Here is an 89,984-nt window from a genome sequence, read left to right as displayed (position 1 = left end):
GATAGTTATAGAATGTTAAATCTGTACATCGCACCTTGCCAATATCTGTACATCGCATGTTGCCATTTTTTGTACATTGCAATTTTGCTAATTACAAATGCCTCGTAATCCCAATGTTTATAATAAATCCAAACAAGAGTTTGAACCAAATCCAAGAGATTCCGACCAAATAGAGCCAAAGGAATATTTTGCTATTTTCGATTTGATATCAAGTTATTTGTGGTTGAGTAACACAAAAAAGAAATCGCTTTTGATTGACCATTTTTAAAAATTGTTTAAAAATAAGAAGATAGTTTTAAAGGATGTGTATGATGAAAGTAAATTCATTGAAGGATTAAAGACACTTGACCAAATTAAACTAAGTGCAGCACCTAGTTTATTCAGTCAATCAAATTCCGTTTCAAAGGCGTTAATTGATGAAATGTATGGTGCTTATGAAGCAATTCTGCATTTGAAGTATAAAGACACGTTTATCGGAGATAATTTGTATTCGAAAATCAAAAGTATTTTCAAAAACCGTGAGAGTTTCAATGGAATAATGATAGCGGGTAGAGACGAAAAAAATATGGGTATGTTCTTTAATAATAATCTGTTCACACGAAAGATTGATATTGAAGCTCCAATAGATGAAAATGAAATGTTTAATCCAAGTGATGTTTTCAGTCGAATCATTGCTAAAATAGAAGAAGAAATAAATGCAAACGGTTAAATACATATCAAAATATCTTTTTTCAATAGGTGTAATTTTTCTCTTATCCACCTATTTGCATTTTGATAACTCCGCAACTTTTGGTCATATTTTGACTTTTCTATCAGTTACAATTGGCTTTACTATAACAGCTTTATCAATAATTGCAACATCTAATTTCTCAAAGGATTTATATAAAAAGGAAGCACCAGATGATAATTCAAAATCTTTGCTGCACCAATTAGTAGGTAAGTTTGAAATATCAACTTTGACCTTTGCATCAGCCATAATCTTAATTTTGATATACTCATTAATTGAACCAGCTACAATCAAAGAATATTCATTTTTCAATACAACTATTAGCTTTAAAACGATTCTAAGCGGATTAATTTGGTTTTTGACATTTTGGTCAATTTGGCTCTTTTTAGACCTTGTAAAAATGTTTTCAAAATTCGTAATTCAAAGTGCTAAAAGACAATAATATGCCCACGCTTCACAGTCACACACATTGCCAAGCCCCACGAGCCAACGCTAAAACCAAAGCTTGTCAAAGAGTGTGTCTGTCCAAACGCACGGCAGTCAGAAACAGTGTAGCAAATTGAAAGAAAAAATGATGGAAAACAAAGAACACCAGGCGGTAACACGCGGTATAAAACATTGGGGTTTAAGTGGTTATTCAAACATCCTGCCACGCATTAAGTTCAGTGTAACTGGATAGGTAAATAGCCCGCAATCCCCAACGATTTCATACCGCCATCCGTTAGCTGCAATATTAGGAAGCTGCCACATAATTTTATATATTTGCAAAATCTAAAACTAAACAGTCAGTAGGGATGAAAAAATAATTTCTTTCACATATAGATAAAAAAGTACAGTAGAATATTTTGCTGTGAGTGTTTCATTTTTTATAAAGAAAGAAATTATGTTGACTTTACATAGTGTATCATATACACACCCTAATAAAGATTTGCTGTTTACTGACATCAACCTAACGATAAACAACCACGACAAAATAGCTTTGATTGGTAGCAACGGAGTTGGAAAATCAACGTTGTTGAAAATTATTGCTAAAGAATTAGAACCGTCAGGCGGTAAAATAAATGTTGATGCGGAACCGTATTATATCCCACAAATTTGCGGACAGTTTAACCATTTGAGCATTGCTCAGGCATTAAGGATTGAAAATAAGTTAAATGCCTTAAATGAAATTTTGAACGGAAACATAAGTGAAGAAAATTTCAACCTGCTTAATGATGACTGGACATTAGAAGACCGTTGTAAAGATGCTCTGAACTATTGGCATTTATCCAATTTAGACTTGTCTCAAAAAATGGACACCCTTAGTGGAGGACAGAAGACAAAAGTTTTTCTCGCAGGCATTTCTATCCATCAATATGAGTTGGTTTTGCTGGACGAACCAAGCAATCATTTGGATATTTTTGGCAGGCAACTGTTGTATGATTATATTCAATCTACAGAAAGTACTTTGGTTATCGTAAGCCACGACAGAAAATTACTGAACCTCTTAGATACCGTTTGCGAATTAAACTCAAATGGAATTAAAGTCTATGGTGGTGATTACGACTTTTATAAGGAACAAAAACAAATTGAAATAAATGCGCTTAACCAAGATATTCAAAGCAAGGAAAAGGACTTGAAAAAAGCCAAAGAGAAACAACGTGAAACTTTGGAACGTCAAAGAAAACTGGACACACGAGCAAAAAAAAGTAGTGGTAAAGCGGGGCTTCCTAAAATAGTTTCCAATGCTATGAAAAACAGTGCAGAGTTAAGTACTGCTAAAATAGCGGGTGTTCACACAGAAAAAATAGGAATTGTCAGAACTGAATTACAAAAGTTGCGTTCTTCCCTTTCTGAAATTAACCAAATGAAGTTTGGATTTGACAATTCAAAACTTCATAGAGGCAAAAATCTTTTTATTGCAAATAGTATTAATTTCGGGTACACAACCGAAAACTATTTATGGAGAGAAAATTTGAATTTTCAAATTGTTAGTGGGGAACGAATATCTGTAAAAGGAGCAAACGGTTCTGGTAAAACGACTTTAATAAAAATGATTTTGGGATATCTTGTACCGCAAATCGGCACAGTCTTTATTGCAGAAAACAAATCGGTTTATATTGACCAAGATTATTCGTTAATAGATAACAACCGAAAAGTTTATGAGCAGTCACAGCAATTTAATACTTTTGCATTGCAGGAACACGAAATAAAAATAAGACTAAATAGGTTTTTGTTCCCAAAAGAAGATTGGGACAAGCCTTGCAATGCTTTAAGTGGTGGGGAAAGAATGCGTTTGATGTTATGTTGTTTAAGCATTTACAATCAATCGCCAGACATCATAATCTTGGACGAACCGACCAATAATTTGGATATTTATAACATAGAAATACTAACAAATGCCATCAATGATTATCAGGGTACATTGATTGTCATTTCGCACGATGAAACTTTTTTAGAGCAAATAAACATAGAAAGAACAATTAATTTATAAAAATACAGCAGCTAACACGCGGTATAGCCAATAAGGGTTTCAGTGGTATGCGAAGGTTTGTTGCCCGCTTCAATTTTCGTGTAACTTGATAGGACATCGCCCGCAATCCCTTACTGGCCATACCGCCAACCGTTGTGCGTCATTCAATGGAGACAGTACAAACTTGAAAATGACTGCAAAAAATTAACATTGACCTTTTTAATATAGAAAAAATGACGACAAATATCTTCCTTAATTCGTATCAACAGCCCGAGAATAAACTGACTTACAATTTTTTTGCAATTCTTGAAATCTTAAACAGCAATCAATTTATTGACTACTTGACAAGCAAGCAGACTTCAGAAAAACCAATCATTGGAATTAAAACGGTATACGGTGGCGGAGAAACAAATCCTGATGGTAGTTTTGATATAAAATTGTCTAACGCAAAACAAATTACAGTTTTCTATGAAAACAAAACAAATAGAAGAGGATTAGACGCAGACCAACTAATCGGACATTTAAAACAATGTAGTGAAAGTGATTTACTACTTGTAACCTCACCAAGAAAATCTGACATTGAAATTGTAAAAGAAATTGGAGACCCACGAATTGTTTTTAGAACATGGCAAGAAATTTCACTGTATTTAAAGAAAAACTTTCAAGACAATCCAATTGTTCAACAATTTGTCGAGTATGGAAAAAAATCTGGTGAATTTGACGAACTTGGAGAAATATATTCTGAAGAAATACAAATTTATTGTGAGTATTTAAAAATTAACTTTGACTTGAAAATTAGTAGCATCTTTCAAAATTTCATTCACGATATTGATTTTTCTAAATTCGGGTTCAATAATATCAAATTACATTATTCAGACGCTTGGGGCAGAAAGGGAGCAGAAATTTCATTAAAGAATACTGATAATTCTACTTATGAACAATTTGGTGCAATATGCTTGTATTATGACATAGACGACCACGGAATAATTTTTAAAAAGAATCTTCCTGAATTAGCTTTCTTCTTTGATATAGACCCTGAACACAAAAATTTACTCCAAATCGACAATGAGTTTAAAGAAATAAAAAATAATCTTGTCGCAGACGGTTTTGAAAGTAATTTAGAAAATGAGTTAACTGCAAATCAATGGCGATTACTTGCTTACAGACAAACAATATCAGACTTCAAAATACTAAATGTTCAAGAGATTATTTCCTTTACTGAAAAGGTGTTGACAATCATTTTGAAAAACAATGCCACCAAACATAAATACTTTTCACAGTTTATCAAAACAGAGGAAATATGATGACAAACTTGATACTGCAACACGCTTTTTGTTTATCGTTTCGTGAACAGTTATGTACTGACATTGGAGGACATCGCTTCGTTAGAAGAGAAGAACGAACGCACAACAGCACCTACCCAAAAGGCGGGGTTTCGTGCTTCGCAGACACATTTATGCAAGCCGAAAGTTCAGTTCTCCGAATGAAGTTTAGTGCTAAAAATCCCGCCCTTCGGGTAGCTGCAAAACGTTAGCACCAATTTAATAAAAGGAAATATGTCAAAAACTAAATTTATTGGTGAATCGGGAGAACATTATGTAGCTTATAAATTAGCTAGAAAAAATTATTACGTTGGACTTACAGTAGGAAACATGCCAAATGTTGACCTAATCATAAGTTCAAATCAAGGATTAAAAAGTATTTCGATTCAGGTAAAAACAAGCCAAGGAGCATATAGAAAAAAGAGATACGGAAACGAAGGATACGAATGGGATGTAAATGTAGGAGTGATTGGCAGACATTCAACTGACTTTTGGTATGTTTTTGTGGATTTTAAATGGGATGAAAACGTTGAGCCAGATGTTTACGTAGTGCCATCACTTTGGGTCTCAGAATTTGTAAAACCCGAGTTCTCAAGAAAAATTTTTTTTCTGCCAAAAGCAGCAGCAGACCAAACAAGAAACAAATGGGAAATAATTGAAAAAATAATAAATGGAGATCCTGAAACAAAAAAATGGGCTTCAACCTGGGATGAGAAAGTATTAGTACGCTGGGGGTGACTTGACTGAAATGAAAATATAGCATTATTAAAGAATATAAAACAATAACGTGCTACAACACCGACGCATAGGCAATAGCGGGTTCAGTGTTTCATTGAAACCGCAGATTTAAGTAGAAAGTCCTGTCCTTTGGACAGACCATTTCGACGTGAAATCCGCTACTGCTCATCGCCATAAACGTCAACCCCCAACCCAAAAAACCCTTCCTGAAAGAAAACACAACCCCATTCTCTTTGCGCCCCGCGCCCTGCATCACGTGTACAGATACCGCTTGATGTTTTTCTTGGGTGTTTTTACAAACTCTACGTCCACAATTTCTACGTCGGTGATTTGTGCAAAGCGCGGCAACTCCTCGTTAAGTTCTTTGAGACCCTCTTTCATCTTTTTGTCGATATCCTGAAAGTCGAGCTTGCCGCATTCCATCGCTTCGCGGTCGGGATAAATCATGGCCAAGAGTTTGTCTTTGTGCATCTTCACCACGCATTCCTGCACGCAGGGCATGTTGGAGATTTTGGCTTCGATCTCTTCGGGATAGATATTTTGCCCCGACGGCCCCAAAATCATATTCTTGCTGCGCCCTTTTATATACAGGAATCCATCGCTGTCGATGTAGCCCAGGTCGCCGGTTTTCAGCCAGCCGTCTTTGGTAAAAGCCTCTTTATCGGCAGCTTCATTTTTATAATATCCGGTCATCATATTGCTGCCTTTCACCATTATTTCGCCAATGCCGGTGTCGGTGTCCGGACGCACAATTTTCATCTTCATCCTGTCCACCACCAAGCCTGCCGAGCGAGAGCGCGATTTATCCCAGGCCACATAACTAATCAGCGGACCACATTCGGTCATGCCATAACCAACGGTGAAACGGAATCCAATTTTGCGGAAAAAGTTCTCCACGTCCTCGCTCAAAGGTGCCCCGCCGATAACGATCTCACGAAATTGTCCACCAAAAGTATCCGTCAGCGTTTTGTTCACCCGCCGCCGGATAACCTCGCCCACCACCGGCGTCTTGAGCAGCATCTTCATCATCGGCTTGTCGAGCTTGGGAACGATTTTCTTTTTATAAATTTTTTCGATCACCAGCGGCACCGACAAGATCAGGTGCGGCTTGATTTCGCCAAAAGCTTTAGTGACGATGGCCGGCGAGGGAATTTTGGCGAGAAAAGTAATATGACATCCCATAGTAAAAGGAAACAAAAACTCGAACAACAACCCAAAAACATGCGCCAGAGGCAAAAACGAAACAATTTGGTTTCCGGCTTCAAGTGGCATATTTTCACGCGCAAAAATGATGTTGCTATAAAGGCTTCGCTGCGGCAGCATCACGCCTTTGGTAAATCCGGAGGTGCCGCTGGTGTAAGATATTATACACAAATCCTCAGGCTTTCCCTGATGGTAGCGGAGATCATCCGGACTCAGCGCCACCGAAGTGCTTTGCTGCTCCACACGCTGAAATGCCTGTGCAGTTTTGGTTCCTTTTTCGTGCAGCAAACTAAAATTGCGAAGTTCCAGGATGCAGGTGAGCGTCTTTAAATGATCGATCTCGAGTCGATCATAAATAGCTGATGAAACAATGAGAATTTTAGAGTCGGAATGATTGACAATGTGATGCACATTTTCGGTAGAGAAATCGGGCAGGATAGGTACCACAACGGCGCCATAAGTTATGATGCCGATAAAAGCAATGCCCCAGGCAGCCGAGTTAGTCCCCAGCAAAGCAATTTTATCACCTTTGTCGATCTTCTCTTCTTTAAAAAATCGATGCAAAAAATCGATGCGTTCGGCCACCTCGCCAAAAGTCAGCGTATCGGCGCCATAGTTGCTAAAAGCGGGCTTTTTCCAATTCTTCTTTATTGCGTCGCTAAAAAGATCGCTCAGGTAAGTGCTTTCGTTTTTGGTATCCTTTTTATCCTTGCGTTTCATAGGCATTTGTTTTTTAATAAAGAAATTGACTAAAAAATAAGCACGCAAGATACGAAATTACCATCTTTTGACCGGCTCATTCTTTTTAACAATTTCCATCCTATTACAGATTTTTATAAATAACCGGCTCTAATTTCGATCTCTTAGTATGGCAAAGATTGGTAAAGTTGGATTATTAATAAATAAATCACTGTTGTCCGGTAAACATAATTTCCTTTTAACCGGACACCAGTGTAAATAAATCTCAAATTAAAACCCTGAATGAATTCCACCTCAGGAATTTGTTACTTTTGAATTTTCTAACAATTGCAACATCATGGATCGATACATCTCACAACTCATCGACGACATACGCGCAGCAGCAGAAGCAGCGCCTCCTGACCCGCTGGAAGACAAGAGTTTGCCTACGTGGCAGGCTAACGAAATAGAGATGGAAGCCCGTGAACAATACATTAACGGTGAGCTTCAGCCCCTTTCGACGATCCTGGGCATCGCCTCCAACCTGTTACCCGATTCGCATCTGCTTTCCAACGAACACCTCAGCAAGCTGATGCCCGAGATGCTCTATCTGCTGCTTGTCTATAATTTTGAACCTGATGTTCCCGACGGCCTCCCCGACAGAATGTTTTATGATGCTTTGCGCGATATCTGGGACGATGATTACGTGCATGTGATAACCGGCACAGTACATATCGAATTTTGCCAGTACGACGAAGAAAATCACTGCCCGTTTCCGGGATATTGCGACGAATGCAATGAATTGGAGGATCAGGATGAGGACTTCAGTAATCTGATGGGGGCTGTGACACCATTAGATGAGGGCTGGCCCATGAAATTTGATAAAGACTCGGTGCTGGAAGGCATTCAAAACTATTGCGACCGCTGGTGTGAACGTTGCCCGTTCAGGCGCATGTGTTATGTGGCCATTACCGAAGAGAAAATGGAGGGTTTGCTCGAGAAATATCCGGATGGCAATATTCCCGCGGAAGAGATGGAGAAATGGCCTTTTGACGAAGATCAGGAAGATGGACTCTTTAACGACAATGAGAGTCAGGATGCGGATTTTGATGCTGAATGGTCAGAAGACGAGGGAGATTTTGACACGGAGGATGACGATTTCTTCTCGCCACACAGCAAGGCCAAACGTCATCCGCTGATGCAACAAACCGGAGTTTTCGCAATACACATGGATTTATGGCTCAAGAAACGAGACGAAGAACTTGGCGACGACCTCGCGCATCATCTTGCCCGTGGCTATTCTGAAGCGGTGGCCGAGGCAGAAGAGGTTCTGCAACGATTTCATTTTTTTATCTTAATAAAACTGCAGCGCGCGATGATAAGTTTTTATGACGACGAAAACGTCGACGATGGCGGCCGCGACATGAATGGCTCTGCCAAAGTAGCGCTCCTCACCATCGACGAATCGCTGGATGCGCTCACGATGCTGATACGTAACCTGAAAAGCCACCGGACAGAACTCAAAAATTTGCGACAGCAACTCGAAGAAATCCTACAGATGGCCGAAACAGAATTCCCCGAAGCCCGCGCATTTATCCGCCCCTACCACGACCAGTAACAGCTCCGGCAATCCAACTTCACAGCTTTTTTACTACATTTGCCCATAGCTATCGGAATTAAAAAAAAGGCAAAGAAAGAATGAAAACGTATCTGGATTGTATCCCTTGTTTTATGCAACAAGCATTGCGGGCGGGAAGAATGGCAACTTCTGACGAAAATAAACTGAAGCAAATTCTGGATGAAACCGGAGAGATGGTAAAAACCATTTCTATGCAAGCGACACCCGCCGAAACAGGAGCAAAAGTTTATCACATTGTAAGTAAAGTTACCGGTATTGATGATCCCTACAAAGAAATCAAGCAGCAACATATTCAGGAAACGAAAGCTATTTACCCCGAATTAGAAAAAATAGTGGCCAATTCTGACGACAAGCTGCTTACTGCCATAAAAATAGCCATTGCCGGAAATGTGATCGATTTGGGCGTTAATAAAGCATTCGACATTGTGCGGGATGTGAAGATTATTCTGGAACAGGATTTTGCAATATTTGATTACAATGCCTTTAAAAAGCAATTGGCGAAAAGCAAAAACATTCTTTATCTGGGCGACAATGTTGGGGAATCTGTGTTTGATATACTTCTGATCAAGGAGTTAAAAAGGCCGGTAAAATATGCGGTACGCGCCATACCCATCATCAACGACGTCACCCGCGAAGATGCCATTGCCTCCGGAATAGACGAGGTGGCGAAGATAGTTGATTCAGGATGTAAATCCCCGGGAATTATTCTCAGCCAGAGCTCGTCTGTATTTCTTAAACTATTCAACACAGCAGATCTCGTCATCAGCAAAGGACAGGGAAATTTTGAAGGATTGTCGGGCTGTAGCCGACAGGTTTTCTTTTTGTTAAAAGCAAAATGCCGGATCATCTCCAATCATCTTGGCGTAGCAGAGGGTTCTATTATTTTGAAAGAACATACATTTTAACCAGGAACTTTCTGAAATAGATAAAACTGGTCGCGCTGCGTATGGTTGCATTTGCTCATGCCTGCAATTTGTTTTTTTAGAAATTTCACCTCTCCACGTAAACCATCATGCCTCTAAACTGTTTAGCGTCCTGTTTATCTTTTATTATTAAAATTAATAACAACAAAGGCGTAATCTGAAAAGCCTTAACAGAGTAAGAAAATTTAAACAAAAACATTTATGAAAAAAGCAAGTCTTATTTTTTTGTCAGTTGGGTTGGTAATGTTGATGTCTTTCCCGACATCAGAGATCAACGCATGTACCCGTGTGGTTTATCATGGCACCAACAACAATGTGATGACCGCCCGGTCGATGGATTGGAAAACTGAAATACCCGCCAACCTTTGGGTTCTCCCACGCGGTATCGAACGCAACGGACTGGTAGGCCCTAATTCGGTGAAGTGGACGGTAAAATATGGAAGCCTGGTTACCACAAGCTGGGATATTGCCGTCTCTGATGGCATGAATGAAAAAGGTCTGGTTGCCAATCTTTTGTGGCTCGCCGAATCGAAATTTCCCGATTTTGATCCGAATGGCACCAAAACCGGACTATCGGTTTCATTGTGGGCGCAATATGCTTTGGACAACTTTCAGTCAGTAGCAGAAGCAGTAGCGCATTTCCAAAAAAACGAAATTGTAGTAGTTACAACCTTCATCCCGGGAACCGATATTTATACAACCCTGCACATGGCGCTGTCGGATGCCACGGGCGACAACGCCATTTTTGAATACATCGACGGAGCATTGGTGATACACCACGGCAAAGCCTATAACGTTATGACAAACTCGCCAACTTTCGACCAGCAGCTCGCGCTGAATGCCTACTGGAAAAGCATTCCGGGATCGATTATGCTGCCGGGAACAAATCGTGCTGCCGACCGGTTTGTGCGCGCCGCATATTATATCGATGCCATTCCAAAAACTGATAACACACGCGTAGCCGTGGCTTCTGTGTTTAGCGTTATCCGCAACTGTTCGGTACCTTACGGTATTTCCACCCCCAACGAGCCTAATATTTCTTCTACACGATGGAGAACCGTTTCCGATCATAAAAATTTGGTCTATTATTTTGAAAACGCCCTCACCCCCAACACCTTTTGGATTGACTTGAATAAAGTCAATTTCGGTGCAGGTAGTTCCGTTCAAAAATTGGCGGCTGACGAATTCCAAACCTATTCCGGCGAAACATCAGCTTTATTTGTAAATGCCAAGCCGTTTGAGTTTCAGGGCATGTAATTTCAGTATTTCATACTATTGCTCACCGGTGCAGAGATGCGAGAACTAAGAACACGCTAAATATTGAAAGGGCATAAACTCCCTGAAGAAAGAGTTGTATGTTCGCTTTAAATCCAGAACATAAAAAAGACCGCGACACTTGTACCGCGGTCTTTTTGTTTTAAAAGAAAAGTAAGGCAGCAATCAACTGCCAGGCGCCTCGCATTTTGCGCCATGCGCTCTACTTCACAATCATTTTACGGGTAACGGATTCGGTACCTGAGGTGAGCGTGCAGAAATAAATTCCGGCGCTCAAACCATTTACATCCAAAGTCAGTTCGTTGCTGCCGGCCTGTAAACGGCGGGCAGGCAAAACGGAAACCTGCTGTCCCATCATGTTGGTAATTGTGCCCGAAACCGAAGCTGGTTCGCCCAGCGTGATGGCAAGCCGTGCTTTGGCTGTTGCCGGATTGGGCATTACCTGACTCACCTCCATGTTGGCGGGCTGCACCACTGGCTCGTCGATGCCTACACTCATCAGGAATGTGAAATCCTGGATGTATTTGTACTGCACTGCCAAACCGGGGTCAGGATCCATTGCCTGATAAAAGAACGGAATGTTGTAGGCACCAAGTCCATCATCAAAAACTTCGTTGGCCATCCCAAAGAAAAAAGCACCAAAAGTAGCTTCGGAGCCGTAGGTAACATTCACTGGCATTGGATTGCCCATCTGATCATCCGTTAACCAATTATTATCGATATCATAACCACGGCACCAAATATCGGGAGCGTTATTGTCGGTAGATACCGTGGTGTCAGTATCGATCCAACCTACAAACATTTTTGCTCCCAGCCTGTCGCGGGCAATCTGAATGCGATTATCTTCAGAGAGATCACCAAAGGTTCCTCTAAAGGTAGAGGGGCGACCCATCAGATGCGCAGTCCAGCTACCTTCTTCACCCTTATCATTCGACGAGATAAGGAAAGCTCCCGCAAAGAGATATCCTGAAATAGTAGAGCGTGCCGAAATAATCGAATAAGCTGTCGATCCCGAAACACCAACAATAGCAGCGATGTGTGGATTGCCATTGTGATCCACGCTGATATCAGCATCGAAAGAGGTGGTGAAAGGAATTTGTTCACGGTCAGGCACTGGTGCCTCAAAAAGCTCGGCAATTTCTTCATCGGAAAGGAAATTGAGAATACCAGGTATCCCATCTTCACCAGCCAGAGCTACCGGAATAGCATCCGACCAGTTGAGACCGGCATCTTCGGTACGGAAAAGTACCGGATAGTATGACTGGCCAGATGAAATAGGAACTTCACCAATATCCATCAGCGCCATCACATAACCAATCTGTCCGTCAGGCGAAAACTCTACTTTATAATCTGCAGGGAAGGCATCGGCTGGACCAGTAAGGTCGAGCAGGATGTGAGTTGCTTCAAAACCCATAATATCTGTATCCCAGACACCGCGTGTAAGTATCAGGCTTCCCTCGTAAACCTGGGCACCACTGAACCAGTTTTTATTACCATCTACACCCCAGAAATCACCGTCTTTCGCTACCGTAAACCCTTGCGGTACATAGTGATAAATTCCTGTACCAGCGGAGGTAGAGATAAAATTATAATTGACTTCACCAGGAACACCAATGTTACCACTACCCCAGCACAAGCCGCCCCAGGTGTCACCATTGGAACCGGCAGTGGTAGCAGCATAGTATGCAACATATGCATTGTCGGGATCGGTATTGCCCACCGGGTTGTAAATACCATGATGCGGGTACCGTGCAGCGTCAATGTAATATTGTCCACCGGCATTTTCATGGGCGGTATGAACCTCGTTCATAACGCTCCAGGTCATTCCACCATCCAATGAGATGTCGTAACCCAGGTCGCCACTGTAGCCACCCGGATCCAACTCACCACCCATACGATGGATGCAGCTAATGGCATTGATGTCGTTGTTAACCATCAGGTTCGACTTGCCACCATTGGCTACGCCATAAGCATTGGCCGAAGTACCGATATCGATTACCGAAACAGCATCGGTTGATTTGTAATTAAACGCTGGCCGTGCAACAGAAGTTTGCCCAACCACCCCTTGTTGCAGCGGCTGGCTATCGTACGACTGGAAGATTTTGGCCTGCTCATAGAGAAGCCCCGGCTTCAGGACTGCATTTTGCGCCACCATAAAAAGTCCGGTAGCCATCATCAAAAGTAAAAGTGTAAGTTTTTTCATAATCTATTAAATTTAGTGAATATTGGAACCAAAACTAAACATTTTATAACTATCAGCAGAATTCCGGGGAAAATATTTTTTTGAAATGAAGGCTCCCACGGAGCTATCCTCGCCAGATTGGTAAAAAAAGGCATCTGTTTAGGAGCTATCGAATAATTGATTTTTAGGGAGATAAAAGCTTTTTTATCGCCTCACCCCCGACCCCTCTCCAACGGTGCAAAGATTACTAATTCTGGCCTTTAGGCCGGGGATCAAAGGATGCGAGAATCAGTGGGGCTTTAGCCACAAACATAAAGAAGGCTATGATTTTATGAAGAAATACGGATTTGAAAAAATTGTGGGCTAAAGCCCGCGGATGTTTGAATGGTTTACATGGCCCCCGACCTAAATGGCAGGTTTGGTGAATAATAAGTATACACTGCGGTCTAAAGATATCTATTACAAAAAAAAGACCGCGACACAAGTGCCGCGGCCTTTAATTTTTAAATGAAAAGTAAGACAGCCATCAACTGCCAGGCGCCTCGCGTTTTGCTTCCTGCGCCACGCGCCTCGCGCCCTGCGCCTTGCACCTCGCGCCCTGCGTTTTGCGCCTTGCGCTATGCGTTTACTTCACAATCATTTTGCGGGTAACGGATTCGGTACCTGAGGTTAGCGTGCAGAAATAAATTCCGGCGCTCAAACCATTTACATCCAGCACCAGTTCGTTGCTGCCGGCCTGCAAACGGCGGGCAGGCAAGGTGGAAACCTGCTGTCCCATCATGTTGATAATCTTGCCGGAAACCGATGCCGGTTCACCCAAAGTGATGGCAAGCCGTGCTTTGGCTGTTGCCGGATTGGGCATTACCTGGCTCACCTCCATGTTGAAGGTCTGCACCATCGGCGTAGGATTTTCAATTCCCACCACGGTAAAATCAGCATCAGTAAACTTAAAGTCTGTGATGTATTTGATTTGTACTCCCAAAGCCGGGTCACCACCTTCCAATTCCTGATAAAAGAACGGAACGGTGTAGGCGCCAAGCCCATCATCAAAAATTTCATTGGCCATGCCAAAAAAATAAGTCTGGAAAGTAGCTTCAGAGCCCCAGGTAACATTGGTCGGCTCCGGATTGACCGTGGCATCGGCAGTGAGTGTGTTGGCTATAATATCATAGCCGCGGCACCAGATGTCGGGAGCGTTATTTTCGGTAGATATCGTAGTGTCGGTATCGCACCAACCCACAAACATCTTTGTTCCCGACGCATCGCGGGCAATCTGAATGCGGTTATCTTCAGAGAGTTCACCAAAGTTTCCTCTAAAGGTAGAGGGGCGCCCCATCAGACGGGCAGTCCAGCTACCTTCTTCACCCATATCATTCGACGAGATAAGGAATGCACCTGCAAATAGATATCCTGAAATAGCAGAGCGTGCCGAAACGATCGAATAAGCTGAAGAAGATCCTGTAATACCAACAATAGCAGCGATGTGTGGATTGCCGAAATGATCCACGCTGATATCAGCATCGAAGGAGGTGGTGAAAGGTATTTGTTCGCGATCGGGCACTGGTGCCTCAAAAAGCTCGGCAATTTCTGCATCGGAAAGGAAATTGAGAATACCAGGTATCCCGTCTTCGCCAGCCAGAGCTACCGGAATAGCATCGGACCAGTTGAGACCGGCATCTTCGGTACGGAAAAGTACCGGATAATAAGATAGTCCATAAGAAATGGGGACTTCACCAATATCCATCAGCGCCATCACGTAACCAATTTGTCCATCGGGCGAAAACTCTACTTTATAGTCTGCCGGGCTGGCATCGCCGGGGCCTGTCATTTCGAGTAGGAACTGAGTAGCTTCAAAATCCAAAATATCTGTATTCCAGACACCATGCGTAACTATCAGACCTCCCTCGTAAACCTGAGAGCCACTGGTCCAGTTTCTATTGCCATCAATACCCCAGAAACCATTTCCTTTTGATATTGTAAACCCTTGCGGAACATAGTTATAAATTCCTGAACCCGGAATGGTGTTGATAAAATTGTAGGTGGTATCGGTAGGATCGCCAATCTTACCTCTGCCAAAGCACACGCCGCCCCAGCCTTCATTGCTGCCGGCCGTAGTGGCTGCAAAATATGCAACGTAGGCCTCGTCGGGATCGGTGTTGCCCTCCGGATTGTAGATGGCATTGTGCGGATACCGTGCAGCGTCGATAAAATAGGTTCCACCAGCATTTTGTTTGGCGGTGTAAACTTCAGTCATAACGTTCCAGGTCATTCCGCCATCTTTAGATACATCATAACCCAGATCGCCGCTGTAGCCACCCGGATCCAATGCGCCACCCATGCGGTGGATGCAGCTAATGGAGTTGATGTCGTTGTTAACCATCAGATTCGACTTGCCACCGTTGGCCACACCATAGGCGTTGGCTGAGGTACCGATATCGATAATCGAAACTGCATCGGCAGATTTGTAATTAACCGCTGGCTTTGTAATGGGCGATTGTCCAACCACAGCGTGTTGCAGCGGCTTGCCGTCGTACGACTGGAAGCTCGTTGCCTGTTCTTCAGACAGCCCCGGTTTCAGGGCTACATTTTGCGCCACCATAAATAGTCCGGTAGCCATCATCAAAAGTAAAAGTGTAAGTTTTCTCATAATCTATTAATATTTAGTGAATAATGTAATTCTTAAAAATGAAGCCAAAACTAAACAATATAAATTCATCAGTGTAATTTCGGGAAGAATATTTTTCGTAAAGTCATTGAAAAGAAAAGCCACCCTATGATTAGGATGGCTTTATTTTTTTAAAACAAACCTTTATTTTACAATCATTTTTTTGGTAATCGAATTTGCACCATCGCTTACGGTAAAGAAATAAATTCCTGAAGTGAGATCACTCACATCCAGCGCGATGCTGTTGCGGCCGGATGGCATTACGCGGGCAGGCATCGATTTAACGGTTTGACCGATAATATTAAAAACCGCCATCGAAATGCTGGCATGCTGTGGCAATGTAATCGTAAATTCGGTTTGCGTTGCAGCGGGATTGGGCATACAACCCGAAAGTTCAAACGCTGATTTTGCCACCGGCAAATGGTCTTCTATTCCCACTATGAGAAAATCGGAATCGGTAAATACAAAATCCTGGATGTATTTGTACTGCACCGGTTCGCTGAGGCTCTGTCCGGTAAATTCCTGATAAACAAAAGGAATGGTGTATGCACCAAACTCATCATCAAGCACTTCGTTGGCCATACAGAAAAAGTTGGCCGAAAAGGTAGCTTCGGAACCATAGGTGACATTCACAGGCAGCGGATTTCCCAGCGCATCTGCTGTCAACATATGATCAACGATATCCACGCCGCGCACACGAATGTCGGGAGCGTTATTTTCGGAAGATACGGTGGTGTCGGTGTCCAGCCAACCCACAAACATTTTTTCTCCTTCGGCATTGCGGGCTATTTGTATGCGTTGGTCTTCTGTTACGCCGTCACCAAAATCACCCCTGAATGAAAATGGCCGCCCCAATTCGTAAGCAACCCAACTGTCTTCTTCGCCCATATTATCTGACGAGAGCAGAAACGAAGCCATAAAGAGATAACCGGAAGCTTCCGATTTGGCCGAAATGATTGAATAAGGAGTAGAACCTGTAACGCCTATCATCACGGCAATGTGTGGATTCCCAAATTTATCCACACTTACATCGCAGTCGAAAGCGGTGGTAAACGGAATTTCTTCGAGTGCCGGCAGTGGCGCCTCATAAAGCTCGGCAATCTCTGCCTGGCTCAAAAACCCCTGAACGGCAGGGATGCCATCTTCGCCAGCCAGCGCTACCGGAATAGGATCCGACCAGGTAAGGCCGCCATCGGTGGTACGAAACAACACCGGATAATACGACTGCCCGCTGGAAAAAGGCACCTCACCAATATCCATCAAAGCTACAATATAGCCAGTTTGTCCGTCGGGCGAAAACTCGATTTTGTAATCCGCCGGAGGAGCATTGTTCACTGTGGAAGCTTCTATTTCGATAAACTCCACATCAAAATCCAGTTCCTCTTCATTCCAGATGCCGTGCGTGAGAATAAGATTTCCCTGATAGACGGCAGCACCGCTGTTCCAGTCGATGTACGCATCTGTTACCCAGAAACCGTTGCCGTAAGATATCGTGAAATCATGTGGAACGTAAAAAGACATTCCGGGAAAAGAGTTGGAAAAATTATAGGTGGTGTCGGTGGGATCACCAATCTTACCACGTCCCCAGCAAATTCCACCCCAGGTAGAGCCGTTGGATCCTGCTGTGGTAGCGGCACAAAAAGCCACATAGGCTTCGTTGGGATCGGTATTTCCTATTGGATTATAAACCCCACCCTGCGGATAGCGCGCAGCATCGATATAATACTGCCCACCGGCATTAAGCTTGGCGGTATAGAGTGCGATCATCAGGCTCCAGGTCATGCCGCCATCGATAGAAACGTCGTAGGCCAGATCGCCACTGTGGCCACCGGGATTGAGTGCGCCACCCATCCGATGTATAAATGCAACGGTATTGAGCCCGGGATGCGCCATCAGATTCGACTTGCCACCGCTAATCAGACCATAGGCATTGGCCGAAGTACCAAGATCGATAATCGAAACTATATCGGTAGCTTTGTAGGCAGGAATTTCAGTGGTTGCAGACGCCTGCACCACAGATAGCTGCGCCGGCTCCTGGCCAGGCAGCTGGAAGCTTTTCGTTTTTTCCGTTTCTAATCCTGATCTCAAAACGGGGGACTGTGCCCAGAGCAACAGCCCCGTTGCCATGATGGCAAATAAAAGCGTAAGTTTTTTCATGTTGAGATATTATTTTAATGAATAAAAAATGGTTCTATTGATCAAACAAAAGCTTTGCACAGAAATCTTTTAAAGAACTTGGAGGCACTTTGACAGGAAACAAATATAGCAATTTTATAAAAAATAACTTTACACAACCAGTCAGCGGGGGGGGGGATTAAGTTATCGGCTTCAGGATGTGCTCGTTGTTCTCTTGGGCTCAGGTGGTTTCGACTTGGTTCGACTTGGTTCGACTGACTTCGACTGACTTCGACTGACTTCGACTACGCTCAGCCACCGACGCTCAGCCACCAACGCTCAGCCACCGACGCTCAGCCACCGACGCTCAGCCACCACAGTTACCGCAACCAATAGGTGGAGATTAACAATCAAGAAAAAGAAGGAGTTCTGTATTTCGACCGGAAGGAGAAATCATTAATAAAAAAAACCGCGACACAAATGCCGCGGTTTTCAATTTGTTATGTACAAGGAAAGACATTATTGAAATTGCCTTACCCATCGCCATGCGATTTATTTTACAATCATCTTTTTAGTAATGGTTTCGCTGCCGGCTTCTACGGTGTAGAAATAAACACCAGCCGGTAAGCTGGAAACATCAAGTGTTATTTCATTGGCACCCGCCTGCAGTGTACGTGCGGGCAAAGTTTGTACGGTTTGTCCCATCATATTTACAAGCATCACCTTCACCTGCATGGTCTGCGGGAGCGTTACGCTGAAACGCGCCTGACCCATGGCCGGGTTGGGTGAGGTTTGGGATACGGTGGCAGCAACCTTTTGCACGACAGGTTTTTCTTCCATTCCCACAATAATAAAATCAGCATCATTGAAGCTAAAATCCTGAATATACTGGTATTGTACCGGATCGTTTATCGACAACATTTCCTGATAAGTAAATGGAATGGTATAGTTGCCGTTGCCATCTTCGAGGACTTCATTGCCCATAGCGAAGAAATAGGCAGAGAAAGTAGCCGATGAGCCCCAGGTTACGTTAACGGGACGATCAGGATTAGCACCTTCGGGATCTACGGTGTAAGTATGGTTGATAACATCAACACCACGGGTCCAAATATCTGGAGCATTGTTTTCGCCCGAAATGGTAGTGTCGGTATCGAGCCATGCCACAAACATTTTGGAGCCGTCGTGGGTACGTGCAATCTGAATACGGTTGTCTTCAGAGTTGTCGCCAAAGTTGCCGCGGAATGACACAGGGCGACCGAGCGGATAACCAACCCATGAACCTTCGTTTCCTTTGTCCATCGACGAGAGCAGGAATGCACTTGTAAAAGCATATCTCGAGGAGGGCGAAATTCCGGTAGAAATACTGTAAGGAGTACTTCCTGTTACGCCAACGATAACAGCAATTTGAGGGTTCCCGTATGTATCGACGCTCAGGTCAAAATCGAAGGCGGTGGTAAATGGGATTTCTTCGCGTTCAGGCAACGGCGGGTTAAAAAGCTCACCAATTTCTGTATCACTCAGATAATTTAATACGCCGGCAATTCCATCATCGCCAGCCAGAGCTACAGAAATGGCATCACTCCAGGTTAAGCCAGCATCTTCGGTACGCCAGATGATGGGGAAGTACGACACGCCTTTGCTGATGTCGATCTCACCATTATCAGCAAGTACAGCATAATATCCGATTTGTCCATCGGGAGAAAACTCAACTTTAGATTGGGCAGGACGCGTTACGCCAGGTTCTAAAATACACTCTAAGGTATACTGTTCGTAGTCAAAATCCATGATGGATTCATTCCAAACGCCATGATTAACGATCACCTCGTTGAGAAAAACCACTGCACCGCTTCGCCAGTCCTGGTTGAGGTCGCTCGACCAGAAATGACCGTTGCCGGTAGTGGTGTAGCCATCAGGCGTGTATTGGAAGAGATTGTCGGCGGGCTTGGAAGTTTCCAGATGCTTGGTGGTATCGGTTATATCGCCAATGCTGGCGCGTCCCCAGCCATAGCCACCCCAGGAGTCGCTGCTATTGGAGCCATCGAGCGTCGGAGCAAGATAACTAACATACGCATTGTTGGGATCGGTGTTGCCAGCGGGATTAAAGATACCATGATTGGGATAACGGGCAGCATCTGTAAAATAACTACCGCCGGCATTGTTGGTAGCAGTGTAAAACTCTACCATGTTTGTCCAGGTAACGCCACCATCGGTGGAAATGTCGTAGCCCAGGTCGCCGGAATAACCGTCCGGATCGAGCGCGCCGCCCATGCGGTGCACGTGCGTAATGGTGTTGATGTCGTTGTTGGCAGCAAGTATCGATTTTTGTCCGCCGCCATAGCCGTAGCTAAAACCATTTACAGAAGTGCCAATGGGAATAATCGACACGACATCCGTAGATTTGTAAACTGCCGGTTTGTGGATTTTGTAATCCATCCCAACAGTACCATTGTTGGTGGGTGCATAGGCAACTTCTTCAGCAAAGTTTGCCTTTTGGCTCACCACATTCGATTTAACGCGTGCCTGTTGCGCCATTACAGCGAAACCCAGCGTCATTGCTAATGTAAAAAGTAGAATCCTTTTCATAACTTTAAATGATTTAATGAATAAATTTATTAATAAAACAACCTTTCTAAGCATTTCTAACAGCCAGCAAATATAGAAATAACTTGAGTTGTGTTGCAAAAATTGATCCGCTTTTGAAAATAAAAAAATCTGCAGATCGCAGTCCGCAGTTCTCAGTCCGCAGTCCGCAGCCATCAGTCGGCAGGTCGCAGTCTTCAGCCATCAGTCGGCAGGTCGCAAACTTCAGTCGGTAACCACCAGTCGGCAGTCGGCCGTCAGGAACCTTACTCATAGCGCCATGCGCCATGCTCCCCGCGCTTACTTCACGATCATTTTCCTGGTTACAGCTTCTTTTCCGGCTTCAACGGTGTAGAAATACACACCTGAAGAAAGGTTAGAAACATTAATTTGCATTTCGTTGATGCCAGCCTGCAATCTGTTTGCGGGCAATGCCTGAACGGTTTGTCCCATCATGTTGGTAACGGCAACGTTCACTGTGGCAGCTTCGGCCAGAGTAACGTGGAAACGTGCAACTGAGTTAGCCGGGTTTGGCATAGTTTGCGAAACAGTAACTAATTCCTCTACTGCAGATGTGGCTTCGTTGACGTCGAAATACCAGAATATGGATTCATGGAATTTGAAATCGGGAATGTATTTGTATTGCACCGGTTCTGATGGATCATAAACGCTCATTTGCTGATAGGAAAACGGAATAATAAAGTTGCCATGGATATCGCGGAAGGTTCGGTTGGCCATAATGAAAAGATGCGCCTGAAAGGTGGCATCGCTGCCATAGGTAACATTAGTAGGGCTATCCCAGGATGTTGTGTCTCTTGTCAAGCTATTCGACCATAAATCTACACCTCGGCACCAAATATCAGGGTTGTTATTTTCAGATGAGATTGTTGTATCGGTGTCGAGCCAGGCAACAAACATAATTTTGGCATCCGGCGTACGGGCAATCTGAATGCGGTTGTCTTCGCTTACTTCTGAGCCATAGCTACCACGAAAAGATACGGTTCGTCCCAATCGATAACCCATCCACGAACCAGAATTGCCTTTGTCATCCGACGACAGCAAAAATGCTCCTACATAACTGTATCGTGTCGATGGCGAGATGTCAGTAATAATGCCGTAAGGCGCTGCACCCGTTACACCGACCATAACTGCAATATTAGGATTGCCCCAGGCGTCGATGCTCAGGTCGAAGTCGAACGCAGTAGTGAAAGGAATTTCATCGCGGGCAGGAACCGGCGGGTCGTAAAGTTCAGCAATTTCTGAATCCTTCAGATAATGCTGCACTTCGTGAATCCCCTGATCACCCGCCAACGGCACCGCTATGGGATCACTCCACGTGAGGCCGCCATCTTCGGTACGCCAAACAATAGGGTAATAAGATTGATTAGCCGAAATCGCAACCGAGCCATTTTCGGCCAGCGCCACGATATAGCCAATTTGCCCATCGGGCGCAAACTCCACTTTGAGCATTGGCGGAATACCTGCTGAATCGGAAGTTTGGCAAGCCATTATATTTTGTTCCAGCGTGTAGGTTTTGGTATTATTATTCCAAATACCGTGGCTGATGATCATCTCATCGAGCCATACCAATGTATCGGTTCTCCAGTCCTGGTTCAGATCGACGGCCCAAAAGTCGCCCATATCTGTCACGGTGAAACCATCCGGATTGTACTGGAAGTGTCCGGCATTAGGATCAGACGCATTCGTATGGCGCGTAGTATCGTCGGGGTCACCAATTTTAGAACGACCCCAGGCATATCCGCCCCAAAAGTAACCATTGGATTCACCCAATACAGGGGCGAAAAAAGTGACAAATGCTTCCGATGGATCAACGTTCCCTAAAGGATTGCAGATGCCACCTTGCGGGTAGCGAATAGGGTCGCTTGTATAATCCGGGTAAAATTTCGCAGTATAAATTTCCGTCATGGTGCTCCAGGTAGCTCCGCCATTAGTAGAGATGTCGTAGCCCAGGTCGCCACTATAGCCGCCCGGATCAAGGGCGCCACCCATACGATGAATGTGGGCGATGGTATTGATGTCGTTGTTGACAGCAAGGATGGATCGCTGCCCGCCGGAAAAGCCATAACTATAGGCGTTGGCAGAAGTTCCGATATCAATAATCGAAATACCTCCGTCAGTATCATGAGATTTTGGTTGCTGAAGTTTAAAAGATTGCACCGCTGTGGGATTCTGCCCGGGCGCATAGTCGATCGTATTTTTGTGTTCAAATCTTTCATACGACAAACCGGGCTTTACAGCAGCGTTTTGCGCCGTCACTGACCATACTATTACCATCCCAAAAACGAAAAGAATAAGTTTTTTCATAGCATTTTTTTTAAAATTAATACTGGACAAAAACTTTTTAGAAAGAGGAACCAAAGGTAGGGAAAAAAAAGAAATCTTTAGTAATAATAATTGCAACTGTTTAGCTGCTAATGAATAATTGATTCTTAAGGACATGGAGAGCTTCATTTTATGCCTCACCCCCTGCCCCTCTCTAAGTGGCTACGATTTGCAGATCTCTTGATTCCGTAGCCTAATCGTTTACACTTGGGTTTACATGATAGGAGGAGAATAAAATTAGGGCATTTATGCCCTTTCCATAAATCATTGAAAAATTAAAAGGGCGTAAACGCCCTGATAGAAAGATTTGTTTTGATCGCTTCAGATACCCATCCATGACTGGCTGGGCTACGGATAAGGCACAAAAAAAACCGCGACACAAGTGCCGCGGTTTTTTATGTATCATGTCGTGAAAGGGAACACAGTTTTGCAACCGTATTATCCCCTCGCCATGCGCCTTGCGCTAAGCTTACTTCACAATCATTTTCTTGGTAACAGCTTCTTTGCCTGCTTCTACAGTGTAGAAATACACACCTGAAGAAAGGTTGGAAACGTTAATTTGCAATTCATTAGCACCAGCCTGCAGTCTGTTTGCGGGCATTGCCTGTACGGTTTGACCCATCATATTGGTTACAGTAACGTTTACTGTGGCAGCTTCGGCCAGGGTAACATAGAAACGTGCAACTGAGTTAGCCGGGTTGGGCATGGTTTGCGAAACACTTACAAATTCTTGTTTAGCAACAGGAGCATCATTGATACCGACCTCAGTAAAATCAGCCTGGTTAAATTTAAAGTCCTGAACATATTTATACTGAGTAGGCATATCAATGGTTTCATACTGCTGGTAAGTGAATGGGATGGTAAAGTTGCCTGTACCGTCTTCGAGAGCTTCGTTGCTCATGACAAAGAAATTGGCCTGGAACATACCTTCGCTACCCCAGGTAACATTGGAGGGTCTGGCGGCGCCGTTTTCGTCAACAGTTGCTGCATTTTCGATCAGGTCGAAACCACGAACCCAAATGTCGGGAGCGTCATTTGATCCAGAAACAGTGGTATCGGTATCAAGCCATGCTACAAACATTTTGGTACCATCGTGTGTACGACAAATCTGTGTACGGTTATCTTCATCAAAGTCGGCACCAAAGGTACCACGGAACGAAACCGGACGGCCCATCTCGTGACCATACCATGAGCCTTCGTTACCCATATCGGTAGATGAGAGCAGGAATAAGCTCGTAAAAGCATAGCGTGATGAGGGTGAAATACCAGTGGCAATGGTGTAAGGATCGACAGAAATACCAATTACAACACCAATGTGCGGGTTGCCCCATGCGTCAACGCTAATGTCGAAATCGAAAGCAGTTGTGAAAGGAATCTGGTCGCGCTCAGGTACAGGAGGATTATAAAGCTCACCAATTTCTGTATCGCTCAGGTAATTTTGTACTTCAACAATTCCATCTTCACCGGCTATTGTGACCGGGATAGGGTCTGACCAGGTCTGGCCACCATCTTCGGTACGCCACAAAATAGGATAATATGACATGTTTGCTGAAAAAGGAACAGAACCATCATCAGACAGAACTGCGACGTAACCAATCTGTCCGTCAGGAGAAAATTCCATTTTCTGGTGTGCCGGGCGTACTACATCAGGAGCAACTTCGCAGTCTATCATTATCTGATCAAAAGAGTAGGTTGCGGTAGCAGCGTCCCAAATACCGTGGCTGAGGATCATCTCATCCATGTAAACTAATGTACCACTTCTCCAGTCCTGGTTGAGGTCGGCAGCCCAAAGGTCGCCATTAGCAGTAACGGTGAAACCATCGGGGATGTATTGGAATTTGTTGTCGGCAGGAACGGAAGAAACCAGATGTTTGGTAGTGTCCATTATGTCACTAATTTTAGCGCGTCCATATCCGTATCCACCCCACGAGTTGGCACCGTTTGTACCATCAAGCGTAGGAAGGAAGAAAGCAACGTAAGCTTCGTCGGGATCGGTGTTACCAACCGGATTGATGATGCCGTGGTTAGGATAGCGGGCAGCGTCGGTGTAATATTCACCACCAGCGTTATTGGTAGCTGTGTAACATTCTACCATGTTGGTCCAGGTCATACCACCATCTGTCGAGACGTCGTAACCGATGTCGCCACTGTATCCACCCGGATCCAGAACACCACCCATACGGTGCATGTGTGTAATAGTATTGATGTCGTTGTTGGCAGCAAGAATAGATTTCTGTCCACCGCCGTAGCCGTAGCTGTAAGCGTTAGCCGAAGTACCTATGTCGATAATCAACACGGCGTCGGTTGATTTGTAAACTGCGGGGCGCTGAATCTGGAACTCCTGTGGAGTAGTCCCGCTTTGTTGGGGGGCAAAGGATACTTTGTTGTTAAGGTTTTGTTTTTCAAAGGGTATGTTTGATTTTACAGATGCATTTTGTGCCATCACTGCAAAGCCAAACACCATGGTCATAATGAATAGTAGTGCTCTTCTCATAATTCTAAAAAGTTTAATTAATGTTTAAAAATTTGTTAGTTAAAAATAATTTATTTCTAAAGGTTGCAAAGATATAATCTTTTTTAAAAACCAACTTGACAACAACCTCTTTTAAAGCTTTCATTTTGATACAGTTCTTACTAAAAAAGAAAAACATCTGTAAAGATATTATCGTGTCATAAAGTACAACACACCAATCAGCAGATGGTTTAACCTGATAAGTTTATGGTCAGGATTTGTTAATACTTTTAGCTATTGTTGAATATTTTAATGAATATGGCGCGATGTGCTTCTTTTTTTTGCCTCACCCCCTACCCCTCTCCTAATGGTTGCGGTGTACACACATTTTGCCCAGCGCATCTACGGCTCCGTAGCCCAGCCATTCATGGCTGGGAAACGCGGTCAAACAGCTCTTTCTTGCAGGGCGTTTACGCCCTTTTAGTATTCTAACGGACTTTCGGGAAGGGCATAAATGCCCTCATTTTTTCTTTGCTGCGTCACGTAAACCCAGGCGTAAACCCCTGGGCTACGGAAAAAAGAGAGTTGTGTGTACACCGTAGCTCCAAATGGAGAGGGGAGCTCTCCTGTCTGGCCGTGTGAGAGTTTGTTAAACGAACCGCTTTGTCTCTGTTTTCACTTTTTGCCACGAAAGAGATCTCCCTTACCCGCCTCGGGGAGGGGGCATTAGCGGCAGAAAAAACGAAACTATTGTTTTAAGCATGATCGCTTAATGCTACTTTAACAGATTAAGTTCTAACGGAAAAATCAATCCACTTTAACCCCAACCCTAAAGGGAGGTGGATTGATTTTTCTGCATTCTCCCTTTAGGGTTCGGGGTAAAAATGCAGAAAAATCTAATGTGTTTAAGTAGAATTAAAAAGTTGTGATATCCTTACTCTTTTCCCAGCGTTTTGGCATGTTGTGGTGCAGCACCTTCCACGAAAAGCTTACGGTAAGTAATGTGTTTTTTACCAAACGTCCCTCCCACAGCCTGATGGATTGCCTGCATCTGCGGGTTGAAATCGCCCACCCACGACAGTTCTACTTCGCGATATTGCGGGCGATGATCGAACACTTCGCGCAACTGCCGGAAGATACCCGACTCGATGCCGCGCTTCTGAAACTTAGGCACCACGCCCATCACCGTGATGCGTGTGCGCTGTATCTCACCTCTTTTTTTGTAATAAACAAAACGCAGCTTGTTCCACCAGTTGAGCTTGCCATTGAAATGCCTGAAGATCTGGTTGGCATCGGGAAACATGACCAGAAACGCAATGGGGTTTCCTTCAAAATAGGCAAACCAAACGATTTCGGGATCAAGAATGGGACGCGCTTTTTTGAGTGTGGTTTTGATGTCAAGCTCGTTGAGCGGCGTAAAATGCTCGTGGTTAGCCCACGCTTCGTCATACACCTGCTTGATATCGTTGATGTACTTGTCAGCTTTTTTGTAATCAAAATGCTCGAAGCTGATGCCGGGACGCTGGCTGATCCAGTCGGCAATTTTCCAGAAGCGCTCCGGAAAAGGCACCGACATGTCGAGATGATTGGTTACCTGCTCGAAATAATTTGTAAACCCATACGACTCGAAAAGGTGCTGATAGTAGGGAGGATTGTAATTCATGCCATAGCTCTGCTGCATAAAGCCATCCACGAGCAGGCCCCAGAAATTGTCGTTTTCGCCAAAGTTTATCGGACCATCCATAGCTTGCATTCCCCGCTCCTGAAGCCATTCGCGTGCTTTATCGAAAATTGTGTCCGCCAGGGCTTTGTCGTCGGGACATTCAAAAAAGCCCATGCCACCAGTGGGCTGCTCATACGTATTTGCTTTTTTGTAATTAACAAAAGCTGCCACCCGCCCAATGTCGATTCCCTGTGGGTTTGTAAAAATCCAACGGATGGCCTCGCCATATTCAAAGTACGCGTTGCGCGCGGGATCGAAAACAGCTTCTATGTCGTCGTCGAGCGGAGCAATCCAGTTGCTGTCGTTGCGATAGATACGACGTGCCACATCACGAAACCTTCCAGCCTCAATGCGGCTTTTTACTTCTGTAATTTTTATCATGTAAAATGTGTTGTAAATCGCGAACAGCAAAAGTAACGTATTAATTTTTGCCGTTAGCGGAAACCAAACCCGGCATTTTGTCGTTACCATAGCGCACATCGCGCATCTATAAAAGGAGCGCTGCATCATTATCAATAACGGCTGCTATTGTGAAACGACTCGATCTTTTTGTTATCAAATCCTATCTGGGGCCGCTGGTGCTTACCTTTTTCATCTCGCTGTTCATATTGGTGATGCAGTTTCTGTGGAAGTATGTCGACGAGCTGGTGGGCAAAGGCTTGGAGTGGTACGTCATCGGTGAGTTGCTTTTTTATGCCTCGTCCACTTTTGTGCCGCTTGCGCTGCCGCTGGCGATTTTGCTCTCGTCGCTGATGACTTTTGGAAACCTGGGCGAGCAATACGAGCTGGTGGCCATGAAAGCTTCGGGTATTTCGTTGCGCCGCATCATGAAACCACTCGTGATGCTTTCGGTGGTGATCAGCATAGCTGCCTTTTTGTTTTCTAATAATGTCCTGCCCATTGCCAATCTGAAATTTCACGCTTTACTTTACGATGTCAGGCAGACCAAGCTTACGCTAAACATCAAAGACGGTGTATTTTATAATGGTCTCGAAGGTTTTACCATCCGCATCAACAACAAAAATGACGACGACAACACCATACACGATGTGATGATCTACAACCACTCCGACAGGCAAGGCAACATAAAACTTACTACTGCCGAACATGGCAAAATGGAAATAGCGCCCGACAAGAGCACCATGCTTTTTCATCTTTACGATGGCTACAATTACGAAGACATAACAAACCGAGCGGGATATCAAAACAGCCGGCCGTTTCAGAAGATGAAATTTGGCGAGCAAACACGGCGCTTCAGCGGTCTGGGCACTTCCATGAGTCGTACCGACGAAGAGCTTTTCCGCAACAACTACCAAATGATGAACCTGGAGCAACTCAGCTCCTACCGCGACTCGTTGCAGGCTGAGCTGATACTGCGGCAGCAAAATCTCCTGAAATCTATCAATGAACGTTTTGTAAATTATACGCATTACGATAGCCTTGCCACCGATACCATCCTCTTCAAGCCGGCGATAGCATTGTCTGACACGGTTTATCGCCTGGAGCGCGTCGACAAAAACATACGCAAAGCCGCGCTCGACTTTGCCTTGCAATCGGCGCGTTCGGCCAAAACCAACCTGGAATTCAACATCCCGGATTTTGAAAAGCGCCGCGAACGCATCCGCAAGCACGACATCGAGTGGCACCGCAAATTCACGCTCTCCATCGCCTGCCTGATTCTGTTTTTTATTGGTGCGCCCCTGGGAGCCATCATCCGCAAAGGCGGGCTGGGCATGCCCGTGGTGGTATCGATCCTCTTTTTTGTAATCTATCACATCATCAGCATCACCGGCGAAAAATATGCGCGCGCCGGCATACTCGAGCCTGAGATTGCGATGTGGCTTGCTTCAGCGATATTGCTGCCCATTGGCATTTTCCTTACCTACAAAGCCACCACCGACTCGCCTCTGCTCGATGCCGAAGCCTGGAGTAAAATAGTGCGCAAACTGCTATTTTTTGTAAAACAAAAATAATAACCCTATTCATTTTCTGAGATGTTTAAAATAAGCCATGACTTTTGAAGACAATTAAACAGAGGGCAAATTATCATTGGCGTCCGGTTGAAACAATGGACTCTTCGCTGCGCTACGATTAATGACAAGTTCTTGTAAATAATTGGAATGCAATAGATTCCTCTCCGACCAGTTGGCGGATCGGAATGACACGATCGGTAAGGGCAGAGGGGGTGGAAGGTTCGGGCGCTACGCTCCCGAACCTTCCACCCATAACACAGCGTGTCATTTCGACTGGAAAATTTGCAATGCAAATTTGGAGGGAGAAATCTATTTTTGGAAAATCATGGTTACCCGACAATAATGGCAAATTATATCGAATACCTTTGGAAATTTTAATTTTATTGAGATGAAAATATTGTTTCTGTGCAACAAATCGCCCTGGCCACCCCGCGAAGGAGGTCCCATTGCCATGAATGCCATGGTAGAAGGCATGGCTGCCGCTGGCCATCAGGTGAAAGTGCTGGCCATAAACACCAACAAATACCAGGTGGATGTCGAAAAAATTCCGCAGGAATACCGGCAAAAGACGCAAATAGAAACCGTGTATCTCGATCTGTCCATCCGACCCGTTGACGCTTTTCTTAACCTTTTCAGCAACGCTTCTTATCACGTGCAGCGCTTTATCAGTGCCGCTTTTCGCGATAAGCTGATCGAAATATTACAAAACGACAACTACGACATCGTGCAATGCGAAACACTCTACCTAAGCCCTTATCTTCCGGTAATCAGAGCGCATTCCAAAGCTAAAATTGTACTGCGCGCTCACAACATCGAACATCTTATCTGGCAGCGCGTGGCAGCCATCACCAGCAATCCGTTAAAAAAAATCTACCTAAAACATCTTGCTACCAAACTGAAACGCTATGAGCTGAAGGTGCTGCAAAAATATGATGGCATAGCAGCCATCACGTCCACCGATGCCGCTTTTATCACAAAATTTGCCTGCACCACGCCCGTCACGGATATTCCTTTTGGCATCGACACCTCAAAATATCTGACACCACCAAAGGTTACCGAAGAATTTCCGTCGCTATTTCACATAGGCGCCATGAACTGGATGCCCAACGAGGAAGGCATGAGTTGGTTCCTAAAAGAGGTGTGGCCAAAAGTGCATGCACAATTTCCCGATCTAAAATTTTATGTTGCCGGCCGTGCCATGCCCGATTGGTTATTAAATTTGAATACAGAAAATGTGGAAGTGGTTGGCGAAGTGGATGATGCCGCAATTTTTATTGCTTCCAAAGCCATAGAAGTGGTGCCGCTGTTTTCGGGAAGTGGCATCCGCATCAAAATCATCGAAGGAATGGCACTGGGCAAAGCCATCGTAAGCACCACCATTGGCGCCGAAGGCATCAGGGTGACGCATGCAAAGGACATTATGCTAGCTGATACTGCCGATGATTTTGCAGAAGCCATCAGTCGCTGCGTGGAGGATGCAGCCTTTTGCCGGCAGCTTGGCGATAACGCCCGTCAGCTCATCCATCTTCATCACAATAATGCCGATCTGATGCGCAAGCTGAGTGAGTTTTATCGGACGATTTGAGAATTATCCAAAATCATTTTACCTCTTAAAACATCCCTCTTTTGAATTTGTGAACCAGACATTATAGGATTTCCAATGTTTAGTTCACTAAATTAATCAAATAAGCAATTCCGGTTGATCACTGCAATGAGCTTCTAATTTCCCGACCTAAGGCTTTAGATGTTTTGGGAATGTGGATAAAGTAAAATGACGATCATCTACAAAACAAAACCACGACAAAAACCCCTGAAATGGATCAAATTAGTTTTGCTGATTTTCAGCCGGAAGTTCTTACTTTTGCCCCATGAAACTGCTCGTTGTACTTCCCAGGGTTCCTTACCCACTCGAAAAAGGCGACAAACTGCGCGCCTACCATCATCTGAAGCACTTGTCGGCGCATTTTGAGATTGTGCTTTGCGCCCTGGCCGACGAGGACGTTCACCCCGATGCCATCGCAAAGCTGGAACCATTTTGTAAGCGCATCCATATTTTCCGGCTAACCAAGCCTGTGATTTTTCTCAACCTCATCAAAGCCATCTTTTCCGGCATTCCTTTTCAGGCCGGATATTTCTACAGCCGGCGCATCCATCGGCAGATTGATGAGGTCATCCACCAGGAGAAACCCGATCATGTCTTTTGCCAGTTGCTGCGCGTGGCAGCTTACATTTCACACCAGCCAATTCCTAAAACCCTCGATTATCAGGATGTGTTTTCGATGGGCATCAAACGGCGCATCCCGCGTGTAAGCTGGTACCTTCGACCTGTGTTCAGTCTCGAATACCAGCGCCTGAAACGCTATGAGCACGAACTCTTCGACCTCTTCGACAACAAAGTAATTATCTCAGCCCCCGACCGCGAGCTGATTCCGCACCCGCGTCATTCCGAGATCCATGTCATTCCCAACGGCGTGGATCATGATTTTTTTCATCCCATCGACAAACCAAAAACCTACGATCTGGTTTTTATTGGCAACATGGGATATCCACCCAATGTGAATGCTGCCGAATATCTGGCTTATGAAATCCTGCCACTGGTGCAACAGGAAATGCCATCAGCACGACTGTTGCTGGCCGGTGCCACACCCGACAAACGTGTACAGGATTTGGCCGGCGAACAGGTAACGGTGACGGGCTGGGTGGACGACATTAGAGATTGCTACGCGCAAGCCAGGATTTTTGTGGCACCCATGCAAATCGGCACAGGACTGCAAAACAAACTCCTCGAAGCCATGTCGATGCGGCTACCCTGCATCACCTCCCCGCTTGCCAACAGCGCCCTGTGCGCCGAAGATGGCAACGAAATACTGGTGGCCGAAAAACCTGCGGAGTATGCAAAGCATATTTTGAATTTGCTAAAGGACAGGGATTATGCCGGGAAAATTGCTGCGGCAGGATATGATTTCGTCATTAAAAATTACAACTGGAAAAATGCCACCGATGAAATGGCAAAGGTTATGAAAGGAAGCAGGAAAGAAGAGACGCACGGCGGTGCGTCTGGGAATGCAAATGAACGACGAAGGACGATTTGAAATATTGAATTAGATTTTTGAATATTAAATTTTGAACGAAAGCCACAATAAGACAAGGTAAACTCGGCGTTTTTACATGAAAATAACAAACCATTTTTAAAACTAAAACATCTTTCATAATGGAAAAAAAATTAAAATCTTACCGTTTCACACTTGCCATCAATGGAGTGGTAGCAGTGCTTTTCGGCGTACTTGTCCTTTTCGTGCCCAAAGAAACCATCCATGTGGTTGCCATTTGGTTTGGCGCACTGGTATTGGTGGCGGGTATTATTGGCATCATCGTTTCGATACACAACATGCGCAAAGAAAGGCCCTATATTTCTGCACTTGTCAATTCGCTGGTGAGCCTGATCATCGGTATTTTTGTGATTTTCAACAGACAACAGAGCCTCATAGTTTTTGCCATCATCATTGGTATTTGGGCTTTGGTGATTGGTGCCGTTCAACTTTACATAGCACTGAAAATGATCAGGCCGGGCACCTCCAGGCGACTGATGATTATCAACAGCGTAGTGACGCTTGTATTTGGACTGCTGCTGTTCTTCAACCCTTTTGAATCGATCGTTGCGTTCGTTTACATCATTGGTGTGATGGCTTTATTTTTCGGTGCCATTATGTTGTTTTTTGCCGTTTCGATACGCGCTAACGAAACGAAACCTGAAGAATTGGTTTAGTTATGATTTTTTTGAAGAGAAAAATAGACCGGACATTTTTTCTTTTTCTAATCGCATTTTTGCCGGTGCTATCCGTCGAGGCGCAGATCAATACAGAGAAGTACCGGAAATATTACGAAAAGAAAGGATTTCTTTACAATGCCTCCACCACCCTGTCAGTTAAAGCCGGGAATACAAAATATACTGCCCTGAAAGGAACCGGGCGCATCGACTACAATGGTAATGCGTTCGATTATTTTATTGTGGGCGATTTTGAATACAAAAACAGCAGCGAAAAAAAGATCGAGAACCAGGGATTTGTGCATCTGCGTTCGATGTGGAATTTCGCACCACGGACTAGCCTGGAGGCTTTTGTCCAGCGTCAGTACGACGAATTTATCGACCTCAACGCACGCAATCTAGCAGGAACAGGAATAAAATATGGACTTATCCGGGCCAGCTCGCACAAAGACAGCACCCATACTTTTGATATGAATGTAAGTGTGGGGATTATGTACGAAACCGAGAAGTATAATCTGGATGAAAAGATTGTTGCGCTGTATTTGTGGCGCAGCACGAATTTTATTAGCTTCGATTGGATGCTTGAGAAAAAACTAAACCTCACTGGCGTGGTTTATTATCAGCCTGCGCTGGAAGATTTTGGAGACTATCGCATTTCGGCAGAAGCCGGGCTGGAGGTTCAGATTGCCAAACGCCTGTTTTTGGTTACCCGTTTTACCTATCGCTACATCAGCCGCCCCATTACCAAAGTAGAAAACTTCGATCTTTCGCTGGAAAACGGAATACGGTTTCAGTTTAATTAGCACGGGACGCAAGACGCAAGGCGCAGGGCGCAAGGCGCAAAGAGCAAGGCGCAGGGCGCAAGGCGCAGGGCGCAAGGAGCAAGGCGCAGGGATTCAGCTTCTGACTGCGACCTGCCGACTGCTTAATTCCCACCTTATTTATTTACATCCCCGCAACAATACAACGAAAAGCCTAATTTTGCTTTTCATTTTAATATTTAAAAACCAGCAACACAAAAAGATATGGCAGACGACAACAAGATAATTTTCTCTATGTCGGGCATTGGTAAGATATTTCCGCCCAACAAACAGGTGCTCAAAGACATCTACCTTTCGTTTTATTATGGCGCAAAAATCGGCATCATCGGCCTGAACGGTTCAGGCAAGTCGACGTTGTTGCGCATTATCGCCGGAACGGAGGCGTCGTACCAGGGCAATATTGCTTTTTCGCCCGGTTATGAGGTAGGCATGCTTGAGCAGGATCCGAAGCTTGACGCCACGAAAACGGTGAAAGAAATAGTAGAAGAAGGCGTGCAGGAAGTGGTGGATCTGCTTAAAAAATATGAAGCTGTCAATCTAAAATTTTCCGAACCCATGAGCGACCAGGAGATGGAAGACCTGATTGCTGAACAGGGGCGACTCACCGACCTGATTGATCACAAAAATGCCTGGGAACTCGACAGCCGTCTGGAACGCGCTATGGATGCGTTGCGTTGTCCCGAGGGTAGCACACCCGTAAAAAATCTTTCGGGAGGCGAACGGCGCCGCGTTGCTTTGTGCCGTTTGTTGCTCCAGGAACCAGACATCTTGTTGCTCGACGAGCCTACCAACCACCTCGACGCCGAATCGATAGAATGGCTCGAGATGCACCTGAAACAGTACGCCGGCACAGTGATAGCCGTGACCCACGACCGCTATTTCCTCGACAACGTGGCTGGCTGGATTCTGGAACTCGACCGCGGCGAGGGCATTCCCTGGAAAGGAAACTACACCTCGTGGCTCGAACAAAAAACCAAACGCCTGGCACAGGAAGAAAAAACCGAAAGCAAACGCCATAAAACGCTGGAGCGAGAGCTGGAATGGGTACGCATGGCGCCCACAGCCCGCCACGCCAAATCCAAAGCCCGTTTGTCGGCTTACGAGAAAATGCTGGGTCAGGATGTAAAACAAAAGGAAGAACGCCTGGAGATATTCATCCCCAACGGTCCTCGCCTGGGAAACAACGTAATAGAAGTCGACCACGTAAGAAAAGCTTTTGGCGACAAGCTGCTCTTCGAAGATATGAACTTTTCTTTACCACCGGCAGGCATCGTTGGCGTGATAGGTCCGAATGGCGCCGGGAAAACAACTTTGTTTCGCATGATCATGGAGCAGGAACATCCCGACAAGGGAACCTTTAAAGTGGGCGAAACGGTAAAGCTGGGCTATGTAGATCAGGCGCATGCCGAAATAGACCCGGAAAAATCGGTTTGGGAAGTAGTGTCGGGTGGCCATGAAACCATACAACTGGGCAACCGCGAGATGAACTCACGCGCCTACGTGGCACGCTTCAACTTTAATGGCGCCGACCAGCAGAAAAAAACCGGCATCCTCTCCGGAGGTGAGCGCAACCGCCTTCATCTCGCATTAACGCTTCGCCAGGAAGCCAACGTGCTCCTGCTCGACGAGCCTACCAACGATATCGACGTGAATACGCTTCGCGCACTGGAAGAAGGCCTCGAAAACTTTGCCGGCTGTGCCGTGGTGATCTCTCACGACCGCTGGTTTCTCGACCGGATCGCAACGCATATCCTCGCTTTTGAAGGCGACTCACAAGTGGTGTATTTTGAAGGCAGCTACTCCGAATACGAAGAAAATAAAAAGAAACGCCTGGGCGACATTGGCCCCAAGCGACTGAAATACCGAAAACTTACCGCCTGATGCCATCCACAACAAAAACATATGCCGTCATCACGGGCGACATCGTCGATTCGTCGCGCTTCACAGGCGAAGAGCGACGCCAGCTACTTGGCTATTTAAAAAATGCGCTGGCTGTCCCTGCTCAGATTTTGGGTAACGAGGTGATGGCTTTTCCTTTCGAAATTCATCGGGGCGACGGCTTCCAGGGCGTATTACAACAGCCGACAGAAGCGCTTAAAGCAGCCATCATCATACGGGCAGCTTTGCGCAGCAGTATCAAAACTACTCTGAGCAACACCATCGATGCGCGCATTGCCATCGGCATTGGCTCCATTATATTGATGCCCGATGCAACCGGAGGCGAAGGTGACGGCGAAGCGTACAGAAACTCCGGCCTCCAGCTCGACCGGATGATGCAAAACAATCGCATGCTTTTCGTCAGGACGCCCAATGATGAGATTAACAAAGAACTCAATGTGGAATGTGCTCTGCTCGACGCAATCGTCACCAAATGGTCGGCCGAACAGGCAATGGCAATTATCGAATTTTTGAAAGGAAAAACACAACAGGAAATGGCGGAAGCCTTTGATATTTCACAGCCTGCTATTGGCAAAAGATTATTATCTGCCAACCTTTATGCTTTCGAACTTGCACTCAACCGATACGACGAACTCATGCAAAAAATCTGAATGTGTTATAACCCTGTGGGGTTATAATTGGCATTTATAACCCTGTGGGGTTATAATTACCTTTTACATTCCTGCAGGATTATTTTTATGGATCTTTTTAATGCCAGAACACTAATAATGCTGTGTAAAAACAGAGTGGGCTTTAGCCCAGAAATGTGGAAACAGAAGAAATACACCTAAAAACTATTGCTCATGACGACCGGTATGGATGAACTTCAAATAGCTTTATTGCTGCGGCTCCTGATAGCACATCTGGTGGCTGATTTTATGCTGCAGCGCAAGTCGTGGGTTGTTGCCAGGCAAGCTCTTCACTGGCGTGCTGGCACACTTTATCTGCATGCGGCCATCGCCGGAATCATGGTTTATCTATTATCGGGTCGCTACAACGAGTTCCTCATCCCGGCCTTTGTGATGGTAACTCACCTGGCAACTGATCTTTGGAAATCCTACACCGACAACTCCCTGAAATATTTCCTGGCCGATCAGGTAATCCATTTGCTCGTAATTGCTGCTGCCTGGTACATGTACACCATGCCTGACTGGAATATTATGGAGAGTCTGGCCGGGTATTTTACCAATACAAATGTGCTTGCCGTAGTGTTGGGTTATGTGTTTGTCATCTGGCCGGCGGGTTTTCTCATTGCCAAGATCACAGCGCCGTGGCAAGAACAGATCACAGACAACCAGGGACTGGCAGATGCCGGCCGCTGGATCGGTATGATCGAGCGCATCCTCATCCTCACTTTTGTACTCATTCACCAGTTTACGGGCATAGGCTTTCTGATTGCTGCCAAAAGCATCCTGCGTTTTAGCGATATCCGAAATCCTGAAAACCGAAAAGACGCCGAGTACATCCTATTGGGAACCATGATCAGCTTTATCATCGCTATTTTTACAGGCATTGCCGTACAAAACCTTTTTTGCTTAGCGCAATAATCATTTCGCCACAGCGACTGGCATTTTAAAACATAAAAAAAGCCCTCCAGATTGGAGAGCTTTTTTTATGAGTCTTGGTGACAAAACTATTAATACATGCCACCCATACCGCCGCCCGGAGGCATTCCGCCAGGCATCATGTCGGGTTTGTCTTCTTTTACGTCGGCAATTACACACTCGGTGGTGAGCAACATACCGGCAATAGAAGCAGCATTCTCGAGGGCAACGCGAGCCACTTTGGTAGGATCGATTACACCTGAATCGTGGAGATTTTCGTAAACCTCGGTACGGGCATTATAGCCATAGTCATCTTTACCTTCTTTTACTTTGTTAACAACCACAGAACCTTCCATGCCTGCATTTTCTACGATCTGACGCAGTGGTTCTTCCAGCGCGCGGCGCAGGATATCAACACCGGTTTTTTCGTCAAAGTTTTCGGTTTTTATATGGTCGAGGGCATCGATGGCGCGCAGATAAGCTACACCTCCGCCGGGGATGATACCTTCTTCGATGGCAGCGCGTGTTGCGTTGAGTGCATCTTCGACAAGGTCTTTCTTACTTTTCATCTCCACTTCAGTGGCAGCACCTACGTAAATCACAGCTACGCCACCAGCCAGTTTGGCCAAACGCTCCTGCAGCTTCTCTTTGTCGTAATCGCTGGTAGTGGTTTCTATTTGTTTTTTGATTTGTGCAACACGGCTATTGATATTTTCTTTTTCACCTTTTCCACTTACAATGGTGGTATTCTCTTTATTAACGGTGATCTTTTCGGCATTGCCGAGATATTCGATGGTAGCATCTTCGAGTTTATAGCCTTTTTCTTCGCTGATTACAGTACCACCGGTGAGGATAGCAATGTCTTCGAGCATCTCTTTGCGGCGATCGCCAAAGCCGGGAGCTTTTACAGCAACCACTTTCAATCCGCCACGCAGCCGGTTAACTACCAACGTAGCCAGTGCTTCGGTTTCTACGTCTTCGGCAATGATCAATAGCGGACGTCCGGTTTGAGCCACTTTTTCAAGAATAGGGAGCAGATCCTTCATGATAGAAATCTTCTTATCGTGGATCAGGATGTAAGGAGTTTCGTAAACGGCTTCCATTTTCTCGGTGTCGGTAACAAAGTAGGGTGAGATAAAGCCGCGGTCGAACTGCATACCTTCTACAACTTCCACATACGTTTCGATTCCTTTGGCTTCTTCCACGGTAATTACGCCATCTTTTTTCACTTTATCCATAGCCTGAGCAATGAGTTTACCAACGTTGTTGTCGTTGTTAGCCGAAATGGCAGCTACCTGCTCAATTTTTTGTAGGCTGTCGCCGACTTCTCTTGACTGGCTACGCAGATGTTCGACAACTGCCACAACAGCTTTTTCGATGCCGCGTTTCAGATCCATCGGGTTAGCGCCGGCGGTCACGTTTTTCAGTCCGGTGGTAACGATTGATTGTGCCAGCACGGTAGCTGTAGTAGTTCCGTCGCCGGCTATGTCGTTGGTTTTGCTGGCTACTTCTTTCACCATCTGAGCGCCCATATTTTCGATGGGGTCTTTCAGTTCAATCTCTTTTGCCACCGTCACACCGTCTTTGGTAATGCTCGGAGCACCATAGCTTTTGTCGATGATCACGTTGCGGCCTTTGGGTCCCAAGGTAACTTTTACGGCATTAGAAAGTGCGTCAACACCTTTCTTCAGGCCATCTCTTGCTTTGAGATCAAAAATTATATCTTTTGCCATTTTCTTCTTGTTTTATAATTATTTAATGATTTTGAAATTTCGTTTGATTACACAATAGCCACCACATCCGACTCGCGCATGATGAGGTAGTTGGTGTTATTGATTGTGATTTCGGTACCGGCGTATTTTCCATACAGCACTACGTCGCCTACTTTCACGGTCATTGGTTCATCTTTTTTTCCGGGTCCTACCGCTTGAACGGTACCACGCTGTGGCTTTTCTTTGGCAGTGTCAGGAATGATCAGGCCGCCTGCTGTTTTTTCTTCGGCTAAGGAGGGCTCAATGAGCACTCTGTCGGCTAATGGTTTGATGTTAAGTTTTCCCATAATCTTCAAAGTATTTTTAATGTGATGTTAATTGAAATATTTCTTTGGTAAATTTTCAAATGATGCCGGCCTAAATCAGATTTTATGCCAAAGCATTTTTGGTCGTGTTCTGCGGGCTTTCCTGTTCATCTTGTCAGGTTATCTGACAAAGCAGGACAAATTTCACACGATTCCATCCTCCATAGCGAAATTATAACACCCGCTCCAATCAGAAACAGAAGATAAAATTGTGATGAAATAAAAAATGTCAGACTGTTTGGTGACAACCTGACATTTTAAAAAATGTGTGTTATGTAAATGAGCAACTAGTCATTTTCCTGCTGTTCACCTTGCTCGGTAGCAGCCGGATTGAAAGGTGTGGTAGGCACAGGTAGTGCGTTCACATTTATTTCCGATTGAGTTTCAATGACAGCCCTCGAGTATTTAGGGATAATTTTGGAAGTTCCCAGCACAATCACCACCATTGCAATGGCCAGCGTCCAGGTAGCTTTTTCGAGAAAGTCGGCAGTTTTGCGCACGCCCATGTACTGGTTGGAGCCAGCAAAGTTGCTGGCCAGTCCGCCACCTTTTGAATTTTGTACCAACACCACCAAAACGATCAACACGGCAACAATCAGCAAAAGCACCGTCATAAAGTTGTAAAAAGCCATAATATCAATTATTTAGATTAGAGTTTTTCTTAATTTTTTCAATTTGGGCTGCAAAGTAAGTACTTTTCTCCGGAACTTTCAAAATTAATTTCTCATAAATTTTAATAGCCTTCTCATCGTTGCCTTGTTTCAGGTAAATCAAGGCCAGCGTTTCGCTGATGATATCGTCACGGTCGATGGCGCTGGCTTTCGCATAATCGTTTGGATTGAAGAAATCGCTGCGTGTACGCAGCCTGGGGGCATTTTTGATAAACTTATCGATAAGCTCGGCTTTCGACTTCTGCTGTTTTCCCGGAGGAATCGTTGAAGATTTTTCAGCCGTATTGTCAGCCACTGTGTCAGCCGGAATCTCTCTATTACTTTTTTCCCCATCAGAATTTTCCTGAAACGCTTCCTGTTTCATTCGGGATTGCAACTCCGGCGGGCGCTCTGGCTGCAGATTACCCACATCTTCTCCTGTCGAATCCTCATGTGCGACAACGTCAGCCGGTTTTTGATGCATCAGCTCAAGTCGCTCCACATGATCTTTGAGCACGCCACGGTCGGCAACATAAGCGGCTGCCATACGCAACCGATTGTGGTACCGAACGTCGCTGCGCTGCAGCAGCCACAAAAAGTAAAGCATCTGCAAACTCTGACAATACGGAAAATGTTTCAACACATCCTCCAATCCCAAAGCTGAGTCACCCAAGGTGGAGGTGTCGCGGAGTGCCTGCGTAAATTCTTCTCTATTCATCGTGACGATTTATGTTTGACCCCGCATCCAAGGGATGCTTACGCGGATAGTCGAGCGAATAATGTAATCCACGGCTCTCTTTGCGCTGCATGGCCATTTTTATAATCAGATAGGCTATATTAATCAGGTTTCGCAGCTCACAAATTTTTACGGTAAGAACCGATTTTTCATACAAATCTTCTGTCTCGCGATAAATAATCTCCAGCCGGTCGAAGGCACGCTTGAGGCGCAGATTACTGCGCACTATGCCGACATAGCTGCTCATGATTGCCTGCAAGTCTTTCAGACTTTGGGTAATAAGAATCATCTCTTCGTTGAGCACCGTACCTTCTGCATTCCAGTCGGGGATATCGTCGCAAAATTCTATGCTGTTGATACGCGAGACAGCATCCACGCTTGCGCGATGTGAAAATACCAGCGACTCGAGCAGTGAGTTTGAGGCCAGCCTGTTGGCACCGTGCAAACCAGTAGAAGCGCATTCTCCACTGGCGTAAAGCCGGTCGATGGAGCTGCGCCCGAATTCGTCAGTTTTGATGCCGCCACAGGTATAGTGTGCAGCCGGAACCACCGGAATCAGGTCGCGGGAGATGTCGATGCCGATGGTCAGGCATTTGGCATAAATAGTCGGGAAATGATTGATAAGCTCATTTTTGTTGAGGTGACGTGAGTCGAGGTACAGAAAGTCGTCGCCCGAGAGTTTCATCTCATTGTCGATCGCACGCGCCACAATGTCACGTGGAGCCAGCGAACCACGGGCATCATATTTCTTCATAAACTCTTCGCCTGCACCATTTTTAAGCACAGCGCCAAAACCACGCAAGGCTTCCGTTATCAAAAATGAAGGCGACTCCTTTGGATTGTAAAGGGCGGTAGGGTGAAACTGAATAAACTCCATATTTTCAATTATCCCCTTGGCACGATAAACCATAGCCACGCCGTCACCGGTAGAAACACGCGGATTGGTAGTGGTGGCGTAAGCATTGCCGGCTCCGCCGGTAGCCAACATGATAGTTTTGGCCAGGAACGTATGAATCTCATTGTTTTTAACATCCAAAACATAAGCGCCAAAACAGGCGATGTCGCTGCGGCGGCGGGTTACCTCCTCGTCCAGGTGGTGCTGGGTGATGATGTCGATGGTGAAATAATCCTCGTAAATTTCGATGTTTGGATTGCTGCGTGCCTGTTGCAGGAGTACCTTTTGTATTTCCAGGCCGGTGCTGTCTTTGTGATGCAAAACACGTTTCTCGCTGTGGCCACCTTCGCGCCCCAAATCAAACTGCCCGGTATTGGTTTTATCAAAACGCGTCCCCCACTCTATCAGTTCTTTGATGCGCTCGCTGCTTTCGGTGATGGTGATGCGAACAATATTTTCGTCGTTCAAACCATCGCCGGCTATCAGAGTGTCCTGTATATGCTTTTCGTACGAGTCGGGCGTGTAGGTAACCGCAGCAATCCCTCCCTGCGCGTAGCGCGTTGCAGTGTCGGCTGCTCCTGATTTGGTGATGATGCATACTTTCCCATGTTGTGCAACCTTTAGGGCATAACTCAATCCGGCAATGCCAGATCCTACAACCAAAAAATCAAATTTTTTTCGCATAAATGGCTAAATTTCAAATCCCAATAAAACAAATCCCAAATAAATTCCAATTTCAAAATTCAATAAATCAAAACTCCCACTACAAATGAATTCGAATGTCGGCGGCAAGTTTTTCAAATTCATCTGGCGTCAACTTTAGCTTTTCTTTACTAAAATCGATATCAAAAATGCTGTTGATAGGCACCAGATGAATGTGGGCATGGGACACTTCCAGCCCCAATACGGTAATTCCCATGCGCTTGCAAGGAACCACCTGCTCCACAGCGCGAGCTACTTTTTTGGCAAACACCATCATACCACCCAACAATTCATCATCGATATTAAAAATATAGTCAATTTCCTTTTTGGGGATGACGAGCGTATGGCCTTTGGCCAGCGGATTTATGTCAAGAAAGGCGAAGTAGTTTTCGTCTTCGACAATCTTGTACGACGGAATATCGCCGTTGATAATTTTAGTAAAAATTGTGCTCATAATAAATTTTTTAATGATGATTAAGACGAGCAAAGGTAACAAAATCAAAAAAAAATTGCCAAACGTTTTACAACCGCCTGGCAATATTCTTTTTTAGGCCCAATGGCTTCTACCTCGTAAGCTCTACTACTTCGAAACTAATAACCCCAGCAGGAACTTTTATTTCAGCTATATCGCCAATACGTTTGCCAAGCAAACCTTTAGCAATGGGTGAGTTGACACTCAATTTGCCATTTTTAACGTCGGATTCGCTTTCGGGCACGATGCAGTATTTCATCGTTGCATTATTTTTAAGGTTGCGGATGGTAACATTCGAAAGTATCAACACTTTACTGGTATCGAGCTTCGATTCGTCGATGATACGAGCATTGCGAAGAGTATCTTCGAGCTTGGATATTTTCATCTCAAGCATTCCCTGTGCTTCTTTGGCAGCATCATATTCAGCATTTTCGGAAAGGTCGCCCTTGTCGCGTGCTTCGCCTATTTGTCTTGATGCGTCCGGGCGGTCGATGGTAATCATACGATGCAAATCAGCTTTGAGTTTTTGGAGTCCCTCCTCGCTATAATATTTTATCCCTGACATATTTGTACTGCAGTTTTGTAGGTGATTAAAAATATAAAAAAGACCCTTTCCGAAAAAAGGGCCTTAAAATGTGGGTGCAAATATAAAACTTTTCCGCTCAGCAAGAACTTTTATTACAAGCTGACGCGTGCTCCAATGCTATGAACGCCATTGAAAGGATCGGTGTCGCGATAAGAATAATCTACAGCGAAGATGGTTCCCTTTTTCTTGTTGAGTGGTATCTGAACAGAAATACCGGCGCTGGGGCCAGTAAATACAGAAGTGCGATCGGGTTTATTAGTTATGCCATCTTCGTAGGTATAGCCTGCACGCAGAACAAGATAGTTTCTCAACGAAAATTCGCCACCCAGCGTTATCTGGTCTTTGGTGAAGGAGTTGGAAACAAATGCTGCGGCAAGGCTAAAGCGGCTTTCGCCAAATAAAAAATCATAAGCTCCACCTATCATCAACTGAGCCGGCAGCTCAAAATCAGAAATACGCTGCTGGAAAGTAGGAGAAGTGGTTGAGAATGGCGTGTAAAAACCGCGGAATGTTAGTCCGTCACCCGAGAATTTCATGGTAGGCCCAACGTTTTTCAACGAGATGCCGAATTTGATATTCTCCTTCTCACCGGTAACGTATTGGATACCTGCATCGATGGCAACGCCCTGGGCACTCATATCGGCAATCGATTCGGAAATGATCTTGATATTGAAACCGCCATAAATACTGTTAGAAAACGCTTTGGCATAAGCGATATTGATATTCAGCAGACTCGGGCTGTAGGTACCAATGGAGGCATCCGTCGGATCGGGATTAGCGATGGTGGTTCGCGAGATGTCGCCAAAACCCATCGACATGATGGCAATAGTGATCGCACCGGATTCGCCTACTCGCTGAGAGATACCAAAGGTCATCAGGTTCACATCAGCACCTTTCAGATAGTCGGTATGGACGAAAATCAGTTCGGTACGGTTGGTAAAAGCAGTACCGGCCACGTTGGTAAACAAGGCTTCCAGTCCGCGGGAACAAGCCACGTTGGCGCCACCCCATCCCGAGCTACCTGCCCATGGGTTGATAAGCAACTCCGAAGCGCCGGACTGCCCCGAACGGTCTTTATTACCGGCAAATGTGCCTGCAGTAGGCATTATCAGCATTGCACCTACAAAGACTGTGAAGATGTATCTATAAATATTTTTCATACTTTGAAATTTTATTCGTTCTTACAAATTGCTAACAGTATCGTTTAGAAAGTATTGAGGTCGATGGGTCGCATAGCACCAAACCATTTTACCACCCGTTCACCATGACGGCCACCGGTTTCTTTCACATGGATCAGATAAATTCCGCTGGCAACAGGAATGCCGGCAAAGTTTTTCAAATCCCAGTCGATGGAAGTTTTTGCGTCGGTATCCACTCCACTGGTCGATGTGGAGGGATTGCTAATTACCGACTTATCCACATTGTACTGACGGATAAGCGAACCGCTAATGTTGTAAATGGTAACTGTACAACGCGAAGGAAGATTGGTAATCTTCACACGAGTATCGAGCTGGTTGCGCTCGTATCCCGGACCATCAGCATAAGCATAGTAGGGATTAGGAACAACCGAAATCATATCCAAATCCTGATTATTGGTTTTAGGCGAATATGCAACAGGCTCGAAGGCATCCGTGTTGAACTTGAACATAGGATTGAAGTTGTTTTCCTCAGTAGGATTATCAGGATGTAGAGTCTGCTCGGAGAAGTAACGGCGGTACGGTTTTGCAATTCTGATCTTTACATGCGCATCATTGCCTTCGGGCAACCATATCGAATCGGCCATTAACGGGATATTAACCCACAGTGTACTGGCGTAAACTCCGGAAAGACGCACGTTTTCGGGTAAGCCGCCATTGGCTATGCCCACGCCTACAAGCGAGTCGCGATAATAACGGCCAGCATCGTAAGCAGGGGTGTTAAAGATGTTGCCTACGTAATTAATACGTGTAGGATTCATGATGTAGAGATAATGCATCCCGCCAGATACGGGGATACCATTTTTATCTGTTAACCTTTTTGAAGGATTCCATTTCATGTCGCGGCCATTGTCGCCACTGAGCCAGGAATTTTCTCCGTATATCACATTAAGACGTTCTCCGGTTTCAAGATTGATGGCGTAACCGGGGAACCAACCCATTCCTTTGGCAGAAATATAGTTAGGATCTTCAGGTTTGTCGCTGTCGGGCAGGTTCATGCTCGCAGCAAAGTTGCCATCTTTATCTATCGACGGCGACTCACGTAACATGAGCTGAACACCGCGGCCTTGTGCCAGGTTAGGGTCAGGACAGGTTTCGATTACCGGACAACGTGTCCATTTCGATTTATCGGAGGTGATTACCACATCCACGCTTGACAGTGTAGATAGCTTGGCCTTGTCGCGTGAAAGATCGTTATAAGCAGGGCCAATTTTTATTTCAATTTTATCAGCCGTAAGCGCATAAGGTGACCAGGTGCCGCCAATAATCTTCTCGTAGTTCTGTCCCGGGTCCCAGGGCTGAGGAGGATCAAGCCACATCTTCCAATCGAAGTATTTCTTATTTGTTAAGTCTTTGTCTCCGTAAGTACCCGAACGAATCCAGTTGAAAGGACTGTCTGGCACGTCCAAGTCACGGACGCCTGTAAGCCAACGTTTCGAGCTATCAGTAAACGATATAGAGGAACTTATCAAGCCGTTATTTACTGAGTTTGGAGTGCCTGGAGCGGCAATCTGCATAATATTAACAGAAAGACCAAGCTCAGGAATTACCTGTTCGTTGCGCACATCAATACTGGTATCAGAATGCCAGCTATTGCCATGTTCGTCGGTAAGTATCCAGTGCGAACGCAAAATGGTGAGTGAATCGGTGACGACAACTTCACCCTGTGCATTGGTTGTTGAAGGATGCTTTACATCTACAAAACGGAAAGTGAATTCACCAGCTTTTACATCCAACGGGTTGACTACCTTAATATTTAGTGGCCCTTTGTTAATTTTATAATCAATCTGATAGGCCATCGGGTAGTTTTCGCTGCCAATGGTATCTTTTGTATAATACTTATTACGTACCGGATCCCATGTGTAAGTGATGGGAGGTTTCGACATAATATTATCTACCACGCTTTGTTTGAGTTCCAATGCAAATCCACCGTTTCCATGGCCTTGCAGACGTGATATCTCAAAACGGTCGCCATAATCAGAGTTCAACACCTTTCCATCCATAGGCTTGTGTGGAATAGCCGTATAAACCTTAATGTTTTTACGCCCGGACAAGTAGGGTTTCTTTTGACCGTAAAGCCCGTTTTCGATACCGGGATCCTGCGAATAAGGAGAATATTCGTTGTGTGCGTATGACAATGCCATAAAATAGTACTGCTTGTGATTCACCATCGTTGCATCCTTTTCAGAAAACACGTCGCGGGTAATTTCAAAGGTGTGGCTGATGCCCTCATCACCACCTTCTACTTCAACAACGGGCACAGCAGCTCCAATGCTACGGTCGAGCTGATAGTTGACAAGCTTGGTAATGCCGTTCTTAACGTCAAACTGAGCAACCAGACGAACAAGGTCAGGATCTTTAAGGCTTTCAACACTAACGTCGGGACGGCGTAGCTGATAAATCTGATATCCTTCGAAGCGATAGGTTTTCAGCGAATCTTCCTGCGCTTGTGTGCGAACACCGGTAGTATCTTCAAGCAACTGAATATTAGGATCTATCTCCGAATATTCTTCCAGGTAGTTATTAGAGCCTTTGCGGTTGCTGATGGTAACAATCAATTTATGGTCGAGTTCAAGGAAGCTCAAATCAGGAGCACTGGGGCCGTCGAGCACTTTAAAACAGTTATCGAACAATGCCTGTGCTTTGTCGTCGACAACGCGAAGCAACAATACAGATGCCCAGGCACCACCTGAGGTAGCACGTGCCCAGGGAATACCCACAGTAATATAGTTTACAGCACCAGCTTGCAGATCGAAAGGTCCGGCTGACTGCATAAAACGACGGTCACCGGGCTGGTTTTTTTCGGTTTCTTCCGTCCAGTATTTTCCGTTCTGGTTAAATCCGTCGTTTGGTGGTGCACCACCTGTTCCCCAGTTGCAGGGGTCGGTATCGCCGGGAAACATGAAGTCGCATTCAGGACCTACAGCTTTCGGGTCGTTTACGTGTGCAGTTCCACCGTAAAGCATCTTGGTATTGTCTTTCCAAATACCACGCAGGTAGTTGTAATATTCAGGAGCTGTATGGGGGTCGGTAGTGTGGGGGTTGGCAGAAGTATTGTTATGATAAACAAAACGACGCATCCCAAAACGTTCGTTATCAATGATGCCGTCGCCAAAGTTTACACCGTTGATGCTCACGTCGCAAATTTGAATTCTATCAATAGTGTCACCGGCGCCATTGACCACAAATTGGTATTTGGGGTTATCAATACCATCGGGATCCATATAGGGACCCTGGAAAAAGTCAACACCGATAGCAGGGGGCTGGTCGCCATAGGCTTCTACCTCACCCGAACCATCTATTGGGAAACCATTATAAGAATAGCCCAAACCACGAGCCACATCGCAGCCAACATAGTCGTCCCAGGCGTAGCCCAGGTCGGTATCTACCCATTGCGAAAAGTAGGTGTTGGTGAGTTTGAAGGTGGAGCGGTTGATAATTTCGTAACTGTAAAAGGTCATGTTGTTCACCTCATCGTTGGTGGCAAAGGCAAAAGCCTGCGCACGAATTTCCAAACCTATAGGAGCTCCGGTAGTTTCGGTGTGAATGTTTCCTTTATCATTAAAAACCCACCACAGTGTTTGGTCACCCTTAATCACCTGGTCGACCATAATTCCGTATTGCCAGTTATTCGGGGTATTGGGATAGTAATATTCGGCATCTTTGGTTGGGGTTTGTGTTTTGCACAAGCTGTTGTCGATGTCGTAGTAGGGATAGTCGCCCTGGCGGGGATCGTATTCACCATCCTGGTTGGCATCAAAAAAAGGCGCCATGTAATAGCTTTGCCCAAGACTCTCGTCACCGTGAGCCGGCCAGTTGAGGATGCTTTCGGGGATAACATAATCCGGGTACTCTTCAGCTGGATCGAGGCTGTTAGACCAAGCTATAAATTCATCTACCTCTGCACGTGTCATTTCGAAAAGCTTGTCGTATTCAGCGCAGGTTTCTGCTTCTATCGAAGCATCGATACGTGAAAGAGGACCAGGCCAGTAGTCGATCCCTACCTGACGGTAACGCTGGGCAGCCAACTTAAGCTGACCGTTGACGTCGACACCACCAATCCACAGCGATGCCGAAAACATCGATGTTTGTTGGGTGTTGGCAGGAACAAAATATTGAGCACGGTCGAAGTTCCACCACATGTCGCCACCTGTATTGATACGGGCACGGACATTATTTACATCAAGGAAAGCAAAGCCACCACCAGCCGAACAACCGGCAGCACTCGCTTTAAGTGTATTTTTTTCTGCATTGGGTTGTTTTTCGGCAAAGCTTTCGGGGGCTGTCATTAGGATTACCGAGAAAATCAGCAGCGTTTGTAATATGTATCTCATCTGTATGATATTTTTATTTTTCCTGATTAATCTTAAAAATAGCGGTATTAAAAATTGAAGATCACACCCAGCCTGATCTGACGCGGTGTACTAAAGTTGAAGGGTGTGTTCATGCGCAATGCATAAAGATCGCGATAAGCAGCGGGATCGATAGAAGAGTTGATGTTGCTCTGCCATTCGGGAGCTGTCAGGTAACCATCATCATCAGGACTCCCGGTAGCGGGATAAACCGAGATGATGTTTTTGGTGTTCAAAATGTTAAGCACCTGCAAATAGACGTTGAGGTAAGTGTTGGATTTAGGGTCTTTATTTATGCTGATGTCGCGATCCAGACGGCCATCGATCCTAAACTGCCACGGCAGTCGCGATCCGTTGATGGTACCATCCAAAACGTAACCACCACCACCACCATAAACGCCAATAATGTTTTCGGCACGGGTGTAGGGAGTTCCTGATCCACCACTCAGGGTGATATTAAGACCGGTATTTTTAAGCCACTGGCTGGTTTTTACCTGATCAGTACCTTTTATGTTGCGGGTAGAAGTGGGACCACTGTAAGCTTTGCCTTCGCCAAAACGATAATCGAGCACGACGTTGAAAGAGTGACGGCGGTCCTGGTCGAGTGGGAATAACTGACGCAGGTTAGGCAGTCCGGCACTAACCAGAGCAGCGGCTGTGCTGGGGCTCGATCCAGTACCTTCGGCAAATTGCAGCGTGTAGCTAATACGTGCCCGGATGTTGTTGGTCCGGCGCAGGTCATATTCTACTGTCAAACCTTTTACAGTACTGAAGTCGAGGTTAGCATAGGAGTCGTAAAGGTTAGAACCTCCGGTGTAGGCGCCCGTAAAACGGTAATATTGTATCTGGTCGCGCACCTCACGATAGAAAGTGGCTATCTTGATTGAAGAAGTGTTACTGAGCTTCTGCTGAAATCCCAACTCATAGTCGATAGTTTTTTCAGGCTTCAGGTTTGGGTTGTTGATAGCTCCCTGACGGTCGATAAAGAAATATTGGGTTGGGTCCATACGCAATGCAGCGGTAGGACGCATGGTAAGAATATCGTAGTGAGCAAAGAACAACGCCTCATCGGAAATCGGGAATGAGAACGAAATTCGTGGCATCACACTCACCTGCGGGGTATAGTCTTCAAACACATCACTGGTCATGGTTTTTTGATTCGGATTTTTAACGTATGGAGTGATACCATTACCAACATCAAGGATATCGGGGTTTTGAATGATGGCACCCGAAGAATTATACCAGACATCATCCACACGGTAACCAGTTACACCTGCAGGATTGTCTTTGTTATCCACATAAATTACAGCCTCGCCCGGAATATTGGAAGGGTGCTGCCGGTTGTCAAAAGTCCTGTTCTTTTCGTCTACGGTGTATGCTGAATAAAACAAGTAGGGGTCTTTCAACACATGTTGGTTGGCATCGAAACGGTCGACACGCAAACCAATGTTAAAGATCAGGTCGTCGAAAGCAAATTTATCCTGGATGTATCCGGCCATGTAAATGGGCTCAAAAGCACCGATGTCGCGGGTGTTAAATTTTTTCACCTGATTATTGGGCATCATAATTTCGTCCTGTGCATTAAAGAAGTCGTCGAAAGCCGGACGGTTGCTGTGCTTATTTCCGTAAGGATCGTAACCATGATAGTAAACGTAGTTAACACCGTCGTTGAGTAGCTCATCAGGGCTAAACATATCTATGGAAAGTCCACCATTTACAGGAGTGTTTTTATGTATTACGCCATTTTCGTCGATGTAGCTGATCGTCTGGGTACGCGGATCGTAAGAATCGATGTCGATCCAGTCGATGCCCTGAATGTCGATACCCAATTTTTTACGCAGGTTGGCATCGAAGACGCGCTGGTCGGTAAAACTGTACAGACGGTTATAGTTGATTGTATCCTGAAATACTCCATCAATTGTAACCAACTGCGGATTGCTCTTGTCAAGCTCATTGATATGGGCATTGGTGATCAGGCGCATCAGCGACCACAAACCTACAGGGCCATAGCCGTAAGCGCTCTCTTTTCGTTGCTCATATTGCAGACCAAACTCGATGGCATGGTTGCCGATGTCGGCACTGGCATTGGCAGAAATACCTATCTGCGAATCGTCGTCAACCTGATAACCGTTGTACCGTGAGCCTAAGTTGGACCACGTGGTGTAGACGCTACCAGGAGATTGCCCGTTGAGCAAGCCTCCGTAAAGCTGCACCTGGTTGTAGTTGAGCCAGTAGCCACCCTGGGGATTGTTGCGCCAGTCGCCTGCCTCAGGATAACGCTCATAATATAGCTCGGTGTAGCGAGCTGAAACCGGGTTGATGTCGTAGGGCTGAAAAGTGAAGGCAGTATCCTGCCAGCTGTTTTGCACCAACACATTATGATATATGTTGCCATTGATGGTGTCGTTGCCACGCTCGTACGAACGACGTTTGTATGTATCAAATTTGCCCAGATAACCATAGTTGAAAAGATTATCACCGTGGGTTTCATCTTCTACCACCTGATGAAATCTTGAATAGTCGGCCTGGATACTATAGTAAACGTTCTTAATGAGTGAACTACTTTCTTTATCTACCGGGAAACGCTGTGTAAAACGACCGAAAACACGCCATGTGTTATTTTTAACGTGCGCATTATTTTCGTAGTTTAGAAGGCTATTGGTATAGCTAAAGGCGCGATAGTCCTGCAGGTTGAACGACCCACCGATGGTAAGGTTGATGGTAGGCGAGGTGCGCAGGTCAATTTTTCCGGAAAGGTTTATTTCGGTGCGTGCCGTATTTTGCGATTGTTTTACCGTTTCGGTATCGCTCTTGCGCATAAAAAGTGTATTGTTGAATAAGCCGTATCCTGTACCGGTAACGCGCTGTGGATTCTCTTTTAAGGAGTTCAGATATTCGCCGGTAGCCCTATCAAGTGTTCCTTTAGCCGAGGGACGTCCGTCTGCACGGTGAATAAATTCGCCAGCCAGGAAGTAACCGACCAGGGAGGTCTTGCTGCCACTTTCTTCGGTTCTTGAAATCAGTGGCCCCTGTATGTTCAATCCCACACGGTTGTAACCGAAGGCATCCAGGAATTCAGATGTCTGCAACTCGACGCCGGCGCCAAATTGCCGCGAAGGCCCTTTGGTGGTAGCGCTGATGATACCCCCGGTAGCATCGCCAAATTTGGCGGGCACACCACCAAGAATTACTGAGACCTGCTCGATGGCTGACTCGGGAATGGCGAGCGAACCTAAAACGCGCATGCCGTCGATGTAGTAAACCGTACCGCTCGAGCGCTGTCCGCGGATACTGATGTTACCACCGTCGGCATCAGAGTAAACCCCTCCCACCGTTGTTGCGATAGAAGTAGTGGAGCGGTTGGGCATCTTTTGAATTTCTTCACTGGTAACCGTGGCACCTGAGGTAGTCTGGTCTTTGGAAATTAGTGGAACTTTGTATTCCACCACTTCCACAGTCTGAAGCATCTCGGTAGTACTCGACAATGAAATATTCTCAAAAACGATCTGGTCACCTTTTACAATAACGTTGGCAATTTCCTTGGTTTGATAACCAATAAACGATGCCCGCACGTTGTAATTACCTGGTGCCAAAGGTTTTATTACATACTTACCATCAAAATCGGAGGTAGCCCCCGTTATCAGATCACCCCCCGAAAACAACGCCACGTTGGCAAACGGAATGGGGTCTTTAGTATCGGCATCAAGGATTTTTCCTTGCAGTGCGCCCGACTGTGAAAACAGATACAGGCTGGACGTGAGCAGAATACCAATAGTTAAAAGTAGATTTTTTAACATACTAAATAATTTTATGTTTATTTTTGCTTTGCTAAAGGGCGGTAAAATTAGTAATAAAAAAACGGATTCTCCAAAACCTTTTTGTTTCCCCCTCTTATTTAAACTAACACTAATTAACGATAACGACGATTTAGTATCTCCGAATAGATAACTGCCTTGCGCAAATCGAAGTTCGAAGTGTCGAAAACAGGCTCTTTTGCTACCTCAGCCAATTGTACCTCCTTCTCCATATCCTCCTGCAACTCACGCCGTTTATCTTCCAGTTTTTCGGACGTTTCCTGCTTCGCCGTTACGGGTGCTATTCTAGTGTCATAATATTTCTGATAAATGTTGATTTCATCATCATCTGCAAACTCGATCATCTGTGCCGGTTCAGGAATAGTTTCGAGCGATTGTGCTTCTTGTTCCGGTATTTCTTCAAGACTTTGTGCCTCGCCGGTGAGCATGCGCTCGAGTTCTTCTACAAAGTCGCGGCGTCGATCGGGCTGCTGCTCCTGCGTCGAAGGCTCGTACACCACATCCGGCGCGGAAGCAGCTTCCTGCTCTTCAGCCAACTGACGCTTGCGTGCAGCTTCCATTGCCTCCTGCTGGCGCTTTTTCTTGACGCCTTGCTGGTAAAAGCTGAAAGCTAGCCAACCGATTATTAATAGAAAAAATAATAAGTCACTCATGTGTTTGCAATGAATTTTCTCGATGCTGAAAATACGTAAAAGTAGAAGTGCCTCGGGAACTGGTGCTCTGAAATAAGTTAATGGTTTTTAACAATCAGTTGCCGGCTCACCTCCTCCGGAGCTCCCATCAGGCTTACCTACCCACGTATCTTTCTGTTTTTCAATATTTTCTAATCCTAAACCTATATTCCTTACAAATTATTTAAAGTTTCCATAATCAACTCCTTGCGGCGGCGCGATACCGGCACTTTGCTCTTGTCGCTCATCAGAATGAAACCACCATCGCCTTTCAAAAAGCCTTTGATGTATTTTGTATTGATAAGATGCGACTTGTGCGAGCGGATAAACTGATGACCGCGCAAGAGATATTCATTTTCTTTCAATGTCTTACTGATCAAAAGCTTGGTACCATCCTTAAAGAAAAAATTGGTGTAGTAATTATCCGATTCACACCTTATTATATCATCTACATCCACCACATGGATTTTTTCGGCGGTGCTGAGAATAATCTTACGCGACTCTGCCGGATTTTGAATGTTTTCGAGCAGAACGTCAATGTTTTTACTGATGTTCTGTTGCCGGGCTATCTTGATATCTTCCACCTTGCGCACAGCATCCATCAGCTCCTGCGGCACAATGGGCTTAAGCAGGTAGTCGAGTGCACTGAACTTGATCGCCTTGATAGCGTATTGATCGAAGGCTGTGGTAAACACAATCTCAAAGTTTATTTCATCAAAATATTGTAGTAATCTGAAGCCACTGCCGTCCTGCATCTGTATGTCGAGAAAGATTACATCGGGCTCGGTGCTTTTTATCAGATCGACGCCGGAACGCACTCCTTCGGCTTCGCCCAGAATGATCACACTGTGGCAATAGCGTTCCAGCAGGCTGATGAGCGCCTGACGCGACTTCTTCTCGTCATCGATGATTACTGCTTTTACCACGTTGTTTTGCTAAAATATAAACCGCCAAATATCTATCTTTTCTTGCAAAGACTGCCGGTTTTTCGATTTAACTCCTTAATTTTTAACTGTTATAAATAACAAATGTACGCAAAACCGTGCATTCTCAATAGAAACCGGTGCATTTTCTCAATCTGTAAGATGATGTGGTAACCTTTTGTAAAATGGAGGCTGCGAATTTAGTGTGTGTACCGCTAAACTTCCTGAATGGGAATTGTAAGCTCCACACGCGTGCCGGCAGCCTGCCCTTCTGCATCTTTTAGATCGACAATCTGCACGCTGAATTTTTCATCCACATTCTGGCTCAACAATTCGAGCCTTTCGTTGGTGATGATCATTCCGCGGGATTTGGTTCCAAGTCCGGACTCATTTTTAATTTCCATGGCTCGCTCGCGCCCCACGCCATTGTCGGTGATGGTGCAAAATAAATTATTTCCTTTTTTAATAAAAACAATGCTGATGCTTCCCATCGTTGTTTTGTGCATCAGCCCGTGGATTATAGCATTTTCGACAAAAGGTTGCAGAATCATAGGCGGAATGCCTGTAAACTCTTCGTCGATCTCGGGATCAAGCCGGATATCATAATCAAAACGATTGTCGAAACGGAGTTTCTCGATTTCGAGATAGAGTGTAATGGCTTTTATTTCGTCGGCCAAAGCTATCATCGATTGGCGGGAGTTGGCCAGGATGAGCCGCATGAGTTGCGAAAACCGGCTTAGATAATTGATAGCCATATCCACGTCGCGGGTCAAAATAAAACTCTGGATGCTGTTCAGCGAATTGAAAATAAAATGTGGATTCATCTGCAAGCGCAGGGCTTTCTGCTGTATCTCCAACAATTGTTTCTCTACAATAAGCATCCGCGTTTCGAGCAAATGCTTTTTGCGGATATGTCGCACACTGGAAAAAATGACCACCCAGATAATAAAAAGAAACAGCAGCACTGCAGCGGTGCGGAACCACCAGGTAGCAAACCATGGTGGCCTGATGATGATGGTAAGATTTATGCCGTGGCTGTTCCACCTGCCGTTGCTTCCCGCCCCCGTCACTCTGAAGTTGTAGGTGCCCGGCATCACGTTGGCATAGTCGGCATAGTGGCGACCACCATCCACATACACCCAGTCGTTGTTGTAATCGTCGAGCCGGTAGGCATATTTGCTCTTGTGCGGATTGAAATAATCAAAAGTAGAAAACTCAAAAGATAAAAAGTTTTGCTGATGGGTGAGTACAATGGTATCGCCATCGAGTAGCTGCCCTGCCTGCGGCTGGTTAAAAATCTTAAAAGAAGTGATCATCAGGTTGCTCATCAATGGGTTGAGCTGAATGGCGGCAGGATCAAAAACGTTAAATCCTTTCATACCTCCAAAGTACATCTCTCCGGAAGAGGATTTCAGATAGGCCTCGGCATTAAACTCGTTGCTTTGCAGGCCGTCAGTAACATCAAAATTGATGAACGTCTGCGAGCTGATATCAAATTTAGAGATGCCCCAGTTGGTGCTCATCCACAAGTTATTTTCGCCATCCTGCAGCACCCCATACACCATGTTATTTGGCAAGCCATCGTCGCGGGTGTAGCTGGAAAAACTATTGTTGCTTCTATCGAAATATTCTAAACCACCCCCACGCGTTCCCAGCCAGAAATTTCCCAGGCTGTCTTCGTGAATGCTAAAAAGCCGGTCGGTAGCCAGCTCTTTACGGGGCATATTGTTCCGGAATACAGAGAAAGTATCACCTTGCGGATAGTACCGATTCAAGCCGTCGAGAGTCGCCAGCCAGATAATCCCCTGTCGATCCTTATGAATTTTATAGATGGTATTATTGGATATCGATCCTGACTTTTGGGGATCGTGCCGGTAAATTTTTATTGAATGGGTTACCGGATCAATGATGTTCAAGCCATTGTTGGTTCCTACCCAAATCATGCCGTCGCTGTCCTGCAGCATGTCGAGCACATATCCATCGCTTATGTTGTTGTAGTATTGCATCGACGGACTGAAGTGGTGGATGCGGCCGGTTTTTGTTTCGAGCTTGTTAAGCCCGGCATCGCGTGTGCCAATCCAAACGTTGCCAAAGCTATCCTTGAACAGTGAGCGCACACGCAGGCTCGAAAGCTGATTGTCGCCGGCAAAATATCCGGAAAGTCTGCTCAACTCCTTACTCCCGGCATTAAAAACGCTGATACCGCGGTCGGTACCAATCCAGATGATGCCAGGAGCATATTCGAGAAAACACCACACAAAATTGTCATCCAAAGCCCCCGGGCCGTTGGGCTGTGCCGGATAAAGATTAAATTTGGGTCTGTAGCGGTCGATGCCATTCACACCTTTAAAAGTTCCAATCCAGATGTTGCCAATGCGGTCGCTGGTGATACAGTAAATACGGTTGTTGCTAAGGCTGCCGGCCCTGTGGTTGTCGACCTTTAGGCGGCTGATGGAATAATCCTGCAGATCCATAACATTCAGCCCGCCACCATCGGTTCCTATCCACAACTGCCCTTCGGTATCCTCGAAAAGAGTTTCGATAAAATTATGACTCAAAGTTGTTTCGTCGATGGGATTATTACGAATAATCCTAAAAGTATTGTCGGTGCGATTCATCAGGCTGAGGCCGTTTTCGGTAGCAATCCAAAGACGACTCTGACTGTCTTCAAGGATGTCGCGAACATTGTTATCGCTCAAACTATGGGGATCTTCGGGTCGGTGGAGATGGCGCATGCTCTGATTTTTCTCCAAATCATATTCTACCAACCCAAAGTTGGTACCGAGCCAATAGGTGCTGTCGGTGCTGCGCATAATACAGTTGACACTGTTGTAACGACTGCGCCTTCCGGTTTTGTAACGCTGTATGGCATGAGTTTGCAGATCGATGCTGCACAATCCGCGGTCGGTGCAAATGAGTATGCGCCCGGGGATGTCCTGGAAAAGATGATTTACTTTATTATCAGAAAGTGTGGTGCTGTCCTCATCACAACAAAGATAGGTGATGATCTTTCCGGTAGCCCGCTCCAGACAATTCAGGCCGTCATCGGTTCCCACCCAGATGTTGCCATCATCGGCTTCGATCACCGCGTGAACAGTTTCGTTGCTCAATCCTTCGGCGCGGGTGTAAATGGTGAAATTGTACCCGTCGAATTTGTTGAGCCCGTCCCAGGTGCCAAACCAAAAATAGCCGTAACTGTCCTGGATAATGCTATTGACGCTGTTGGCTGACAAGCCTTTTTGTTGAAAAGTGTTTTCGCTGGTGATTACATCAAAAACGTACGCCGGCGACTTTTGAGCGTAGCCAGCCACATGCAGTATCACCACAATCGACAGCACTATATAATAAGGTGTGTTTCTCACTAAAAATTTCATTTTTGCAAATGTATGCCTTCCACCACAGGCTCTTGCCATTTCCTACAAAATATCTGATAAATCGTCGCGTTAGTAGCCCTACACTCATCCAACATAGCTATGACTTCCAGAACGATTTTTTTTGTCGCTTTATTTTCAATCTTTTCCTCCCTCTTCTTTATCTCCTGCGACAGCAACGATGATCCGCCTATCGATATCGGCTATGTTAATTTTCAAATCTATCCCAACTCAACCCAATACCTGCCGCTCAACAACATTGGTGGCTACGCTTACGTCACCGCACTTGAGCCCAGTCGTGGCATCATTATTTATCGCGCAACGCTCGAGGATTTCAAAGCCTTTGAGCGCACGCCCACCTACAAGCCCGACAGTTGTTGTGTTTTTGAGCCGGTATTCAAGTGCACACGCCTCATCGTCGACGAATCGGCACTCTTCGCAGTCGACACCTGCACAGGTTCCCGCTATTTGCTGCTCGACGGTTCCGCGGTCGAAGGGCCTGCCACCTACCCCATGGTGCAATACAACACGCGCTACGTTGAGGAAGTGCTGTACGTCTTTAATTAAAATAGTCTTCAGTCGGCAGGCTTCAGTCAGCAGGCTTCAGTCAGCATCCTGTGGCTGCGAATCCGGCAACAATGCACACCCTTCACCATACTCTTTGGGCCACGCGCCATGCGCCCTGCCTACTCAGGATTTAACAAGAAATGCCTTAGGCACCTGCTTGCCAAAGAATTGAGTAATCAATACAAGTACCGCAATATTTACCGGAAATAATATCAGCACCGACACTCCAAAAGCTGCAGGAATAGTTCCGAGCACAATGGCTACTGCGCCCACTGTGAGGGCATAGGGCATTTGCGTTCGCACATGGCTGATGTGGTCGCAGGAGCTGGCCAGCGAACTGAGAATAGTGGTGTCGGAAATCGGCGAACAATGATCGCCCATCACCGAGCCGGCAAGAACAGCCGAAACTACATTGTGAAAAATCGACATAGCTGTGTTGTACTCCAACCCCGCTTCGATGCCAATGTACCAGGTAGCCGGCAGGATAAGCGGGTACAAAATGGCCATCGTTCCCCACGAAGAGCCCGTAGAAAAAGCAATGGCTGCGGCCAATAAAAAGGTAAGCGCCGGCAACAGATAAGGTGAAACGTCGAGCCGGATAAGGCTTCCCGAAATAAACTCTGCCGTATGCAACTGCTCAGTAATCAGTGCTATCGACCAGGCCAACACCAAAATAAGTACTGCCGTAAGCATACTTTTAAATCCGTCAACCAAAGCATCGATGCTGCTGCGCAACGGCAAGATGCGCTGACCCACGGTAAGTATCAAAGCGGTTACCACGCCCCCCAACGACGACCACAACAATGCGCTGAAAGAATCGGAGCTGCCAATCACATGCGAGAGATTGGTGCCGAACCCCGCCGAAGCATCCCATCCCACCTGCTGCAAACCTGTAATAATAAGGCCGGTGATGGTTCCGAATATCACCACCAGCACAGGCACGATGGCGTTGTACCCCCGCGCTTTAACGTTTTCGTCAGGTTCGGTCTCGCGTCCAAAATCCAGATTGGGATGGGTTGCCTTTGGCGCGACTTTTCCGCTACGCGCAGCTACCTCGATGGCGTGCATGGGACCGAAATCGCGTCGTCGCATTATGAGAATCACTACAAAAATCAAAGTCAGGACAGGATAAAACGAATACTGCAAAGAGTTGAGAAAAACATCGTAAGGCGTTTCGTCGAGTCCCAGGGTTTTTATCCCATTCTGGATGTAGCTAAGTTCGGCGCCAATCCATGTGGTAACAAAGGCTATCGAAGCAACCGGTGCCGCTGTGCTGTCGACGATATAGGCCAGCTTTTCACGCGAAACTTTTAGCTTATCCGTGATCGGACGCATCGTGTTGCCCACTACAAGGGTGTTAGCATAATCATCAAAAAATATCATTATCCCCAGCAGCCACGTCACCAGTTGCCCCGAACGCGCATTGTTGGCATAACGCGATAGAAAATTGACAACGCCTTTCATCCCGCCGTTTTTTGTAATAATCCCCACCATGCCGCCTATCATCATCGAAAAGATAATGATGGAAAGATGGCTTTTATCGAGCAACGAATCGAGCACATAGGTGTCGAGTACAGCAAAAAATCCATTAAATAAAGCTTCAAAAAAATACTGCCCCTGGTAATAAAAAATAATAAAAGCCCCCACCAACACGCCAATGAACAGAGCCGTGTAGACTTCTTTGAAAAACAGGGCCATAATAATAGCAAGGAGCGGCGGCAGCACCGAAAGCCATAGCGGAACAGGGGTTACGTAGCGCCGATAAATGTAATTGCCTGCTTCAATGGTAAACGTTCGGTTAGCTTTAAAAATAACCTCAGCAGTAGCCTCACCATAGTGAAAATTTACTGTCTTTGCTTCTCCATCAATAATGATGGGAACGTTGCCGTGCACTATCGAACGAATTGCGGGATCTGTAATTTTGAAAGTTACGGGAGTTGCGATGTCCTGCATCACAATGGCAGGAAGTGTTACAGACAGGTTGCTGCTGTCGAGCTGCACATCGTCAGCCACAATCGATTGCGCATGCAAATGAGTGGTTGTAAAAATGAAAAGGATTATAAAAGGTATCGCGCTCCGCACCGTCCAAAAAAGATTTTGGCTAAAATAATCAAGAATTTTTGCTGCGATGGATTTTTGCTAACAAAATGTCTGTGTTGAATTAAAAGACAGACAGGGATCAGCATTAAGCAAACTATCTCCTGATAAGCTTCCCACCCGAAGTGCCACCAGTGGTTTGCAACTGATAGTAGTAAAATCCCGAAGGCAATTGGGTTCCATCAATTTTTATTTCATTAAAGCCTGCAGGAAGCTCATAATAAATTCGCTCAAATACTTTTGTACCATCGTTTCTGAAAACATTTAGGGAAACCTTCCCGGCTTGCTGCATTTTAAAACTGATGGTGGTGAATGCGCCAAATGGATTTGGAAAAGCGCCGGAAACCAGCAAATCATTTTTTTTGTTAATCCCGACAAGGGTATCAGTAGCCCGGATTTTTACATCATCTACAAACCACGAATACCAAAGGTTGCCGCCATAAAGATTGTAAGCCTGCCAGGCGAGGCGAACCTCCTGCCCCACATAACTATTTAAACTTAAAGCAATATCGTCGTCATAATTGCTAACGCCTGCGGGATAATCTGCGGCGCTCCATAGATTTACCCAGGTAAAACCATCGGTGGAAGCCCGGACAAGATATTCGTCGTAGTCGTAGCTATATAGCCTGACGAAAGTTTTAAAGGTAAGGACTGCATTTTCTGTAATGGCGATCAGCGGAGATATCATCCATTCGTTTTGTTCGTTTCCCTGAAAATCCCATTCTACGGCGGCTTGACGCTGGCCATGGGGCGGATAAACTTCCCACTCTACCCCATCGCTATCGGTGTAATACACCAGGCCATAGTCGTTCCAGGTAAGCCATGTAAGCGGCTGCCCGGTAACAGTCCAGTTTTCGGGTGGAAAATCCTCTCCTTCGAAACTCTCTTCAAATATGGGTTTCAACCAATCCCAATGCAATGGGTAATTATCCGACCAAGCAGCATTTCCCGGCGCATCGATGAGCCAGAATTTTATTTCGCCCTCGGTGTGATCGAGCTGACCGGGAATGGTTCCGTGATAGGTAAAATCGCCCTGTGTTCCGCTGGTTTTTCTCATCTCCACCACCTGTGTTTCTCCTTCGATGGTTACTTGTCCTTCGAGCATTTCCGGCATATCCGACACATCGCGCACCACCAGTTCGAGGCTCATAGGCTGCAGTGCGTAAACCTGCGTTCCGCCCAGCGAGATTACTACCGGCGGATCAACGTCGATGGTGCTGGTGTTGACCTCTACATCATCCAGATACATTTTCCATCCGTAGGCACTAATGGCTTTGAAAATGACATAGGTACTGCCCATATTGTCGATCGCAAATTCGTATTGATACCAACCCTTGGCGGGAACAACCGGATAAAAGTTGACAGCCCTGCTGATGGAATCCAGCAGCGTGGCTCCTTCCAGATCGGGAGAAGCGTTGTAATAGACTTCAATTTTATCGTGGCGGTTGTTGCTGGGGTCTTCGGAACGATAAAACCAAAACCGCAGCACGTTATCATCGCCCAATATTAATTCCGGGCTTATCAATACCGCCGACTTTCCAATGTTAGCATTAAATGAGTTGTACTGCGCCATAGCGCCGCTTCCGTCGTGGGGCAAACAGGCGGGCCATTCGCCAACTGTTACCCGTACAAATTCCGTATTGCCAACGATGGGATAACCCAGCCAGCCCGATGGCGGAAATTGCTCTTCTTCAAAACCATCGTTGTAGGGAAATTCAGTAATCTGAGCCTGCAACTGCAAAGCCCACAGCGCCAGAAGCAGGAAGAAGTAAATTCGTTTCATCGGTTTGATTTTTATTGTATATCAAAAATAAAGACACGATTCTGCTCATCAGTGGTGTAGCGGCGAAAAAGCGGCGGCAAGTTTGCGCGCGGCAGCGGCTATAGCCTGTGCATCATATCCCAGCTCATGGATCATCAGATTTCTGTCGCCGTGTTCCACAAACAAGTCTGGGATTCCCAGCCGGATAACCGTAGCCGAATATTGATGATCGGCCATAAATTCGAGGACGGCAGAGCCGAAGCCTCCTGCAATCACGCCATCCTCAACGGTGATAATATTCCTGAATTTTTTAAACACTTCATGCAGCATCTTCTCGTCGAGTGGTTTGAGAAACCGCACATCGTAATGAGCAGCCTCAATATCTTCCTCGCGCAAAATTTCTACAGCTTTGGCGGCTTCGTTACCAATATGACCGATGGATAAAATAGCCAGATTGCTGCCATCATTGAGCCGGCGGCCTGTGGCAGAAAGGATTTCCTCCAGTGGCGTCTTCCAGTTTTCCATAACACCGCGCCCGCGCGGATAACGTATTGCCCATGGTCCTTTGTCAGCAAGCTGAGCTGTGTACATCATGTTGCGCAGCTCCTGCTCGTTCATAGGAGCACAGATGGTCATGTTGGGAATGCACCGCAAATAGGCTAGATCGAAAGCCCCCTGATGAGTAGCTCCATCCTCCCCTACTACGCCGGCGCGGTCGATACAAAAAACTACATTGAGATTCTGCAATGCCACGTCGTGAATAATCTGATCGAAAGCGCGCTGCAGGAAGGTGGAATAGATAACACAGAAAGGAACAAATCCCTGCGTGGCCAGCCCGGCAGCAAAAGTAACTGCATGCTGTTCGGCAATTCCCACATCGAAAGCCCTGTGTGGCATCTTGTTCATGAGCATGTCGAGCGAACTACCGGTAGGCATAGCAGCAGTGATGCCCAGCACTTTGGGATTGCTCTCTGCCAGCTCAATCATGGTGCGCCCAAAAACCACCTGATATTTGGGTGGCTGCACGCCGTCGCAAGGTTTTTTGGGAACCAGCTTTCCGGTGAGCCTGTCGAATTTTCCGGGAGGTGCATGATAAATCACCGGCTCGCGCTCAGCCATCTCCAGGCCTTTACCTTTAGTAGTTACAATATGGAGCAGCTTAGGCCCCTTAATATTTTTGATGTCGCGCAGCAGCTTCACCAGGCGCTCCACATCGTTGCCATCTACCGGCCCAAAATAACGGAAGTTGAAAGCTTCGAACAAGTTGCTGCGCCGCAGGATGCTTCCTTTTACAGCGTTGCCCACCTGCTTTACGATAGCACGGGTATTGTGGCCGTATTTGGTGCCGCCGCCCAGAACGAGCCACACTTTGTCCTTCAATCGATTATAAAACGGAGAGGTTGCTATCCCGGCAAGGTAATCTTTGATAGCACCTACATTTTTGTCGATGGCAATGCCATTGTCGTTAAGGATCACCAGCAGGTTTGGATTATTTACGCCGGCATTGTTCATGGCTTCCAACGCCATTCCGCCGGTCATGGCGCCGTCGCCAATTACGGCAATGTGATGGCGTGTGGTATTACCTGCAAGCTGGGAGGCTTCGGCCATGCCCAGGGCTGCCGAGATAGAAGTGGAGGCATGTCCTACGCCAAAAGCATCATACTCGCTTTCTTCCATTTTCGGAAATCCACTGATGCCGCCTTTGCGGCGATTGGTGTCGAAAAGGTCGCGGCGTCCGGTGAGTATCTTATGGCCGTAAGCCTGATGGCCTACGTCCCAAATCAGTTTGTCGTCGGGTGTGTCAAAAACATAATGCAGCGCCACGGTAAGCTCCACAGCTCCCAGGTTGGCTCCCAAATGTGCAGGATTGTCGGAAACAGCGTCGATGATGAACTGACGCAGCTCGCCGCACAATTCCTGGAGCTGCGACTCAGGCAGCTTTTTAAGATCGGCCGGTGAATTTATTTTTTGCAACAACTTTTCAGTCATGCCTTTTTATTGAAATTAAAATGTCTGGAATATTTTATCGTCCACGGGCAAAACTACAATAATCCCAGTTCCAGCAAGGCTTCGTCCGACATCATATCTTCGTCCCAGGGCGGGTCGAAAGTGATCTCTACATCGGCTTCGATGACATCTTCGAGCTCTTCTATTTTTTGTTTTACCTCCATCGGCAACGACTCTGCCACCGGGCAGTTGGGCGAGGTGAGCGTCATCAGCACGTGCACTTTGCCATCGTCAACCTTTACTTCGTAAACCAATCCCAGTGCGAAGATATTAACAGGGATTTCGGGATCATAAACTGATTCCAGTGCTTCTATTACTGCTTCGCGCAATGACTTATCATTATTGCTGTCCATCGTTTTCGGGTTTTAATTCGTATTTGGTTTTGAATGCAAGGGCATAAAGTTTCATTTGTTTTATCATCGACACCAATCCGTTGGAACGGGTGGGCGAAAGATGTTCTTTTAAACCTATTTTATCAATAAAATCTAAATCTGCATCGATGATGGCCTGCGGAGTTTGCCCCGAAAGCACCCTGATGAGCAGGTTTACAATTCCTTTGGTAATCACGGCGTCGCTGTCGGCAGAAAAATAAATATGCCCGTCGCGGTACTCACCTTGCAGCCACACACTGCTCTGACATCCGGAGATTAGATTTTGCTTCACCTTGTATTTCTCATCAATCACCGGAAGATCTCTGCCCATTTCGATAAGATAATTGTACTTGTCGAGCCAATCGTCGTAGATTTCAAATTCGTCAACGATCTGGTTTGCCTTTTCACTGATAGATTCCATTCGTTCTTGTTGTTTTATCTTAATTATTAATACAAAAAAATAAAGCCAAAGCTACAGCAGCATCTCGCGGCTGCGCATGATGGCCTCGGTGAGTGCATCCACTTCCTGACGGGTGTTGTACATCGCAAAGGAAGCCCGAATAAAACCCGGCACACCGTAAAAGTCGATGAGCGGCTGCGTACACATGTGGCCGGTGCGCACCGCGATGCCAAACTTGTCGAGAAGCGTGCCCATATCGTAAGAATGTATTCCGGCAAGATTAAAGGTGACAACACCGGTTTTTTCAGGAGAATTGCCATAGATAATCAATCCGGGGATGGTGCTAAGCTTTTCGGTGGCGTAGTGCAGCAGTTCGTTTTCATAACGATGCATCGCCTCCGGTCCAACAGATTCCAAATATTGCAGGGCAGCTTCCAGTCCGAGCGCCCCCGACACGTTGGGTGTTCCGGCCTCAAAGCGGAAAGGCAACTCGTTAAAAGTTGTTTTCTCAAAAGTGACCTGACTAATCATTTCACCACCACCCTGATAGGGCGGCAATTCCTGCAAGATTTCCTGTTTGCCAAAAAGCACGCCGTTGCCCATCGGACCGTAAATCTTGTGTGCCGAGAAGCAGTAAAAATCGCAATCGAGTGCCTGCACATCTACCGGCAAATGCGCCACTGCCTGTGCCCCGTCGATGAGCACGCGGGCGCCGACATCATGCGCCAGCTTCACTAGCTCCTGCGCAGGATTGATGGTTCCCAACGTATTGGAAACATGCGCAAAAGCCACGAGCTTGGTTTTTTTATTAAGCTTACGCTTAAAATCTTCCATATCCAGAACGCCGGCATCGGTAATATCGGCTACCCGCAGTGTAGCTCCGTAACGGTCGCACATGAGTTGCCACGGCACTATGTTGCTATGATGCTCCATGTGAGTAATCAACACTTCGTCGCCGGCCTTGATGAAACGCTCTCCGAAAGTTGTCGCCACCAGATTGATGGATTCGGTGGTGCCTTTGGTGAAAATTATTTGCTCGGGTGCGGGTGCATTGATAAACTGAGCAACAGTTTGCCGGGCCTGTTCGTAGGCAGTGGTGGCCTGTATGCTCAATTTGTGGGTGCCACGATGGATGTTGCTGTTTTCGTTTTCGTAATAATCCGCCAAACGCTGCAGCACCTGCCGCGGCTTTTGGTTGGTGGCGGCATTGTCCAAATAAACAAGTGGCTTGTTGTAAACGGTGCGCTCCAGAAGCGGAAAATCTTTGCGTATTTTTTCTACATCAAAATTCACGTGACTTATTTTTTTAATCCCTTCCACAGAAAGGTTTTCAACTTTATTATTTGTTTTAATCATCACCCTCTAAACAGCAAATGTCGCCGATTGTTAGGCTGCCGGCAGATGAGGGCTTCATCCAGACAGCGATATTGGTCATTTCCATGAAAACTCCCATGCCACTGGCTTAGTATCAAAATATTAAAAAGGATGTTTTACATTTTCCACCAGGCCTACGACATATTTATAAGATCGACAAAAGTAGCATTTAATGAACCTTTTGCGCCCCAGCGCTGCATCATAAAAATATCAGACCTATCTTTGCCACTTTATTAATTCGGACAAAATAAACTGATAATCATGGATGAAAAACTGGCTGCCTTCGGGCGTTTGCTCACCATAATGGACGAGCTACGCGCCGGCTGCCCCTGGGACAGGAAACAAACGTTCGAGAGCTTGCGCTATCTCACCATCGAAGAAACTTACGAGCTTTCCGACGCTATTCTGGAAAATAAGCCAAAAGAAATCTGCCAGGAACTTGGCGACCTGATGTTGCACCTGGTGTTTTATGCTAAGATAGGTTCCGAAACCGGAGCCTTCGACATTAAAGATGTGCTCGATGGCATCTCCAAAAAGCTCACATCACGGCATCCGCATATTTATGCCGATGTAAGTGTAGCAGATGACGAAGATGTGAAAAACAACTGGGAGAAGATAAAGCTGAAAGAGAAAGGCCGCAAAACGGTGTTGGGTGGCGTGCCCAGCTCGCTGCCTGCCATGGTGAAGGCTTTCAGGATGCAGGAGAAGGCCCGCGGTGTGGGCTTCGACTGGAAAGAAACCGCACAGGTATGGGAAAAAGTGAACGAAGAAGTAGAAGAGCTGCAACAGGAAGTGGCACGCGGCGACACTGCCGCCATGGAGAAAGAATTTGGCGACCTTTTGTTTTCGTTGGTAAATTATGCACGTTTTATTGGTGTTAATCCCGAAGATGCATTGGAGCGCACCAACCGGAAGTTTATGAGCCGTTTCAACTACATCGAAGCGCAGGCACATAAAAACGACAAGGAAATGCACGAGCTTTCGCTGGAGCAGATGGATGCCTTGTGGAACGAAGCCAAAGAAAAAGAAGGGAAATAATAAGAAGAGAAATAACAAATCACAATGATCAAATCCCAAATAAATCCCAAAAAAACAAATTTCAAAAGGGACTCTTCTTGTGAACTTCAATGAGTTTTAAAATTTAAAAAAATAAAACAGTCCTTCCCGATGACCAACCCAAAGCATAGGACTATCTTCAACATGCAACGATTGGCGCTTACGCTGATGGTTTTTTTGCTGTTGGTCAGGCCAATGGCTGCGCAGGATTCGTTGCCAGAGCTACACATCAACAAGGAGTATCTGCTGTCGTACGCAACCGATGCTGCCAATATTGCCATCGCTCCTGTGGGTTGGGACGGCAAGCAATGGCTCGGCTTTGCAGCTTTTACAGGCGCCACACTGGTGCTTTTTACACAGGACAAAGCCATCCACGATTTTTATCTGCGCAACCACACCGCCACCCAGGACGACATTTCTAAATACGCGCTCGAACCGTTGGGAAAATGGTATCTGGCAGGGCTGCTGGGAGGCATGTATATATATGGTGTAGCAGCCAACGACAACCACACCGAAACGGCTGCCCTGCTCACCGGCAAGGCTGTGTTGCTGACGGGCGGCTACACATTGCTGCTGAAGGGCTTGTTTCAGCGAGAGCGCCCCGATGAAGGCGATCCGGCCGATCCCATGAACTGGCAAGGGCCATTGGGCGACTGGCGCGACAACTCTTTTCCATCCGGACATTCTTCGGTGGTTTTTGCAGCAGCTACTGTTCTCAGCGCTTACTATCACGAGCGCCGCTGGGTAGGCATCACCGCTTTTTCGCTGGCCTCGCTGGTAGCTATCTCGCGCACCTACGACGACCGCCACTGGGCCAGCGATGTATTTGCCGGAGCAGCATTGGGCTACGCCGTCGGAAGATTGGTTTACAACAACTACGAGCAACAGAAGATAACCGTTACACCGTTTAGCAGCAGCGGATTTACGGGCGTTACGCTAAGCTATACTTTTAAGTAAAACGAAAGGGCGCAGGGCGCATAGAGCAGTGCGCAGGGTTCTGATATGGGTTCGTGGCTCCGAAGATAACGCGGGATAGCATGGTAAAGAAAACCTCATCACTTAATCATGACCAGCCAGGTGTTTGGACGAGGCTAAGCCTCGTCATTGCTATTTCCGCAGGCTCTGCCTGCTGCTGTCTTTTTTAGATGAATTAAAAAAGGTAGGCACAGCCTACGGAAATAGATACAACTTAGGCAAAGCCTAAGCTGAACGAGAGTCTACTTTTTTGAAAAATCCAAACGCAAAAAATAATGCAACTGATCAGTGCTTATTCCCGCTGATAAGCTATCTGCAACGTTCGCCGGCTTCGCTGTTCGAGCAAAACACTACACCCCGAAACATAAGTTTGCAAATCAACACTTTCGAAGTGGCGGATGGTGAGCAGCTCCAGGCCCTCGTTGTAACGTATCTCAAAGGCCTCGCTAAGTTCCTCGAGCAGTGTCTGTAGCTTATGATGTGGATGATTGATACACACCGTGAAACTGATGGCCGAATTTTGCATCAGGTTGATGCGAATGTTGTGATCAGAAAAAACTCCAAAAAGTATTTTTAGCTTTTCTTCATTAATAAAAGAAAAATCGCGTGTGGAGAACGAAAGCAACAGCTGATCTTTTTTAAGGATAAAAAAAGGGATAAGCGTATCGGCATGTTCGCTGGCATGGATGACGGAGCCGGGCATCTCCGGATGAAAGAACGACCGTATGTGCAACGGGATGTTCTTGTTATGCAGCGGCTTGATGGTTTTGGGATGCAGAATTTTGGCGCCATAATAGGCAAGCTCTATTGTTTCGCGGTACGACAGCTCCGGAATGAGCCGGGTGGTGGCGAAATAAACCGGATCGGCATTCAACAAACCATCCACATCTTTCCACACAATAACTTCTTCGGCATCGAGACAATAGGCCAGCACGGCGGCTGAAAAGTCGCTGCCTTCGCGCCCCAGCGTAGTAGGACGGCCATCGGTGGTGCTGGCGATAAAACCCTGCGTGAGAATAAAATGCCCGGGATTGTCGGCCAGAACAGTGCGAATACGCGTTTGAATGCGTTCACAGGTCTGAGGCCAGAGAATGGCAGCGTCGCGAAAATGATTGTCGGTTTTTAGAAGTGATGGCCCTGGAAGGAGAATGTTGGGAAGGTCTTGATCATCGAACCAAACGCTTAGAATAGCTGTGGAAATCAATTCGCCGAAAGGCACCACACGATCGTAAAACTCGTCGTAGCTATAAGAGGTGTCCGCAGCTACTGCCGAAAGATTGAGCAAAAACCCATCCAGGAGGTGATGTACCGCATGATCAGCGGGGAACAGATCGTTGATAATTTGTGTATGATAATCTTTTACCTTGCTAATGCATTGATCTGTATTGCCCGTCTTTTGCCAGGCAGCATTTACAACCTCCTCAAGCATGTTCGTGGTTTTGCCCATGGCCGAAAATACTACCACCAACTCCTGCTGCCACTCCCGGCGAAGGATAGAGCCTGCGTTCCTTACTGCTTCTGCGCTATTGACGGAAGCCCCGCCAAATTTGAAAATCTTCATGTGTTTGAAAAAAAAGAAAAAGCAAAAATAATGAAGATTGGCGAGGGAGAAGGGGAAAATAGTCGGCGGTTCTCAGCAAGCAGGCGGCAGGTGGAAGACAATTAAAGAGGTTAGATTTTAATCTTGGAGCCACCCGACCGGGAGTCTTTACTCCAGAAAGATTAAGTAACAAAAGCCCCGTTCCAATATCAGGATAAGTTCAGGAAATAGAAATCTTATCCCAAATCAATTGACTTGAGTATGAAAAGATGATTTTTAAAATATGATTCCCGGAGCAAACGAAAATGCCCGGAAGGGTGTTAAAATAAGTGCTTCAAAGCATCGTTTGCATGTAAGCTTTTTCAGGCCAAATGACGAAAACCACCAGAATAGAAATCAGCATGAACATTCGCATAACGAGAAAAGCAGGCTTTTTACTCCTGCTTGTTTTTTTGTATTTAATACCGGCGGCGCAGCAAACCCGCTATTACGAACCACCCGAAGCTACCTACCGCATGGCCACCGACCTTGTGGCCAATAAACAGTACGGCGCAGCTCGCGAGGTTTTCCTAACGCTGATCGACCAACTTCCTCCCAATGAAGAGTTGATGCGCATGGACGCCGCCTACTATATCGCGCTGGCCGACTACAAGCTCGATCATCCGGAGGCACGGCAAGAGTTCGAGGATTTTCTGTTGCGCTACGACGCCCATACGAAAACGAATCTGGCACGGCTGCATCTTGGATTTATCACCTACGATGGCCGTCGCTACAAGCAAGCCATAGATGAGTTTGAAAAGGTAGAGCCTTATCACCTTACGCCCAAGGTGCTGCCCGAATATCTTTACAAATTAGGCTACAGCTATCTGCAAACCGACAACTACGAAAAAGCTCGTGAGGTACTTTTCCCGGTTTTAAATACACCTTCTGATTACCAGCAGGGCGCTAACTATTACTACGCACAGATTGCTTATCTGCAGCAGGATTACGACGAAGCGCTGAAGTATTTTAGCAAAGTGGACAAAAATTCGGAGATTGGCGCAGAGGTGCCTTTTTATCTTTTACAAATCAATTATGTCCGAAAAGATTTTGATGCGATAGTCTCCGCCGGGCCAGATCTGGTATGGGCCACCAGGGACAAAAAAAAGCAAGCCGAAGCTGCACGGGTGGTAGCCGAAGCTTTTTATCAAAAAGGTGATTATGCTCAGGCACTCGAATATTTTGGGATGTACGACAAAAACATCCGTCGCACGCTTTCGCGCGAAGAGCAATACCAGATAGCTTTTGCGCTGTACCAAACCGGAAAATATCAGGAGGCTGTGGCCAAATTTGAAAAAGTGGCCGGCCCAAAAGATGCGCTTTCGCAAAATGCCTATTACCACCTTGCCGACAGCTATCTGAAAACCGACAAACAACAGTTTGCACAAAGTGCTTTTTATAATGCCTGGCAACTGAACGGCGATGAGAAAATAAAAGAAGATGCTCTTTTTAATTACGCCAAACTAAGCTACGAGCTGGCTTACGATCCTTTCGGCAACTCGCTGGAGGCACTCATGCAGTACGTCAACGACTACCCCGACTCTCCGCGCACCGACGAAGCAATGGATTATCTCACAAACCTCTTTTTATCGACCAAAGATTACCAGGCCGCCATCAACGCCATCGAGCGCATGCACACCAAAAATAATGTACTGAAAACGGCGTATCAGCGTATCACGTATCAACTGGCGGTACAAAACTTCAACGCCGGCCGCTGGGAGGAAGCACTGGCCAATTTCAGAAAATCGCTGGCCAACACTTACAACCGCGACCTCACCACCCGCGCCAAATACTGGATGGCCGAAACCTATTACCAGCGCCAGCAATATAGTACAGCCATCGAGCATTACGAAGACTTTATGACTGCACCCGGCTCAGCCCGCCTCGACCTCTATCCGTTGGCACGCTACCAACTGGGTTATTCCTATTTTAATCTTAAACATTATGACAATGCACTGGCGGCTTTCAGACAATTTGTAAACCGCCCCGGAAAAAGCAGCGAAGAATATGTTTCGGATGCGCTAATGCGGATGGGCGATTGTTATTTTGTCACCAAAAACTACCGCCCTGCCATCGAACAATACGATCTGGCTTTGGAGAAGCGTTCGCGCAATGCTGATTATGCCATGTTTCAGAAGGCGCTTTCGCAGGGAGCACTGGGCAATGACCAGGCAAAACTCTCAACGCTGAACCAACTTATTCAGAAATATCCCGCCTCCAACTTCCAGGACGACGCCTATTACGAAATGGCCGAAACGTATCTGTTGACAAACAACAATGACGAGGCACTGACACGTTTCGATGATTTGATCAGGAAATTCCCGAACAGTAGCTACGTGGTAAAATCGATGCAGCGAAGTGCGCTGGTGCATTACAACCAAAACCACTACGATGAGGCGATTCAAATTCTTAAAAAACTGGTAAAGGATTATCAGGGTACCGATGAGGCACGTGAGTCTTTGGCAACCATCCGCAACATTTACATGGATAAAAACGAAATCGCCTCTTATTTTAAATATGCCGAAACGGTTCCTTTTGCCAGCGTAACGGCGAGTGAACAGGATTCGCTGACGTGGATCAACGCCGAAAACCTTTACAGGAGCGGCCGCTGTGAGAATGCTGTGAAGGCGCTGGACACTTATCTTGATGAATTTCCCAACGGCGCATTTATGATCAATGCCAGCTACTACCGTGCGGAGTGCAACATGAAACTTGCAAACCGGGAGGCAGCGCTCGGAGATTATATGCGCATCGCGCAAGCGCCCAAGTCGCGCTACACCGAACATGCGCTCGTGCAGGCCGCAATACTCAACGACGAAGCCGGCAATACAGAAGCAGCTTTAGAAAATTATCAGCAGCTCGAAAACATGGCCGACAACCCCGCCAACGTAACCACTGCGCTGGCCGGACAAATGCGGGCATACCACGCACTGCAACAAACTGCTGACGCCATGCAGGCAGCGCGCCGGCTCTTGCAGCTCGAAAACATAGACCCGCCCCTGCTGCCCGAAGCCAATTATATTATTGGTGTGAATGCATGGAAAAATAATGATTTACAAACCGCTACTCCGGCGCTTGAAAAAACTGTAGCCCTTTCTGATGGAGCAAGAGGCGCCGAGGCCAAATACCTTTTGGCTGAAATACAGTTCCAACAGAAAAATTTAGCGAAAGCGGAAAATCTTATTTTTGAACTCTCCAACGATTATCCGGCGCAGGAATACTGGAAAGCAAAAGGCTTTATCATGCTTGCCGAAATCTATGCGGCCACCGACAACGAGTTTCAGGCGCGGCAAACCCTGCAAAGCATCATCGACAACTACCCAGGCCAGGACCTGCGCGACTTGGCAGCCCAAAAGCTGCGTCAGATAGACGGTGCCGCACCTGCCAACGACACAACGCCTGAGAATACCAATCCCCGCAAAAACAGACGCCGCTAATTAGCTGCTGCCGCGAAAGTTGATATTATTTTAAAACAAAATTTCAATACACAATTTCCAAATGCCCAATAAATTGCAAAAAACAAATTCAGAACATCATAGCATTGTTTTAATGAAAAGTTCAAGGCATTTTTTATTAATAATAGTATTGTTTCTGGCAGTAGTGATGGTTCAGGCACAAAACCAGGAAGTAACCATTATTGCTCCTTATCAGCCCAGCATCAGCGACGCCGTAAAAATAAATGCCCAACCAGTGATGCCCGATACCACGATAGCATTACCGCCGATGAGTTACAGCATCACCAGCCGGGTGGCTGCCACCGGTTTTGAAATTACGCCGGTAAAGCCTGCGCTCATCGACATCAACGTCCCGCACCAGTTGCACCGCAACTTTTTGCGTGCCGGCTTTGGGAATTATACCACGCCTTCTTTCGAACTTTTTACCAACAGCCTGAACTCCGGCAAATACGCCATCGGTTTTCATGCGCGGCATCTGTCGTCGGCAGGCAACATCGACGATGTCGCCACCAGCGGCTTCAGCCACAACAATGTGAGCATTTACGCTTCGCGCTATCTGCGCAAGCTCGTCATCAATGGGAAATTGGATTACCAACACGATGTGGTTCATTATTATGGATTCCAACCCAGCGATGATACCCTGCATCCGATTGCTGACGATGAGCTGCGCCAACGCTACTCGATGGTAGGTGGCGATTTTTCGCTGGGCACCATCAAACGTCGCGGCGGCAATAAGAACTTTGATGCAGACGTGCATTTTTATCATCTTAATAATCTGAACGAAACCAGCGAGCTGAACATCGGTACCAAAGCCAACTTCAACTCACAAACCCAATTTCTGAACTTCGTTAAAAGTCAGGAGCTGGGCATCGACCTAACGCTGGATTATTATCACAATGCCGATAGCCTCATCGCCGGCAATGCACTGGCCACGTCGCTCACGCCCTACATTCGGCTGCACATGGGTTATCTGCAACTGCGCCTGGGTGTAACAGGAGCGCTGGCAGCAGATTCGGCATCAAAATTTTATGTTTACCCCGACATCCGCGCCGATTACCAAGTGATACCTGACTTCCTAACATTTTATGCTGCGGTAAGTGGTGGCTTGCATCGCAATAGTTTTAAAGAAATTATTAACGAAAATCCCTGGGCCGATCCTTTGTTTCCGCTTGGTTTTACAAGCACCAGCTTCGACATAAGAGGAGGTGTGACAGGAAAAATAGACCAGCTTTTCAATTACAACTTCAGCGTTTCGTATGCTTCCATCGACAACATGCTTTATTACAACAATGATTTTACCAGCGCATACAGTCCGGAGGTAGCTGTTAATTTTGGCAATAAATTCACAGGCATTTACGACGACACAAAAGTTACAACGGTAAGCCTTGAAGCGGGTTATACACAAGGCGCCCGTTTCGATTTGCTGCTATGTGGCGCTTATCACGACTACAAGCCAGCCACCCAGGCCAAAGCCTGGCACAAACCCGCGCTGGAAGTTGCGCTACTGGCACATTACAACGTTGGGGAGAAGCTGGCGCTGAGCGGCGAAGTCTTTTACAACTCGAAAACGTATGTGCAGGTGCTTAAAAACAAGACGCTCATCGTCGACCATAATAAAGCTTACGTCGACGTAAATCTTGGTGCAGAATATCGCTTTAGCGAAAAGATAGCAGTCTTTGTTCAACTCAACAACCTGACCTCTACACGCTATTATCGTTACTACCAATATCCATCGCAACGCATCAATGTGATGGGTGGATTCACCTTTTCGTTCTGATAAAAAAGAGTGAAAGATATTGGCAGGAAACCTTGCCTCAAATTGTTAATAAAAAGCTGTACCGCAGCACGTAATTTAGTGACTATTAGCAGGATATTATTTACCTTTGCATGAATTTTTAGATCATTTTTCCAATTCATTAATTATGACAATAGAAGAAAAAAGCTTGTCTTCACAGAATTATTCAGCAGATAAAATTCAGGTTCTCGAAGGACTTGAAGCCGTGCGTAAGCGTCCGGCAATGTACATCGGCGACTTGAGTACCCGAGGCCTACACCATCTTGTTTACGAAGTAATCGACAACTCCATCGACGAGGCGCTGGCCGGCTGGTGCGACAAAATAGAAGTGATTATCCATATCGACAATTCCGTCACCGTTATCGACAACGGACGTGGCATCCCCACTGACCTTCACGAAAAAGAAAACCGCTCGGCACTTGAGGTTGTAATGACGGTGCTGCACGCAGGTGGTAAATTCGACAAAGGCAGCTACAAAGTTTCAGGAGGTTTGCACGGTGTTGGCGTTTCGTGTGTAAACGCACTCTCCAACATTTTGGTAGCAACAGTATACCGCGATGGGAAAGTTTTTAGACAGGAATACCACAAGGGCGTTCCACAAAAAGATGTGGAAGTAGTTGGCACCACTGAGCTTTCAGGCACACGCATCACTTTTATACCCGACGACACCATTTTTACCGTCACTACCTACGAATATGACATTCTTGCTTCACGTTTGCGTGAACTGGCATTTCTGAATAAAGGCATCACCCTTACCCTTACCGACGAACGTTCAACCGATGAAGAAGGAAATTATCCAACCGACTCCTTTGTCTCCTTGCGTGGGCTGGCCGATTTTATCGATTACCTCGACGTTACGCGGGAACCACTTATGCCCAATCCTATCAGCATCGAAGGTGTGAAAAATAATATGCCTATCGAAATAGCCATGCAGTACAATACTTCTTTTTCAGAAAATCTGCATAGCTACGTCAACAACATTAGTACCCATGAAGGAGGCACCCACCTGGCCGGATTCCGCCGCGGGCTAACCCGCACACTCAAATCCTACGCCGACAAATCGGGCATGCTGGCAAAACTGAAATTCGACATCAGCGGCGACGACTTCCGTGAAGGCCTTACAGCCATCATTTCTATGAAAGTAGCCGAGCCACAGTTTGAAGGACAAACCAAAACCAAGCTGGGAAACAGCGATGCGATGGGTGCAGTAGATATGATGGTGAGTGAATCGCTGAGCCATTATCTCGAAGAAAATCCGCGTGAAGCGCGCACCATCGTCAACAAGGTGATACTCGCTGCCACGGCACGCCATGCTGCCCGCAAGGCACGTGAACTGGTGCAGCGTAAAAGCGTACTTTCTTCCACCGGTTTGCCAGGCAAACTTTCCGACTGCTCTGAGAGCGACCCGGCGTTGTGCGAAATTTATCTGGTTGAGGGCGACTCAGCCGGTGGCACAGCCAAACAAGGCCGCGATCGGAAATTCCAGGCTATCCTGCCTTTGAGAGGAAAAATCCTGAATGTGGAAAAGGCTATGCAGCATAGGGTTTTTGATAGCGATGAGATCAAGAATATTTTTACGGCACTGGGTATTTCTATCGGCACCGAGGAGGACAGCAAAGCGCTAAATCTTGACAAACTGCGCTATCACAAAGTAATTATCATGACGGATGCCGACGTGGACGGAAGCCACATTGCCACCCTGATCCTTACCTTCTTTTTCAGATATATGAAAGAGCTTATCGAGAACGGATATGTGTACATTGCTACTCCGCCGCTCTATCTGCTCCGCAAGAACAAAGAGGAGCGCTACTCGTGGAGCGAAGAGGATCGCTTAAACACCATAAAGGAATGGTCAACCGATGGCGAAGGAAAAGGAATACACATACAACGCTACAAAGGCCTGGGAGAGATGAACGCCGAACAACTCTGGGACACCACAATGGATCCTTCAACCAGAACACTGCGACAGGTTACCATCGAAAACAGCACAGAGGCCGATCGTATATTTTCGATGCTCATGGGCGATGAAGTGCCGCCACGACGCGACTTTATCGAAAGGAACGCACGTTACGCCAAGATCGACGTCTAATACGGCAAGTATCTATTCATATTTAAAAGACAGGCACTACCAAGGTAAGTGCCTGTTTGCTTTTACAGAAACTTCTGCAACAGCCGGTAAATTTCGTTGGCACGAATGGGTTTGGCCAGATACTCATCGCAACCTGCAGCCAATCCTGTGTTGCGGTCGTCGGCCATAACAAAAGCCGTTTGCATAATTACAGGCAATTTCGGATTATAAGCCTTGATGTGCTCAGTAGCCTGATAGCCGTTCATCAAAGGCATGCGCACATCCATCAACACCAGGTCAACTTTGTTTCCGCCAATCACGTAATCCACTGCTTGCTTCCCGTTGTAGGCGCGACGAATCTTTACCTTTGTTTTTTGTAACATTATTTCGAGCAAGGTAAAATTGGAATCTTCGTCTTCGGCGATAAGTACAGTTTTTTCGGGCCAGACCATATCACCTGGTTGTAGCTTTGGCTGAGATGGCTCAACAAACCCGGACATGGCACGCTTAAGTGGCAGGATAAAGCAAAACTCCGAACCTTTTCCTATGGCCGATTCTACCCGCAAATCGCCTCCCATCAGATGCGCTACATTGCGCGAGATAGCCAACCCCAACCCGTTGCCACTTTGTGTATTCATATAGTTTTCGGAAGCCTGCCTGAACCGGTCAAAAATCAGCTCCTTTCGCTCAGTGGCAATGCCAGTACCGCTATCTTTTACATAAAAACAGATGTGTTCGGCAACCTCTTCGTGCATTATCTTGTACCCGATTTCAATAAAGCCGTCAAAAGTGTATTTAAGTGCATTTTCCATCAGGTTGATCAACACCTGATTGATGCGGCGGGCGTCGGAAACAAAAACCACATTCTCCTTGTCATGAGGTTGACGGGCAATGAGCTTCAGGTTTTCTTTCTCATATTTATGTTGTAAAGACTTTAAGATGTGAAAATTATCATCCAAAATCTTATTGGCTGAGCATTTGGCTGCTTCAATGCGGAACTGCCCGGTTTCAATCTTTGCAATATCAATAATTTCGTCGAGGGTATTGATCAGTTTATGACCGTTTTCGAGAATCAGCTTAATAAATTCCTCATGTTCCTGTAGAGCAAATTGATCGCCTGCCAACATTTCGGTAAAACCCAGGATGGCATTCATGGGCTCACGGATTTCGTGCGACATGTTGCTAAGAAATGCTGCTTTGCGTTTATCGCTTTCTTCGGCGCGACGTCGTGCGATGATAAGCTCGGCTTCAGTTTTCTTACGCTCAGTGAGGCGTTCCTGAACGTAAACATAATGCGTCACGTTATTCTGAGAATTCTTAATAGGCGTTATCAGGGCAAAATCCCAGAACACTTGGTCGTCGGCATTTTTATTCTCAAACTCTCCCTCCCATTGCTTATGCCTATGAAGTGCATCCCAAATCTGCTCTATCTGAACCACGTTATTGTATTTGGAATCCAGGATGGCCGGCAGTGATCCGATAATCTTTTTCTCTGTTAAACCGCTATTAAGCAAAGCATGCTGGTTTGCATAAATGATGCGGCCATCGAGGTCAATAATCATAATGGCCTCAGGGTTTTGTTGGAGCGCGTCGATCAAAATACTGTTTTCGTCAGTAACCACTTTGTGAACCATCACTGCAGCAATTTGTAAAGCAATGAATTCTAACATAGCGCGATCGTTATCGTGCAGAGACTCTTCGTTTTCGAAGCTTTGGATGGAAATAATGCCATGCGCTTTTCCGTCAATCAACAGTGGCACCCCTATGTAAACTTTAGGCTCAGAGTGATCGTTGCGCAGTTTTCCCTGGCGTTTTAGTTTTAAAATTTCATTCCCCCTTTGCATAATGGTGCGATTGCGAAAAACGACCATCGAATCGAGTGTTTTATCCACCTCTTGCTTTTGAAAATAAGCCTCTCCATTTTTTTCCACCGGCAGCATAAAAGTTTTGGCATCGCGATCATAAAAAGCAAGATAACAGCTACCATTCGGGATAACTGCTGCCAACGCATCTTTTATATTCCCGATCAGTTCTCTCAGGCTCTTCGTTTTATGCACTAAAAGCATGATTTTTTTTACCGCTTCGAGTTGCAATTCAAGGCGCCGTGTGTAAGTAACATCCATCAAAATACCTTCAATCACTGCGGCATGTTCATTAAAACGATTCTCAAAACCTGCTTCATAAATGTATCTGGTTTGTCCGCTGGCGGTCTTCAACCGATACTCCACCTCATAAGCCTTATGTTTTTTGATGGCCTGCTGTATTTGCAACCATACATTTTCGCGATCCTGCGGAAATATCAGATCGGAGAAGGTAAGATGCTTGTTATTGATGACTTCGTCGACAGAATATCCGGTAATCTTTTTAAATTTAGAATTCAGCTCAATCATGGTCCAGTTGCTATCGTTGTGACAACTAAAATAGCATCCCTGCAAACTCTCCATCACCGATTTATACCGGCGCTGGTATTGGCGGAGCTTCTCGATCTCATCCATCGATTTGCTATCCCTTCTAATCATTCTTGCAAGAGCCTGCAATCCGTCAACACTGCAAATCACCAGGTCAAATTTATGTGTGGATAAGCCGAAACAATTATTCTCATCACTGGTAGCCAAAACAGCCAAAGTGCCGGGTGAGCAGCATGACATAAAATGCGCATAGGCATCGTCGAGCGCGGAGGAATGCTGTGCCGCTGAAAGAATTACGAATTGAGTTTCATGCGTGGAATCCAATGCCCGTGTGGATCCCGGATGCTGAAGATGCAGGTAGTTGTTTTTGCCCAAAGACCTGCTGAAAAGTACATCGAGGGTTTCTTTGTCAAGTGGGCTGAGATAGAGTATCAATGCTATTGCCATCGTGTAGTATCATTATAATCCAAAGGTGACATCCTGCGTGCCGCCTGCAAAAGAACAGTAACTTGTAGCTTATTTTTATTTGTCATTAAAGAAGCATCCAACGCCTTTTTTAATGCGGGCAAAAGTATTGAAAATAATAATTGACAACAATCGCAATGCATCCACGACACCCCCTGAGCATTTCTATTTTGATAATAAAAACTTGTGTCAATGCGCCGTTACGAAAAGATAGTTTTTCGTTGTTTTATCTGTTGGCGGAATAAATACTACCTTTCGGCTGTCAAACCAATAAATACTGAAGCGAACTTTGACAACGACTAACGAAATCCACGACCATGAACTGATTGAACAGGTGAAGCAGGGCGACCAGGCAGCTTTCGGTGAGTTGGTGCGCCGCCATGAATCGGTGGTGGCTGCTACCGTCAACGGAATGCTCGGTGTTGGCGACGACGCAGATGATGTAGGTCAGAATGTATTTATCCGTTTTTATCGTGCCATCGATGATTTCAGGGGCGAAGCGGCGTTGTCCACCTATCTCACACGTATCGCCATCAATCTTTCGCTCAATGAGTTGAAAAGCAGGAAACGCCGCCGTATGTTCTTTGCCAAACCTGACGACGACGAAGGGCTTGCTGCCTTTGGCGACACGCTTGATGAGGGCGAACAGCGCGACACACGTGAGCTGGTGCATCAGGCATTGCAAAAGCTGGAGCCAAAGTTCAGAAGCGTGGTGGTGCTGCGCATGCTGCAAGGCTATTCCACCAGAGAAACGGCGCAGATACTCAAAGTGCCTCAGGGCACAGTGCTTTCGCGATTGTCGCGGGCACAGGAAAAACTAAAAGATTTGTTGAAAAATATAATCGAATAATCATGGAAAAGAAAAAATTGCAATTGGTCATTGATTCCTTCAACCGAGAGTTGTCGGCGGAGGAGCAACAGCAGCTCAACCAATGGCTGCAAGCCGACGAAGCTTTGCAGGCTGAAGCCGAAAAGCTACGCAGATTGCACGCAGTAGTGGCAGAAGCTGCCCTGCCTTTCCGGCCATTTTTTGCAACCCGGGTGATGAGCCGCCTCGAAAACTTGCAAGAAGCTACGCTTGCGCAGGGAATGGCATTCGCTTTTAAGCGCTTAGCCTTGCCCATGTTAGCAGCTGCCGTCGTCCTGCTGCTCATAGCACTGGCTGGCGGCAACACCTTCTCCATCGACACACTGCTGGGAGTGGAACAGTTGCAGCCTGCTTATCTTTCTGATTTTATTCTTTACAACCCATAATATTTTATTGGTATGAAAACCAAATCAATCATCATCATCATAGCTACGCTACTCATCGGATTTGCCATCGGGTTTCTCACCAATGCGCAAATCACGCGTCAGCGTCTCGACACCTTTGTGAGTCAGGGCAGCTACAACTTTTTTAGATATGGCATGATCCGAAACATCAATCCCGATCCGCAGCAGGCCGAAAAAATTGAGCCCATCCTGGAAAAGTACGCACAGCTGGCCAACCAAAATGTTTCGCAGTCGCGTCAAAACATGCAACAGCTGCATCAGGAGATGATCGACGAGCTGCAACCATATCTCTCAGCAGAACAGATAGAGTGGATACAAAACGCACATGAGAATTTCCGTGGCGGCCCGCAAGGACGAGGACGCCGGGGACCACCACCGGGCCGTGGTCAGCGCCATCGCAACTGGCAATAACTCTGCGGAGAACCACCCAAATATTTATTAAATGGAATAAATGTCAGCATCAGGTTGTCTAACCACTGAACGAAACGATTACAATAACCTTTAAAAAATAAACACAATGAAAAGTAAAGTTTTTTTGATTGCAATAGCAATGATGATTTTCGGTGTTTCTAATGCCGAAGCCCAAAACCGACAGGGAAGAAATTTTGGTAACTGTCCGTATGGATATTATACCAATCCCGAAGATTGTCCTAACCAGGAACTTTTGCAGGAGCTTGGCGTCGAGCGCAATGCTTTCGACAAGCAACTAACACCGGCTGATAAAACCAGGCTGGCAGAAATCAGAACCCAGCTTCATTCGTTGCAAAGCCAAAACTGGCAGCAGCGGCAGCAAATGTTCGACAACAATTCTAACTATACACCCACGCTTGCCGAACGTCAGCAGATACGTGTAAACCGCACAAAAATCCAGAATCTGCGACTGCAGGCCGATGAGATCGCCGACAACTATTTCGATGCTATCGTCAACATTCTCGACAATTACCGCCCCTCCGCTGTCACGGGCTACGGCTATGGATATGGTGGACGCGGATACAGAGGGCAAGGTTGTGGTGGCAATCGGATGAATGGGCAAGGTTATGGTTGCGGCAACCGAATGAATGGTCAGGGTTACGGCTCCGGCAACCGGATGAATGGTCAGGGATATGGCCGTGGTGCCGGTGCAGGAATGCGCGGCATATGTCCATTTTCACCTACCGGGTATTTGCTTTGGGACACTTCACAGCCCTGGCCGCAAGCTGCAGTAGATGCGGCAGACAACACCAGCATCAACCTGTTTCCCAATCCGGCAACCGACAATGTACAAGTGTTTTTTGATGTTGAGAATAGCGAAAAAATCCTCATCAGCATCACCGACAGAACTGGCAATCCGGTGTGGAGCGGCAAGGAGCTGCAAGCCGATAAAGGTCAGTTTACTCACAACATTAGTCTCAAAGATTTTCGGCCGGGAGTTTATTTTGTAAGAATCGATACCGGCAGCGACCAATGGGTTCGCCGACTGGTGGTACGGTAATTCATCTTTAAAAAGTAAATCCTTTAAAAAAACGAAAGGCGTTGCAGCAGTGCAGCGCCTTTTTTGTTTTTTCATTGCACCGGCCAAACATTTCCACCCTGTGGTGGTTGTTTGTTTTAATAATATAATCACCAATATGAACCCTCCCACACACCGCCACACCAACGCTTTGATCGACGAAACAAGTCCTTATCTGCTGCAACACGCGCACAATCCGGTGCAATGGCACGCCTGGAACAACGAGACGCTCCAAAAGGCGCGCGATCTCGACAGGATGCTGCTCATTAGCATTGGCTACTCGGCTTGCCACTGGTGCCATGTGATGGAACGCGAAACTTTTGAAAACGAGCAACTGGCCACCCTGATGAACGATCATTTTATCTGTATAAAAGTCGATCGCGAGGAGCGTCCCGACGTTGACGCTGTGTACATGAATGCCGTGCAATTGCTGCACAGCAGTGGAGGATGGCCGCTCAATTGCTTTGCTCTGCCCGACGGGCGGCCGTTTTATGGCGGAACTTATTTCCGGCCAGAGCAATGGGAGAAGCTTCTGAAGGATATTGTAAAGCTCTTTGCCGACAACCGTGATCTGCTGCAAGAGCAGGCCGATCAGATTTTAAATGGGATCAACAAAAGTGATTTGATACAACCCGCAGGCGAAGAAGATTCTTTTAGAAATGAAGTTTTAGAAAACGCCATGCACGGATTTATGAAAAATGCAGATGCTGTAAATGGCGGCAGCCGCGGCGCACCTAAATTTCCTATGCCCGACACACTTCGGCTGTTGCTGCATTGGGCACATTTTTCGAAAGATGAAAAGTATAAAAATCAACTTCTGCTAACACTTGACCGCATGGCAGCTGGGGGCATTTACGATCAGTTGGGCGGTGGCTTTGCCCGCTACACGGTGGATGCTGCCTGGAAGATTCCTCATTTTGAAAAAATGCTCTACGATAATGCCCAACTCGTAACCGTTTATTCCGAGGCATTCCGCTTTAGCGGAAAAAAAGAATATCTGGAGGTAGCCACCGAAACCGCCGACTTTATCCTGCGCGAACTCACTTCGCCCGAAGGCATGTTTTATTCGGCGCTCGACGCCGACAGCGAAGGTGAAGAAGGAAAATATTATGTGTGGAAACAACAGGAATTTGACGAAGTGCTACAAGAAGATACTGCTGTAATAGCTGAATTTTATGGTGTAGGAAAGCAAGGATTTTGGGAAGAAGGTAAAAATATCCTGGTGCGCCCCTGGTCAGTTGACGATTTTGCTAACGAAAAAGGAATCGATGAAGATCGTTTTATCGAAAATCTGGATAAGGCACGTCTTAATTTGTTAAAAGCGAGGAACAAACGCACACGTCCGGGACTGGATGATAAGTCGCTAACTTCATGGAATGCGCTTGCCATAAAAGCCCTGGCACAACTCTCGGTGCTGGCCGAGGACAAGCGTTATCTGGATGCAGCTTTAAAAGCAGCCAAAGTTATCAGCAGTAAAATGACGCAGCCCGATGGCCGTCTGTTGCACAATTATAAAAAAGGTGTGACAACCATCAGCGGATTTCTGGAAGATTATGCCGGCATGACCGATGCGGCTATCGAACTATTTCAGGTTACCGGCAACGAAGTGTGGGCTGATTATGCCCGAACCCTGGCCGACTATGCGCTTCAACATTTTTACGATCCCGCCGACGGCATGTTTTGGTTTACCCACAACAGCAGCCAGGATCTGGTGGCGCGTAAAAAAGAGATTTTTGACAATGTCATTCCTTCTTCCAATTCGATGATGGCGACGGTACTTTTCAAACTCGCTGCCATCGACGGCAACAGCCATTATTCAGAATTAGCTGCTGCTATGACCCGCAGCCTGGCCCATCACATCCAAAGCCACCCGGGATCATTTGCCAACTGGGCGATTCTATATTTTTATCATCTCCACAAATATTTTGAGGTTGTAGTAAGCGCCGATGACCCCGCAGCAACTGCTGACGCGCTTTATCGAAATGCCTATCCTGCAAAGATGATTTTTAGATTAAAAGGAGAGAGCAGCCTACCGATTTTTCAGGGACGCACTTCCGGAGATAATCTACGGGTTTTTGTTTGTCGAAATCAAATGTGCCAGGCGCCGGTTTCCACGTCAGCCGAAGCTCATCAACTGCTTGTTTATTAGTAAAAAATAGGATTTACTCGTAGATAGTGGAAGTTAATCGTCAGAAAATTCTTTGAGCAAACGACGATAGACGGAGAACACATTGGCCCTTGAGATAAAACCGATATACTTGCCATCGTCCAGCACCGGGATGTTAAACTTGCCCGTCTTCTGAAATTTCTGCACCACATCAGCCATCAGCTCGTCGGGATGTACGGTTACATCGGGCGTTTCCATCAGATCGCGCACAAAGGTGGTTTCGTACAACTCGGGTTTAAAGATGATGTTGCGGATTTTGTCCATGAGAATGAGACCGGCTAAGTTTCCATCATCATCCACTACCGGAAAGATATTTCGTGTAGATTGGGTAATAACGTTTACCAATCCGCCAAGCATAGCATCGGGATGAATGCTGATAAAATTAGTTTCGATGAGATTACGGGCATTCATCAGCGAAAGCACCGCTTTGTCTTTATTATGTGTAAATAGTTCACCCCGCTGTGCCAGACGTTTGGTGTAAATTGAATGTGGTTCAAAATAGATAATGGTGAGATAAGAAATGGCGGCTGTAATTATCAAAGGTGGAAATAGCTCATAGCCGCCTGTAATTTCAGCAATGAGAAATATCGCCGTGAGTGGTGCGTGCATCACACCGGCCATAATACCGGCCATGCCTACCAGCGAGAAGTTGCTCTCAGAAACTGACACCGAAGGTATCGTGTTGATAAGACGGGAAGTGAAAAATCCAGTGATACCGCCCATAAACAACGACGGAGCAAAGATGCCACCCACGCCACCAATACCTGTGGTAGTGCTGGTAGCTATTACTTTAAAAAATAATATCAGCAACAGCAGCAAAAGGAAGAGCCAATGGTTTTCGATAAAGCCACTGAAGATACTTTGGTTGATAATACTTTCGCCATTTCCGGTGAGCACCTCTTCGAGCGCTTCGTAGCCTTCGCCAAAGAGTGATGGAAAGGTAAAAATAAGTAAGCCCAGCAAGGAGCCGCCCAAAAATATGCGCAACCATGTGCTATGGATACGTTTATAATAGCCCTCGATGCGCATTACCGCACGGGTAAAATAAAGTGAAACCAGCCCTGTAACAATCCCCAGCAGAATATAAAAAGGAATGTCGTGTAGAAGAAAGGGCGTAGTGACCTGAAAAGAAAACAAAACATCGCTGCCCAACAGGAAAAAAGCTACTGTCGCGCCTGTAACGGCAGCCAGCAAAAGCGGTATGAGCGAAGTCATGGTGAGATCCAGCATGAGTATTTCGATGGCAAATACTACCCCGGCAATGGGGGCTTTAAAAATGCCGGCAATGGCGCCTGCACTTCCACAACCAATAAGCAGCACGATAGTCTTGTGGTTGAGCTTGAACAACTGCCCCAGGTTACTACCGATGGCCGAACCGGTGAGCACAACAGGCGCCTCCAGGCCCACCGAACCGCCAAAGCCAATGGTGAGCGAACTTCCGATCACCGACGAAAAAGTGTTGTGTGGCTTCAGCTTGCCTTTGTTGCTCGAAATAGCATACAATACTCTGCTCACACCATGCCCCAGATTGTCGCGGATGATGTAGCGCACAAAAAGCACCGTGAGGCCAATCCCCAGCATCGGGTAAGCCAGGTACATATAATTTTCCTCTTTGAAATCGAAGCCGTGGGTCATAAAATAATGCGTGTAATGCACCAGATTTTTGAGCACTATGGCTGCCATACCGGTAAGTATGCCGATGATCAGGCTGAGGAAGATTACCAGCTGCCGGTCTTTAACGTGGCGCACGCGCCAATTCCGCATTTTACGTATGATTAACCTGATGTTCATTTTACAACTGCGAAAATACTAATTCATTTGGGAGACTCCTTTTTTTCATGCATGACCCATCATTTAAATACTTACATACCTAAATGCTCAATGGTATTTTGCTTAGAGCAAAACAATTTTTTTAACAAGATATTCGCCTTTGTAAAGACGTTGTAAAGGGAAATTTTAAAAACTAAACCGGACTGGAAATGTCTGGATCAAGCACATTTTACTTTTAACCGTCAGAGAATTATTTTTTGAAAAGTTTATCACAAAATTGTATTTACAATCTATTTCTCGTTTTTGCCTCTAAAATGCTTCTGTCAGAAATTCAAGGATTTGCAAGCAAACCAATGTAAACAAACGTGTGTAGCAAAAAAATTGTATTTATTATGCTTTTAAGAAAAAATAATACTTTTGCCATTGGGAACGAAACGAACAAAAGAGTTGTTATTTCATAAAATGCTGTACTCGAAAGTCTTGTACTTTCAAAAGTTTTCTACTTTTACTTTAGAACTTTAAACTGTGAAATAACACTCCTTTTATTAATCAGAGACCAATTAACAATTTAAAAAATTTTAAATTATGAGACGAGACTTGTTAAACTCAATCATGCCCAGCGTTTTTATGATACTTTTTGTGATGTTATCACAGCCCTTCGTTGGCGCAGCATTGGGACAATCTTTCAGCAACTTCCCCGATCAACAGATTCGCTTTACACCGACACCGGAAAACCAGAAAATTCTCGAAGACCTAAGAAATAATTTCGACTCAGATACGCTTCGTGGGGAAAACTACCCACCCATTTGGAACAATTACATACAGACGGATATCATGCACGGGATTTACGTTACTTTGGGAGCCAATCCGCGCATCAACAATGTTCCGATCGCAATAGACGATTACATTGGTGGTTTTTTTAAAGATGAGGATGGCAATCTTAAATGTGCCGGCGCCGGTCACTGGACAGACACAGCCGGGATTATCTTTCCTCTCTTCGGCGACGACCCCAAAACCCCTATCAAAGATGGTTTTGCATGGAACGAGGATATAACGTTCAAACTTTTCTCATTCGAGAACATGAAGGATTATCTGGTAGATATTATTGCTTATCAAGTCAGCCCTGACTTCCCATCCAAAGGGAAATGGGGATCAATGGGATTATCCAGAGTAGTGAACATGCAGGCGATCGAGAATATCGATTTTTATATATCTTCCTCGGCCAACCCCGTATGCGAAGGCAATCAGATAGTATTGAAGGGGAATGAGTTTATAGGATCTGGCGGCCCGTACACTTTCAACTGGACATCCGATCCTCCGGGATTTAATTACACTACACAAAACCCTCCCCCTACTTCACCACTAGAAACCACAACCTATCATCTAACTGTGGATGATGGCGCCTTGCAATCAACTCACGAGCTTACTGTATTGGTTAATGCCGATCCGGTAGTTGATGCCGGAAGCAATGCCTCTGTGTGTGCCAATGACGTATTACAGATTAACGGCACATCAGAAAATACCATCGCGACACTTTGGACTACCAGTGGCGATGGTACATTTGGTAAAATTTCGGTGTTGAGTACCACTTACACACCCGGAACGCTCGATAATGTAAACGGGCAGGCAGTACTCACACTTACCGGGTTGCCTCTAAACCCATGCGATGAAGTGGCTGTGGACAACCTCGTAGCAACCATCCTTCGCCTCCCCATTGTTAATGCAGGTACCGATAAAACAGTGTGCACCAACGAAGATGTGTTTTTGCAAGCTACAGCTCAATACAATGGTGCTATGCAATGGACCACTAGTGGCAATGGCACCTTTTCGTCGCCAACGAGCACTACAACGCAATATTTTGGTGCTGGCAGCGACCTTTCAAATGGCGTAACGCTTACGTTCTGCTCGCAGGCTTTAAACCCCTGTGTGGCCACTTCTTGTGACGCTGTTCATGTTACATACGTTCCCGGCCCAACCGCCAGTGCACCTTCGTCAAAAACCAGTTGTGAAAATGAATCGGTTTCCCTGACGGGATTAGCTACACATTATAGCTCGACATTTTGGACTACCCAAGGTGATGGTACTTTTTCGAGTCCTGCCACCTTCGCCACCACATACTATCCCGGAACCAACGACAGAAACAATGGCGGCACCATCGTCACCTTCACTGCTTATTCACAAGGCGGTTGCTCACCTGCAAGCAAAAATGTCAACATTACCCTGGTAAAGTTGCCCAAGATAATTTCATACGGTAACAATGCCAGCAATATGTGTTTTACTGATAACTTCATGCAACTGAACGCTACCGTTCAGAACGCCGGACCCGTCAACTGGTCGACCAATGGCGACGGAACCTTTAGCAACATGACCATCCTGAACCCGAAATATTTTCCCGGCCCGCTGGACAGGCAAAACAAAACCTGTGGTCTGACACTTTCAGTCTTTCCTCTTCCCTATTGCGTAACAGCTACTTCAGATACGCTGACGGTGACCATTCAGGATAATCCTACGGCGCAGGCAGGTGCGGATGTAACCATTTGCCAGGGGCAAACAGTAACATTAACCGGCGCTGCTGCTACCAGCTATTCCAACGTTTTATGGAGTACATCGGGCAACGGCACATTTTCAAATTCGGCAGCGCTTAACCCTAACTATACGCCAGGCACCAGCGACATTAGTAATGGAACGGTACAACTCACGCTTACCACAGCACCAATTTCCCCGTGTGCAGTAAATGCAACCGACAGCCGCACGCTGAGCATCATAAGGAAAGCGACAGTCAACGCAGGCATTAATGAGCAAATTTGTGAAACGAATACCTACGCCCTTAGCGGAACAGTAAATTATTCGCCGAGTTTTATCTGGAGCACCAGCGGTGACGGCACTTTTAGTAATGTCAATATTACCAACCCAACATACACTCCCGGGTCTGCTGACAAAGCTGCAGGAGCTGTTACGCTTACATTAACAGCACAACCAAACGCACCTTGTGTGGGTGTAGTGACAGATGCCATGCAACTGACTATTCAACGTTCCGTAGCGGCCAATGCCGGTACCAATGCTACCATTTGCGAAACTACGCCTCACCTGCTTTCGAATGCTAGCGCATCAAATTACGCTGCTTTATTATGGAGTACCAATGGCGATGGCACCTTTAACAGCACCACTATTTTAAAACCCACCTACACACCAGGTGTTGCCGACAAAAACAACGGCAGCGTGGTGCTAACATTGAAGGCAAATGCCATCAGCCCTTGCAGCCTGCCCAAGACCAGCACAAAAACGCTTACCATCATTCGTAATGCAACTGCCAACGCTGGCAGCGACGCACAAATTTGCGAAACGAATTCCTATACCCTTAGCGGAACGGTGACGCACACAAATTCATTCAGCTGGACAACC

Annotated in this window: 58 protein-coding genes; 27 read left to right on the top strand and 31 right to left on the bottom strand. The window is 46.0% G+C overall.

All coding sequences use genetic code 11. From position 1 onward, the window contains the following. Nucleotides 1–271: 271 nt before the first annotated feature. Nucleotides 272–709, top strand: a complete 438-nt coding sequence (locus VFC92_05080) for a hypothetical protein (protein ID HZK07552.1) — start codon at nucleotides 272–274, stop codon at nucleotides 707–709. Between the two features lie 84 nt (nucleotides 710–793). Here the strand turns inward: VFC92_05080 and VFC92_05075 are convergent, their stop codons facing one another. Continuing rightward, complete coding sequence (locus VFC92_05075) at nucleotides 794–1,039, bottom strand: hypothetical protein (GenBank protein HZK07551.1); 246 nt, start codon at nucleotides 1,037–1,039, stop codon at nucleotides 794–796. A 571-nt stretch (nucleotides 1,040–1,610) separates the two neighbouring features. Here VFC92_05075 and VFC92_05070 point away from each other — a divergent pair. From VFC92_05070 to VFC92_05060, 3 genes are all read left to right on the top strand, one after another. Beyond that, nucleotides 1,611–3,200, top strand: coding sequence for an ABC-F family ATP-binding cassette domain-containing protein (locus VFC92_05070; protein ID HZK07550.1), 1,590 nt, complete (start codon nucleotides 1,611–1,613; stop codon nucleotides 3,198–3,200). Between the two features lie 212 nt (nucleotides 3,201–3,412). Then, on the top strand, nucleotides 3,413–4,483 hold the full coding sequence (locus tag VFC92_05065; protein ID HZK07549.1) for a hypothetical protein: 1,071 nt from the start codon (nucleotides 3,413–3,415) through the stop codon (nucleotides 4,481–4,483). Nucleotides 4,484–4,735: 252 nt separating this feature from the next. Continuing rightward, complete coding sequence (locus VFC92_05060; protein HZK07548.1) at nucleotides 4,736–5,239, top strand: hypothetical protein; 504 nt, start codon at nucleotides 4,736–4,738, stop codon at nucleotides 5,237–5,239. A gap of 252 nt (nucleotides 5,240–5,491) precedes the next feature. Here the strand turns inward: VFC92_05060 and VFC92_05055 are convergent, their stop codons facing one another. Continuing rightward, nucleotides 5,492–7,162: an AMP-binding protein gene (locus VFC92_05055; GenBank protein ID HZK07547.1), complete on the bottom strand. Its 1,671-nt coding sequence runs from the start codon at nucleotides 7,160–7,162 to the stop codon at nucleotides 5,492–5,494. A 316-nt stretch (nucleotides 7,163–7,478) separates the two neighbouring features. On the opposite strand from VFC92_05055, the gene VFC92_05050 reads away from it, so the two are divergent. The 3 genes from VFC92_05050 to VFC92_05040 all read left to right on the top strand — a co-directional run bounded on the left by VFC92_05050 (nucleotide 7,479) and on the right by VFC92_05040 (nucleotide 10,939). Continuing rightward, nucleotides 7,479–8,738, top strand: coding sequence for a hypothetical protein (locus VFC92_05050; protein HZK07546.1), 1,260 nt, complete (start codon nucleotides 7,479–7,481; stop codon nucleotides 8,736–8,738). An 80-nt stretch (nucleotides 8,739–8,818) separates the two neighbouring features. Beyond that, complete coding sequence (locus VFC92_05045) at nucleotides 8,819–9,664, top strand: ARMT1-like domain-containing protein (GenBank protein HZK07545.1); 846 nt, start codon at nucleotides 8,819–8,821, stop codon at nucleotides 9,662–9,664. Between the two features lie 219 nt (nucleotides 9,665–9,883). Continuing rightward, on the top strand, nucleotides 9,884–10,939 hold the full coding sequence (locus VFC92_05040; GenBank protein ID HZK07544.1) for a linear amide C-N hydrolase: 1,056 nt from the start codon (nucleotides 9,884–9,886) through the stop codon (nucleotides 10,937–10,939). 220 nt (nucleotides 10,940–11,159) lie between these two features. On the opposite strand, the gene VFC92_05035 is transcribed toward VFC92_05040, so the two are convergent. The 7 genes from VFC92_05035 to VFC92_05005 all read right to left on the bottom strand — a co-directional run bounded on the left by VFC92_05035 (nucleotide 11,160) and on the right by VFC92_05005 (nucleotide 27,398). Further along, nucleotides 11,160–13,160 (bottom strand): T9SS type A sorting domain-containing protein, encoded by a 2,001-nt coding sequence (locus tag VFC92_05035; GenBank protein HZK07543.1) that lies wholly within the window; start codon nucleotides 13,158–13,160, stop codon nucleotides 11,160–11,162. A gap of 604 nt (nucleotides 13,161–13,764) precedes the next feature. Continuing rightward, a complete protein-coding gene (locus VFC92_05030) occupies nucleotides 13,765–15,786 on the bottom strand; it encodes a T9SS type A sorting domain-containing protein (protein HZK07542.1) in 2,022 nt (673 codons plus the stop codon). A 162-nt stretch (nucleotides 15,787–15,948) separates the two neighbouring features. Beyond that, complete coding sequence (locus VFC92_05025) at nucleotides 15,949–17,961, bottom strand: T9SS type A sorting domain-containing protein (GenBank protein HZK07541.1); 2,013 nt, start codon at nucleotides 17,959–17,961, stop codon at nucleotides 15,949–15,951. Between the two features lie 510 nt (nucleotides 17,962–18,471). Then, nucleotides 18,472–20,502: a T9SS type A sorting domain-containing protein gene (locus VFC92_05020; GenBank protein ID HZK07540.1), complete on the bottom strand. Its 2,031-nt coding sequence runs from the start codon at nucleotides 20,500–20,502 to the stop codon at nucleotides 18,472–18,474. 297 nt (nucleotides 20,503–20,799) lie between these two features. Then, nucleotides 20,800–22,824 carry a T9SS type A sorting domain-containing protein gene (locus VFC92_05015; protein HZK07539.1) on the bottom strand — a complete coding sequence of 675 codons (2,025 nt, stop codon included), beginning with the start codon at nucleotides 22,822–22,824 and terminating at the stop codon, nucleotides 20,800–20,802. Nucleotides 22,825–23,311: 487 nt separating this feature from the next. Next, complete coding sequence (locus VFC92_05010) at nucleotides 23,312–25,336, bottom strand: T9SS type A sorting domain-containing protein (protein ID HZK07538.1); 2,025 nt, start codon at nucleotides 25,334–25,336, stop codon at nucleotides 23,312–23,314. A gap of 892 nt (nucleotides 25,337–26,228) precedes the next feature. Further along, nucleotides 26,229–27,398, bottom strand: coding sequence for a hypothetical protein (locus tag VFC92_05005; protein ID HZK07537.1), 1,170 nt, complete (start codon nucleotides 27,396–27,398; stop codon nucleotides 26,229–26,231). A 149-nt stretch (nucleotides 27,399–27,547) separates the two neighbouring features. Here VFC92_05005 and VFC92_05000 point away from each other — a divergent pair, with 149 nt between their 5' ends. The 8 genes from VFC92_05000 (at nucleotide 27,548) to VFC92_04965 (ending at nucleotide 37,062) form a co-directional block, all read left to right on the top strand. Beyond that, complete coding sequence (locus VFC92_05000; GenBank protein ID HZK07536.1) at nucleotides 27,548–28,990, top strand: LptF/LptG family permease; 1,443 nt, start codon at nucleotides 27,548–27,550, stop codon at nucleotides 28,988–28,990. A gap of 388 nt (nucleotides 28,991–29,378) precedes the next feature. After that, entirely contained in the window at nucleotides 29,379–30,575 is a 1,197-nt protein-coding gene (locus tag VFC92_04995; protein HZK07535.1) for a glycosyltransferase, read from the top strand. Between the two features lie 283 nt (nucleotides 30,576–30,858). Continuing rightward, complete coding sequence (locus VFC92_04990) at nucleotides 30,859–32,082, top strand: glycosyltransferase (GenBank protein HZK07534.1); 1,224 nt, start codon at nucleotides 30,859–30,861, stop codon at nucleotides 32,080–32,082. Nucleotides 32,083–32,201: 119 nt separating this feature from the next. Further along, on the top strand, nucleotides 32,202–32,756 hold the full coding sequence (locus VFC92_04985; GenBank protein ID HZK07533.1) for a DUF308 domain-containing protein: 555 nt from the start codon (nucleotides 32,202–32,204) through the stop codon (nucleotides 32,754–32,756). Nucleotides 32,757–32,758: 2 nt separating this feature from the next. Continuing rightward, complete coding sequence (locus VFC92_04980; GenBank protein HZK07532.1) at nucleotides 32,759–33,559, top strand: DUF481 domain-containing protein; 801 nt, start codon at nucleotides 32,759–32,761, stop codon at nucleotides 33,557–33,559. Between the two features lie 222 nt (nucleotides 33,560–33,781). Further along, nucleotides 33,782–35,458: an energy-dependent translational throttle protein EttA gene (ettA, locus tag VFC92_04975; GenBank protein HZK07531.1), complete on the top strand. Its 1,677-nt coding sequence runs from the start codon at nucleotides 33,782–33,784 to the stop codon at nucleotides 35,456–35,458. Further along, nucleotides 35,458–36,126 (top strand): SatD family protein, encoded by a 669-nt coding sequence (locus tag VFC92_04970; GenBank protein HZK07530.1) that lies wholly within the window; start codon nucleotides 35,458–35,460, stop codon nucleotides 36,124–36,126. The genes ettA and VFC92_04970 overlap by 1 nt, the downstream gene beginning before the upstream one ends. 192 nt (nucleotides 36,127–36,318) lie before the next feature. Continuing rightward, complete coding sequence (locus VFC92_04965; GenBank protein HZK07529.1) at nucleotides 36,319–37,062, top strand: DUF3307 domain-containing protein; 744 nt, start codon at nucleotides 36,319–36,321, stop codon at nucleotides 37,060–37,062. Between the two features lie 89 nt (nucleotides 37,063–37,151). Here the strand turns inward: VFC92_04965 and groL are convergent, their stop codons facing one another. From groL to VFC92_04900, 13 genes are all read right to left on the bottom strand, one after another. Then, nucleotides 37,152–38,792 carry a chaperonin GroEL gene (gene groL / locus VFC92_04960; GenBank protein HZK07528.1) on the bottom strand — a complete coding sequence of 547 codons (1,641 nt, stop codon included), beginning with the start codon at nucleotides 38,790–38,792 and terminating at the stop codon, nucleotides 37,152–37,154. Between the two features lie 47 nt (nucleotides 38,793–38,839). Then, nucleotides 38,840–39,118 (bottom strand): co-chaperone GroES, encoded by a 279-nt coding sequence (locus tag VFC92_04955; protein HZK07527.1) that lies wholly within the window; start codon nucleotides 39,116–39,118, stop codon nucleotides 38,840–38,842. A gap of 305 nt (nucleotides 39,119–39,423) precedes the next feature. Next, entirely contained in the window at nucleotides 39,424–39,768 is a 345-nt protein-coding gene (gene secG, locus VFC92_04950) for a preprotein translocase subunit SecG (protein HZK07526.1), read from the bottom strand. A 4-nt stretch (nucleotides 39,769–39,772) separates the two neighbouring features. Then, the gene (locus VFC92_04945) at nucleotides 39,773–40,504 is read right to left on the bottom strand and encodes a tetratricopeptide repeat protein (GenBank protein ID HZK07525.1); all 732 of its coding nucleotides are present in this window, start codon (nucleotides 40,502–40,504) and stop codon (nucleotides 39,773–39,775) included. Further along, nucleotides 40,497–42,101 (bottom strand): L-aspartate oxidase, encoded by a 1,605-nt coding sequence (gene nadB / locus VFC92_04940; protein HZK07524.1) that lies wholly within the window; start codon nucleotides 42,099–42,101, stop codon nucleotides 40,497–40,499. Before nadB ends, VFC92_04945 begins: the two co-directional genes overlap by 8 nt. A gap of 79 nt (nucleotides 42,102–42,180) precedes the next feature. Continuing rightward, nucleotides 42,181–42,573: an HIT family protein gene (locus VFC92_04935; GenBank protein ID HZK07523.1), complete on the bottom strand. Its 393-nt coding sequence runs from the start codon at nucleotides 42,571–42,573 to the stop codon at nucleotides 42,181–42,183. A gap of 109 nt (nucleotides 42,574–42,682) precedes the next feature. Continuing rightward, nucleotides 42,683–43,147, bottom strand: a complete 465-nt coding sequence (greA, locus tag VFC92_04930; GenBank protein HZK07522.1) for a transcription elongation factor GreA — start codon at nucleotides 43,145–43,147, stop codon at nucleotides 42,683–42,685. Between the two features lie 122 nt (nucleotides 43,148–43,269). Continuing rightward, nucleotides 43,270–44,337 (bottom strand): PorV/PorQ family protein, encoded by a 1,068-nt coding sequence (locus VFC92_04925; GenBank protein HZK07521.1) that lies wholly within the window; start codon nucleotides 44,335–44,337, stop codon nucleotides 43,270–43,272. Between the two features lie 44 nt (nucleotides 44,338–44,381). Next, entirely contained in the window at nucleotides 44,382–48,707 is a 4,326-nt protein-coding gene (locus tag VFC92_04920) for a hypothetical protein (GenBank protein HZK07520.1), read from the bottom strand. A 47-nt stretch (nucleotides 48,708–48,754) separates the two neighbouring features. Further along, nucleotides 48,755–52,522, bottom strand: coding sequence for a carboxypeptidase regulatory-like domain-containing protein (locus tag VFC92_04915; GenBank protein HZK07519.1), 3,768 nt, complete (start codon nucleotides 52,520–52,522; stop codon nucleotides 48,755–48,757). 113 nt (nucleotides 52,523–52,635) lie between these two features. Then, the gene (locus tag VFC92_04910) at nucleotides 52,636–53,193 is read right to left on the bottom strand and encodes a hypothetical protein (protein HZK07518.1); all 558 of its coding nucleotides are present in this window, start codon (nucleotides 53,191–53,193) and stop codon (nucleotides 52,636–52,638) included. A 191-nt stretch (nucleotides 53,194–53,384) separates the two neighbouring features. Beyond that, on the bottom strand, nucleotides 53,385–54,137 hold the full coding sequence (locus VFC92_04905) for a LytTR family DNA-binding domain-containing protein (protein HZK07517.1): 753 nt from the start codon (nucleotides 54,135–54,137) through the stop codon (nucleotides 53,385–53,387). Between the two features lie 212 nt (nucleotides 54,138–54,349). Continuing rightward, nucleotides 54,350–57,496 carry a two-component regulator propeller domain-containing protein gene (locus tag VFC92_04900; protein ID HZK07516.1) on the bottom strand — a complete coding sequence of 1,049 codons (3,147 nt, stop codon included), beginning with the start codon at nucleotides 57,494–57,496 and terminating at the stop codon, nucleotides 54,350–54,352. Nucleotides 57,497–57,607: 111 nt separating this feature from the next. Here VFC92_04900 and VFC92_04895 point away from each other — a divergent pair, with 111 nt between their 5' ends. Then, nucleotides 57,608–58,072, top strand: coding sequence for a hypothetical protein (locus VFC92_04895; protein ID HZK07515.1), 465 nt, complete (start codon nucleotides 57,608–57,610; stop codon nucleotides 58,070–58,072). A 123-nt stretch (nucleotides 58,073–58,195) separates the two neighbouring features. Here the strand turns inward: VFC92_04895 and VFC92_04890 are convergent, their stop codons facing one another. The 6 genes from VFC92_04890 to VFC92_04865 all read right to left on the bottom strand — a co-directional run bounded on the left by VFC92_04890 (nucleotide 58,196) and on the right by VFC92_04865 (nucleotide 66,002). Then, a complete protein-coding gene (locus VFC92_04890; protein ID HZK07514.1) occupies nucleotides 58,196–60,103 on the bottom strand; it encodes a Na+/H+ antiporter NhaC family protein in 1,908 nt (635 codons plus the stop codon). Between the two features lie 163 nt (nucleotides 60,104–60,266). Beyond that, complete coding sequence (locus VFC92_04885) at nucleotides 60,267–61,952, bottom strand: choice-of-anchor J domain-containing protein (protein HZK07513.1); 1,686 nt, start codon at nucleotides 61,950–61,952, stop codon at nucleotides 60,267–60,269. A 48-nt stretch (nucleotides 61,953–62,000) separates the two neighbouring features. Then, nucleotides 62,001–63,920: a 1-deoxy-D-xylulose-5-phosphate synthase gene (dxs, locus tag VFC92_04880; protein HZK07512.1), complete on the bottom strand. Its 1,920-nt coding sequence runs from the start codon at nucleotides 63,918–63,920 to the stop codon at nucleotides 62,001–62,003. Nucleotides 63,921–63,973: 53 nt separating this feature from the next. Then, nucleotides 63,974–64,291, bottom strand: a complete 318-nt coding sequence (locus tag VFC92_04875; GenBank protein HZK07511.1) for an iron-sulfur cluster assembly protein — start codon at nucleotides 64,289–64,291, stop codon at nucleotides 63,974–63,976. Further along, the gene (locus tag VFC92_04870) at nucleotides 64,278–64,730 is read right to left on the bottom strand and encodes a SufE family protein (GenBank protein HZK07510.1); all 453 of its coding nucleotides are present in this window, start codon (nucleotides 64,728–64,730) and stop codon (nucleotides 64,278–64,280) included. The genes VFC92_04875 and VFC92_04870 overlap by 14 nt, the downstream gene beginning before the upstream one ends. 51 nt (nucleotides 64,731–64,781) lie before the next feature. Beyond that, on the bottom strand, nucleotides 64,782–66,002 hold the full coding sequence (locus tag VFC92_04865; protein ID HZK07509.1) for a cysteine desulfurase: 1,221 nt from the start codon (nucleotides 66,000–66,002) through the stop codon (nucleotides 64,782–64,784). A 342-nt stretch (nucleotides 66,003–66,344) separates the two neighbouring features. On the opposite strand from VFC92_04865, the gene mazG reads away from it, so the two are divergent. Together mazG and VFC92_04855 are read left to right on the top strand one after the other, a co-directional pair. After that, nucleotides 66,345–67,121 carry a nucleoside triphosphate pyrophosphohydrolase gene (gene mazG / locus VFC92_04860; protein ID HZK07508.1) on the top strand — a complete coding sequence of 259 codons (777 nt, stop codon included), beginning with the start codon at nucleotides 66,345–66,347 and terminating at the stop codon, nucleotides 67,119–67,121. 129 nt (nucleotides 67,122–67,250) lie between these two features. After that, nucleotides 67,251–68,096 (top strand): phosphatase PAP2 family protein, encoded by an 846-nt coding sequence (locus VFC92_04855; protein ID HZK07507.1) that lies wholly within the window; start codon nucleotides 67,251–67,253, stop codon nucleotides 68,094–68,096. Between the two features lie 310 nt (nucleotides 68,097–68,406). On the opposite strand, the gene VFC92_04850 is transcribed toward VFC92_04855, so the two are convergent. After that, complete coding sequence (locus VFC92_04850; protein HZK07506.1) at nucleotides 68,407–69,675, bottom strand: aspartate kinase; 1,269 nt, start codon at nucleotides 69,673–69,675, stop codon at nucleotides 68,407–68,409. 380 nt (nucleotides 69,676–70,055) lie between these two features. On the opposite strand from VFC92_04850, the gene VFC92_04845 reads away from it, so the two are divergent. From VFC92_04845 to gyrB, 3 genes are all read left to right on the top strand, one after another. Then, nucleotides 70,056–73,130 (top strand): tetratricopeptide repeat protein, encoded by a 3,075-nt coding sequence (locus VFC92_04845; GenBank protein HZK07505.1) that lies wholly within the window; start codon nucleotides 70,056–70,058, stop codon nucleotides 73,128–73,130. A 112-nt stretch (nucleotides 73,131–73,242) separates the two neighbouring features. Then, nucleotides 73,243–74,925 (top strand): hypothetical protein, encoded by a 1,683-nt coding sequence (locus VFC92_04840; protein ID HZK07504.1) that lies wholly within the window; start codon nucleotides 73,243–73,245, stop codon nucleotides 74,923–74,925. A 145-nt stretch (nucleotides 74,926–75,070) separates the two neighbouring features. Continuing rightward, entirely contained in the window at nucleotides 75,071–77,032 is a 1,962-nt protein-coding gene (gene gyrB, locus VFC92_04835; GenBank protein HZK07503.1) for a DNA topoisomerase (ATP-hydrolyzing) subunit B, read from the top strand. A gap of 62 nt (nucleotides 77,033–77,094) precedes the next feature. Here gyrB and VFC92_04830 read toward each other — a convergent pair whose 3' ends face one another. Further along, complete coding sequence (locus VFC92_04830) at nucleotides 77,095–79,866, bottom strand: ATP-binding protein (GenBank protein ID HZK07502.1); 2,772 nt, start codon at nucleotides 79,864–79,866, stop codon at nucleotides 77,095–77,097. Between the two features lie 307 nt (nucleotides 79,867–80,173). Here VFC92_04830 and VFC92_04825 point away from each other — a divergent pair, with 307 nt between their 5' ends. The 5 genes from VFC92_04825 to VFC92_04805 all read left to right on the top strand — a co-directional run bounded on the left by VFC92_04825 (nucleotide 80,174) and on the right by VFC92_04805 (nucleotide 84,794). Further along, a complete protein-coding gene (locus VFC92_04825) occupies nucleotides 80,174–80,734 on the top strand; it encodes a sigma-70 family RNA polymerase sigma factor (GenBank protein HZK07501.1) in 561 nt (186 codons plus the stop codon). Between the two features lie 2 nt (nucleotides 80,735–80,736). Then, complete coding sequence (locus VFC92_04820) at nucleotides 80,737–81,138, top strand: hypothetical protein (protein ID HZK07500.1); 402 nt, start codon at nucleotides 80,737–80,739, stop codon at nucleotides 81,136–81,138. 12 nt (nucleotides 81,139–81,150) lie between these two features. Continuing rightward, the gene (locus VFC92_04815; GenBank protein HZK07499.1) at nucleotides 81,151–81,567 is read left to right on the top strand and encodes a hypothetical protein; all 417 of its coding nucleotides are present in this window, start codon (nucleotides 81,151–81,153) and stop codon (nucleotides 81,565–81,567) included. A 106-nt stretch (nucleotides 81,568–81,673) separates the two neighbouring features. Continuing rightward, nucleotides 81,674–82,627 carry a T9SS type A sorting domain-containing protein gene (locus tag VFC92_04810; GenBank protein HZK07498.1) on the top strand — a complete coding sequence of 318 codons (954 nt, stop codon included), beginning with the start codon at nucleotides 81,674–81,676 and terminating at the stop codon, nucleotides 82,625–82,627. 136 nt (nucleotides 82,628–82,763) lie between these two features. Continuing rightward, nucleotides 82,764–84,794, top strand: a complete 2,031-nt coding sequence (locus VFC92_04805) for a thioredoxin domain-containing protein (GenBank protein HZK07497.1) — start codon at nucleotides 82,764–82,766, stop codon at nucleotides 84,792–84,794. Nucleotides 84,795–84,827: 33 nt separating this feature from the next. Here the strand turns inward: VFC92_04805 and VFC92_04800 are convergent, their stop codons facing one another. After that, nucleotides 84,828–86,576, bottom strand: coding sequence for a chloride channel protein (locus tag VFC92_04800; protein ID HZK07496.1), 1,749 nt, complete (start codon nucleotides 86,574–86,576; stop codon nucleotides 84,828–84,830). 591 nt (nucleotides 86,577–87,167) lie between these two features. On the opposite strand from VFC92_04800, the gene VFC92_04795 reads away from it, so the two are divergent. Then, nucleotides 87,168–89,984, top strand: a 2,817-nt coding sequence (locus VFC92_04795) for a hypothetical protein (GenBank protein HZK07495.1), incomplete at its 3' end; no start/stop codon positions are given.

Source organism: Bacteroidales bacterium, assembly GCA_035647615.1.
In the GTDB taxonomy this organism is placed as follows: domain Bacteria; phylum Bacteroidota; class Bacteroidia; order Bacteroidales; family 4484-276; genus SABY01.
The sequence above is the reverse complement of the archived record's forward strand: the minus strand, read 5'-3'. Positions and strand labels throughout refer to the sequence as shown.

Bases quoted from the DNA above. Each gene is read 5' to 3' on its own strand.
- VFC92_05070 (HZK07550.1), top strand. From the start codon at position 1,611: ATGTTGACTTTACATAGTGTATCATATACACACCCTAATAAAGATTTG.
- VFC92_05065 (HZK07549.1), top strand. From the start codon at position 3,413: ATGACGACAAATATCTTCCTTAATTCGTATCAACAGCCCGAGAATAAA.
- VFC92_05060 (HZK07548.1), top strand. From the start codon at position 4,736: ATGTCAAAAACTAAATTTATTGGTGAATCGGGAGAACATTATGTAGCT.
- VFC92_05055 (HZK07547.1), bottom strand. From the start codon at position 7,162: ATGAAACGCAAGGATAAAAAGGATACCAAAAACGAAAGCACTTACCTG.
- VFC92_05050 (HZK07546.1), top strand. From the start codon at position 7,479: ATGGATCGATACATCTCACAACTCATCGACGACATACGCGCAGCAGCA.
- VFC92_05045 (HZK07545.1), top strand. From the start codon at position 8,819: ATGAAAACGTATCTGGATTGTATCCCTTGTTTTATGCAACAAGCATTG.
- VFC92_05040 (HZK07544.1), top strand. From the start codon at position 9,884: ATGAAAAAAGCAAGTCTTATTTTTTTGTCAGTTGGGTTGGTAATGTTG.
- VFC92_05035 (HZK07543.1), bottom strand. From the start codon at position 13,160: ATGAAAAAACTTACACTTTTACTTTTGATGATGGCTACCGGACTTTTT.
- VFC92_05030 (HZK07542.1), bottom strand. From the start codon at position 15,786: ATGAGAAAACTTACACTTTTACTTTTGATGATGGCTACCGGACTATTT.
- VFC92_05025 (HZK07541.1), bottom strand. From the start codon at position 17,961: ATGAAAAAACTTACGCTTTTATTTGCCATCATGGCAACGGGGCTGTTG.
- VFC92_05020 (HZK07540.1), bottom strand. From the start codon at position 20,502: ATGAAAAGGATTCTACTTTTTACATTAGCAATGACGCTGGGTTTCGCT.
- VFC92_05015 (HZK07539.1), bottom strand. From the start codon at position 22,824: ATGAAAAAACTTATTCTTTTCGTTTTTGGGATGGTAATAGTATGGTCA.
- VFC92_05010 (HZK07538.1), bottom strand. From the start codon at position 25,336: ATGAGAAGAGCACTACTATTCATTATGACCATGGTGTTTGGCTTTGCA.
- VFC92_05005 (HZK07537.1), bottom strand. From the start codon at position 27,398: ATGATAAAAATTACAGAAGTAAAAAGCCGCATTGAGGCTGGAAGGTTT.
- VFC92_04995 (HZK07535.1), top strand. From the start codon at position 29,379: ATGAAAATATTGTTTCTGTGCAACAAATCGCCCTGGCCACCCCGCGAA.
- VFC92_04990 (HZK07534.1), top strand. From the start codon at position 30,859: ATGAAACTGCTCGTTGTACTTCCCAGGGTTCCTTACCCACTCGAAAAA.
- VFC92_04985 (HZK07533.1), top strand. From the start codon at position 32,202: ATGGAAAAAAAATTAAAATCTTACCGTTTCACACTTGCCATCAATGGA.
- VFC92_04980 (HZK07532.1), top strand. From the start codon at position 32,759: ATGATTTTTTTGAAGAGAAAAATAGACCGGACATTTTTTCTTTTTCTA.
- ettA (HZK07531.1), top strand. From the start codon at position 33,782: ATGGCAGACGACAACAAGATAATTTTCTCTATGTCGGGCATTGGTAAG.
- VFC92_04970 (HZK07530.1), top strand. From the start codon at position 35,458: ATGCCATCCACAACAAAAACATATGCCGTCATCACGGGCGACATCGTC.
- VFC92_04965 (HZK07529.1), top strand. From the start codon at position 36,319: ATGACGACCGGTATGGATGAACTTCAAATAGCTTTATTGCTGCGGCTC.
- groL (HZK07528.1), bottom strand. From the start codon at position 38,792: ATGGCAAAAGATATAATTTTTGATCTCAAAGCAAGAGATGGCCTGAAG.
- VFC92_04955 (HZK07527.1), bottom strand. From the start codon at position 39,118: ATGGGAAAACTTAACATCAAACCATTAGCCGACAGAGTGCTCATTGAG.
- secG (HZK07526.1), bottom strand. From the start codon at position 39,768: ATGGCTTTTTACAACTTTATGACGGTGCTTTTGCTGATTGTTGCCGTG.
- VFC92_04945 (HZK07525.1), bottom strand. From the start codon at position 40,504: ATGAATAGAGAAGAATTTACGCAGGCACTCCGCGACACCTCCACCTTG.
- nadB (HZK07524.1), bottom strand. From the start codon at position 42,101: ATGCGAAAAAAATTTGATTTTTTGGTTGTAGGATCTGGCATTGCCGGA.
- VFC92_04935 (HZK07523.1), bottom strand. From the start codon at position 42,573: ATGAGCACAATTTTTACTAAAATTATCAACGGCGATATTCCGTCGTAC.
- VFC92_04925 (HZK07521.1), bottom strand. From the start codon at position 44,337: ATGAAAAATATTTATAGATACATCTTCACAGTCTTTGTAGGTGCAATG.
- VFC92_04920 (HZK07520.1), bottom strand. From the start codon at position 48,707: ATGAGATACATATTACAAACGCTGCTGATTTTCTCGGTAATCCTAATG.
- VFC92_04915 (HZK07519.1), bottom strand. From the start codon at position 52,522: ATGTTAAAAAATCTACTTTTAACTATTGGTATTCTGCTCACGTCCAGC.
- VFC92_04910 (HZK07518.1), bottom strand. From the start codon at position 53,193: ATGAGTGACTTATTATTTTTTCTATTAATAATCGGTTGGCTAGCTTTC.
- VFC92_04895 (HZK07515.1), top strand. From the start codon at position 57,608: ATGACTTCCAGAACGATTTTTTTTGTCGCTTTATTTTCAATCTTTTCC.
- VFC92_04885 (HZK07513.1), bottom strand. From the start codon at position 61,952: ATGAAACGAATTTACTTCTTCCTGCTTCTGGCGCTGTGGGCTTTGCAG.
- dxs (HZK07512.1), bottom strand. From the start codon at position 63,920: ATGACTGAAAAGTTGTTGCAAAAAATAAATTCACCGGCCGATCTTAAA.
- VFC92_04875 (HZK07511.1), bottom strand. From the start codon at position 64,291: ATGGACAGCAATAATGATAAGTCATTGCGCGAAGCAGTAATAGAAGCA.
- VFC92_04870 (HZK07510.1), bottom strand. From the start codon at position 64,730: ATGGAATCTATCAGTGAAAAGGCAAACCAGATCGTTGACGAATTTGAA.
- mazG (HZK07508.1), top strand. From the start codon at position 66,345: ATGGATGAAAAACTGGCTGCCTTCGGGCGTTTGCTCACCATAATGGAC.
- VFC92_04855 (HZK07507.1), top strand. From the start codon at position 67,251: ATGACCAACCCAAAGCATAGGACTATCTTCAACATGCAACGATTGGCG.
- VFC92_04850 (HZK07506.1), bottom strand. From the start codon at position 69,675: ATGAAGATTTTCAAATTTGGCGGGGCTTCCGTCAATAGCGCAGAAGCA.
- VFC92_04845 (HZK07505.1), top strand. From the start codon at position 70,056: ATGAACATTCGCATAACGAGAAAAGCAGGCTTTTTACTCCTGCTTGTT.
- VFC92_04840 (HZK07504.1), top strand. From the start codon at position 73,243: ATGAAAAGTTCAAGGCATTTTTTATTAATAATAGTATTGTTTCTGGCA.
- gyrB (HZK07503.1), top strand. From the start codon at position 75,071: ATGACAATAGAAGAAAAAAGCTTGTCTTCACAGAATTATTCAGCAGAT.
- VFC92_04830 (HZK07502.1), bottom strand. From the start codon at position 79,866: ATGGCAATAGCATTGATACTCTATCTCAGCCCACTTGACAAAGAAACC.
- VFC92_04820 (HZK07500.1), top strand. From the start codon at position 80,737: ATGGAAAAGAAAAAATTGCAATTGGTCATTGATTCCTTCAACCGAGAG.
- VFC92_04815 (HZK07499.1), top strand. From the start codon at position 81,151: ATGAAAACCAAATCAATCATCATCATCATAGCTACGCTACTCATCGGA.
- VFC92_04810 (HZK07498.1), top strand. From the start codon at position 81,674: ATGAAAAGTAAAGTTTTTTTGATTGCAATAGCAATGATGATTTTCGGT.
- VFC92_04805 (HZK07497.1), top strand. From the start codon at position 82,764: ATGAACCCTCCCACACACCGCCACACCAACGCTTTGATCGACGAAACA.
- VFC92_04800 (HZK07496.1), bottom strand. From the start codon at position 86,576: ATGCGGAATTGGCGCGTGCGCCACGTTAAAGACCGGCAGCTGGTAATC.